Source organism: Chitinophaga sp. 10T418, assembly GCF_056394125.1.
Genome location: NZ_JBFTHG010000020.1, coordinates 1 through 115,343 on the forward strand (window position 1 = coordinate 1; position 115,343 = coordinate 115,343).

Below are 115,343 nucleotides of genomic sequence, written 5' to 3' on the forward strand. Positions count from 1 at the left end.
TTTAAAAAGAGATATTATTAAATATATCTATTATTACAATAACGACAGAATCAAATTAAAACTAAACGGCTTTAGTCCAGTACAATACCGAACTAAAGCCGCTTAAATTAGTAATCATTTTTTGTCCAAACTTTTGGGTGCACTACATTAGCGCGGGCTTTGTTGTTTTGGTCTATTTGTTAGTCTATCAAAGTGCGATTGCGCTGTTTCGTGTTACTTAGTTTTACGCGGGTTGCCTTGTCAATACAAATTTAAGATTTAAAAAAGGCATAGAATCATAATTGATGCTGCAGAAAAAAGCATATTGTATATGCTTGCTTAAATTTTGTCATTTGGTATCCAGAGCCGCCGCTTATAAAAGCCGGGTGCTCTCTGTATTGGAGAACTTTATGGTACGCCACGCTCCATTTTGCATAGGAAAATGTACGTTGTATGAAGTCATTCTACAGTGCTCCTTTTATTTCAAAAACAGCAGCATATTTTGAAGGGCGTTGAGCAGGAACCAGGAACGTCAAATTTTCGTCTGTTTGCTGGAATGTTACTTTTTTCCCATCCATCATTTTTATTGACCTGATCTTCTTTGGACACTGTTTTGATTTGAAACCTAATGTTGGAAGTGCGATCTCACCTTCGGTTGGGTTCAACACAAAAGCATACAAAATGTCACCTTTAGTTGTAAATCTAACCTCGTCATTTCCATATGCTGGACTTTTAATGGTTCGCTGATTAAACTGTTCAGACTCTGCTTGCTTTTTCAATGCTTCCAAATCGGCATTGGCAATATTAGTGGCGCGTTTTAAAACAGAATTTAGATTATCTCCATACACTTTCCATGGTTTACTTGCATAAATTGCAGCACTGTTTTTATTAACCCAAGCTCCAACTTCGTCAAGAATTGCTTTTTCATCGGCCGAAAGGCTTCCATTAGGCAAAAGCTCTACATTGAGCAATAAATTCCCATTTTTACTATTCACATCTGCCATCATTTCGATAATTGTTTGGGCATTGTGAACCATTTCCCGATCCTTTTTATAGAACCATCCGCTACTGGTTGTAATAATACCTTGCCAGGGTTTTGGATTGATTTCGTTTGAGGTCCCGCATTCAATATCCTTTACAATGGCATCATCATCAGAAATTTTACCTGCTGCAACGGCCATAATTTTACCGTTTTTCTTTAAGCTGTTTTCAAATAAAGTACGGCAAACCTCTTTTCCTGGTTCACCATATGGAAAACCATAACCATCGTACCAAATCATATCCACATCGTATTTTGTGACTAATTCTTTATGGCGCAATACCCATGTTTTTTTCATGTTTGCAATCCATTCAGGCGTTCTTTTGGCAGGTGGTAGTCCATATAAGTCGGCTGGATCAAGCCCCTCCCACCATAAACCTTTCCCATCTTCTTTAGTCAGATTTCCATCATAGAGAACCCCTTTCAATGGTCCGGATTTATCCGAACCAAAGGCTGGAAGCCACCAATTCAAATAGCGGTCATCGTGTGAACTTACGCCAAAGGGTATCTTGTATTTTCGTGCCGATTTTCTAAAGTCTCCTACAATGTCCCGTTTAGGACCAACATTTACAGAATTCCATTTTTGATAGGTCGAATTGAAATTGTCAAAATGATCATGATGAACGGCCAAAATCATAAAATATTTAGCACCCATTTCTTTGAAATATTTCATCAAAGCATCAGGATCTAGCTTTTCAGCCTTCCAGGATTGAAGCACTTCTTTGTAACCGAATTTGGATGGATGCCCATATTGTCTTAATTGATTAGGATAAGCATCTTTTCCGAAGGTTTCACCACCCACATCCTGCATATACATATGACGAGCATACCAGCCGCCGCCATTATCGGGTTGAGACTGTCCTCCCCAATGCAGCCAAATCCCAAAACGGGCTTCTGTGTACCATGCAGGAAACTCATAGTTTTGTTTCAATTCTTCCCAGGACTTTTCTTTTTCCTGAGCATAGGAAGAAGGGATTGAGCATAAAATTGTCAAACTCAAATACAATGCACATTTGAATTTTATGGAGTGAAAAATTTGGAATGGTTTATTTATCATTTTGTTTGATGTTCAATGTGTGTGCGTCGTGCTGGTTTTATAGAAGATGGAAGGCAAAGCTGGCAGTCCTCCGGTCACCACTAAATCTGTAGCAGTGTCTCGGATTACTAACCAATCGTAAATCGATCCTCAAATTAAATAATTTTAAACCGCTAAAGTTTGTTCGATATTGCCTAATGGTGATGCTTTTTTGCTTACACAACAACACAAAGATGAAACTACCTCATAGCATTACAATAATTTCACGTAATTAAAAACTTGTAGAAGCTTATTCTACAAGTTTTTTTTAGTGGTAAAGTTGTGAAAGGATAAGTAAGGGTAGAAAAGTGAGCGTTGAGGTTAGCAATATAATTATTAAATTGTGCTAACCGTCACTGGTCTTAAATGCTATACTTTATAGAAACTAACACCAAATATTACGGTGAGCCAGCAGGCATTGGAAACGATCGCGGAACATTTTGAAGAATGTGTATTCGCTAAAGACGAGTTCCTGCTCTCTTTGAACAGGAACAACGTTTATCTGCCGATGGCTTTATGAGAAGTTACACCTACGATACCCAGGGTAATAAGGTCTCCACCTACTTCTATCCCAAGGATCGTGTGGTATTTGAGATGGCCTCCTTCTTTTTTACATATCCCTTCAACAGAATGCATACAGGCGGTTACAGCATCTGGCGGATACCTTGCTTCTTTTGATTTCGATTAACATGCTTTTTCATGCGGTGCGTGAGTTCAGGGAATTTGCGCGGAGTAAATTTCCTGAACTGTACCAGGCTTTATCGCTTGTTTGTAGTTTGTAATAGCCAACAATCCGGAGTCTTTTTCGGTTGACTTGTTTTTCTTGTTGCTATCAGCTTTTCATACTCCTGCGAAAATAGCATAGGGAGTTGATAATTTCGATGTACTTTTTTTTGCTGAAGGTATCTACTTTGTGGCTTAATAAGCTGGATGCACGTGATACCCGGCCGGGAGGGATAATTGCGTTGTGAACAAAAGGAAAATGCTGAAAATAGTAGCATACAGGCTATCTAAAATATCGTTTGATTTGTATCTTGTCTGGCAATCCACGTTTATTACATGTCTTCATAACACATATTATCATTCACATTTTAACAATAGCTATGAGCAGTTTTAGAAAATGGGCCATTTGTATACTGGCTGTTACTGCCTGGTCATCGGACAGCAACGCCCAAATGGTCAGCAATAACTGGGTGTCCGTTCCCTTAAACAACTGGCAATCCTTCAGGGATCCCGGAGGCAACTGGCATATCGCGGGCGATGCCAGTACAGACCTGACCAAACCGGGTGACATGAAGCCGGCTTCGGGGGAAGGTGTGGCCGTGAACATTACAGGCAAGAATAATAACAGTCAGTTGGTAACAAAGGAAGAGTGGGGGGATATTGAACTGGAACTTGACTTTATGATGGCAAAAGATGCCAATTCAGGGGTATACCTGCAAGGAAGATATGAAGTGCAGTTGTTCGACAGCTGGACAAAGACAACACCTTCCTTTGCGGATTGTGGAGGTATTTATCAACGCTTTAACGAAGCGCAACAAAAAGGATACGAGGGTATTGCCCCGTTAATGAATGCGTCCAAAGCGCCGGGATTATGGCAACACCTGTCTGTGAAATTCCGAGCGCCCCGGTTCAACCAGGCAGGTGAAAAAATCGCTGACGCACGGTTTGAGGCAGTATACCTGAACGGCTCCCTGGTACAACAACAGGCTACCGTAACAGGGCCTACCCGTTCGGCTATGTTTGAAGATGAGAAAATAACCGGGCCTTTAATGTTGCAGGGAGACCATGGCAACATTGCCTTCCGTAATATCCGTTATCGTCCGTTGAACGCGCTGGTGGCCGGCAACGGACAACAGCGCCGTTTCGATAACCCAATCATCATCACCCCGCAAAGCCGGCCATATCTACTCAGGAGCTTCTTTAACTACGAAGGAAAAAAACGCACGCATATCATTTCGGTGGGCTATCCTTCGCAGGTAAACTATGCGTATGACCTGAAACAAGGCGCCTTGCTGGAAATGTGGAGAGGGAATTTCCTGGATGTAACGGAAATGTGGCACGACAGAGGTGAGCCGCAACTCGCCGTTCCATTGGGAAGTGTGACGAAATTATCAGGCGCTCCTTCGTTGGCGGTGTTAGCGGATGTAAACACACCCTGGCCTGCTGCTGTATCTTTTGATGACCTGCAAAACAAAGGTTATGTATTGGATAAAGCCCGTAATCCTACATTCAATTATGTCATAAACGGCACCTCTGTAACAGACAAGGTAGCCGCAAATCCAGATGGTACCTCGCTGGTCAGGGATATTACTGTGATCAGTGCGCCGGAAGGCCTTTTCTGCAGAGTGGCGGCGGCGCCGCGTATTGATGCCCTGGAAGACGGACTATATGCTATTGACGGAAAATCATATTATATCCGCATAGATAAACGTTTTAAACCGCTCATCAGGCAGTCGGGCAATCAACAGGAAATACTTGTTCCCGTTTCCGGTTCTAAAGATCCCGTTACTTATTCCATCATCTGGTAATTCTTTTTACATGAACACTTTTTTTCAGAAAAATATATCATTCCCGCTAAAATACTGGCTATGCTGCGCCATTGGTATGTCGGGGATAACGATAGCAACGGCACAGCAAAAAAAGGATTCCGTGAAATCGCAAAAAGAGGAAGACTTCTATACCATCACTACGGTACCTATACCTCAAAACATTGCCCTGGAAGTGGGTGGTATGGCATTGCTTCCCAACGACGCATTAGCGGTATCTACCCGTCAGGGCGAAGTATGGATCATCACCAACCCCTACGGAAAAAATGGTCAGCTGCCACATTACCGCCTGTTTGCACAGGGGCTGCATGAAGCACTGGGCCTGAACTATATCAAAGGAGATCTTTATCTCACGCAACGCAGTGAACTGACACGCCTGCACGATGAAGACGGTGATGGCGAAGCAGACGTATACGAAACCGTATATAGCTGGCCGTTAGAAGGCAACTATCATGAGTATGCTTATGGGCCTGTGCTGGATAAAAACGGCAATATGATGGTCAACCTGAACCTTGCCTGGGTGGGAGATCATGGTGAAAGTCTTTCCAAATGGCATGGCTGGATGGTACAGATATCCGATGATGGGAAGCTAACACCGTTTGCAGCAGGAATGCGGTCGCCGGCAGGCTTTGGTCTGAACGACAAAGGCGATATGTTCTATGCCGAAAACCAGGGCGATTGGGTAGGATCCGGCAGTATCACACATGTAGAGAAAGGTGATTTTTTAGGTAATCCCGCCAGCCTGGTATGGTCCACGTTACCAGGATCTACTGTTTCCCTTCGTAAAGAAGATATACCAGATACCAATGAACCGAAATATGAAGTAGCGAAACGGGTACCTCATCTTAAAACGCCTTCTGTATGGTTTCCACACAGCATCCTCGGTGTGTCCACTTCCGGTATACTCAGTGATGAAAATGATACAAACATGGGGCCCTTCAACGGACAACTGTTTGTTGGCGACCAGGGACAGAGTAAGATCATGCGCGTGTTTCTCGAAAAAGTAAAAGGCACTTACCAGGGGATTGTATTCCCTTTCAGAGAAGGTTTCTCTTCCGGGATACTCCGGATGTGCTGGGGAACAGACGGCAGTATGTTTGTAGGCATGACCGCCCGCGGCTGGGGCGCTACCGGTGGGGGACTGTTTGGCCTGCAACGCCTGGTATGGAATAAAAAGATTCCTTTTGAAATGAAAACCGTCACCGCACAACCAGATGGATTTGAAATTACTTTTACCCGGCCCGTTGATGAAAAAACGGCAAAGGATGCCGCTTCTTACAAAGTAAGTACATTCACCTATCAATATCATCACAATTATGGCAGCCCCGTTATTAACCAGGGTAATTGCCCATTGAAAGCCATAGAAGTGTCGCCAGATCACATGCGTGTAAGACTGGTAATGGATAGTCTTAGAGAAGGATATATCCATGAAATAAGAGCGGAAGGCGTTGTATCGGAAGATAACAACACCTTATTGCACAACTATGGTTACTATACGCTTAACCAGATACCGGACGGTCAGCGCCTGCTGATCACCGCTGCCAATAAAGTTAGCCAGGAAATGAACCACATGCATATGCACATGCCGGGTGCCGGCACCGCTGCTCCTGTTGCAGTCAGCAATGTGAAACACCTGACCAAACAACCGGCAAGCTGGAAGGGCACTGCTGTAACGGCCATCAACCTTACTACCAAACCAGGTTTGCAATTCAGTATTACCGCATTGAGCGTGAAAGCTGGCGCCAGGGTAAAGCTCACCTTTCAGAACAGTGATGACATGCTACACAATTTTGTACTCACCGCTCCGGGAGCCGGTAATGAAGTAGGAGTGCTGGCGTCTAAAATGGGACTGAACGGGCAACAGGCCAGTTATATTCCTGTCAGCTCAAAAGTGCTTTTCCACACGTTATTGTTGCAGCCAAAAACATCAGATGTGATCTATTTTACCGCCCCGGAAAAACCAGGGGATTATCCGTATATCTGTACTTATCCGGGTCATTTTATGGTAATGAAAGGTGTATTGAAGGTGACGCCGTAAAGCTGCGCTTAAAAAATAAACGAAGGAAGGCTGTCTCTATTGAAGTATACTTCAACAGGAGACAGCCTTCTTAGCAACTGCCGGTTTGTGAAGAAGGTGAAAGTTAAAACGAAGGCGTATTATTTCATCTATCCGTTACCGATAGCGTCATCCTCGTTTAATATTACTGTAGAAAATCACAACGATATTGACAAATACTGCGGGAAAGAAAAGAGCCTTGGTCCGATAGGTGAATATTTGTTTATGCGCACGTGCGGTCACTAAATTTCATTATGTGAAGGATACAGTTATAAGCCATGTTGCGTATAAAATATTGGAAGATACAGTTAGCCGGACAATTCCGGGGCAAGGTATTATCCAAAAAAGCATCGCCTATCTCAATCCGGTGGTAAAGAATTTCCCAGTTAAACTGAGTACATTCCTGGATGAAAAATTTGGAGGATGGGTCAACAAAATTACGATATTGTGTATCGAGCCTGCTACAAACCGAATGCAGATCGTAACCAAGGAACAGGTATTCGACGAAAACCTGAACGCCATGGAAATTGAAACAATAGAAAGACTGGTTGGGTTGACAAAAAAACATCTGGCATCAAAAAAATAAGACAGCGAAATTCAATAAGATCTGTTGGTTTTTAGCATTTTACCTAAATAATATCGAGTGTCACTAAGTATTTGTCTTATTAATACGTACTCTTGTAGCTGATTTCAAAGGAATTTTAAAACCTCCGGTGGTGGCTACCATCAAGAGTAAAAGGAAATACTCTTACGTAATTAAAACCTTGTAGAAGCATATTCTACAAGGTTTTTTTGTTTTCTGTTTTTCTTTTCATCAGCAAAATGCGCTTGGGGCTGCGCATGGGAGAGTAGATAGAACATGTAGCTATCCAATTGCGAAGATTGAACAGGCGGCCTTGCCACAAGTTCGCGTAGATTATTATATAGGCAGCTTCGCAGCCTGCATGCGGAGATAAACCGGCCGGCTTCTCCATCCGGTTGCGGAGGTAAAATGGATCTTCACTCCGTTAACAAGCAGTGTTTTTGCTACACAAAAACCGCTTTCCTTTAGTTCCCGGTGGTCACAAAAGGTAAATGCAGCGAAGATTAAATCGGAGATCAGATGGAGAGAACCACCAGGATCAAAGACTAAAGGAGGCCGCCGGCTAAAGCCGTTCGGAGAGAGAGGGAAAGCGCATGATATTTTATTGAGATGGGGGATGCGCGTTAATTGTAAATCGAACAGAATATTTATTCGTCTACCTCTTTCATAGGGCTTAATAAGGCTGTTGCTTCTACATTTAGAAAACGGGCAATAGCATATAGTTTTTCAATGGAAGACTGTTTGAAATTTCTGCACCAGGTGGACACGGCACCAGAACTTACCCCAATGGCTTCAGCCAGGTGATCATTTTTTATTTTCTTTAATGCAAGCACCGCTTTAATTCTATTGTATGCAGCCATCCCTATTTTGATAATATCTGTGTGAAGCAAATATATCAAAAGAAGACCTGCACCAAGTGCAGGTCTTCTTTTTTACTCTATAATTTATTCCATAAAATCCGGGGGTATTTTTGGGAGTTACTTCACTTTATAAAGAAGGAACTATCTTTACCAAGACAAAGCAAATTTCTAAGTCAATAGCACAACTATTTAGCTGTTGTTTTCTCAATGCTACCTGACCGATAACTTTTTACTCAATGACCTCTCACTGTAATTCTTCCCGATAGGAGATCTTATCCACGATCAACCATTTCCCGTCTAACTTTATGAGGTTAAACCGATCAATGAACCGAAAGGTCGCAAAAGTCAATTGCACGTGGGCAGACCCAGTATCTCCATCCCAGGTATATGAAAGGAGTTCGGGTTGGCATTCCTGTAATGTTGCCTGGGCAACCAGGTCCAGATATTGCGGCAGTGTCCACTGCACCAACTTCCCCTCTATGATGGTCCTGATGTACGCATCGGAGTAAAACGCCCCCCTGAGCCTTTCGATGTCTTTTACCGGACGCCCTTGAAGATAATCATTAAGAGTAAGTAGGATCAGATGCCTTTCCTCTTCCATGCCGACTTTGCTAGCTAGAGTTTTCATAATCGTTGTCAATTTTTTTTTAACTTTCTAAATATATATTCGGTACCAGGTGATGACAACATAAGTGGAAGGATTGTCCAATTGTAAAACTCTTTTGTTTGCCTTTTTCGCAATTACTATTACAATGTACCTATTACCCCACTCGATCAGCAGCGCTGTTGATGTTGTCAACGCTCTTTCTGTAAATGTTCTGCCTGGATCGGAATGATCAATAGCATTTCCTTTGAATGCACGGTGATATCCCATTCATGGTTTTGATGATACAAAGGTATAGCCTCACGCTGTTTTACCGGTTGGTCTTATCAAACTAATAATTGTGAAATTCAAAGAATTGGGCGGGGGTGTTTTTGGCCGGAAGCCATTTTTAACAGGAGAATAAAAGTTGGAGATGTTGTTGTAATTCCCTTTGTAGCCTATCGTTCTTTCGAAAATGATGCTACATTCTATGAATATACTATGGAAGATTTGAACAAAGAAGCGTTTGAGAATTAGAGGACGCAATTTGCATCTTCTTAAGAGGAGTTTAGGGAACTTCGCTACGCACCTTTTTGTTTTAGCGATCAAGGTGTACTGTGTTTTGAGCAGTGAGAGGGCAATAGCTGTAAATATCCAGATAATACGGATATTTCATCAGATGCGGGAGATGAATTCTACTCACAAGGACATGAAAGCGAGCTATTGTAAACCAGTAATGCCACAAACACCGATAATAATAGTATATAAGTTAAATACTGTGTAGGCTGTATAGAGATTAAGCGGAAATTTTCAGGCTATAGAGGTTGTATCAAGAGTAATTCGATGGACATGAGCATCGTGTTACCGAAATAGGTATCTGAATAAAAAACGGCTCAAAATTACTTTTGATACAACCTCGGGGATCTTACAAATCTATCATTAGCCCTTGAAGGCAAATCCGCTTTTCCGCAAACGCAGCCACAGTAATGCGCCCAACATAAAAAATACACTTTCAATGACCAGCCATTGTGTACCAAAAGCCCCCAGTGGTCCTTCTACCATCCAGGTAATCATCCTCGACAGCGCATATAAGCCCCAAAGCCAACACAGGAAAATTACGCCCTGTTGTATATCTTTAAACGCCCAACGCACCAGCATGATGGTGATGGTGAGCCCTACGCCGCCATATACCCCTCTGATAGAACTGAAAGCATCACTGTTGGGCAACTTCACCTGTACAAGGTCCATCACCGCCTGGGGGCTGAAAAAGCCCATTATACTCACCATTAAAAAACTTCCCGCAGACAGGAACAGGTATAAGCGGGATAACACATTGATAGTTCGGGAATGATTCATATTGCTCTTTTTATAGCGCAAATTTGGCGGCATTGCACAAATAAAATCTTTGTGCATATCAAGATTTTTGTGCAAATCTTAAACCTCAATTAATTTTATGGAAGAAAAGAATGGTTCAGTTAATAATTAACAACCGATTGATTGCGTCTGAACGACAATCAAAGGTCAATAAAATAGACTGAGCTAATGAGCCCCCCATCGTTATAGTTAAGATTACCTACAAAAGTGTATTGTCATTATGTTGATACAGTCGAGGCTATGCTTAGCACCTGCTTAGTACCTATAGAAGCAGCGCAGTAGAGGTGGACTTGATGCGGGGGTGACGTTCGGGTGTGTAATCCCGATGAAATTGAATGAGAAGAAGGATGGAGGTGAGAACCGGCCATAGCACCGCTGCTTCCCTACCAGGCTGTAGCTGAGGAAAGAGATAGATTATTGAAAGGAAGCAGGTATAGAGGGTTTATATATCAAAATATCTCCGGGGCAAATTAGCTTTATTCCAGTTGAATGACAGCAGGATATGCGTGTGTATAGGTAAGTTTGGGAAGCAGTTTCGTCCGCTTTGGATAAGCACGTTTATGCGCATATTTAGGGACTTGTGGCGCTGCCACCGCAATAATATCGGCGGCCATATATTGTCTGCTGCGCGATGGGCCATCTTTGTATAGGGCGCTTACCTGGAAAACTACTACCAGTGAGCCCTGCCCGGGTACATCGAGTGAGACATTGGTTTCCTGGAAAGTAGTATCCGTATCTATCATGAGCGTAACCGTTTCGCTACCTACTACCTGGCGTGATATAAAATCAATGCGCGTTGCGATCACTTTTACTTCCAGGGCAGCGATGTCTTTATACCCGGCGATGGTTTGTGCGGGAATATTTAATATTCCGTTACTCAAGAGGCGGGGAGCCACCGGGAAAAAACGATCTACTCCGGTATGCTGATTGAAACGGAAGCCTGTGATGGCGGCGTGATGATCGCCGGCAGCAATGAGTAGTTTGTTGAGCCGATTGATGTGGCCGCCGTCACAGTGAATATCCAGGTGGGGGTAGAGCGCATGACGGATAAAAGCACCTTTCCTGCTGGCGATGCCAAAGCGCCGGGATGCGCGACGGGTAGCAGCCGTTTGCTGCACGCTTTGAGGCATGGAGCGCAGGAAGTAGTTGCCATTGCGCTTATACCCTATGAGATTGCCGAGTTTTCCCGTAAAGGAAATGACGGACATTTGTTTTGCCATGAGAGATTATTTTGATTACTATAAATATAAGATAATTCGGGGAACCTGTTTCCGGGACAGCTTGAAGATTATCTAAAGGGAGGGTATGCTGTATTGTGTAATATTCAAAGCTAGTGCAGTGAGGATTTGACAATGACAAATGCGAATGTATGGGCATTTAGAACATATTGAAAAAAGATATTTTCCCCGTTTTCAACCTGATCCATTATTTTTAACCATCCTGGTTCTTTAATTGTTGTGCAATTCTACACTTCATTTGACCTTTTAATAAACTCGCGGATGATACTTAATTTCTGGAAACATTCTTTCAACAACAGGTAAAACATGAAGCATATTATTTTATCTCTTATCCTATTAAGTTCAGTGAGTGTATTTTCTCAAACCGGACAATATGTTAAGGACATGAAAAATGGATGTATGATATGGAGTGATGAATATTCACCTAAGGATAGTATTATGTGGACCGGTGCTTGTAAAAATGGCTATGCTTTCGGAAATGGGGTGATGCAGTGGTATCAAAATCATAAATTAGTTGTTACCTATACCGGGCAAATGAAGCATGGCAAACTCAATGGTAAAGGTAAATATGAAATTATCGGCTACGCTACTTTTGAGGGTAGTTTTATTGATGGGGCTTTAAATGGAAAAGGCGCTGCATATTACAGTAATGGGGGAAAGACCATTGGAAACTTTGTAAATGGTGATTTTTTAAATCTGGACGACAAATATTTAGCAATACTTAAAAAACAATATCTGGATATTAAAGACAGCACTGAAATTTATGGTAATGATAATGGCGGCGATAAGCTTTTCTATTATATGCTTATTCCTGACAGGACTATAAAAGCCGTTTTAGTACTGTTTCCTTCCACAGGTGAAACTGCTGAAAATGTGATTAGTTGCAATAAAGAACTGATACAGCAAGCCTATAAGAATAATATTTTACCAATTGTTGTAAGCGCCAATTACAATAAGCCCCTGGATAGTGATCAAATGGTGATGCAATTCTTTGACGCTGTTTTTAAAGAACTTGTACTGAAGTTTAATGCTCCGAAAGATAAATTTATTTTATGCGGGCTTTCTCTTGGAGGTGAAAACGCGTTACAATACACAGAAATGTCAAGAAACAGGAAATACACTACTTATATCAAACCGCTTGCTGTGATTGGTGTTGATCCGCCTGTTGATATGGTAGACTTATATAATGGAGCGAAAAAATCTATTATAAAATATGAAAAGGAGGGATCAAATTTATCAGCAAGCAAAAAACTCGCTTTAAATGAAGACCGCTTTCTAATAGACGGTTTTACTAAACTTTATGGTGGTTCTCCGGAAGAGTTTCCGGATAAATATACTGAAGGCTCTCAGTTTTCAAGAAATAGAGAAGATGGAGGCAATGCAAAATATTTAATTGATGTACCAGTGAGATTATATTGCGATCCTGATATCGTTTGGCAGCTTAAAAATAAAAGCAGGGACTATTATGATATGAATGCTGCCAACCTTTCTGCAATGACAAATTTTCTCATGCAAAATGGAAATACAAGAGCTGAATTTATACCTGCAATAGGAAAAGGTTTTAGCGTTGACGGAAAAAGGCATCCACATTCCTGGTCTATTGTTGAACCTATTAACTGTATCAAGTGGATTTTAAATCTTGCAAAATAAAAGGTGAACGAGGTATTACTTCGATTATTAATAAGGTAGTATAACTGTGTAAATGTTGGATGAGAGGGGTTTCTATATTTCCCCGGGAATCTGATGAGAGACCTGAAGCGTGGAAATAGTATAAATCATTGGACTATGATCCGCCTGCAAAATTCAAAGTGCCGCTGGTCAATTACATTTTTATAACTTGATTTTTTAATTATTTCACGTTTCAACTAAAATCGGGGTGCAAATTTGTCGCGGAAATCATCTAATAATGAGTATCAGCTTTTGCAGGGATTGACTTCGGGCGATACGTGCTGGCAAAGATCCGGAGATCCAATATACATTGGATATCATCCGGGCCGGTAAGCAATAGTATCCGGAAACCTTGTGTGCGGATTCGGAAGAGGGTGTTTTGTAAGAGGCGCCCTTTTTACAAGAGTAGGCAATAGCTCATTGGAAAAGCGTAAATAGATTGCGCTTTTTCTACAAATATTTAAAAAACCGCTACGGATATTATTTATTTTTCTTTTATAGAGATGATCAACATAATCTTGTACCAGGAGCCACTTCTTCACCAAATCAGGAGTGGAAAAATAATATGCGAAACGAGAATGTTAAAACACTGGAAAGGTTTTCTGTGTTCAATGCGCAATTGAGCCAGGAAGAAATGACTGTTGCCCAGGGTGGCCAGGGGTTCACGATGATCAAGTTTAGTTCGGAGGTTACCGCCAATGGCACCTGGATCACGGAGGATTACTATATTGATGGTAAATACTCTTATTCCTCTACAACGCCTGATGGCTGCACGATGTAAGTGGTCCGGCGTTTGTTATTTCAGCGAATTTCTTCGAGGTAAGGGAAATAGATATTTACGATCGTTCCCTTACCTCCATTTATCGATGCCTTGTCCGTTATTTCCAGTTTGAAACGCTTACCTGTTTGCCTGCTGAGCATTTCAAGACGTTTCCTGTTGATGTGAGTGGATAGTGATGGCTTGCTGCCTTGGGTGAACGGCTTGTTTTGCTGTACGCCTTTTCCGTTGTCTTCAATGATGCAATGGAGCATACCGGCTTCTCTCCTGATTTCAACAGATATTTTCCCTTTATAGTTGAGTTCCTGTACGCCGTGTTGGATGGCGTTTTCCACAAACGGTTGTAATAGCATGGGAGGAATGAAGATGTCATCCATATCATCGGGGTGTGCCAGGGAGTAGTCAAAGCTGTTTTTAAACCGGAGCGCCTGGAGGTTCAGGTAATTGGTAAGTGCCTCCACTTCATGTTCCAGTGCTACAAAGGCTGCCTGTGAGTGTTCCAGGCTGGCCCTGAGCAGGTTGGCAAAGGAAGAGAGGTAGCTGAGTGATCTTTCTGTTTCTTTATTGCGTATCATGGACTGTAATACGGCCAGGGTATTGAAGATAAAGTGGGGTTCCATTTGGCTGCGAAGCAGTTTTTGTTCCATTTCAGCCTGCCTGAGCTTCTCCCTGAGTTGCCGGCGCTTATAGAACAGTACCAGCAGAATAACCGACAACAGGGCAAACGCAATGAACCCTGCGATGATAATGCCCTGAAGGCGGTTGATCTTTTTGGTGCTCATATTGATGGCCGCCAGGTTTGATATTTTGGCATCCCTTGCTTTTAAGCCGTATTGATCTTCGAGTTCTCTTACCCGTTCAGCGTAAGCAGAATCGGTATAGGATTTCAGAAAACCGAGCGATTCGTAATATGCTTCGCTGGACTTTTTATATTGCCCCAGCATGTAATGGATACCGGCTTTTTGTTCCCAGGCAGATGTTGCGATATCGTTGGAAGTAGACAATGTAGTATCCTGTTTCTTTGCGTTCAGGATATCTATGCAGCTATCGATATATAGCAGCGCCCTGGGATAATCCTTCATCTCTATATAGATGTTCGCTACATTATAATAGGTTACAGGAGGAAACCTTTTCGCCTGCCGCTGTATGTCCATAGCGGTGAAGATATTTTTGAGGGCCTCTTCATATTTGCCTTGTTGCCGCAGGAGGGTACTCCTCATCTCATATTTGCCGGCGGTATACATAGGATGATAGAGGCTTGTATCCGGCATGATGTATTTATCAACGTAGTATAGCGCAGAGTCATTGTTGCCTCTGTAGGTGTAGTAATTTTTCAGATTATTGGCCAGTACCCGTTTTAACCTGGGGTCATGTGTTTGTTCGAATGCTTCCAGGAGATACTTTTTTTGCAGTTCTCCTTCTCCCATTTCGCCGTACAGGTCTGCCAGGCGATAAGTTGTATAACCCAGGTTGATAGTATCATGTTCGCGACGGAACTCATAAGCGGCTCTGATCCGGCTGAGGGCTTCTGTATAGTTTTTCCTTCTCTGGTAAACTTCCCCTATGCCAAAAGTTGCGGATATGATCAGTTTTCTGCTGGTATCTTTCTTTGACGCCAGTTCCAGCGCTTTGTTGTAAAAATACAGGGCACTGTCGAGATTACCGGAAGCTTTGTAGAAGGAACCCTTTGTCGCCAAAGCTTGTACCTGCATGCGAAGGGTCCCGAAGCTTTCCATCACTGGTGTGATGCTGTCCATAAACAGCCTGGCCTTTTCAATGTCCTGGTTGGCGAGGAATATATTGAAGCGGTTGTTGGAATAAGTGTTAAAGCTGTCTTCTTTTGCTTTGAGCTGCTTATCTGAAGGCCCGGCAGGGGTTTGGTGGCAGGCTGTATGCAACAGTAAGCACAGACCGCATAATATTATTCCTGGCAGATGTTTCATGAATGGGGTTGGGTTATTTGACATGGACGTAGTTTTTATCTGTTAAAATGGCTCATCACCTGTTCTCTTTTTCTTACGGATACAGGGACCTGATCACCGCTGTGTAAAAGCAGATAGCCATCGCGATGATAGCCTTTAATGAAGGAACGGTTTACCAGGTAGGACTGATGTGGTTTCAGGAAGCTGCCTTGTGGTAGTAGCTCTTCATATGTTTTCATAGGTTTGCTTACCACAATCTGTTTCCTGTTCTGTAAATGGAAGGTGGTATAGCATCCGTTGCTACTACAAAACAGGATGTCTTTGAATGGAACGATATCAATGGTTTGCTGGGTCCGTAAAACAATTTCTGACGGAACATGATCCATTTTAAAAGATGCCTGGGCAACCTGTAAAGATTTCCTGATCTCTTTTGATGAGGGCTGAGCAGTGGCTTTGGCAAGTGCTGCTATTAATTCCTGTTCGTTCACCGGCTTTAAAAGATAATCCAGCGCCCCGTATTTGATGGCTCTAATAGCATATTGATCGTAGCCCGTAATAAAAATAAGATGAGGGAAAGGATGTTCCAGCTCATTTAACAGGTCAAATGCGGTTTGCCCACCCAGCTGAATATCCAACAGCAGCACATCGGGCACCTTTTTTTGTACCATGCCCAATGCCCTCTGCACAGTATCTGCAGCCCCGGCTATCTCAATATCTTTATATCGCCGGAGCAATAAAAGAAGGTCGTTCCTGATGTTAGCTTCATCTTCAACAATCACTATTGTTTTCATAACGGGGGGTACATTATATTTTCTTTTGTATAAAACAAATATATAAAACAGGTCAACGAATGTTTATAATCTTGCTTCGTAGTGATCCTAACTTTTTATTTTGCGTGATATCATGATACTACCGTGCAACATTTCTATAGAAAAAGCACATAGACAAATGTAAAAAAAAATTGTTAACCAAGCGCCTTGCCTACGTAGAGGGCGCCCTATTATTTAATCACTCAAATCCAAACACATGAAAACACTGGAAAAATTCTCAACTTTTAATCAGGGGTTGGAAGACCATGAATTATCACAAGTATCAGGAGGGGATTATCGTTACACTGTGCGTAACTACTATGGCACTATCACCTATTTTCGTATTACTGCACTCGAAGGGCGAACACTGGAAGGATCGCAGGGTGTGGATTCCGGAGGCAATGACGTAAACTTTATGTCTACGGATCATAATTAACGCATAACACGCCTGCCGGAGGGCAGTCAAACGCCGCCGGCAGGTATTTACACCACGTTCGTCTTTTTTATTGCAGGTTATGATATTAATACTTTCCGGAGAAGGCGATGCCACCACTTTTTCAGTTATCCGCTGGATAGAGGAAATGGGGCATGCTGTGATGCTGGTCAGCGATAAAGATGTTATCGAAAACATCTTTATCGAGAACGATGACATCGTTCTTTATTTTAAAGGGAACAAGACACTGAACTTCAGCGATATAAAGGCATACTGGTACCGCAGGGGAGCCTTCGCTTTTTCCGAAACGTGGCAGAGCAGCGATGTGCCGGATGCTATTTCCACACAGCTGGGGGCGGAGCTCCGTTTTATCCTGGAACTGCTTAATACCCGGCTGGGGAAAATACCCAACCTGAGCGGTAATGGCAATAGCAGGATGAATCGCCTGCTGGTGATGGATGCAGCCAGGGACATGGGTTTTTCGGTACCTGCATTTGGTGTCTTTACCCAGCGAAGCGCAGTGAGGGCGTTTGCAATTAAACATGGAAAAATATTGACAAAGCCTGTCAGCGACGTTAGTTTTTTTAATGAAGGGAACATATCGTACCGTCAGTATAATGCGCTCTTTACAGCTGATGATATAGCGCAACTGCCCGAACGGTTTATGCCCGGCCTGTTTGTGGCATACGTAKAAAAAAAGTATGAACTACGTATTTTTTATATCAATGGCAGGTGCTATACAATGGCCATTTTAAGTCAGCAAGACCCGCTGACACGTATAGATATGCGGCATTACAATTATCAGAAACCCAACCGGAATGTTCCCTATCAGCTCCCATCAGCTATGGAGGATATGATTGGCCTGCTGATGAAACAACTGGATTTAAATACAGGCTCCATCGATATGCTGGTAACCCCTGACGACAGCTTTGTATTTCTTGAAGTGAATCCCGTAGGACAATTTGGAAGTATGAGTGCCAGTTGCAACTATCAACTGGAGCGGGAGGTAGCCACTTACTTAACAAAAATTTCTACCACATATGAGCACGTTGAAAGAGATCTTTGATGGCCATTTCCGGGAGCAGTATCCTCCTTTTTATGGTAAAACCATCTCCTTGCTTGTTGGGAAAGATGGCAATAATACCAATTTCTCAAAGTATGCGCCCTATCATCAATATCACCTGCAGTTGCTGAAGGTAGCCCCATTATATAAACCTGTTTCAAGAATTATAAATACAGCCAATGAACGATCCTGAAAACATTGCCGGTAAATACATGATACGGCTGGCTTCGGGCAGCATTACTGCCGGAGCAAAGAGGGCCCTTCTCTGTGATCTGCAACGCGGGGCCTACTACCTGGTGCCCGGTAGCTTCTATGACCTGATAGATAACTATCATGGCTGGCAGATCCAGGCTATATATGACGAATACGGACCCGAAAATAAACTGGCGCTGGACGAATTCTTTGCATTTATGATAGCAGGAGAATTTATTTTTTTAAGCGATCATATGGCAGACGCAGCACGCTTTATAACACGCTCTCCTGATATCGATTCTCCCGGGATCATACAAAATGCGATCATTGATATAGATAATGCGTCACCGGTTCCGGCAACTTCCATTATTCCCCAGCTCATTGACCTGGGGTGTTTGTCGATACAGATCAGGGTATTCAGAAGTATGAATGCTGATGAGTTGATTTCGCTGGCGATGACCACGGAGGAAACTCCCTGCCGGAACATCGAGTTTATCGTTCCCTTTGACAATAGCTACGAAAATAACAAAACACTTACGGACTACTTCTTCTATAATCAGCGTATTGGTGGCATTGTTTGTTACAATGCCCCCCGGAGAAAAGTGGACCTGTTCGTTGGCGATCAGATTTATATCAGCCAGACCGAAGAAGACATCCGCAGTGAAAAGCACTGTGGGATTTTCGGGCCGGCTTACTTCACGGCTAATCTGCAACATTTTCTTGAATCGCAGCAACATAATACCTGTCTGTGGAAGAAGATCGCGATAGACAAACGGGGGGTCATTAAAAATTGTCCTTCCATGCAGCAGCATTATGGGAACATCACGGATACCCCGTTAAAGCAGGTGGTCAATGAGGAGGTGTTCCGGCGCCTATGGGGTATTCACAAGGAAATGGTAAAACAATGCAGGGATTGTGAGTTCCGGCATGTATGTACTGATTGCAGGGCCTACCTGGAAGAGCCGGCAGATATATACAGCAAGCCGCTGAAATGTGGTTATGATCCTTACACCGCTACCTGGAGCAATTGGGCAACAAATCCGCTGAAACAAAAAGCCATTGATCATTACGAACTAAGAGAAGCTATCCGGCCATGAGCAGATTTCCACATGAACGACAGCGCCATTCTATGGACTGTGGCGCCACCTGTTTAAGAATCATTGCCCGTTACTACGGACGACGGCTGCCGTTAAAGCAGCTGAGGGAAAGCAGTGACACAAGCCGGGACGGGGCTTCGCTGAAAGGGTTGACCAGGGCTGCTGAAGAGAACGGGTTCCGTACTATGGCAGCACGTATCAACTTTGAGAAATTAAAAGATGAAGCACCCCTTCCTCTGATCCTGCATTGGCAGCAGCATCACTTTGTGGTGGTGTATAAAGTTACCTCAAAGAAAGTGTATGTATCGGACCCTGCAAAGGGCCTGATCACGTATTCCACTACCGAGTTTGTAAAGTATTGGCTGGGCGCTGATACCAGGCAGGGAGCAGCACAGGGGATTGTAATGGTACTGGAGCCTACGCCTGCGTTCTATAGCATTGCATCTGGTGAGGAAGAGAAAGAGAGCGGGAAGATCGGTTTCAGGCCCTTTTTGCTGCATTATCTCAGGCCCTATCACAAGCTGATGTTGCAGGTGCTGGCAAGCCTGCTGTTGGGCACCCTGCTGCAACTGGTGGTGCCTTTTTTAACGCAGAACATTGTAGATACAGGCGTGTACAAGAAGGATCTGAACTTTATCTGGCTGGTATTGATCGCACAGTTGATGCTCACGCTTGGCCAGCTATTCCTGGAACTGATGCGTAGCTGGATGCTGCTATTCATGAGTGGCCGTATCAATATATCGCTGGTGTCAGATTTCTTCAGTAAGTTGATGCGCCTGCCTATCCGTTATTTCGACAGCAGGATCAAGGGCGACCTGCTCCAGCGGATCAACGATCATGAACGTATACAGAACTTCCTTACCCGGTCGTCGATGAGCGCCGTATTTTCCATTTTCACCCTGTTGGCCTATAGCCTGGTGCTGGCTTACTATAATGCCTGGCTTTTGCTGATCTTTCTGGGGAGCAGCGTGCTGTATGTTACCTGGATCCTATTCTTTCTAAAGCAAAGGTCCAGGTTGGACTATAAGCGTTTTCACTATGCCAGTGAAAACAACAGCAAGATATATGAGCTGGTGAGTGGTATGCAGGAGATAAAGTTATACAACGCGGAGCTGCCGAAGCGCTGGAGTTGGGAACGCATACAAATCAAATTATATCATGTAAGCATCAGTGCACTGCGGCTGGAGCAGGCGCAGAGTATTGGCGCCAGGATCATTAATGAAACCAAGAACATATTGATCAGTTTCTATGCCGCCAAACTGGTGATAGACGGACAGGTTACGCTTGGTACCATGCTGGCCGTGTCATATATCATCGGGCAGTTGAATAGCCCTGTATTGCAACTGGTTTCAATTATCAAGGAGTGGCAGGATGCGCGCATCAGCCTGGACAGGCTGATGGAAACCTATGCAGAAGAAGATGAAGTACCTATGGAAACAGCAGGAATGCCTTCGCCGGTAGCCGTTCCCGAAGATCATACGATCGATCTCAGGAACGTGAGCTTTTCCTACAATGGAATGATGGCTCCGGTGCTGCGCGACATTACGCTGACCATCCCCGCGGGAAAAGTAACGGCCATTGTGGGAGCCAGCGGTAGTGGAAAAACCACGTTGTTAAAGCTCCTGATGCGGTTTTATGATCCTCAGAAAGGAAGCATCCGTGTAGGTCAGGAGATGTTGCATAAAACAGATCTGCATGAATGGAGAAAACTTTGCGGTGTGGTCATGCAGGAGGGATTCATTTTTAACGATACGATTACCGGCAATATTGCGGTGGGAGAGGACCTTCCAGACTATACCCGTTTGAAGAAAGCCTGTGATACTGCCAATATCAGCTATTTTATAGATGCCCTCCCGTTGAAATACGACACCAAAATAGGACAGGAAGGCATGGGGATCAGTACCGGGCAGAAACAGCGCATTTTAATTGCCAGGGCCGTTTATAAGAACCCGGAAATACTCTTCTTTGATGAGGCTACGTCGGCGCTGGACGCAAACAACGAACGGGAGATCATGGAAAAACTGGACGCCTTCTACAGGAATAAAACGGTGGTTGTTATTGCACACCGGTTAAGTACGGTCATGAACGCCGACAATATTATTGTACTGGACAATGGATGCCTTGTTGAGCAGGGCGGACACTACGAACTTAGCCTGAGTAAAGGGTATTATTATCATCTTGTAAAAAATCAACTGGAGTTGGGAGGATAATAACATGAAAGAACCAATAAATACTACAAATGATGCGGGGCAAATAACCAAGCCGGAAAGAATAATTCCCGCCGAAATAGCGCGCCATATCAGCGTGGGCAATACTTCACCCGAATTTGAAGATGTCCTGGCGCGTACCCCTTCCTGGATCATGCGTTGGGGCATACTGTCCTTTTTGCTGATCGTGATGTTGTTGTTCTCCATTGCTGCTTTTATAAAATACCCGGATACACTGGAAGGAAAAGCATTGATCACTACAGCACCACTGCCGGTAAAAATTAAGGCTTTGGCGGGCGGGCGTATTTTGCAGGTAACCGGTAAGGAGGGCGACCTTGTAAGCGATGGACAGATATTGGCGGAAATGGAGAATAATACAGGCTTAGGTAATATCCGACTACTGGACAGCCTTTGTAACAGGATACGTCTTGCACTGAATCAAAAAGACTTTCATGCGTTGGCAGATTTCAGAGCACACGAATTGGTATCATTGGGAGATGCCCAGGATCATTATAATAAACTTATAGAAAGTACGAGCGCCTTGCTTTTACTGAAAGATCAGGCCATCTATTCAAAGCGCATCGGTGTATTGCAATCACAAAAGAGTAACTACAGGGATCTGGCCTCTATTGCAGATCAGAGCAAATCGCTGACAAATGAAGAGCTGAAAAGAGGGGAAGATATGCTTGCAGCCTATAAGTCTTTATTTGATGATAAAGTGATCTCAAAAAAGGAATACCTGGAAGCATTGGATCAGTATACGCTAAAAAAGAAGGAATGGCAGAATCAGCGTTCAGCAAAACTGCAATCTGCTATCTCTGAAAATGAAAACAGGAAACTTTTAGCGGAGGTGACCTATGAACGTGCAGAAAAGGAGCAGGTGCTGTTGCTGGATATCGAAGAGCAGACCCGAAACCTGCAGAACTTTATCCAGGGCTGGAAGCTGAAATACCTGCTTGTTGCGCCTTATAAGGGACTTGTACACGAGCTGAGGTCTGTGCAGGCCAATGATGTGCTGGCATCGGGCGAGGATGTGTATATGATCACGCCCGAAAAGTTTTCCTTCATCGCGTCCGCTTTATTTCCTTCCGCTAATTTTGGCAAGATCAACAAAGGGCAGCAGGCGCATATCCTGTTGGACCAATTTCCGTATAACGAATATGGATACCTGGAAGGAAAGGTGGTTTTTATTTCATCAACAGCCCAGGCCAACAGTCGCCAGGAATCAGATCAGGCACCTCAATACAGGGTGTATGTGCAGCTGGGCGATAGCCTGGTTACCAGCTATCAACGGCGGATAGCGTTTACACCGGAAATGAATGGAACTATCCGCATTATTACAAAAGACAAAAACCTGCTGCAACGCCTGATGGAGAGTGCCTCAAAAATAAATAAATGAAAAAGATGATGGCGGGGTGATATTGTTGTAACGCAGAACATCTCCTGAACACTGATTCAATAACGGTCGGGTATTGAGCTGCTCCCCGGTGTTATTGCCTGTAGTTTCAGCGCTAAAGCATATGCTCCCTGTTCCAACCTGCATCTTTCAGGCCACCGCCTAATAAGTGGTAGATTGGCAACCATTTATTATTCAGGAAAATTCCCCCTCCAATTGTCGCAAATACCCACACATATTGTCTTAAACGCACTGCTTATCCTATTCCTTATCCGGCTACCTTTGATGATAATTGAACAATGAGTTACATAATAAATGATAATTTAGAACCATGACAAAAAGTAAATTGCTACGAATGGACAACGTCCTCATTGTAGTCAACGATCTTGAAGCTGTAAAAGCCTTCTTTCTTGATCTCGGATTCGAATTGGAAGGCGAAACGATCGTTGAGGGCCCTTCCGTAGATCGTCTTATTGGCCTTCAGAATGTCCGTGCTACTCTTGTGTTTATGCGCACTCCGGACGGCCACGGAAGAATTGAGCTGGACAAGTACCACACGCCGGACGCCATCAGGACTGGTCCTGAGAAGGCTCAGGTAAACGAACTCGGAATCCGCCGTATCATGTTTGCTGTCGATGATATTGATGAAGTGGTGTCGCGTCTGCTTACCCACGGCGCTGAACTGGTGGGAGAAGTGGTGCAATATGGGGATAGCTATCGACTCGCCTACGTCCGTGGTCCCGAAGGTATTATGGTGGGGTTAAGCGAGGAGCTTAAGTAATTATTTGCATGCACCTTATTGTATTTTACAAGTTGTAAACCTTCACAGAATGTTTTACAGGTTTCCTGAGATAAAGAAGGGGCAATAATATTTGAAGGCTACTTCAACACAGACCGCCTTAAATATTATTCGTTATTAAGATTGGGATGCCAGTTCCTGTACATCTTTAATCATATCCGTTATCGCGCCATGATAGGAATGGTCTACGCCTGAGATGATCCTCCAGTTGGCCTGTGGAAGTAGTTGCTGGTAGGCTTCCAGATGTGCGTAAGGAATTACTTCATCATCAAGAGAGTAGTAAAAATAGATGTTCTTCAGTTTGCTGAGGTTAGCCAGGAAATTATCGGCTATTACGTATTCTGACACATCCCAATTCTGATCTTTCCAATAGGGCGGGCCGAATAAGATCATTCCTATTACTTTATCAGGAACGGGTGCACTGGAAAAATGCTTCAATATGATAGAGGCTCCCAGGGAATGACCGAGTAGGATCACTTTGCCCGATAATTTTTTGAGATTAGTTGTTAAAACTTCATTCCAGGACAGATATGTGGGGTAGTCAGCATCGGGCATGGGTGGATATATAACGGTAAACTCATCGCCGAGGTTAGCTCTTAGTGCGTCTACAATTACTTGTTCCTCTTCTGTTGTTACGTTGCCTGCACCCTGGATAAATAATATTTCGTAGCTCATCGTCTCTTAATTTTAATTAGTTAAAACGCCCACTTTAATTTAGTATCGATAACAAAAGGCTAAATGAAATACGCCGATATTCAGACGACAGACCAGTTCCTGCGTTGTTGAATGAAACAGGGAGAGGTCATTGTGGGAAGAACATGACCTCTCTCCGGTATATAGTTTATTATCTAACTATCAGTGTATGCTTCTCTTTGCTATTGGTGGTGACAATTTCAACAAAATACATACCCGGATTTAAACCGGAAATGTTTACCTGTTCCCTTGTGGAATTGCTCGTGAATTTTTGTTGCCGTTTTAAATTACCCTGCTGGTCGTACAAATTGATTTGGGTAATCGGGTATTGTTGCTGTGATTTTGCTGAAGCCGTCATCGAAGCATTAGGCTCAACAGTGGCAACATTTGTCGCTGGATTGGGGGAAATGGAAAAGTTTAAAGCCCCGCAGGAATTTATATTTACAAAAAGCATGGCGGGAGCAAGTCCATCCGGATTTGTAGTACAGTTGTTCGGCACCTTCAATCGAACGGTGGTTGATACTGAGCCGGTAATCACTGTAAGAACTCTGGTTCCCTGTCCGGATACTATTGACCAGCCATTGTTCAGTGCATTTGCCGGAATGATCCAATTATAACTGGTGGCATTTGGCAGGCTATTCGTGCTGTAGGTTGTTACCGTATTGGCGCATAGGGAGGTTTGACCGGATATAGGATAATCTCCCGGAGAGTAATTGCCGACAGTAATAGCTTTGGCTGCACTGGTTGTTCTGCCACAGCTATTTTGGATTCCTGCCGTCAACGTCAGGCTACCACTAGTGCTCATGTTCGTGGTTACGCTATTTCCGTTTGGCGTAAAACTTACAATTCCAGCTGGGGTGGCAGTCCAGGTAACTGCAGCTGTTGCCGGCAATTCAGGTACAGTATAAGTAGCGGAACTACAGAAACCGGAAGGGCCGGAAACAGTGAGAGAAGTTGGCAGGCAAGCATAGTATTTAAGTACAGATGAATTGTAGGGGGTATAGTTTTTATTATGCTTCATCAATGGCCACGATCCCCACTTTGATATAAATACATCCGCCTGTGCTGTTGTGACGGCAGAGTGATCATCACTTGCATAGGATACCTTGGCCGGATAAGTACTGGTATTAGTAACTTCATTATAGCTTCCATCATTCCAGTAAGTATCATCTCCGGGCGTATTTAACCATACACGCGAGCCTCCTTCGGTAATATGCCATGCATATCCATGGCAATTATAAGTTGCCGAAGCATCGTCCATTCTTTGCGCGTTTGGATACTGCGAAGCTACCTGTGCATTGAGGGTTGTTATCTGTGCGGCGGACATTTCCGGAATAATTAACGCCTGAACGGCTGTTCCTTTAGGCGTATATATGGTTGTAGGTGTTTGGCTAAAGACACTATTGAAAGACAAAATGCTTAAGAGAAAAAGAGTATTTTTCATACGGAAAAGGGTTTTGGTTGTGATGGTKGAAACAAAAAGTAATACAAGCACTTGCTAATGTTATTTGATAGTGGATTTGTACTTCTCAACAATTTTGTTGACTGTTTCCGCTTTATATAGCTTGCCTGTCTTTAAAAAACTGCCGATAAGTTCGTCATCAGTAAACACATCGGGGCTGTTTTTCTTCATCATGTTTCCCAACAGAAATGAGGTGGATACTTTATTTATTTCACCAAAAACTTCTTTATATCTGCCCATGCTTAGCATCTTTGCATATGCCAGGCTTTCCAATTCTTTTTGGCTGCGGGCATTACTGTTTTGCAATACCCTTTCTTTACATAGTATGCGCTCTAACAATATTACCTGAAAAGCATACAATCCTTTCTCTTCCTGCTTTTTGCTGCCTGATACAACAGCGTCCGTCGTTATTCCGGCATATTCCTCCTGCAGTGATCGGGCGTTATCTTTACGCTTTAGGAGTTCCTGAAAACCATTAAAATGAGAAATGACCGTATCAATGCCTGACAAAAAATTATCGTAGGCCATAAATTCCAACAGCATTGGATAATTCAAACAGGTTTTTACCAGGGCAGAAGTTGTACTTTGTTCTAAATAACTTTGAGGGAGCTGGCATACTGCCAACATCTCATCATGGGTCTTTAAATTTTTCCATTGCTCCGTTCCCGGCTTTACGGGGAAATTATAGGGTTCATTTGTTTGGGCAAAAACTATTGTAACCATAAAAATACAGATTACAAACAAGTAGAGCTTCTTCATAGGGTATTGGTTTGAAGGTTAAAGATGTATGGAATTTACGGAAAATTATTGATATGTGGAATTAATTGTATGTGTTGGGGCGTCTTCGGCTATTATTGCGGGTTTTTGCTTTTAGCGACCTATCAAAACTTACGTGGATTTGTTTATTTCAAATTTCGCTCTTTTAAAAGATTTTCTAATTCTTTCTGATTATACTTTGAATTATTAATCAATTTATATGCGAAAAACAAAGGTATTAGTGTAAGAAAGCCTAAACTGTTTTTCATAGCGCTGAAAAATACAATTCCTATTAGGAAGCCAATTAATACAGCATTAGTTATAGCAATTGATTTTATTTTTTTTGCTTCCTGTAGCAATTCCTGGTCTGTTAGTGCTGTTAGTTTTTTTTGTTTCATGGGCAAAATTCCGGGTATTAAATTATTTTGTTGATGTCGGTCAATGAAGCGTAATATCAATACACGCTATTATGAATAGGCTACTTTCCAAACAAAATAAGAATATTTTATATCTTCACCGGGCGTAATAAAGAAAATATTGCAGAGGATGTTGTATTGTTGTGATATTCTAGTGTCATGTTGTTACTGTTTTTATTTCGAAGATGAACCTTATTTTCTGCCTCCACCTATCTTTATTGCATTTTATGCCAACAGTGCCTATTGTTTCAATGGACACAACAGCGCATTATTTTATAAAACGTTTTACTGACGAAGATGGTCTGCCGCAAAACAGCATCAAAGGCATTGTACCGGATAAGAACGGCTTTTTGTGGCTGGCCACGGAAAACGGATTAACAAGGTTTGATGGCAATTATTTTCTCAATTTCAACAGCGATAACCTACCCGGTTTGAAAAGCAGCAGGATGTCCAGGATCTATCCTAATGATACCGCCATCACTGTAGAAACGGATATAGAGCAGATATTAACGGTGACGGAAAGTACGGTAAAGCGTATAGGAAAGGAGCTGTTGGGATATAAGTATCAGCAATACAAGGCTACCAGGAATGAGTTTTACCCCATCAGGGGATGGCCCGATGATTATGCCGCACATTTTGCAAAGGAACGACCTGTTGTTATACCGGGGGGGACGGACAGTTATTTTGCGGTAGCGCATGATACCATCTCTTTTGTAAAGCAGGAAAAGGTAGCCTACCACATCATACAGCCTCAGCTCGACCTGTTGCATTTGTTTGTTTTCGGTAAGCAACTTTTTTATTTAAAAAAAGATGGGAGCATAATAGGCTGGGAAAAAGACCGGCAAGTAAAAGTATGGCTTACAGGGGATCTGTTATCTGATCCCTCTTTTGGTAAATGTGAGATGGAATTGTTCTGGAACCTGGCAACGCACCAGGTTTTTGTTTATACAGGTAACAACTGTTATCAATTGCAGCCGGAGCCAGGGGGAGGTATGCACAGTTCGATAGTGCTGAGGGATTTTGATTTTCACCAAAACTATATTACTTCGATCTATTATAATCAGCTTAACAGTAAGCTTTTCCTGGGAAGTTCCACGAGGGGGCTCTATATCTGTACCCGGCAACAATTCACGGTGCGCAAAACGAATACTTCAGGAACTGAAGTCTTTTACGCACAGGCTCCTTTTCCGGGAAATGCGGTGGTAACAACTTCCGGGCTCGTTTTTAACCAGAACGGAAAATACAGTTGGCTGCCATTGTCATTCAATAAGGAAAGTGTGCTGGAGAAATATGCGCTTACCCGGGATAAGCAGGGGAAGTACTGGGGGAGATCAGGACTGACGCTGGTTTGTGTATCACCGGACTTTAGCCAGGTATTGCGCAAAATTGAATTACCATTTCTTATCGGGCAGGTGTATACCGACCGGGATGGAATTTTATGGGTAGGGGGAAAATGGCCCGGACTATACTATATGAAAACAGGTGAGCCGGAACAGGGATTACAACTTCTCCCGGCTGCTGTTGAAGATGTGACCTTCATAAAAGAAGGGAAACCAGGGGTTTTATGGATAGGTACCGGTAATGGACTATACCGGGTACATTTGCCATCCGGACGTACAGATACCATCAAAGGTCTGGAACGGGGAGCTGTAAGAAGTATTTATATTCCCAAAGAAGGGGAAGTCTGGATCACTACCTATAACCTGGGCGTTTTTCTTTACCGGAATGAAAAACTGGTGGCGCTGCCGCAGGACCGGCAGCGGTATATGTCTACCACCCATTGTATCACGGAAGATGATGATGGTTATTTCTGGCTGACAACCAACAAAGGATTATTCAGGATCCGGCGACAGGATGCCCTCGATTTCGCGGAAGGGAAGCAGCGGGATTTATTTTATTATTATTTCGGAAAGGACCAGGGTTTTAATACAAACGAGTTTAATGGAGGCTGTGAGCCCTGTGCTTTTCAATTTGAGAATGGCGATGTTTCATTACCATCGATCGATGGTTTGGTGCAGTTTGACCCGTCTTCCATCCGTATGGAGATACCTGATAAAGGAATTTATTTAGACTGGGCGGAACACAACCTGAAATTAACGGCGCCGGGAGAGCGTTTCGATCTGCCGAATAATTTTCAAACCTTCCGGATACATGTCAGTTCGCCGTATTTTGGTGATTCACGGAACCTGCAGTTTTATTATTCCCTGGAAAAAGAGGACCAGGAAGAAGAACAGCTGATATGGCTGCCGGTGAGCAGCGACAGAACAATTACTTTTACCTCGTTACCATCAGGGGAGTATCGTATCCATATCAGGAAGCTGAAAGGATTTGGGAGAGATCAGTATATTGAAAAGGTAATCGCCATTCATATACAGCAGGCTTTTTATGAAAAAGGGTGGTTCAGGCTGGCGGTATTCATCCTGTTAATCTGCCTGGTCGTGTTATTTTACAAAATACGCATCAGGCATATCCGGGAGAAGAACAGGCAATTGGAATTAAAGGTAATGAGTCGTACCCGGGAGCTGGAAGAAACAATGACGATACTCAGTGAGTCAGACAAGCAATTGCGTAAACAGAGTTTTATGCACGAACGTTTGCTGGCAGCCATCACCCATGATATTAAAACGCCGCTGCGATTTTTGCTCAGGGTTAATAAAGATGAACCATTGTCCGGTGTGCTACAGGAGAAGGAAATAAAAACAGTGACGTATGATAGTCTTTACCGCATGCATCACCTGGTAGATAACCTGATACATTACATGCGGACCTCTTTCCTGACCGGTGAATTTTCGGAAGAAGCTGTGGACATTTACCAGTTAATGGAAGAAAAAATGGAAATTTTCAGGCCGGTATCCACGTCAAAGAATATACAGATCATCAATCACATTTCGCCAGGAATGGTGGTGAAGGTAAACAAGCTGTTACTGGCGGTTGTGTTGCATAACCTGTTAGACAATGCCGTAAAATATACCGCCAGGGGGTATGTGAAATTAACCGCTGAAAGAGATGACCGCATATTGACCGTACATTTGCTGGATACCGGTACAGGCATGCCGCCGGCAGTAAGAGACTGGATCAATCACATGAGAAATGAAGATCCCGGGTATTCCGGCAGTGGCGGGATTGGACTGATCCTGGTCATGGAATTGCTGACAGTGATAAACGGTAAGTTGTTAGCTTATCCGGGCGTTGATGGAGGCACCAGTGTATCTTTGCAGCTTCACCTTAATGGTGGCTAGTTACCTGGTACATCTGTGCTTTTTCCATTAGGGCGATCATATTTTTTACGCCTACTTTTTCAAAGATCCGCGTTTTGTAAGTGCTGACGGTTGTTAACTGCAAATGAAGTATTTCCCCGATTTTTATCAGGGAGTGCCCTTTTGTAAGCAGGTTCATGACTTCAATTTCCCGGGGAGAAAGCACCGCAAAAGGGTTGCTGTGCTGCTCCCGTTGCCCGGTAAATTTGCCTATCAACTGGTCCCGGACAGCCTTACTGATATACTTTTCACCCATCAATACGGCATTGATCGCCGTTCTGAATTCCTCATCCGGGGAATTTTTTTCGATATAGCCATCCGCACCTGCCTTGAGGTAGTTAAGGGCATATAGTATTTCATCGTACGCAGAAAAAACCAGGATCCTGATATCGGGTTGCCGTAGTTTTACCGCATAAATCATTTGCAGGTTGTTCCCGCCAGGCATATTAATGTCCAATATCACGAGGTCGAAGTTGTTGGCTTCAATAAGAGAAATGGCATCATCAAAGGTTTTAGCTTCGGCAACAGACATGGCTCCAGGCAGTGAGCAGATAATTTGTTTCATACCAAGTCTTACGATGGCGTGATCATCTGCTATTAGTACATTCTTCATTTCTATTCCAAGTTAGGGATCGGGCTAGCATAGTTGTTTGTCGACGCTAAATTAACATTTTTTTCTTCGTATATATATGACAGTGGGTGTAGTTTTTTTTACCGGACCATCCTGCCTCATCGTTCCCTCAGATAAGTATATGAGTAAACGGAAATAGCAAAACGTCCGGTTTGGGATGCCCCGTAATACTTTTCGTGTAGTGTAAATACTACATGTATATTGAATAAACAGTGACAAGGACGCAAGATCAGTTTATCTACTTTCGCTAAGTAGATTTGTTCCATTGAGTCATGTGAACATTTTGAGGTTTTTTTAGGATCAACTGATGATGCCGTATCCTTTTTTGTAATCTTAACATTTTCCTATGGTAAACTTTACCCAATCACCGCAGCACGCGGACTTTACAAATTTAAGCTGGTACCAATTCTATCAACGATGAAACCTGTGATGTTGCCTGTGCCTGACCGATACCGGCTGAAAGGAGTTGTCTATAGATTTTAACAAGCAACCATATCCTGTATACGAGCATGCAAAGGTTCCTTAAAGAATCTTCCCGATCCGTTATGTGCAACGAAGCGGACCGGCCCCTCATTACCCAAAGTTTATTGCATTATGTCCCTCTTTAATGTTACGAATCGCGATTCGAGATTTTTCAACAAAGGCTGTAAACGTCTTTTGCTGGCACTGTTTGGCATGATGATGACCGTCGCCGCAACGGCAAACAGTTTCCCTGTCACTAATACCAATGATGCGGGGCCTGGCTCATTCAGACAGGCAATACTGGATGCAAACTCAGCGGGCGCGGGGCCACACACGATCGTGTTCAATGTGCACGGACAGATTACACTGGCCGCTTCCATGCCCACCATTACGGCAAAGAAGCTGACCATCGATGGGCAGAACAGGATCACGCTATATTCCACCGGTACCAATTCCATTATCAATCCATTCGTGATTGATGCGGACAGTGTGACCATCCGGAATTTTACGATACAGAATAACGGGGACATAGATGTGGACATTCTTCCGAACAGGAAAGGTATCACCATTGAAAATATAAAGTCTTTCAGTACAGTCGGTAACTTCCTGAATGCATTTATGAGGGTGCAGGGAGCATCTACGGATCTGACGGTGAGAAATATTTATTCCACAGACGTAGAGCCTGCCGGCAGTGGCTCGCCATACATCGGGCGCGCTTTTTATTTTACAGGCGGGATGCAGACGAACCTGGTGATGGAGAATATCCAGCTCAGCACAGCGGGTAATGTGCGGGGCGCCGAAGGTATTGTGTTCAGGGATGCAGCAGTGAACGGGTTTGCACTGACCAATAGTAATATCAGCGGTTTCCAGAATGGTGTTATGTTCGATAATACTGCCGGCGCCGTGGAAACAGCCAATAATGTGTTATTCAGGAATGTGAGTATAGATAGTTTGTGGAGCGGGGTGGCATTGGGTATTTATTGCGATTATGTTGCCACCAATTTTGATATTAACAGGACCACGGTAGATATGAATGTGATAGGTACAGATGACGACGGTGACTATGCTATCCGCTTCGACAATACTGCAAACGGTATCACCCTGGACTCTATCAGTATAAATGAAAATGATATCTATGATGTATGGTTCAATAGCCCTGCCAGCAATATTACGATCAGTAATGCCCTGATGGAGTGTCGTGTGCCCGGGCTTTACCCTACCAGTTCTTTTATAAGATTTGAAAATACTGTAAATGGTCTTAATGTCAGTAATTCAGTACTGAATGGCGACAAGCCCGGTAATACGGATGATTCGGACTATGGGATCTATTTCCTGAGTACAGCAACGGGTGTGACCATCAACAATGTTACTTTTGACGAATTTGACATTGGAGGTGTGGTCTCCGGCGGAGCGGCGACTAACTTCCAGGTAACGAATTCTACATTTACTAAAAATAATGATGGTATTGGATTCGGGGGGAACTTTGCGCGCAGTAATGTAGATATTGTCAACTCTTCCTTCCGCAACAGTGTGCGGTCTGGCATTGTGCTCAATGGCGCCAATGCCGTTTCTGATTATGACCTGACAGGCGATACAGTAGTTAATAGTGCCAGTCACGGTATTTGGTTTTATGGAGGCGCAGGCGTAACGAATGCAGATGTAACGGGGTGCGTTGTTCATGATAATGTTGGGGCGGGTGTTTATAATGAATCGCCCAATAAGGTAGTCATCACTAACAACTCCATTTATAATAATACCGGTTTGGGCATTGCGTTGCCAGCCGGTAATTGCACTTATACAGCGGCTGCCGGCCGCACACCGGTATTGGTTTCATCTACCGCGCTGGGAGGGGGGCAGTACCAGTTACAGCTCACGATACCAAACATAACAGCCGGTGCACAATACACGGTAGATATTTATGCCAATGATCCCGCTACGAACAAAACGAGCGGGCAATATTATGTTACGACCTTAACAGGCGTAGCCGCAGGTACTTCTACACAAACGATCACTTATAATGCAGGACCCGGCGCCACCGGTCTGGGTTTCTGGACAGCCACACTTCGTATACCCGCCAACAATTGTGGTACCTCGGAATTTGGCAACAGCATACCTATGACCTTCCAGGGACCCGCTTGTGTGAACAGCGGTGTTGTGGCATGGTATCGGGCAGACCAGGCAGTGAATGGCACCAACTGGGGTGACATATCCGGTAATGCCAACCACATGACTGTGATAGGAGATCCTGATAATACAACGGGTATGGTGAACTTTAATCCCGCTATTTATTATGATGGAAACGATGCGCACATTGTGCCTGCTTCAGCAGGGGTAACCGGCGCATATTCTATCATGGGCATGGGTTTGCTCGAAGGTTCACAAACCAGTCGTGTATTCACCAGCTCTACCGGCAATAAATTATTTGGCTGGCACGCCGGGGTGGAAAACCGGCTGTATGTGGAAGGCTGGCTGAACACAGGTAACGCAATAACCACCAAAGGCAAGCTTTATTCCTTTGAAAGGGGGGCAACCGGTGCATATGAATTTAAAAGTAATGGCGCACTCGTGAAAAACGGGGCTGCTTCTGATGCCGGCGTATGGACGCTGGATGTGGGCGGAGCCACATTCGGAGAGTATTCAAAAGTATTCATCCCTGAGGTGTTCATCTACAACCGCGATCTTACTCCTGTAGAAGTTCAACGCATTGAATCATACATGGCGTTGAAATACGGTATTACRCTCAACGCAGGCGCAACAGATTATGTGACGAGTGACGGCGCCATACAAATATGGACCGCGGCTTCCAATACCGGCTATGGCACCCGCATTACGGGCATTGGCCGTGATGATTGCAGCATGTTGAACCAGAAGCAATCATTGAGTCAGGACACTGGTATCGTAACCATTGCATTGGGAAATGCCATAGCTGTGTCCAATGCTGCCAATACAAATGCTTTTGCACAGGACAAATCATTCCTGGTTTTCAGCGACAATAACGACAACACCAGTTACTTTACAGCCGTAACCAGCACCAACGCCACACAGCGCATGGGCAGGGTTTGGAGGGTGCAGAGAACTGCCTCGTGGAATAATGGTCAGCAGGTAACACTGCAACTCGCGGGCGGCACCGAAAATAATTATTTGCTTATCAGCACGGATGCCGCTTTCGGCACTATTACCCGCGAACTGAAACTCAGCAGCACAGGAACGGTTACCGTTTCCAGCGCAGATCTGGCCAACGGTGCTTTCTTTACCTTCGGCCAGCAACAGCGATTCCCAGGTGGAGTAGCTACTAATCTGCAGACATGGGTGAAAGCAGATGCCGGTGCAACCGTGGTGGATGGTAATATTACTAAATGGGAAGATCAGACGGGGCAGAGAGAATGGCCATTAGCCATTGCCAATGCACCGCTTAGCTGGCAGAAGAACAGTATTAACTATAACCCTGCCATCAACTTCCTGGGGAATAATTATTTCAGCGTACCCAAGTTTACCGATAGTTATACGGCGGGAGAAATATTCTCTGTGCAACTCTCTAATCTTGCGTCTACGTCTACCACACTGAGCTTCCCGTTTGAGTTTGGTGGTGATCCAACAGCGGCAGGTGGCCAGCCCGTTTATGTGTATAGCGRTTCCCACTATACGCATTTCGGTATTACCACAAGGCCGGGTTATGCTTTGACAGGTATTAATATACAACAGCCGCATATCCTGAATAACTGGAGTGCTCCAGGCAATTGGGCATTGAACTTCGATGGCAAAACAATCGGCAGCAGCACTACCTTCCCGGTTAGCTTTTCCAGGGGAACTGCGGTGAATGTTGCTATCGGTGCAGGCCATTTTGCCAGTTTCAATGGGCGTATGTCAGAGTTGATCTTCTACAACCGGCAGTTGAATGCTACCGAGCGCGCGCAGGTAAACAGCTACCTGTCATTGAAATACGGGCTCACTTTAAAAACTGCTGCCGGCGCGCTGACCGATTACGTTGCCAGCAATGGTACCACCCGTATGTGGACCGCCTCTAAAAATACAGGTTATGGTGAACGTATCACCGGTTTAGGTAGAGATGATAATGGTACTTTGCTTCAGAAGCAAAGTCGTTCACAACTCGACGGTGCAAATGTAACTATTGGTGCAGGCAGCAGCCTGGCTGCATCTAATGTGGACAATACCAGTAATGTCGCCAACGACCTTTCGTTCTTTACCTTCAGTGATAATGGTCAGGCAGCTACGTATAGCCAGGCCGTTACAGGGCTGGGCAATATTACGCTGCGCATGGCGCGGATCTATAAAACAGATCGTACCAATTGGGCGAAGAGCCCCATCAGCTTATCGCTGACGAACGGTAACAACACCAACTACCTGCTGGTAAGTAATGATGATACTTTCGGAGCAGGAGATAAAGTATATGTGCTGGATGCCAATGGAAGTATAACGCTCGACAGCGACCAGTTGCCGGATGGGACCTATTTCACTTTCGGTAATACGCAAGCCGCACCGGCAGGTGTGGCCGCAGGCCTGGAAGTATGGGCCAGGGCAGATAGTGGAGTAGCAGGTGGCAGCAATGCTACACAATGGACAGAGTTGAGTGCATCCCGCCGTGTATGGAACCCATCAAGTGGAACGGTGATGCCGTGGAAAGAAGGATCTTTCAACTTCAACCCGGGGATAGGTTTCGGGGCCGCCAATTATTTTGTAGCCGCTGAATTTGCGAATGCATTTACCGCAGGTGAAGTATTCTCTGTGCAAACGTCAAATGTTGATAACACCGCTTCGGTTATCAGTTATCCATTTGAATTTGGTGGTACCTATGTCAGCAATCAGGCGCTATATACCTGGAGTAATAATAGTCACAATACTTATTTTGGTTCAGCCACCGCACGCAGGGGCTTCTTTTATCCGCCATCCGTAAATGTACGCAATGCGCATATGGTGAATCTCTGGAGCGCCACCAACGATTGGGCAGGAGGAATGGACGGCAAGGTATTGGTGACCAACAACCCGAATGCAGTAAGCTTCCTTTCCCCCGCGGGCGGCAAGGATTATATAGGAGCCGGGCATAACGCGGTGTTCAATGGCGACATCTCCGAAGTGATTTTATATTCCCGTAAGCTGAGCGCTGTAGAACGCCGGCAGGTACAATCTTACATGGCGCTACGCTATGGTCTTACTTTGGGAATAGACACCCCGGTAGATTACCTCGCCAGCGATGGCAGCACCACCATGTGGAAAGCAGCTGTTGGCGGTAGCTATGCCAAACATATCACTGGTATAGGTCGTGATGACAGAGGCATGCTGTATCAGAAACAATCTGTCAGCGCAGACACCGGTATGGTTACCATTGCCGCCGGTGCCGCCGTTACAGCTTCCAACAAAGTCAATCCAACTGTTATTACCAACGACCTGTCTTTCTTCACCTTCGGTGATGATGGCGGCGCTACCACTTTCCTGACACCGGTTACCGGCGTAACGAATGTGAATACCCGCATGGCCCGCATTTTCAAAGCACAGAAGAACAACTGGGCTGATCAGAATATTACCTTCAGAGTATCCGGTGGTAATGCACGCACTTACCTGCTTGTAAGCGCCGACAATACTTTTGGCGCAGGTGATGCTGCTTATGTATTGAATGCCGACAGCAGCGTTACCATTAATAGTAACCTGCTGCCTGATGGGGCCTACTTTACTTTCGCCAGGATGATCACTGGTCCAAATGGTGTAAAAAATGGTGTCAGTTTCTGGCTGCGTGCAGATGATGGTATGTCTGGTGGTAGCCAGTGGAGCGACTATAGCAACTATGGCAATAATGCGCTGCAAGGTGTTGTGGGCAGTCAGCCTATTACGGATGCGAAGGCGCTCAACTTCAACTACGGCCTTGTGTTCGATGGTACAGACGACTTTTTGGATATGACTACTACACGCATAGATCCGGCTACGTCTACCGTTTTTGCGGTGGGAAGTGGTACTTCGGGGGATATTTTTAGTAGTGGAGCAGTAGGCTCATCTCATGGAATGGAATTCCGGATGGTGGCCGGAAATAAACTACAGTACCTGGAGAATGCTACAGCAGTTGTAGCGGTAACTGGTGTTAACACGATCCAGCTTGGTAAGCCTTATATTTTCAGCGCCACTCAGATAAACAATACAGCCAACGGCGTACGTGTGTTTGAAAATTATACGCTGGATAACCAGGGTACCATCAATTTAACGCCACTCACCGCCAATTTTATTTCAATAGGCTCCCGTACGATGGCCAGCAGAGCGCTTTACTGGACGGGCAATATAAGTGAAGTGATCGCCTACAACCGTGTTTTATCAGATGCCGAAAGACAGTCAGTAGAATCTTACCTCGGTCTTAAATATGGTATTACAATAGGCAACGGCGCCACTGATTACCTGGCTACCGATGGCTCGAAATACTGGACAGCCGATCCTGTTTATAAGGCACGCATCACGGGGATAGGTAGGGATAACGGTACCGCACTGAACACCAAACAATCACTCAGCGTAGACACAGGTTTTGTAACCATCTCCCTGGGTAACAGTATTGCTATTACCAACGAACAGAATGCTAACACCATTACCAACGATAAATCTTTCTTTGTTTTTGGAGACAACGGTCAGTCCGCTGCTTCTTATGCAAATATTATAAGCGGTACAAACGCTACCCGCCGCCTGCCACGCATCTGGAAAGTAGATAAAACCAACTGGGCAGATCAGCCGGTCACACTGAAAGCAGATGCGCCAGGTACAAAAGTATACCTGCTGATCAGCACTGATCCTACTTTTGCAACGATCAACCAGGAACTGCCACTGAATGCAGATAAAACAATTACGCTTAACTCCGCCCTGCTGCCTGATGGTGTGTATTTCACCTTCGGCGCAGCGGTAAAATACCCTGGCGGTGTAAACAGTGGTAAACTGGTGTGGCTGCGCGCGGATCAGGGCACTTCTGCTAACGCAGACAGTACTGGGATCAGCAGCTGGAACGACTATAGCCCTAACGGGAATAATATGTCACAGGCTACGCCGGCCAGTCAACCATTGTATTTCAATAATGCCACCAACAACATGAACTTTAACCCGGTGGTGAGGTTTAATGGTGCGCCTCATTCAATGACAGGTAACTCGTTCCTGAAGACAGGCAACTATACTGCTGCTAACGCCTTCTTTGCAGCCAGTCAAACGACTCCTGTTAACACCGTTATTTTTACGGAACAAGCTGGCACAGGTACCCAGTTTACGCTGCATGCCACCTGGGGTGATAATATTGTTTACTGGGATGCTCCTTATATCAGTAACCGTCTTACCTATAACGCAGGAGATATCAGCAACCAGGTTATTCTCTGGACTGCTACTGATGATATTAGTCTTGCTGCCAACAAGCAGGCCATTTACAGAAATGGCTTAAATGTAGCCAACGGTAATAATACCAGTACATTTAGCGGTAACAATAGCATTTTCCAGTTAGGCTCCAACACCAATTCCTACACTGGCCGCATGGGTGATCTGATCGTTTATGCCAATGCACTCACATCAAATGAGCAGCAGCGTGTGAATACCTACATGGGTATCAAATACGGTATTTCGTTAAACAATGGCGCCAGCAATTATCTGGCTACCGATGGCAGCACGATATGGGATGCCACAACAAACAATGCTTATAAAAACTATATCACCGGTATTGGCCGCGACGATGCGGAAGATCTTAACCAGAAACAATCCCGCAATACAGCCGACGGCCTACAACTGGCTATCGGCCTTAACAGCCTGGCAGAAACAAATACAGGAAATGCCAATGCATTTGCAGCGGACAAATCCTATATGGTATGGGGTGACAATGCAGGCAGCAGCCTCTTTAAAACTCCGCTCACTGGTCACCCTGTAGCGAACTATCGCATGGCAAGGGTGTGGAGAGTACAGGAAACCGGTACCATCGGCAACGTGCAGGTGGCCGTGCCATACAATGCACTGCCCAATGCAGCGCAAACCTACCTCATCATCAGTAACGATGCCACCTTCGATGGATCGGATCAGTTTATTCCCGTAACAGCAACGATGCTGAACGGTGTAAAACAATATGCCGCCAACGTGGATTTAACAAACGGTCAATACTTCACCTATGGTGCGTCTATCAAAACACCTGGTGGTGTAGTGGGCACCAGTTTGTGGCTGCGCGCGGATGCAGGTACTTCCAGCACTACAGACAATACGGCTATCAGCGGCTGGACTGATTACGCATCAGAGCTGAACAATGCTGTACAAACAGCTGTGCCGGCGAGCCAACCGTTGTACCTCAACAATATTACCAACAATGCCAACTTTAACCCGGTAGTGAAATTTGATGGAGCAGATTATCTGAAGCTGGATATCACCAAGTTGCCGTCAGGCACCAGCCCCAGAACATTCTTCGGMGCCGGCAGCTTATCATCTATCGCTGGTAACGGATACATTCTCGGATATGGCGCCGCAGCTACCAGCACGGGTAATGGTATCGCCGTGATAGGCAGCAACGGGACCGCCGATTTTGTTGGCTATGCCAATGACGTGACAAGTCCTGCGGGTAACTGGCAAACAGGCGTGTTCAATGAAATGGCAGGCATATGGGCCGGCAACGGCGGCAATGCCACACTGTACAGTAAAATGAAGGTGTTGGGCGGGCCAATGGCAAAGGCATGGAATACAGGCACCGGCGGCGCTGAGATAGGTAGCGCCCCGTGGGATAAGGGGCAGTCGTGGAATGGTGCTATGGGAGAAGTTATCGTATATCCGGCCGCGTTATCTACGAATGAGCTGCAACGGGTATCTACTTACCTGGCTATCAAGTACGGCTATACGATAGATCAAACCACTGCTACTGATTACCTGGCTACAGACGGCACCACCAAAGTATGGGATGCCGCTGCCAATGCCACTTATAAAAATAATATTACCGGGATAGGCCGTGATGATGTGGAAGGGCTTACGCAGAAGCAGAGCCGCAACATCAACACCGGCTTCCAGCCCATAGTGGGCCTGGGCGGTATTGCCGCAAGCAATATTGCCAATACCAATACATTTACAAGCGATAAATCATATATGGTTTGGGGCGATGATGGCGCCGGCACTTTATTCACCACGGCTGTTACCGGCAACCCTGCTGTAACCACCCGTATGGCGAGGGTATGGAAAGTGCAGGAAACAGGTGTTGTTGGTACGGTGGCTATTTCCATCCCGAAAGATCAGTTGCCGTTAAGCTCCACCACACCTTACCTGGTCATCAGCAGCGACGCTACTTTTGACGGTGGTGATCAGTTTATTCAATTGACGCGGGCCGATGTGAACGGTGTGCCCAGCTATTCAACTAATATAGATCTCACTAACAACCAATACTTCACTTTTGCCAGCTTCGTTACCTCTCCGGGTGGCGTGCAGGGCGAAAAGCTGTGGGTAAAAGCAGATGCAGATGTACAGGTGAACGGCGGCAACCAGGTAGAACAATGGTTCAACCAGGCAAGCTCCATGACAACTGAACTGCGTGCGGCACCAGTTTCCCATACAGATGCCATTGCCGCTTCTGCTGCCATTGTTCAGGTACCGGATGGTATTAACTTTAACCCGGCAGTTGATTTCAGCGGCGCTGTAGGCCAATCCCTTAAAGGAGATGCTGGTGTCAACTGGAATACATCTGCTAACCTGTCTATCTTCTCCGTCAATAAACCGGAGGGTGCTATTGCAGGTAACCTGGCAGGTGTCTTTGCCTCTAACGGTAACTGGACGACAGCTGGCGGATCAGGCAGGGGATTAATTTATACAAACACCGGTGCTGTGGGCCTGGATGGCAGCGGAGCTATCGCAGCTCAAAGCACGCCTTCTTATGCAGGACCTATCATCACCAGGGGTATTTATATCAGCGCAAACAATACGCAGGGTGGAAGCACCTGGCTGAATGGTAAACAAGGCCCGATCGGCGGTATCCTTGGAACGCAGGTGGATGGTGGCTTCTTTGAAGTAGGCGGACGTACTACGGATGCCGCCTCACTCGACAACCGGATCTTTAATGGTAAGATCCCCGAAGTGATCGTATATAAATCAGCGCTCACACTCACACAGGCCCAACAGGTAGAATCATACCTCGGTATTAAATACGGTATTACACTCGATCAATCAACCGCGCAGGATTACCTGGCCACCAATGGTTCGGTGATCTGGAATGCTACTGCCAACAACACTTATAAAAACAACATCTTTGGTATTGGTCGTGATGACGCAGAAGGGCTTGTACAAAAACAATCCCGTAGCGTGCATACAGGATCCATCCTCACAGCCGGCCTTCGTTCCATTGCTGCCACCAATGCCGATAACACCAATACTTTTGGTACGGATAAAAGTTACCTCCTGTTCGGCAGCAACAGCGCGGCACTCACCGTAACCGGTACAGATCTGCCAGTGGGCAGCTGTATCCCGGAACGCCTCACGCAGGAGTGGAAAACGCAGTTTAGCAACTACGATATCAGTACGCAGCCCCTCAGCCTGCAGTTTGACCTGAACAGTATTACTGTAAAAGGAACAGCAGCTAAGGACTTCACCATGATGATCGATGAAGATGGTGATGGTAACTTCGCAACGGGTACGGTTACTGAGATACCTGCCACCGGTTTTAACGGCGGTATTGTAAGCTTTGATAACCTCGGTGCACTGAAAGACGGTGTTGTGTTTACACTCGTTACCAGTCACCTCCAGCGTACGGCTAACCTGGTACCTGATGCTACCGTGAGAACAGTGGCATCTACCTGTATCGATAACGGTACACTTTATTTCATTGATCCTTCTGATCCAAACAAATTTATAGCCTCCATTGCCCTGAACGGCAACACCATGGATGTAACCAAGTTGTCTGCTGTGGTGGATGTGAACAGGGACATGAATGCAGCACTGGGTAAAAACAATGGTACCGATTATGGTACGCAGTTGATGCGCAGACTGGTACATATTGCCTACACAGGTGCTAACCTGACTCAGAACGGCGGCATTACGCTTCGTCTCTTCTGGAACCCTGCGGAAAGAACGAATGCTGAAAATATGCTTTCCGGCACCCGCGGCGTAACCGGCACACAACGCTGGGCATGGTTTAAACATTCAGGCGATATTACCACCACACTGGGCGACCTGGCACCAGAAGGACTGGCAAATATGACGGAGATTTCTCCGTCAGCCACCGGTCAGCAGGATGGCGTAGATTACGTTGAATTCAGCGGTATTCAAAACTTCTCCACCTTTGGCGGTTTAACTGCTGTCAAGGAGGTGCTGGCCATCAACAAAGTGCAGGACGGTACAGAAGGTACACAGAATGGTTCCTTTAGTATCAGCTTGCCCGCATCCGTAATGGCCAAGGAAGATATCACCGTGAACTATACCGTAACAGGTTCCGCTACTAACGGCACCGACTACACGGCGCTGAACGGCACTATTACCTTCCCTGCAGGAAGTAACAGTGTAACCTTGCCCGTAATAGTTACTGATGATAACATTCTTGAAGTAACAGAAGGAGTGACGGTTACCCTGAATGCCGCCACCGGCGCTACCAGCGGCAGCACTTATAATATCAGCGGTACACAGTCGGTTGCTTCTCTTAACATTAACGATAATGACAGTAATAATCCTGCTAAGACAACCGTAGGCGTAACCTGGAGTAGCGATGCCAGGGAGCCTGCTACCAACGGAGCCTTCAACGTGAATCTGCCAGTGGGTGTTACCGCCTCGGAAGATATTACCGTGAGCTATAGCATTGGCGGTACAGCCACGCCGGGTGCTGATTATGGCGCGTTGAGCGGATCAGTCATCATCCCCGCAGGTCAGAACGGTGTAGCCGTACCAGTTATAGTAGTTGATGACCAGCTTGTGGAAAATGCGGAAACGGTATTGCTGACAGTAACCGGGGGAACCTCCACCAATTTTAACCTTACACCAAGTACTTCTGCCGGTAACGCAACGGTGAATGTAATAGATGATGAAAATACACCGGCCAACATGGTACTCAGTATCGCCAAAACTGCCGATGCCTCAGAACCTGCTGGTAATGGCGGCTTTACGATCAGTTTGCCGGTAGGTATTATTCCTTCTGCAGACATTACCGTCAGCTACAACATCGGCGGTACAGCCACAGGTGGGTCCGATTATACYGCACTTACAGGCACTGTAACTATACCAGCCGGGCAAAATAGTGTGCCCCTGCCCGTTAGTGTTAAAGATGATCAGATAATTGAAAATACAGAAACCGTGCTGGTAACGCTTACCGGCGGCACCGGCGCCGGCTTTACCTATACTGCCAGCACTACCAACGGCAGCGCTTCCATTGATATAACAGATAATGATAACATCGCTGCCAACCGCATACTGAGCATCGTTAAAACTACGGATGCAGCAGAACCGGCTACCAACGGAGCGTTCACTATCAGCCTGCCTGCTGGCATCACTGCATCAGAGGACATAACCATCACCTATACACCGACAGGTACTGCCAGCAGTGGTACAGATTACACTGCTCTGGGGACATCTGTGCTGCTGGCTGCAGGACAGAATAGTGTGTCTTTACCGATCACCGTTGCCGACGACAAGATCATAGAGAACACAGAAACTGTGATAGCAACGGTGACGGGCGGTACCAGCACCAGCTTTAACTTTACTGTCAGCAGTACTGATGGCAGCGCCACGGTCAACATTACCGATGATGACAATACCGCCGTTAACCGCGTATTAGGTGTCCGCAATGCGGGGGATGCTTCCGAGCCCACCACCAATGGTGCGTTTAAAATCGGACTGCCCACAGGTATCACTTCTTCAGAACCTATTACTCTAACTTATACCATCAGTGGAACCGCTACTAACGGTACCGACTATACTACGCTTACAGGTACAGTGGTATTACCCACCGGCCAGGACAGTGTAACGTTGCCCGTAACTGTTATTGATGATCAGTTGATGGAGAATACCGAAACGGTAACTATGACGCTCACCGGCGGCACCAGCACCAGTTTTGCCTTCACTGCCAGCCCTGCCAATGGTAATGCTACAGTGAATATTGCGGATGATGATAACACCGCAGCCAATCGTGTACTGAGTATCACTAAAACCATCGATGGTGCAGAACCGGCTACCAATGCCGCGTTCAAGATCAGTTTACCTGCAGGTGTTTTACCTTCAGAAGATATTACTGTGAATTACAGCATAGCTGGTACGGCAACCAACGGCACCGACTATACGTCATTAAGTGGTACCGCCACTATCCCGGCAGGCCAGAATAGCATTGCATTGCCTGTAAATGTGACGAACGACCAGGTGATCGAAAACACCGAAACAGTGGTGTTAACGCTCACCGGCGGTACTTCCACTAACTTCAGCTACACCGTTAGCGCTACAAACGGTAACGCCTCTGCAGATATTACAGATGATGATAACACCGCAGCCAACCGCGTGCTGAGCATCAGCAATAGCGGCAATGCGGCAGAACCGGGTACACCTGGCAGCTTTACGGTAAGTCTTCCTACGGGAATAACTTCTTCTCAACCTATTACGGTGAATTATACCGTAGCAGGAACAGCTGCTGCCGGCGTTGATTATAATACCCTTGCCGCTGTAACAATACCTGCTGGTCAGAATAGTGTATCCGTACCTGTTACAGTGATAGATGATAAGATCATTGAGCCAACAGAAACAGTGATAACGACTATCACCGGCGGAACCAGCAGCAGCTTTGTTTTCACAGCATCCTCAACAGCTAAAACTGCTACTGTAGATATTGCAGATGATGATAACACGCCGGCCAATCTCATGGTGAAAGTACAGGTAGCACGCGATGGGGCAGAAGGAGGAAACTCTGTCAGGTTTAATTTTGTTCTTGCTCCTGGTGTTACCAGTTCTCAGCCTATCACAATTAATTATACGGTAGGGGGTACCGCCATATTAGGTACAGATTATACCGGCTTAAATCCAACACATTTCAGCGGAGTAGCCACCATTGCAGCGGGAACTAGTGGTGCAGCTGTTGTTGGTAACGTGGTGGACGATCAGATCATAGAGGGTACAGAAACAGTGATAGTTACCATCACCGGCGGGTCTTCCGGTGGCTTTATCTTTACTCCCGATCCTGCTGAAGGCAGCGCTACAGCAAATATTTTTGATAACGATGATAACACGGCCAATCGTGTACTCAGCATCACCAAAGCCGGTGATGCAACTGAACCGGCAACAAACAATGTGTTCAATATTAACCTGCCTGCAGGCGTAACGATCGCCGGACCTGTAACAGTGAATTATACCGTGAGTGGCACCGCCACTGCCGGTACGGATTACGCTAACCTCAGCGGTACGGTTACCATTCCTGCCGGTGCAAACGGTACTACACTGCCTGTAAATGTGATCGATGATAAATTCATTGAGAACCAGGAAACAGTAGTGGTCACTATTACCGGTGGTAGTTCCGGCAGTCTCACTTTCACTGCCAGCCCAACCAATGGCCAGGAAACGATGAATATTGCAGATGACGACAACACTGCTGCCAATCGTGTACTGAGCATTCAGAAAATAGCAGACCTGGAAGAACCATCTGTCAACGGCAGCTTCCGTATCAGTTTGCCTTCACAAATAATATCATCAGAACCGGTAACGATCAACTATACGGTAACGGGTACTGGTACTAACGGTACCGACTATACTACATTGAGTGGTAGCGTCATCCTGCCGGTGGGCCAGAACAGCGTGCTGGTTGCTGCCGATATCTCAGATGACAAGATCATTGAAGGCACAGAAACCCTGATTGCTACTATTACAGGCGGAGCCAGCACCAGCTTCAACTTCACCGCCAGCACTACCAACGGCAGTGCCACCGCTGATATCCTGGACGACGATAATATCGCCACCAACCAGGTACTGAGCGTGGTGAACGGCGGCGATGCAGCAGAACCAGGCACCAATGGCGCCTTTATCATCAGTCTGCCTGCCGGTTACACCGCAGCAGCACCGATTGGCGTAAATTATACCGTAGCAGGTACCGCTACAAGTGGTTCCGATTACACGGCATTAACAGGTACGGTAACCCTGCCTGCGGGACAAAACAGTGTATCTGTTCCGGTGAATGTGATCAACGACCAGTTGGTAGAGAACACCGAAACCGTGATACTCACCCTTACAGGTGGTACCAGCACTGGCTTCACCTACACTGTCAGCGCTACCAATGGTAATGCCACTGTAAATATTACCGATGATGAAAACTCATCAGCTAATCGTATACTGAGTGTTGCCAACAACGGCAACGCCGCAGAACCAGGTACCAATGGCGGATTTACTATCAGTCTGCCTGCTGGTATCCTGCCATCAGAAGATATCAATGTCACTTATACTATCAGCGGTACAGCCACAGGTGGCACTGATTATACCGCCCTTACCGGCACTGTTACTATCCCTGCCGGTCAGAATAGTATAGCCGTTCCCGTTAACGTTATCAATGACCAGATCATAGAAGGTACCGAAACAGTGAACCTTACGATCAGCAGTGGAGCCAGCAGCAGTTTTGCATATACTGCCAGCGCTACCAATGGCAATGCTGTTGTGAATATAACAGACGATGATAATACGGCTGCCAACCAGGTACTCGCTGTTACCAAAACTGCTGATGCAGCAGAACCAGCTACCAATGGCAGCTTTAGTATAAGTCTCCCGGCAGGAATTACAGCTGCCAGGGATATACAGGTAGCTTATACTGTGGCCGGTGGCACTGCCACCCCGGGCACAGATTACCAGCCTATTACCGGCATCATCACTATACCTGCCGGCCAAAATAGTGTATCCGTTCCCGTGAACGTGATAGACAATACAGTGATAGAGCCTGATGAAACGGTGATCCTGAATATTACCGGTGGCAACGATGCGCAGTTCACTTACACCGCTGCAAGTGGGGGAGGTACTGCTACCGTTACTATCACCGACAATGATCATGCAGGCAACAGCAATGTTGTGCTGCTCACCAAAGTATCTGATGCCATAGAAGGCAGTACTAAAGGTCAGTACAGAATAGCCCTGGCGCCTGGTATTACCAGTTCTGAAGATGTAGTAATTAGCTTTACCCTTGCAGGAACAGCTACTAATATAACTGACTATAATTTGCTGGGACTGTCTGCTGGTAAGATCGTTATACCGGCGGGAGCCAATGAAGTATTCATTGATGTAGACGCCGGTAACGATGGCATCATCGAGGGGCCAGAAACGGTGGTACTGACCCTTACCAGCGCAGCCTCCAGCAGTTATCCGTTCACTATAGACCCTTCAGGTAATGGAGCGGTAGTGAACATCATAGATGCCAATGCTGCCAGCAGCACACCGTTACAGGTAATGGCCGGCACCAATGCCGCAGAACCGGCTACCAAAGGCACCTTTACGGTGAAACTCGCAGGTGTTGCCACCTCAGCATGGCCTGTTACGGTAGGGTATAAGATATCCGGTACCGCAGTATCCGGTGTGGACTACCAGGCCCTGGGCACCATTGTGATCCCGGCTAATACCAACAGTGTAACGGTAGATCTCAATGTATTGGACGACCAGATCATTGAGCCTACTGAAACCATGATATTTACGCTTTTGTCGGGTAGTGCTACAGATGGTGGAGGAAACGCCTTTATCTTCCCGCCGGATCCGGCTAATGATGATGTGACGGTGAACATAGCGGATAATGATGCGATTGCTGCCAACCAGGTATTGAAAGTGGTGAAGACCACCGACGCAGCAGAGCCATCTACCGGCGGCGCCTATACGATAAGCCTGCCTGCCGGTTATACTTCCGCGGCCAATATCACGCTGAACTATAACATGAGTGGTACCGCTGTCCGTAATACCGACTATGCTATCAGCACCATTACGCTGCCTGCCAATACCAATAGTGTTACTATACCACTGTCTGTTATAGATGACAAGATTATTGAGAACACCGAAACAGCCATATTAACGCTCACCGGTGGTACAGATGGTAACTCATTTACCTATACTGCAGATGCAGCAGGCAATAACGCAACGGTGAATATCGCTGACGATGACAATAACAACACGAACAATGTATTGCTGGTAACCAATAGCGCTGATGGTGCAGAGCCGTCTACCGATGGCGAATTTACCATCAGTCTGCCTGCAGGTTATACTGCATCAGAAAACATTACCGTGAATTATACCGTAGGCGGTACCGCTACTGCCGGTACCGATTACACCAGCCTGTCCGGCACAGTACAGATACCAGCCGGTCAGACCAGTGTTAAGATCCCTGTAGATGTAACCGATGATCAGATAATAGAAGGCACAGAAACGGTAACGCTTACGCTTACCGGTGGCACCAGCACGAGCTTTAACTTTACGCCTGCAAGCGGTAGCAACACTGCATCGGTGAACATCACTGATAACGACAACACGGCTGCTAACCAGGTAATCAGCATCTCCAAAACAACAGATGCGGCTGAACCAGGTACTAATGGAGCATTCACCATCAGTTTGCCGGCAGGTGTTACATCAGCCCAGCCGGTGACCGTGAATTATACCATCACGGGTACCGCCGTTAACGGAACAGATTACACTACACTCTCCGGCTCCGTTGTAATACCTGCCGGTCAGAATAGTGTGCCCGTGCCGTTGATCGTTACAGATGATAAGATTATAGAGGGAACCGAAACAGTGACACTCACTGTTACCGGCGGGACTTCTCCATCATTTGTGTTCACTGCCAGTGCCACCAATGGTAATGCTACGGCAAATATTACCGATGATGACGGCATTGCTGCTAATCTTGTGCTTAGTGTCAACAAAACAAAAGACGCCGCCGAACCAGGTACGAATGGTTCGTTCCGTATCAGTTTGCCAGCAGGTTATACAGCATCGGCACCTGTTACGGTGAACTATAACGTTACAGGTACCGCCACTGCCGGCGCAGACTATACCCCCCTCAGTGGTACGGTGATTATCCCAGCCGGACAAAATAGTATAGCCGTACCAGTGAATGTAACAGACGACCAGGTTATTGAGAATACCGAAACGGTGATCATGAACATTACCGGTGGTACTTCCGGCAGCTTTACTTATACTGCCAGCACTACCAATGGTAATGCTACCCTGAATATTACCGATGACGACAACATACCGGGCAACCTGGTGTTAAGCGTGATCAGGACTGCTGATGCCGCAGAGCCATCTACTAACGGTGAATTCAGGATCAGTTTGCCCACAGGCATTACCGTAGCGGAAAATGTAACAGTAAACTATACTATCACAGGCACTGCTATTAACGGTACTGACTATACGAACCTCGCCGGCACAGTAGTGATTCCTGCCAACCAGAACAGTGTGGTGGTACCGGTAACTGTTACCAATGACCAGATCATAGAAGGTACAGAAACCGTGATCATGAGGCTGAACAGTGGCGCCAGCGCCAACTTTACCTTCACCGCCAGCACTACAAATGGTAATGCTTCCCTGGATATTGAAGACGACGATAATTCGCCTGTTGCGCTAGTGTTGAACATCACCAAAACCACCGATGGGGCAGAACCATCTACTAATGCAGCATTCAGTATCAGTTTGCCTGCAGGATACACCGCATCTCAGGATATTACGGTGAACTATACTGTAGCCGGTACAGCCACCAGTGGCACTGATTACGGTGCTATCGGTAACTCCATTGTGCTGCCTGCCGGTCAGAACAGCGTAAGCCTGCCAGTAGTAGTAAAAGATGATAAGATCATTGAAAACACGGAAACGGTGATCGTGACATTGACAGGGGGAACCAGTACAAACTTCAACCTGGCCGCGAGCAGTACCAATGGCAGCGCAACAGCAGATATTACAGATGATGAGGCCAGCAATCCGGCTAACCTGGTGTTGGATATTACCAAAACTGCGGACGGGGCAGAACCTTCCACTGATGGTTCTTTCAGCGTAAGTCTGCCTGCAGGCATTACCGCAGCCGAAAACATTACAGTGAACTATACGGTAGCAGGTACCGCTATTGCGGGCACAGATTACGTTGCCTTAAGCGGTACGGTAATGATTCCAGTGGGCCAGAATAGTGTAGCCGTACCCGTTATAGTAACTGACGACCAGATTATAGAGAATACAGAAACCGTGATTGCAACCCTTGCCGGTGGATCGTCCGCCAGCTTTACCTTCACAGGTAGCGCCAACGCAACTGTGAATATCACGGACAATGATAACGTGGTAGCTAACCGTGTGCTGAGTGTGACTAAAACAGGAGACGCCGCAGAACCAGCTACCAACGGTTCCTTCCATATCAGTTTGCCGGCAGGATATACTGCGGCAGAAGATATCAACGTCACCTATACAACCGCAGGTACCGCCACCAGCGGCACAGACTATACTGCTCTTACTGGTACAGTAGTGATCCCTGCTGGTCAGAATAGTGTAGCCGTATCCGTACCTGTGCTGGATGATCAGCTGATTGAAAGCACCGAAACGGTGATCATGACCCTTACCGGCGGTAGCTCCACCAGCTTTACATTTACCGGTACCGGCAACGCCACTGTGAATATCGCGGACAATGATGACGTGGCGGCTAACCGTGTGCTGAGTGTAGTGAAAACCACTGATGCCGCAGAACCAGGAACGAATGGTGTCTTCACTATCAGTTTACCTGCAGGTATCACGGCAGCTGAAAACATCACCGTGAATTACACTACCAGTGGTACTGCTACCAGTGCAACAGATTATACCGCGTTGAGTGGCAGCGTAGTAATTCCTGCCGGTCAGAATAGTGTAACCGTAACCGTGCCCGTGATCAACGACCAGGTAATTGAAACCACCGAAACGGTGATCCTCCGGCTCACAAGTGGCGCAAGCACCAGCTTCACCTTCACTGCCAGCACTACCAGTGGTAATGCTACCGTGAATATTACAGATGATGATAACATCCCGGCTAACCTGGTGATCAATGTCACCAATCCTGTAAACGGTGCGGAACCAGCTACCAACGGCAATTTTACGGTTGGTTTGCCTGCCGGATACACCGCTGCGGAAGACCTCACCGTTCATTACACCATAGGAGGTACTGCTACCGGTGGTATTGATTACACCGCCCTTAGCGGAACGGTGGTGATCCCTGCCGGTCAGAATAATGTACCGGTAACCGTAAACGTGATCAACGATCAGATTATAGAAAATACAGAAACAGTAATATTAACGGCCACGGGGGCTACATCCACCAGCTTTACGCTCGTGGCAAGCAGTACCAGTGGAAATGCTACGGTGAATATCGCAGATGACGATAACACTGTTGCCAACCGGGTGCTGAGTGTAAACAATGCAGGCGATGCGGCAGAACCATCTACCAACGGCAGCTTTACTATCAGCCTGCCTGGCGGAGTAACCTCGGCCGAAGATATTACCGTGAATTATACCGTAGCCGGTACTGCCACTAGCGGAACCGACTATAATGCCCTCAGCGGCACCGTAGTGATCCCTGCCGGACAAAATAGTGCAGGCGTGCCAGTGAGTGTGATCAATGATCAGATCATTGAAAGCAAAGAGACCGTGATCTTAACACTTACCGGTGGTACTTCTACCAATTTCAACTTCACTGCCAGCACTACCAATGGTAATGCTACCGTGAATATTAATGATGACGATGATATTCCTGCAAACCGTGTGCTGTTGGTAAGCAGAACAGCAGATGGTGCAGAACCAGGTACCAACGGCAACTTCAATGTAAGTCTGCCTGCCGGTATAACCGCTGCAGAAAATATCACCGTGAATTATACCATTGCTGGTACCGCCGTGAATGGTACCGATTATACCAACCTCTCTGGCTCCGTAGTAATACCTGCTGGTCAGAACAGCGTTGCTGTACCGGTAACTGTAACAGATGACCAGATCATCGAAGGCACCGAAAGCGTGATCATGACGCTGACAGGCGGAACGTCTACCAGCTTTGTATTCGCAGCCAGCAGTACCAGCGGTAATGCTACCGTAAATATTGCAGATAACGATAACACAGCTGCTAACCGCGTATTATCAGTAACCAACATCAGCGATGGCGCAGAACCAGCTACTAATGGCAGCTTTAATATTGGTTTGCCAGCAGGATTTACTTCTTCTGAAGATATTACAGTTAACTACACCATAGCGGGTACGGCTACTGCCGGCACAGACTATACGGCGCTCACCGGGGTGATTACCATACCGGCTGGTCAGAATAGTGTAGTCGTTCCAGTTACCGTAACAGACGATAAGGTGATTGAGAATACAGAAACCGTGATCCTGACGCTGAACGGCGGTACGTCTACCAGCTTCACTTTCACCGGCACGGGTAATGCTACCGTGAATATTGTTGATAATGATAACGTAGCGGCTAACCGGATACTCAGCGTGGCAAAAACTGCTGATGCAGCAGAACCGTCTACCGCTGGTACATTTACCATTAGTTTGCCAGCCGGTATTACCGCCGCTGAAAATGTGACCGTCAACTATACTATCGGAGGCACAGCCACAGCAGGTGTTGATTACACTGCGCTCAGTACTTCAGCAGTGATACCTGCCGGTCAGAACAGCGTTACTATCCAGGTACCGGTGATCGATGACAAGCTGATAGAAAATACAGAAACTGTGGTGATGACACTGAGCGGTGGATCCTCTACCAGCTTTAGTTTCACCGGCAACGGCAGCGCCACCGTCAACATACTGGATGACGACGACATTGCAGCTAACCGTATACTCGCCGTAACCGCCACAAAAAATGCCGCAGAACCAGGCACAAATGGTGAGTTCACCATCAGTCTGCCTGCAGGTGTTGCTTCATCAGAAGCTATCACGGTGACCTATACCATTGGTGGCACCGCCACCAGCGGATCAGACTATACCGCCCTGAGCGGCACTGTAGTGATTCCTGCTGGTCAGCGCAGTGTTACTGTACCGGTACCTGTGATCAATGACCAGATCCTGGAGAATACCGAAACAGTAGGGATGACGATTACAGGTGGTACATCGACCAGTTTCACCTTCACCGGCGGCACCACCGCTACCGTGAACATCGTGGATGATGAAAATACTGCGGCTAACAGAAGACTCAGCGTTGTGAAAACAACAGATGCTGCAGAACCAGCTACTAATGGCAGCTTCACTATCAGTCTCCCGACTGGCATTGTTTCATCAGAAAATATTACCGTCAACTATACCATAGGTGGCACCGCTACCAGTGGCACAGACTATGCTGCCATTACAGCAGCGATCACCATCCCTGCTGGTCAGAATAGCGTGAGCATACCGGTAACCGTAAAAGACGATCAGCTGATAGAGAACACGGAAACGGTGATCATGACGCTGAACGGCGGAACATCTGCCAGCTTTACTTTCACCGGTACTGGTAATGCTACTGTGAATATTACAGATGATGAGAACACAGCGGCTAACCGCGTACTTACGGTGACCAAAGTAACAGATGCATCAGAACCGGCTACCAATGGCAGCTTTAAGATCAGTCTGCCGGCAGGTATCGCTTCTTCTGAAGCTATCACCGTAAACTACACCATCGCCGGTACGGCCACGAGTGGCACAGACTATACCGCCATCACAGGTAGCATCACGATCCCTGCCGGTCAGAATAGTGTGAACATACTGGTAGCCGTAATCGATGACCAGTTGATTGAAAATACAGAAACGGTGATCATGACGCTGAATGGTGGTAACTCCACCAGCTTTACATTCACCGGCACCGGTAACGCTACTGTGAATATTACAGATGACGAAAACACAGCGACTAACCGTGTACTGACCGTCACTAAAACAGCAGATGCATCAGAACCTGCTACCAACGGCGGATTTAAGATCAGTCTGCCAACAGGTATCGCTTCATCTGAAGATGTTACGGTTAACTATACGATCAGTGGTACTGCTACCAGTGGTACAGATTATACAGCGATTACAGGAACAATTATCATTCCTGCTGGTCAGAACAGCGTGAGCGTACCAGTAACCGTAATAGATGATCAGTTAATTGAGAACACAGAAACGGTGATCATGACATTGAACGGAGGAACGTCTACCAGCTTCACTTTCACCGGTACTGGCAGTGCTACCGTGAACATCACTGACAATGATGGCGATCCTGCCAACAGGGTGTTGACGGTGACTAAAATTACAGATGCCGCAGAGCCAGGCACCAACGGCGAATTTAAAGTTAGTCTGCCTGCTGGCATTGTTTCTTCCGAAGATATCACTGTTAATTATACGATTGGTGGTACCGCCACGGCGGGTACAGACTACACCGCTATCACCGGATCGATTATTATCCCGGCAGGTCAGAACAGCGTGAATGTACCGGTAACCGTAATGGACGATCAGCTGATTGAGCATACAGAAACCGTGATCATGACACTGAACGGCGGAACTTCCACCAGCTTCATCTTCACCGGTACTGGCAATGCTACCGTGAATATTACGGATGATGAGGATACACCTGCAAACCGGACACTGACTGTGGTGAAAACAACAGATGCAGCTGAGCCAGGCACTAACGGTGCGTTTAAAATCAGCCTGCCTTCAGGCATCGCTTCTTCCGAAGACATCACCGTAAACTACACGATAGCAGGTACTGCTACCAGTGGTACTGATTATAATGCCATTACAGGAACGATCACCATCCCGGCAGGACAAAATAGTGTAGCCGTTCCCGTAACCGTAAAAGATGACCAGGTAATTGAAGTCACGGAAACCGTGATCATGACGCTTAACGGCGGTACTTCCACCGGCTTCACTTTCACCGGAAACGGTAATGCGACGGTAAATATCACCGATGATGAAAGTATCACACCGGCGAGTATGGCACTGACCATCACTAAAGATACGGACGGCGCAGAACCTGCTACCAACGGTAACTTTAAGGTAAGTCTGCCTGCGGGCATTACTTCATCTGAAGCTATCACGGTGAACTATACCGTAACGGGCACCGCCACCGCTGGTGCAGATTATACTACCCTCACAGGTACTGTAGTAATACCTGCGGGACAAAACAGTGTATCCGTTCCCGTAGTAGTAACAGATGACCAGATAATAGAAGTAACAGAGACAGTAATAGCTACCCTTAACGGCGGTACTTCTGCCAACTTCACCTTCACCGGTAATGGCAATGCTACCGTAAATATTACGGATGATGAAAGCATTACACCGGCTAAACTGGTGCTGACTGCCACCAAAGATGTTGATGGCGCAGAACCGGCTACCAATGGTGGATTTAAAATAAGTCTCCCTGCCGGTATCACTTCCTCTGAAGCTATCACGATGAACTATACTATAGCAGGTACTGCTACCGCGAATGCAGATTATACTGCCCTCACCGGTACTGTCACTATCCCGGCGGGACAGAACAGCGTCAATATACCGGTAACAGTAATGGATGACAAGGTGATAGAAGGTACGGAAACGGTGATCCTGACACTGAACGGCGCCAGCTCCACCAACTTCACGTTCACCGCCAGCAATACGGCTACAGTGAATATCACTGATGATGAAAGCAACCTGGTACTGAACGTTACCAAAAATGCCGACGGTGCAGAACCTGCTACCAATGGCAGCTTCACTATCAGCTTGCCAACCGGTGTTACCGCGGCAGTGGACATCACCGCTAAATATACCGTAGCAGGTACGGCGATCGCCGGTACTGACTATACGGCCCTCACAGGCACTGTAGTGATTCCTGCGGGTCAGAATAGTGTAACCGTTCCCGTAGTCGTAACCGATGATCAGCTGATCGAAGGAAACGAAACCGTGATCATCACAGGAACCGGTGGTACAGCAACAGGGCTCGTGTTCACTCCAGGCAGCAGCAATACTGCTACTGTGACGATAGCAGATGATGACGACAAAGACCTGGATCTGATGGTGAGCGCTACCAAACCAAATGCGGCAGAACCATCCACTCCAGGGGAATTCACTATTAGTCTTGCCAGCGGTAAAATACCTGCCGCAGACATCACGGTCACTTATACCGTAGCAGGCACTGCTACTGCAGGCACCGACTATGCAACCCTCACCGGCACCGCGGTGATCCCTGCAGGTCAGCGTAGTGTAATGATACCAGTAAACGTAACAGACGATGATCTGATAGAACCGGCAGAAACAGTGGTGCTCACGGTGACAGGAGGCAAGTCCGCCGCTATGAATTACACAGTAGGTACTAATAACACCGCCACTGTAAACATTGCAGATGACGATAATACTAACCTGAAGCTGCTGGTTACCGCCAGCAAACCAGATGCTACTGAACCGGGTATCAATGGTGAGTTCACGATCAGTCTGGCCAGTGGCAAACGCACCGCAGAACCGATCACCATACAATACATGATAGGTGGCACGGCCACACCGGATGCGGATTACAGGGCCATTACCGGCACTATCACGATCCCGGCAGGCGCCAGCAGTGTAACCGTTCCCGTGAGTGTGCTGGACGACAACGAAGTAGAATCTCCGGAAACAGTGGTGTTCCTGCTTACCGGTGGAAAATCTGCCAGCTACACCTTTACAACAGGCGCTGTCAGCGATGCCACGGTAACTATAACGGATACGGATAAACTGGCCGGTGACCTGGTTGTTACCAAAGAGATCGTTGCGCCGGTAACAGGTCCTTACCGCATGGGTCAGAGCCTTACCTACCGTATCACTGTAAAGAATGTGGGTAACATACCAGTGACCAGTGTAAAAGCAGAAGACCGCCTGCCGGTACAACTGGATGTGCCTACCCATACGTCTGCAGAAAAAGGAGAGGTAGTGGTAACCGCAGCCACCAAACTGGTGGAATGGAACATCGGTGACCTGGCAGTTGGCGCTACAGTACAAATGACGCTGACAGCCCGTGTGATAGAAGGCGGACAGCTGATCAACGAAGCGAGCGCCTACAGCACAAACATGCCGGACGCGGACAGTACCAATAACGTAGGGGTTTCCACGGTAGGAATTGAAGGATCAGACTTGTCTTTCCCGAATGTGATCACACCGAATGGTGATGGTAAGAACGAAAGGTTCATCATCGGCGGACTGGAAAAATACCCAGGTTCAGCGATATATATCTTCAATCGTTGGGGCGGACAGGTGTACCAGTCTAAGGATTACCGCAACAACTGGGACGGTTCTAACCTGAATGAAAGCACCTACTACTATATACTGGAAGTGAAGAAGCCGGATGGTATCAGGAAGTATAAAGGTTGGGTAACAATAATACGGTAAAAGACAACAATATTATCTGCTACAAAAAACGTGTAAAAGATGCAAACAGTACTCAGAGCAGGAATAATGGTCTTGCTGCTGGCAACAGGTATGCGCGGAATGGCGCAACAAAACATACAGTTCAGCCAGTACGTTTTCAATGGGTTAAGCATTAACCCTGCCTATGCAGGCTATAAGGAAGACTTGTACGTGAATACCGTTTACCGCCATCAGTGGGCCGGATTTCCCGGCGCACCCCGCACGGGGGGAGTGTCGATAGATGGCGTAACTCCTGCCAGTGAAAACAAGGTTGGACTGGGGCTGCAAATGTTGTTTGATAAACTGGGTCCGCAGGATGCTTTGTCACTCTATGGCTCTTATTCGTACCGGATCCCGCTGGATGATGAAGGCACACGCCGGCTATGCTTCGGCATAGGAGGAGGGGTTACCCAGTACTCCATTGATGGCTCGGCGCTGCAATACACGGATAATGACGATGCCGCGATACCGCTGGGTAAAAAGAGTGTGTGGGTGCCGGATGCCCGCTTCGGGATTTACTACTATACTTCCCGCTTTTATGCAGGCGCTTCTGTTATGGACCTCTTTTCGCTTTATACCGATGCTTCGCGTTACAGCTGGAAAGGGAACAACTATTCTACCATTCGCAAAACACAGCACCTGTATATTACTACGGGTGCTATGTTTCCGCTGGGAGACAACCTGCAGCTGAAGCCTTCTATCCTGATCAAGGAAGATTTTAAGGGACCTACTAACGTAGACATTAATGCCTTTCTGCTGATCGGTGAAAAGCTGTGGGCAGGTGCTTCTTATCGTACAGGTGTGGGGGTGTGGAACAAAACCAACCTGCAGAAGGATTTGAGTGAACTGGATGCAGCCAGTGTGATGGTGGAATTTTACGCGACAGAAAATTTGCGTATCGGGTATTCCTATGACCTGAGCATAAATAAAATGGCAGGTTACCAGGGAGGATCGCATGAAATATCACTAGGCTTTTTAATTCCTTCGAAAAATTTTGCAGTAAAGAGTCCCAGGTATTTTTAACCCTTAGTTACTACCCGTATGATACGTTGCATTATAATTATTTTTCCGCTGATGTTTTTGAGGGCCTTCAGCCTGTTCAGCCAGGAGCAGAAAAGCCTGTCGCAATTAGCTAATGCAGCTTATGCAAGGCAGCAGTATGCAGAGGCAGGAGCGCTCTATAACAGGATTGCCCGCAATAAGGGGGATAAGATGCCCGTGGATCAGTTGATGAAAATGGCCCATAGCTACCACGAGATCGGCTACTATAAGGAAGCCTCGGATATATACCAGGAGATCACCAGCCGTACTGACCGCCCGGCGTCTGCTTATTTTGCTTACGGGGAAGTGCTTCGGCAACTCGAACAGTATGATGCGGCAAAGCAGCAATATATGTTGTTTGCTACATCTGATGCAGACAGTCTTAAATTAAAAGATATCGCCCTGCAAAGTTGCGACAGTGCCGTTGTATGGGGTAAACAGGCACCTCCTGTACAATTAAAACCTGTTAAAGAACTGAATACGCCTAACTCGGACCTGGTCAGTGGGGTAGTAAAGAAAGGTTTGTTGCTGATGTCAAACGGATACCGCTCGATGGCGCTTAACGGTGGCTCACAGTCAAATCCGCCAATCGACAAACGCACCGAGCTGCCTTATTATAAAGCATATGTTTATCAGCAATACTCCGGCGACAATTCCAACACCTACCTGGAAGAACTGGCGCCGGCACTGCTGGGCAAATATGATTATCATATCGGCCCGGTATGTCTCAGCAGTGCAGAAGATACCCTCTATGCCACTATCAACATACAGGGCAGGGATGTACCTGTCACTGGCAAAGGTATCGTGAATGGTGTTCGTCAGTTGCAGATCTATCAGTCTGTAAAAAAGAATGGCAAATGGGAGACCCCTGTATTGATGCCGGGCATTAATGTACCAGGATACTCGTCCAGTCATGCGGTGCTTAGTTTCGGCGGCGACGTGCTGTATTTTGTATCTGACCGCCCGGGAGGGTTAGGTCAGACAGATCTCTGGTACTCGGAAAAACAGGCAGATGGTACCTGGGGGACCCCCATCAACTGTGGCAACCAGGTAAATACGGTAGCCTCAGAGACTTTCCCCACTGTCAACGAAGAAGGTATTCTTTACTTCTCCAGCAGAGGTTATGCAGGGATGGGTGGCTATGACATTTACCGTGTAAAAGGGGCAAAGTCCAGCTGGGAAATACCGCAGAATATGAAAGTGCCGTTTAACTCCGCGGCGGATGATTTAGGGCTGATACTGAAACGTAACGGCTATGAAGGTTACGTAGCATCCAACAGGCAGGGTGGCATGGGTAAAGATGATATCTATTATTTCTCTGATCCCGATTACTTTAACAGGGTTGAGGGCAACAGGAATCCGCCGGTGGAAACAGATCATACCTTACCACCTGTAACAAGCGTGCAACCAGGTTCAGGTTTGGTGGAGAAAAAACATACTGCAGAAGAAGAAACAGATAAACAACAACTGGAAGAACTGAAGTTTTTATATGACTATAACAGCGCATCACTGCTTACAGCATCCCGCAGGATACTGGACCAGGTGGCAGCGGTGCTGAAACGTCACCCCAACTGGAAGATTGTGATTGCTTCCTTTGCTGACAACCGGGGTTCTGATCAATATAATACCGATTTGTCGGCATTACGTTGTTATGCAGTAATAGATTACCTCGTTAATAAGGGCATCGATCCGAAACGTCTCTATTATAGCAATAAAGGGGAGGGTAATCCTGTGAACGGCTGCAAGGACGGTGTGCCGTGCAAGGAAGACGAATATAAGCAGAACAGGCGTTCCGAACTGAAAGTAAAATGGTAAGCGCCGACACGATGACGGTGCACGATTAATGCAGGACAGGGATTCGATTATAAAACAAGAGGCTGACCAAAGTAAAATCTGGTCAGCCTCTTAACAATTATGAAAGTAACAGCGGTTAATTATACTTCAGCTTGATCGTTACTTTCCAGATACCTTCTTTAAGAATGGACATGTCAAACCAGTAGTTGAAATAGCCACCGTTGATATCTCCGTTATTATACATATCGATCCTCAGCACCTGCCCGGAAACGAAGGGTAGTGGGAAACCGGCTATCTCCAGCTCCAGGTGATCGGGGAATTCAGTGTACTTTGTAGGATTATTCAAACCGAGGTTATGCCAATCCTTTAAGTCTGGTACGTCGGGGTTACTTGAATAATCATATCCGAGTAACGTTTTCGGGTCAACCGCGGTGCCATCTTTTTTCAGTACGTATACCAGTATTTTATTGCCGGTGTTGGTTTGTCTGTCAAAGGTTACATCAAGGCCTGTTATTTTGCCGTCAAGACCAGCGAGCCGGTAAGTATAAGGCAATGCGTAACTAACGTCTATGGTCAGTGCAGATTTAATAAGACGTTCTCCTCCGCTGTTTTTCACTCTTACGTCAATGATATACTTGCCTTTGGTAAATATGGTGGTATCACTACTCTCGGGGTAGATGACAATATTTCCATTCGCAGGGTTGATATCAACGGCAGGGCGATTTACCTTGGTGCGCTTCTTGTCTAACTCCTGTACCGTTTTCTCCTTTCCTGTATACTCCGCTTGCCAGAAGTAGGTATCTACTTTATAGGCCATCAACTTATCAGCAATTTTTCCATCTTCATAATGAATGGCATCAATGGTGAATTCCAATGGTTTGGTAGATTCATCTGTTACCATAGCTCCGGATTGGATAAGGGAGGCGCCTACTGCTATCTTCAGGGAAGGATTGGTATACTTGAGTGCCGGGCTAAGAAAGCCGTCGCTATTATCCTTCTTACAGGAAATCGTTGACAACGTGATAGCCAGCCACAACAGGTATTGTATGTTTAATGATTTTTTCATGATAAAATGATTAAGACTATCTGAAATATTTTTGTTTCAGTCCTGCTGCGAAACTAGAGCCATTGCTTAATACGTGTACAATAGCGTTGGCAGTGATCAGGTTATGCGTCTGTATACTGGCGCTATACTTTACAGTATCTACTCCTGGTATTTTTAAATGCTCAAACATTATTCTGTACGCCGACGTTTGTAGTGAGCTGGTGGCACTTGTTCCGCCGTCTACACCACTAATAATCAGGGAGTCGCCGTTAAGAGCCTTGTAATATTTTGTCCGGTCTTTTACGGCTTGCTCCAGGCTCACTTTAGCATTGGGTATAATAAACCTGCTAAGTAAGGTGAGCAATGTATCCTTTCCTATGTTGGCGAGGGCTTGTGGCGTCTGCCGGTCATCCGGTGTATAGTTCATTTGTAACCGTAACACTGACTTATTGGGCGCTGCAAAAAAAGTAATGTTAGCCTGATTCACCAGGGCCTTGCTATTGGTGAGGTCAATGATCTTCACCAGTGAATCAAATATATGATTAGGTCTGCTGGCCAGGAATTCATACACCGTCATCCTTTTTTCTTCCTCGGATTGCTTAGACAGGCCTCCATCGACATAATAATTATCTTTCCTGCACGCTGAAAACATCAGCATGGTAAGGGTTGCCAGGAGTGCCGCTTTTTTTAGTGAAATATTTTTCTTCATATAAAAAGTTATTTCCAGTATTCGTTCTGAGTGATCATAAAATTGCTTTTCGCGATAATGCTTTGGTCTATTGGGAGTAGCCATGCACCTTTCTGATACCAATCGGCTGCTGTTATTTTAGAGTCTTTATCCAGCTTTCTTGTTCTCACCAGGTCAAAGAAATATTGTCCTTCCCCGATCAGTTCCTTCCTGCGTTCGAGCAGGATAGTGTCCTGGATGCTGCCGCCGCCTGTATAGAGGGTGGTAAATGCACGTTGTCTTACTTTATTCAGCAGCACTGCCGCTTCTCCGGCTCTGCCTACGGCCGGACTGGCCAGCGCTTCTGCTCTCAGCAACATGATATCCGCCAAACGGGTAATGATGATGTTTGATTCATTGATATTCTGTGAGGAGGTGTCGCCTTTCAGTTGCAGTGTTTTGTATTTGCCCAGGAAGATACGGTCGTCATAAACGCCCTGCAGGTAGGTGGCACGGTCAAACCAGGTAAATAACCGGGCATCGCGTGCACTTGGAGGGAACATGTTATTCAGTTGTTGCCTGGTAGGAGAAAGGATAAACTTTTCCGTACCGCCTCCTCCATCTGATTGGTCTTTGTACCAGGGCCTGCCCAATGTTCTGTTATAAACACGGTTTTTCTGTACTTCTCTTGCATTGGCATCAAAATTAAGTTCAAAGATGCCCTCATTGGATTTTCCTACAAAGATGCTGATGAGGTTCAGGGTATCTGTAACAAGACTGTATGGACCTTTTGTGATCACGCTGTCGCATAGCTTTTCGCAACCGGCGTAATCCTGTAACCATCCCAGTACATGTGCTTTAATAGCCCATGCTGCTCCTTTGGTGGCTCTTACGGCTTTGTCGCCACCACCATAATCCAATGCCAGGTCAGCAATGGCGATGTCCAGATCACTGGTGATCTGCTTAAATACATCTGCCTGTGGCGCCCTTGACAGGTTATCTATATTCACGCTCTTTAAGTTGATGGGTACATCTCCCCAGAAACGAACCAGGTAAAAGTAGGTGAGTGCCCGGATAAAGCTGGCTTCACCGATATGCCTGTTTCTGAGTGACTCATCGTAGTTCGCAATCGTAGGGATTTTTTCAAGGAGCAGGTTGCATTGCGCAATGACAGTATAAAATTGGTTCCAGTTACCACCTCCGTTATTCAGTAAAGCACTGGCAGTATTGGTGGCGATAGGTGTCTCCGCCCRCACGTTGGAACTCTGGGAATAACTGGAGAACACATCTGCACGTACATCTCCCATGAGAAATACTTTATCCGGTACCACTGCCCGCAGGTAGGAATAAGCAGCGGCTACTCCTTTTTCCACATCTGCTGAGGTCATAATAGCGTTAGCAGCAGTAGGCAGTTCAATAATTTCAGGATCCAGTATTTTTTTGCAGGAAAATAATAAGGCGCAACCTGCGAGGAGGAAGCACATTTTGTTTTTCCATGTTATTTTTATCTTCATAATCTTAGAATTCAAAGTTAAAGCCACAGTTAAATTTGTAAGGAATGGGATATCCATTACCCAGATCGTAACCATAAGAATCCACGTTTTCAGGATCCACGCCGGAATACTTTGTGAGGATAAATACGTTACTCATCCCACCATAAACTCTCAGTCTCCGGATGTTAAAACGGTTCAGCGCAGCCGGTGCAAAATCATAGCTCAGGTTGATATTATTTAACCGTATAAAGCTTCCGCTTTCCAGGAAAAGATCGGTGTTGGTTTCGTAGTTGCCGATAAAATCATAACTGGATGTGCCGTAGTATCTCCAGGGATTAAGCACCGGGTATTTTGCATTGGTGTGGGTAGGTGTCCAGAAATCCAGGTCAGATACATCCAGCAGGTTTCTTTGTCCGCCGGGATAGTTCACATTTTCACTGGCAGTCCAGCTCACCCCCTTGATACGATCTGCCTTTACTTTGTTGTATACTTTGTTGCCAACGGAGTAGTTGAAAAACAGGTCGAGCTGGAGTGTGGCATTGCTTTTAAACTTATAGCTGAAAGAGTGAGAAACACTTCCGGTAAATTTAGGATTAGGATCACCACAGTAAACGCGGTCGGAATTGTCTATTACACCAATCCTGCCATCTCCGTTTACATCCAGTATCATGATATCACCGGCCTTATATGGATCCTGTGAGGAAAATCCGCTGGTGTTAGGGTACAGTCGCTTACCGGTATATTTATTTACCGGAACGGATTCGTCTGTTGGATATACGCCCAGGTACTTCATCAGGTAAAAGCCATTCAGCGGGCGGCCAATCTCGAGGTAAGGTTGTCCTACTGCATAATCGCTCCTGGAAACACTTCTGCCGAAATCAGGCAGTTTGGTCAGTTCATTATGGTTAATGGCACCAATAAAGGTGACGGAATACTGAAAGTTCTTTCCTGGTCTTGTAAGATAGGCTGTAATGGCAGCTTCATACCCGGTATTGCGAACAGCCCCGCTGTTGATATAACGGGAGGTATATCCGCTCGTACCATTTAAAGCATCCGGAAACAGGAATCCGTCTGTGTTTTTATTATAGTAGTCGAGCGTCATGGTCAGACGGCTGTTGAAAAACTCAAGATCCAATCCTACGCCCTTGTCTTTAGTAGTTTGCCAGGTAAGATTTGGTAAGGCGGTACCGTTACCTGCACCGTAACTTGGAGCCAGCAGCGGTATGCCGTTGTACGTGGCATTGTCTCCGCTCTTGGTTTGATAGGCGCCTACAGCCAGGTAGTTGTCTTCATACTGGGTACCTGATTTACCCGTACTGGCCCTGATCTTACCGAAGTTCAGCCAGCTACCAATGTGCTTACGAATAAATTTTTCTTCTGTAAATACCCATCCTGCAGACAGAGAAGGGAAGTATCCCCACTGGTTATCTTTACCAAATTTGGAAGAACCATCGGCGCGGACAACACCCTGAAACAGGTATTTTTTGTCGTAGTTGTAAGAAAGCCTGGAATAGTAAGACAACAAGCCATACCTGATATTATGCGTTTCCAGTTTGAGATTGGATTGCGGATATCCCTGTATCACCTGTTGTGCGTCACTGGGGCCTCCAAATGCAGAGCCGAATATATTGTTGTTTTCGCTGGTGTTGATGGTATTACCTAACACCAGATCGAACGAGTGCTTTGAAGGAAAGGTGTGGTATAAACGAAGAAATGTTTCGCTCAGCAGATTCACTTTTTCCTGCGAATAATAAGAAGCTGCAGCTTTCTGATCATTTCTTGTTGCAGATGGTTCGAATGAGCGGGTGCGATAAAATTCATAGTTACCAGATGCTCTGGAGGTAAGGTTCAGGTAGTTGGTAAGATCGTAACTGACTTCGAGCTGTGCCAGCACTCTCCTGGTAAGGTCAATGCTGACGCCTTTCTTGTAAGACTCCAGGAAGGAATCAAAAAAGCCGCTGTTGGGGCCTGGCCTGAAGGAAGAAGAGAAGTTATTTCCTACTACTGCAGCACTGTAAGTGTCGCCTCTTTTCTTGCTGGCATCGGTCTGGCTTAAATTTGCCCGGCCGGTAATGGTTAACCGCGAAGTAGGCTTAAAGACACCGTTATAGGTCAGTGAAAACCTGGTAAATCCTGAACCCAGTACAATACCTTTTTCGTTATAATAATCTACTCCTAAACGGTAGCTGGCATTCTCCGTAGCGCCGCTGATACCCAGGTTAATATTCTTCAGATCAGCATCCCGGAAGTACAGCTTTTGCCAGTCGGTAGAATTGTTGTAAAAGCTATTCAGGCTATCACTCAATTCAATGGGCATATCTGAATCTCCTCCGCCTACTTTGGAAGATTTATACTGGTTAAAGAGATCAATTTTAAAATCGCGTTCCGCTTTACCACCAAGGGTTTTACGTAGTGATGGGTAATAACTCAATCCATATTGTGTATTTAAGGTGACAATTGGTTTCCCGATTTTGCCACGTTTGGTGTTAATAATGATAACGCCGTTGGCGCCTCTTGAACCATAGATAGCAGTAGCAGAAGCATCTTTCAGTACATCCACGGATTCCAGGTCAAAGGGACTGAAACCAGCCAGCACACTTGTGATGGCCTGGCGTGGATCTGAAGGGTTGAATACATCCTGTTCCAGTGGCACACCATCAATAATAAACAGGGGTGTGCTTACCACGTTGGAGTTGGCGGAATTGGAAAACGAAGCAAGACCTCTGATCTGAATCATGCTTCTTCCACCCGGCATACCGGAATTGTTCTGCACTACTAACCCGGGCGCAAGTCCCTGCAGCAATCCTTCAATAGAACCGCTGGGCTTATTTTGCAGCTGTGAGCCTTTAATGCTTGAGATGGCAGCAGTGGTTTCTCTCTTTTTCTGTGTACCATATCCCACTGTTACGTTTACTTCCTGCAATTGCGATGCAGAAGGCTGGAGCATGATCAGCAGATTCTGCAGCGTATTTCTGACCAGCTGATGATTAAACTGTTTGCTGGCCGGTGTTAGCACGCCATTGTTCAGGTGAAGCGTTAACGGGTTAAAACCGATAGAAGTGATGAGGATGGTGGCGTCTTCCGCAGTAACTGAAAGGGAAAACCTGCCGTTTTCATCTGCCGTGGCTCCCTGTCTGGAGCCCTGAACGATGACAGTGGCACCAATAATTGGTTGGTTATCCGGACTAACAATCCTGCCGGACAACGTAGTCGCTGCCGTCGCCTTACGCGATGCGAGTACCGTTACGATTCTTTCATTTACTTCATAGGTGAATGGCTGCCCCTTAAATACCTGGGCCAGGGCGGTTTCCAGCGACTCCTCTTTAAGGTTTACCGTGACAGGCAGCGCATTTTTTGCATACCGGGCATCAAAAATAAAGGAGTAGCCTGTTTGTGTTCTGATCGACTCGAGCACCTGCTCCAGTCTTGCTCCGCTTACACTTAATGTTACCTGCTGGGAGAAACCAATTGCAGATGTTGCCAGATAATGGAAGACAGTAAACATTATGCACCAGGCATAGCGCTTCCAATGGCCCATACGATGGCCATGTTGAATTCTCATAAATGTAATTTTACTGGTGTGAAATGATGATGGTTGATAAATAAAATCCGGATACTATTTCTCTACAAACAGCCGGCCGTTGCTTAATTTAAATTTTATGTTACTTGTTTTCTCAATTGCGCTTAACAGTTCTGGTAGTGGTGTGCTACGAGGTAATTGTCCATATAGTCTTTTTGCCGGAAGGGATGAAAAATCCACTTCAATATCATACCAGCGTTGCAGCTGATACGCCATCTCCCGCAGATCGGTATCGGAAAAATAAAAGAGATCGGACCGCCAGGAAACATCTTCTTTGGTGTCTATTGTTTTTACCTGTAAATCGTTATTTGCCAGTATAGCTTGTTCTCCTGGTTTTAATACGCTTGACTTGTTTTCATTTGGCAGATTAATTTTTACACTGCCTGTTATGAGTGTAGTTTTAATATACGGTTCATCTGTATAGGCTTTAACATTAAAAGAAGTACCCAGTACGGAAATAGTTTGCTGTGGAGTTACTACTAAAAATGGTTTGTGGTCGTCCTTAACGATATCGAAATAAGCTTCGCCTGATAATTCGACTTTTCGTTCCTGGTCAGGAAACTGTGTCGGGTAATGCAGGGAGGACGCGGCATTTAACCAAACCTGGCTGCCATCCGGCAGTACTACTTTATATTGTTTTCCCCTCGGTATAGTGAGGGTATTATACACGATTTCGGGCTTTGCTACTGTGGTGACGTCCCCTGCATAGGTAAGGGTTCCGTTATCGTTGTTAACGGCGCGGGCTCCTTTTTGCTCAAATACCCGTCCGGCTACGGTACTGTCCAGGGACACCTGAGTACCATCGGCGAGTGTCAGCATTACATCAGATTTGGACCTGGGAGCAGGGGAGAGCTGCGCTATTTTTTTCTGATCAGTTACCCGGTGCGTATTGACAAAAAAGCGGTAGGAGAGCAGCGACAATAACATTGTTGCGCAGGCGGCAGCCCAGAAGAGTACCGGCTTTAAGCTATATATCCGGGTACTGACATCCGGGCCTGAACCTGACTCTTTGTTTTTTTCATTGATCTGTTCAAATAAATGGGAGGCCTCTTCAGCAGAGAAAAAATCTTCTTCTTCAGCGTATTGTGTTGACAGTTGCTCAAATAAATCATTATATAATTGCCTTGCATCCGGATCAGTCAATAATACAAACAGCTCCTGTCGCTCTTCTTCAGCGATAGTGCCGGTAGTGGCTTTTTCCAGCAAATATTGTAAACGGTCTTGCTGCTGCATAGTATGACTGTTTGAACATTGTTCCTATATCATAAGACAGTGAAGGGGGTATAAAAGGAGATATGGGGAGGAAAAATATTTTATTTTAAATACCGGACAGCTACCAATGTGAACAAAACCGTTACCCTCACCTTAATAAACTGGTGAATAAACTTAAGGGCCAGCTGGTTATATTTTTTTACAGAGTCGGTAGATAAATTCATGCGGGATGCAATTTCAGGGTTTCTGTAACCCTGTGCCCGCAGGAGGAATACGGTTTTTTGCTGTGTGGGCAGTGCTTCAATAGCTTTGTCAACTATTTCAAGACGAACATCAGGATGGTCATCTTTTTTGTCTTGTTGTTGTATTACAAACCTGGCATACTCCTCTTGTCCTTTTCTTTCCGCGGCCAACCGCGTCAGGTAATTAAGGGTATGGTTGCGCAGCAGAATAAAAAAATAGGCATTGAATTCTTTGATACTGGTCAGCTTTTCCCTGTTTTTCCAGAGTTTTACAAACAGGTCCTGCAGGATCTCTTCAGTTTGTTCGCGGGAGCCGATGATGGTATAAACGATACGGCCTGCCTGATGTACATATCCATGAAAAAGCTTTGAGAATGCAAGCTGGCAGCCGCCGGCCACTTGCTCCAGTATTTCACGTTCATTGTCAATACACTTTAACCCCATAAAGCATTGGAAATTTGGTTGACATTTGCTCACCAGGTTGACACTACAGCGGAATCATGACAATATTAGCGATAGTTAATAATATTTCCGCATGGAATTTTAACAAAAAGGTATAGTAAATTATCAAAAAAATAGCTATTATAACGCGTTTATGGGTTGCCGGAGTGTCTCCTAAACCAGGAGACACCCTTCGGTTTTTATCATACAGGCAAGTCATAACTGCGCAGCTGACCATCGCCGGTCGTCAGCAACAGCTTGTCATGCACAATCATTACATTGATAATATTACTGCTGTAATCAAAGATATAATCCGGGTTGGTAGTAGGATTGCCATCCAGGTTATATGCCGTAAATTCAATACCCTCCGGCATTACTTCTGCCTTACAACGTAAATCTTTTCTGTCCAGCAATAACAATCTTCCAAACTGGGAAACTACCAGGATGTTATTATCATCTACAAAGAATACATTGTAGTTGATATTATCCGGTTCAGCGGCTGGAAAATCTTTACTGCCCTCGAAAATACCTTCCTGGTCCTGCTCTGCTATCCTGGCAATTACAGGGAAGGAATAGATTTCTAAAGGCCCATCATAATGGGGCGCCATCACAAACTCTGTTCCGGATGGCCCAAAGTTGCCCATGATCACATCATCACATTGGGTAAGTTCAGCCAGGGAGATGACATCATCATTGAGCTGTAACTGCATCAGGATGGATTTCTCCTGGCCAGCCGCCGCTTCCAGCAGGATAATGTCATTGTTGGGCGTAGCATGAAATGCGTAGGTGTATTGTTGGCTTTCCAGCAGGGGGTGGGAAGCAATTACTTCAAAAGTAACAGCATCCATCACCTGCAGCTGGTCTGTTTCATTTTTATCACCAGGCAATACATACCAGATCGTTTTATTATCCTTCGCGAAATGACAGGCGGCCCCCAGGAACCAGCCCCAGGAGTCATGTTCCACTGTATGTAATACCATGGTCCCTTCTGCATCGAGAATGCGCATATCGGTCATACCCGCAATAGCAATCAGGCGGCCATCAGAAGAGGCAGACAGTTTGCTGCTTACATAATTCGTATGCTTTCCCTGGATGATTTTTTCCCAAACAATTTCAAGGTTGGCATTGAGCTTTGTAATCAATGGTTGACTCGCAAAGTTCATCAGGATCTCTCCATTCGGTAATGGCACTACGTTTACCGGGTTAGCAGTGAATGTCAGTTTGTTCTTTAACGGCAGGTTTATATGCGAAAATTGACTCATGTCTTTTGTTTATACAGTCGCAAAGGTAATACACAAACCACTTTTCTGACAACCTGCACCTTTTTTCAATAGATAAAAGTATGATCACGGTGGTTTCTAACAGGAAAAGGCTTCAAAATATTAATTTTGAAACCTTTTCCCGTTGGAGATAAACTTAACACATCAAGGCGTAGCATCTTTCCCCTCCACCAAAAACTTGCGGAGGTTTTCCAGCAATACATCAGATGTATTGGAATCAGTGAAAATGACATATCCCATTTTCAGGTCTTTATACACTTCAAACCTGCATTTGAAATCGCCATTATTGCCACCATGACCAAATGTTTTGCCAAAAGGAGTTTCTCTGATCTCAAGACTCATACCCATATAGGTGGGGACTTTTGGCTTATGCGGCTCGTCATCAAAAGTATATTCTGAGTGCTTTGAGAGTATAGTGTCGTATGTTGCTGGTTTCAGGCCTTTCTGCTCTAATAAATACAGCATAAACTTTGAGAAAATTTTTGCTTCGGTATACATAGAATAGGCCATGCCCGGACTTTCCGGCAGATCATTTTTAGTGGGCAGTTTGTCATAATGACCATATGCCGCCATCCGCTGCAAAGAATCATTTTTTGAAAAGAAAGTATGGTATAGTCCAACGGGCTCAATCACTTCCTCCTGCAATACCTGCTCCACCTTCTTACCCGTAATTTTTTCTATTACCAGCTTCAGGTATTCGAAGCCCTCACCTGAATAGTTATAGGCTGTGCCGGGGGGAAATTTCAGATCCAGTTTTCCATCTTTATTCATCCATCGCCAGTTCGGGAAACCCGTCCGGTGCGTTAATACATGTCTTGCGGTCATCAGCTTATATCGCTCGTCGTATTCGATATCCTTATAAGGAAGGTACTCATATAACGGTTTGTCAAGGTTAATCACCCCACGTTCTGCCAGTCGTTCCACAGCAAAGGCAAATACAGGCTTTGTAACGGAAGCTGCTTCAAACAATGTATTGTCATTTACTTTTTCCCCGGTCATCGTGTTGCTAACACCATATGTTTTATGATAAAGCAGTTTCCCTTCTTTAATTACTGCCAGCGAAACGCCGGGTATTCCATAATAACCGCGATAGGTGTCGATAAAATGATCTATCTGACTGGTATCGGACGCGGTGAAATTTAGCAGTATACCTTTGTCTGGAATCAAGTCGGGTACAGGGGTAGATGATATACGAATCGCAGGTGCAACTGTTTTTTGCCCGGATTTTGTTACAATGGTGACAGGTACTTTTTGATCGGCAGCATAAACCTTATCTTCAGATTGAAAGTAACGATCAGGCAATGTGAGCTTATATTTTCCAGCAGGTACCATTACCTCATAATTCCCCAGGCTATCTACTTCAGCTGTCATCCAAAGTTTTGGATTGTCCGAAGCGATGAGCCGCAACAGACCTGGTAGCTTTGCCGCATGTTGTTTGTTCCAGCTTAACTTTCCCGAAACAGGGGACAGTTCTTTGCCGGCAGGCAGAAAGACGATATCGCCAAGACTGTTGGGGTTCTTAAATTTAGATTCTCCCTTCCCCCAGGCAGACCAGGAGAAGCTTCCATCCTGATCTTTGTCAAATACATGAAAATCGAAACCGACCGATTTTCCAACGGCCAACTCGTTCCCTAACTGTATACGCCATTCATAAATGCGGGTGTTACCATGGCGTGTAAGAGCCACCTCCGTAATATCCCAGGTGGCTTTACTGGCAAAAGGATCAAAGAAGGCATTATTGATGGTATGAAGGTGCTTACTATACATAAATGACGCCACCCCGGAACCGGAGAGCAGATGACGCGCATCAACGCTTACCTCCAACCCGTCCTGGGTGTTCCAGCTTACATTTTGAGAAGTATCTTCAACGAAATCATCATCTGTAATCGTAAATGCCACGTATAGTGATTGATTGCCGAGGTTATAGCCTAGCTGGAAATAGCCGGAAAAATCGGATTCATTCTGCGGTTTTGTGTCCGATGGATTTATTCCGATCTTATACCTGACAGCATCTTTGGGCCAATCGGAAAGATCGCCATCCACGATGATCCTGCCAAGCGGATATGCATAGGCAACACTTCCATTATGGGCAAACAGATACCCGGAAAAAAGAAGGCATAATGCAGATATACAAATTGATTTAACAGGCGATACTGACATGTTTAATAGATTCTCAAGGATTTAAATGAATGCGTATTATTATAAGACGTCTCTGTTATAGAAAGGTTGCATGAATAATAAGCTTTTTTTTCCATTAGGAGTGTGTGAAAATACAGGATTCGCCGTCTTCGCACTAACTTTATGATTTCTCAGGAACTATTAGCTAATCTGACTTTTGCAACAAAGTAAGAATGACCTGTAGAATAAAGTGATTTGAAACCAGCTGTCCGATCTTTGCGTTATAATTAAAACAAAGAGATATGGGAAAAGTATGGTTTATAACGGGGAGCTCAAGTGGACCAGGGCGAAGCCTGACAGAAGCGGTGTTGTTAAAAGGCGGCATTGTTGCGGTTGCTGCAAGAAATACTGAAAAGCTGGATGACCTGGCTGCCAGACATAAGGATCGGCTATTGGTGGTGAAACTCGATGTTGCGAATCAGGATCAAATCCAAAGAGCCGTGTCGGATACAGTGGCAAAATTTGGGCGTATCGATGTACTGGTTAATAATGCCGGCTTTGGCGTGACGGGGGCCACAGAGGCTTTTACGAACGAGCAGGTACGAATCCCGGATAACGTTTTACAAATTCGAAGTATTTTGTTTTAGCGTCCCCGAAATTCAAAAAGTCGTTGTCTTTGATTTTTGTAGTTTCCCTACATATCCATGAAAAACTGCACCCATGGAGAAGTTAAATTAAATTGCTTCAGCATTTTTGCCGTCTTGTTATTGAAGTCCTTGTTACTGATTGGGGTATTTTTTTCAGGTGCGGGAATTTTCCATTTATCCGGCCCTATATCCATACTGGTAACGCTTTGAGCGAAAATAGTAATATGCTGATGCGGTATAGCTATGCCTAAAATCATCCCGGGTAATCCATTGAAAGACTCCGGACCTCCGCGGGCGGGAATTTCATCGGTATAAAATGCAACGATATAGATAGAATCAAACAACACGGCATTCGCACGATGGCATTCATATCCGGCAATTTCCCGGGTTTCTTCTGTCAACTTCCATTTAAGGCTTTTAACCGCATCTTTGATAAAAAACACCTGCTCAAAAGCCTGCTTTTCCGTAAGTGCCATACCAGTGGAAAAATTGGTATACACTTTATTCTTATAGGCTACCGGTATCTGGAAGGTTTGGGAATAGTTCATATCGGGATTGCCCGGCTGATAAAGACTCTGCTCTCCGTTAAAATATAACTCAAAACTATCAGTCCAGAACTGGGGCGACGTATTCCTGTATTGCTGCATAAAGGTAGTCAGCTGATCAGCCGGCATGGTCCCCGTTTCTTTTAGAAAAATTGGCATCGCTGCAAACGTATTGACTTTCCGCTCAAACTTTATTTTCCCGCTATTGGTAAACACTGCCAGTTGTGCGGCAGCAGGGAAGCAGTTTGTCATCAGGATGATCCCAAGAATAGTAATGATCTTTCTCACTGTTTAATACTATTAAATTTTGTGAAATTCCAGGTAGCACCCATCATAAAGTAACGCTGAATGGTGGTGTATCGGTTTTCTGAAAAGAACGTGTTGGTAGCAGTACGGGCATAACCGTTATTTTCGTTCAGGATATCATTGCAGGAAATTTTCAGTGTTAGCTGGTCCTTGCTGAAAAAGTTGCGCCCTATCCAGGCATTCCAGATTGTGCGCCTGAAATTATCGTTGAATGCCTGTGTTTTCTGCTGCCAGAGATAGTTGGCATCTGTATGGAGCTGGAATTTCTTCAGGAAATAAACGTCAACAGAAGGGTTTAGTGTATAGAAGAAATAGCTGTTTTTAGAGGTTGGTTGAAGAGAAGAGGTATTGTTGGTGTGTCCTCCACTTGCCGTCAGATAGAAGGTATATTTCTGGAGCTTCGATTTATACGCCTGCAGTGTCAAAGTATACGTATTATAGTTCAACTTGTTGATAACATCGTTGATCGGGCTAAAGGATTTTCCGCCATTTAGTCCCAGTGCGGCAGCGGCCTGCATATCAATCAGGGTGATCTTCTTCGAGTAGTAGGTATTTACATAATAATTACGGTTGGCATAGCCCTCCATATTCACATTTTGGTAGGTATATGCACCCGCAGGATCTACACTGATCGATTGGGTAATTGGATTTGACACCAGCGTATAACCAGCCGATCCTCCATAATACACCTGGGAAGCTATTTTTGCAGCATTGTACCTGGCGGTGAAATCATTGGTAAAACTATTCTTCAACGCTGTATTAGGCAGCAGTGTAGTGAGCTGGCCGTTATCAAAATTAAAAGGAAGCATCTGCGAACGCCCGGGGTTGTTGCTGTTTCCATTGTAACTAAAACTCAATGCTTCGTAATTGCTGAACTTATAGTTAAAATTAAGATTGGGATTCAGGTTTACAAACTGTTTATTCAGCTTCACGGCACTGTAGACACTTTCCATATTCATCTGAACAAACTTAACGTTGTTGCCTACTTTCAGTACCACCTTTTTTGTAGAATAATTCAGTGATAATCCACCCTGATTTCCCCAGGAAGTTGAATTCATTTTAGTACTAAAAGCCGTGTCAATCATTTTTATATCCTGGTTATTGCCAAGATTGTACGAACGTTTATCATCATGCGCTGATTCGTTGTACAGGTCATAGTTGACAATCATCGACAACTTTTTGGAAAGCGGCTCCGTATAAATAGCATTGAGGTTCAATGTACGCCAGTCATCATTCATCTTTCTGCGCAGGTGCAACAAGGCGGTACTATCCACATGACTCGCTGCGTCATAAAAAGTGCTGTTAGAAACGTTTTCGCCATTGGTGGCATCATTTGAAAAGTTATTGTTCAGATACACCGCAATGGTGCGCCCTTTCTTCCTCAGTTGTTTTTCCCAGGACAGGTTGAGATTATAGCTGTTGAAGTCATAATCATTTGTGCTGGATTTGTCATTATTATATATCAGACTGGAATCGCCCCGCCTGTTTTGTGTAAAGCTATTATTGGAGCTTTTATTATTATAGCGTGTGCCGTCTGTATAAATCGTAAAGGTGGCTGAGGAATCGAGTTTGTAAATATATCTCGCATTTAATTTATTGTCGGTGCTATTATTTTTAAAATTGTTATTGGAATTACTTAAGATAATGCCGGAAGGCAGGTTGTTTTGTGAGGTAGTAGATTCAGACCCTACCACCTGCTGCCCGTTGAATTTATAATTTCCATTGAAGGCTATTTTATCAGCGTTCCATTTTTTATCATAGTGAAAGCCACCTGAGGTAATCGTTGGCAATCCTTTACCGGAATAGTTGCCGCTGCCTTCTTCATCAGCCCCCATTTTTTCTTTATCTGCTGTTCCCAGACCGGACCTTCCTATGTTGCCGGTGGTAGCGTAGGCAGACATTCTTCTTTTGCCCTTAAAAGCGTTAATCATGCCCTGGGCATTGTACCGTTCATCTGTACCAACGCCGGCCTCTACTTTTCCAAATATCCCATGGTTTTTATCTTCTTTAATTTTCAGGTTGATGGTTTTGTCTTTTACCCCATCTTCTATACCGGTAAAAGCAGCGGCGTCCGACTTCTTATCGTATACCTGTACTTTGTCGATCATGTCTGCCCGCAGGTTGCGCGTTACCAGTGTGGGGTCATCGCTGAAAAACTCTTCTCCGTCTACCAACACCTTTTTCACTTTCTGCCCCTGTGCGGTAATATTACCAAATTGGTCTACCTGCAACCCGGGTAGCTGTCTTAGCAACTCTTCCACTGATGCATTGGGTTGCACTTTAAAGCTACCGGCATTATACTCGGTGGTGTCGCCATTGATCCTGATGGCTGCTATCTGCGATTTTACGATTACTTCACGCAGTAGCCTGCTTTTTGGGATGAGATAAATATTGTTCATCTCTGCTAGCTTATTGCCAGCATTTTTCATATTTAACCGGTAGGAATAACTGGCATACTTCGGATAGGAAAAGTATAAAACATAGGTGGCCGTATCTGCCAGTTGCTGAAAGCTGAACTCCCCATCTTTCCCCACCCTTGTACTGGCGATGATAAATGAATCCTTTGCCTGCAATAATACCACTACGGCATTCCGCAACGGGGCTTTCAGGCTGCTGTCTGTCACGGTTCCCCTGATCGAGCTATTTTGTGCGTTGACTTTGTAATGAAATAAGATAATCAGCAGGAGTACTAATCTTGGGATATTTTTCATCATTGAATGACGGAATTTGAATTTAGGGCTAAGAAACATATCGTCTTTGACAACCTGTTTTTTGATTGTTATAAAATGTTTTCATTTCTTTATTATATGCATAGGGTCGGCCGTATGATTTATCATCGTCCTTATTTCTGTATTGCTCACTCGATAATTTTGATTTTCTGGTACATCGGAAAATACAATCATTTTTCTAATTTTCTACGCTTTTTGTTTTTTCCGATTGCCTGTCAGCATGCAAAGTGAAGGAGCCGGAAGGCCAGTTTGAAGTAGAATAGCCTGTTTTCAGCCGCCACTTTGTTGGCTGAAAATACGGAAGATAATTACCCTCAACGCTTCATGTCACCCCATTCAGTAAAAATTCCCCGGCACGTTCATTACCGTCCTTCCGGAGGCAAATGAAGCAGTCGGGGAGGCTGTATCCCACACTTATACTATAGTTGCAGCGGGTGTGAAAATTTTTTTCCTCCTATAGGTCCTAAATAAGCACTTGCGCGTCTGTTGAGAAAATGGGCATTTCACGAAAAGGATTTCACGTTTGAATAACATCATAAGGCCCCTGGTGATCTGCGGCCAGTGCTAATATCATCAAAATAAATTACTGGATACCGATACCCGGTGCAGAGGCGCCGGTGATTCCTGGTTTATGACCTATAGACGAACAAAGCTCCTATTCTTTTTCTTTCGTTAAATCACACGATACCAAACATGCAACCAGTGCAGCAATCGGTTGCACCGGCCCAATTCCACCCAAACAAAATGTTATGAAAGCAAGCAAACCAAAATCAACTGTTCGCAAAGGACTTTCTTTGCAAGGTGCCGTCCGGCGGCTACCTATCAGGTGCCACCTGATGAAAAAATTCCTGCTACTATTGTTGCCGCTATGCCTGCTGCTGTGCAGTAAGCTCCATGCGCAATTCCTACTGCTGGATGATATGGAAGGCCACGGCCCCTGCTCCGGCAAATGGGCCTATTATGCGGGCAATACCACCACCGGAAAAGTGGAATTTGGTGTGCCCAATCCCAATCCCTCTGGCCTGAACATTAGTCCGCTGGTGGCCAAATTTACCAAAGACACCAGCTGCTTCGAATACATKAGCGCCACCTGTCAGCTGAGAGATTCCTTTAACCTTTCTGTGAGTAGTACCTTCAAAATGCTCGTATACAGCAGCACACTGGACGAGATCATGTTTAAATTGCAGCCAGGCACCAATTACAGCAAAGCCGTTTTCTTCACCTTTAAGCCCTCCCGCGTGAACCACTGGGAAGAAGCTACTTACAACTTCGCCAGCGTTAAGAACAGAACAGATTTCAACACGATTTCCATACAGTTCATTGATGGAAAGAAAGCCAACGGTATCCTATACTTTGACCTGATACAAGCGCCCAATCCTACTGCTCTTGTTTTAAAGGATACGAGCATCCTGATGGGCCATGAAAATGGCGCCCAGCTCACTGCACAAGTGAAGGGGGGCGTATTCAGTCCCACGCTGACCACCTCCAATTGGGTGGCGTCCAACCTGCCCGCCGGCGTTGCTATCAGCAATGTGCAGCGGATAAATGACAGCACGGCCACCATTACGCTCAGTGGTAATTCACCGGCCAACTATTCCCGGACTACCCTTAAACTTACCGTGGCGGGCCAGGAGGTGGCCACTGCTAACGTTACCACCTACACGGCAAAAGGAAATGTGTTGTTTGAAGGCAATCCCAGCTGGACACTGATGTTTGCGGACGAGTTTAACACAGATGGACAACCTGATCGCAGCAAGTGGACAGTAGATCCGCGTCCCAAAGGTTGGATCAATGGTGAGCAACAGGTATACACAGATACTACCCACGACAATGCCCGCGTGAGAAATGGTCGTTTGGTGATCACCGGAAAGAAAGATTTCCCTACAGGGAACAGCGCAGAGCCCTGGTCATCCGGCCGGCTCATCACGCAGGGCAAATTTGATTTTCTCTACGGCAAAGTAGAGGTGAGGGCAAGGCTACCCCGTGCACATGGTTCCTGGCCTGCCATCTGGCTGATGCCTACCAGCAGCGTATATGGCGGATGGCCTAAAAGCGGAGAGCTGGACGTTATGGAACATGTGGGCAACAACTTCGGTACGGTGTTATCGACTGTTCATACCCAGAACCACAATTGGACCAATGGCGGAGGTGTATCCAACAGCAAAAAGCTGATGGACGCCGATACGGTGTATCACGTGTATGCCATGGAATGGGCGCCGGACACTATCCGCTTCATATACGACAGCACGCAGATCCTGTCTTACGCCAATCCACATACGGACTGGAAAGACTGGCCCTTTGACCAGAAGTTTCACCTCATCCTGAACCTGGCCATTGGCGGGGGAATGGGAGGTTCCATCGTGGATGCGGACTGGCCGGATAGTATGTCGGTAGACTACGCGCGTATCTATCAGAAAGGCGTAGGCACTCCTGTGCTGGACACCATCATGGTGACGCCGGGTGATTTGTCTTTCCTGCCCGGGAAACAGCAACAATATACCGCCAAGGCCTTTGATCAGAATGGATACGCCATGGCCATCACGCCGGTGTGGAATATCACAGGCGCGGGCAACAGCATTACGGCCAGCGGTTTGGCTACMCTGAATAATTCCGGGAAAGTAACCGCCACAGCTACTGTAGATACCACTACCAGGACAGGCGTTGCCTTTGTAACCTATCGAACAGGCAATTACAAAGACATACCGGCAAAAATACAGGCAGAGGCCTTTGATAACGGTAACGCATGTTGCACAGAACCCACTTCAGATGCAGGTGGCGGCGTAGATGTGAGCTATATAGGCGCCAGCACCTGGTTTGAATACGACATCAACGTACCCCGTTGCGATACCTACCGGATACAGTTCCGTGTTGCGGTAAGCGGCGCGTCCAGCCTGAAAATACAGCGGGACAGCACCACGCTACAGACGGTAAACCTGCCCGCAAGCGGCGGATGGCAGAAATGGATCACTGTCACGTCAGCGCCTATACGACTGGAGCAAGGTCAGCAAACCATCCGGATTGCTGCCAATAAGGACGGCTGGAATTTCAACTGGCTGAGCATTATTTCTGCAGACTCCGTGCAGCTATCCCGCATGATCATAAAACCTGATAGCGCGACCATCACCATAGGGCAGGTGCAGCAGTTTTCTGCCACAGGTTATGCCCAGGACAGCAGCCTGTTACCTGTATCACCAGTCTGGTCTGTATCCACTGGTGGCAGCATCGATGCCAGCGGCCTGTTTACGGGCAATGTTGCAGGCGATTACCTGGTAACAGCGACACTGGGAACCAGGGCAGATACGTCTATCGTGCATGTAGTCACCCCGCCTGTACTGACTCGCATTGCGATTACACCGGATTCCGCAACAGTGCCTTTGAACGCATCGCAGCAATTCACCGCCAAAGGCTATGACCAGCGCAACACCCCCTTTACCTTTAAGCCCACCTGGAGTGTTACCGGCGCAGGAAATGCCATCGACACCAACGGTATTTTCACGGCAGGTGGAACGCCCGGCACATTTACCCTAACGGCAAGCGGCAACGCTATATCTGGCAGTACTCCTGTAAAAGTGGATTATACCTGTAGCGTGAATAATAAGTACGAAGCAGAAAGCGCTTCCACGCAGGCCCCCGGCCTGGTGCTGGAAGCCTGTACCGATACCGGCGGCGGACAGGACTTCACCAACCTGAAATCCAGCAACTGGTTTACCTACAATAATCTGAATATTCCTGTTGCGGGCAGGTATAATATCAGCTTCCGGGTGCTGACCAATGCTCCGGCTAAAATATGGATAGGCCATAGCACCTTTAAATTTGATACTATCAGCATTCCATCCACCGGAGGTGTATGGATGACGATTACCGATACCATCCGGCTGCCCGCCCTCAACTATACAGGCGTGCATATACTGTCCGGTACATTGAAGTTTAACTGGTTCAGTATTGATAACTGTGCAATAAACCCATCGCCCGCCCGTATGGCGTATAGTAAGTCTGAGTATCCGGTGGCAGCAACGCCCGTTATTTATCCCAATCCTACCAGTGGGCAGCTGACCATAGATCTGCGCGGTATGCCCTACAAACGACTCACCTTAATGGATATACGCGGCAACGTACTGCGACAATGGAATATCCAGAAAGGAGACAGACAAGTCAGCAAGGATATCAGCGCGTTAGCAGCGGGTACCTATTGGCTGAAGCTGGAAGGAGAAAGTGAGGCAAAGACATTCCAGGTTATTAAAATCTAAAGAGAGAGAGAAGCCGTCTCATAAATTAATAGGGACGGCTTCTTCCTTGTTAAACAAATAGAACAAATGAAACATTTCGGATTATTGATCATCAGCCTGTTGCTATGTCATTTAACTTTAGCGCAACGCGTAAAAATTATTTTTGATACGGATATGGATTCCGATGTAGATGACGTAGGCGCCCTGGCGATGCTCCACGGTTTCGCCTATCTCGGCGAAGCGGAGATACTGGCGGTTACAGTGTCCAGTCTCCATCCATGGTCGCCGGGAGTAGTGGATGTGATCAACACCTATTTCGGCAGGCCGGATATTCCCATCGGCGCGGTGCAGCGATTTGGTGTATACAATAAATCCAAATATGCACGCAGGATTTGCGAAGAATTTAAACCCGATGCCAAACTAGGAGAGGACATGCCGGATGCAACGATGCTGTACCGTAAGTTATTATCGTCGCAACCCGATAGCAGTGTGGTGGTGGTGACGGTGGGCGACCTGACCAATCTTTCTAAACTGCTGGACACCGAAGCAGATCAGTTCAGCGAATTGAAAGGTATTGACCTGGTGAAAAAGAAAGTAAAGCACCTGGTATGCATGGGGGGCCGATACCCGGCAGACCTGGACCCAACACCCTGGGGGAATTTCAAGACGGATCCGGCATCCACCCAACATGTGGCTGCAGCATGGCCCACCCGCATTTATTTCACCGGAGGTGGCCCATTCGCAGACAGTGTGCCTACAGGAAAGATTTTTTTCAATGAAAAATATAAGCATACCCCGATGGCGCATGCATACAAATTGTACCTTGAAGGCTGGCATAGGAACTGGCATCACAGCGCCGACATCATTGCTGTTTATGTGGCTGTAAGAGGGTGGCAACCGTATTTCAAATTGCAGGAACACGGGTATAACCATATTTTTGAAAACGGGACGAATTTGTGGCGTTTAGCGCCGGATGATGAACGGCATTATTTGGTGAGTGAGTTTGCGGAGGGGATTGATCCGAGAGTGATTGCTGAGAAGTTTGATTCAATTATGGTGGGGGAGGTAGAGGGGAAGTAATGAGCGGATATTTATGCTTAATTGGCATTATTATAACTAAATGGAAATAAAAAGAAAAGGCGCAGAAGGAATATCTGCGCCTTTTTTGTTTATGAATGAATGTGTTTTTTTTGCATCAATAGAGGTCTGTTTTTCCGCTGTGATTCCCGATGGCCTTTTGTTTTGTAAAGCAGAGATTATGCAAATGGAACAGAAGCCTTAGGAAAGTAAGCCGTCTGGCAAAGTTTCAGAAAATACTTAATGTTTGTAGAGCAATAGTGTTAGGCCCAAAGTTATCCCCGAAGGTAACGGCAAGATGTCAGGTTGTATCACAACCTGCTTTTTTAGCGCTTTCTCTCTGAAAGGGGTTAATCTATATCAACATTTCCAGATAGAGGTTATTTCCATTCGACCCATATCAATTTTGGCAACGTGTCAGACTAATAAGTCCATATTTATAAGTAGTCGGCAGTACGTACATAGTTGTGAAGGAACATGATATCTTTATTGAAATTGCTCCTTGTTAATACAATTTATACTCTGTACATTTATTGCGAACAATTGAATCGCCAGGATCTATAAATCTTTTTAACCCTTTTGTAAACTGTCTGTACCAATGGAAAATTTGTCGTGTTGTTAATGCAGTCCTTTTAAATTCGACTGTTGTGGCTATTCCAAATTATCATCTATGATTTTTGTAAATTGAATATATCGATCGTTTTGCCCTGATACCTAATTCAAGTACTATGAAATATATTCTCACAGTAGTAATACTGCTTTCTGTGGCATTAAAGTCCCGATGTCAAAACTTGTTTCCCTTTTCCAGAAAAGCAGGAATAGGCATTAGTAGCCCCACTGCATTGTTACATGTAAATGCTGGCAATATTTAAGGATGCTGGTTGGTCTTTATATACCATTAATTCCCTAATTCTCCATCATATAATTATGAAAAGAAGTCTTGCCCAATTAATACAAAGTACCCTGCTGTTGGTTGCCTTTTCAATACAGGTATATGGTCAAAAGTATGAGGCGTCTAAGGTTATCCCGCCTTCGCCCACCGCTGCAGCTCTTGGGACGTACGGTGATATCCCGGTAAATCTCTATACAGGTACTACCAATTTTTCCATTCCGTTATATGAGATCAAAACCAATCATCACTCCCTGCCGATTACCTTAAGTTATCATTCTACCGGCGTGAGGGTGGGTGAAAATGCTGGCTGGACGGGTTTAGGGTGGTCACTAGCGGCTGGCGGCGTTATTACCAGGAATATAGTAGGGCTTGACGACTTTGTTACCGATGGGTATACCGGCTATTACACTGCTACGTTGCCGGATAAGCATGACCTGGGAAGCAAAGATATTATAGAGATGCCCCTGCCGCAGCAGGAATATTTTAATGAAGTAAAAAATGGTGGCATTGACACGGATCCGGATATTTTCAATTACAACTTTGGAAAATATTCAGGGAAATTTTCGATAGGCAAGCAGGTAGACGGCACTGTGGTATATAATGATGAATGGAATAACCTGAAGATCGAATATATAAGGGTACCTGGTCGGTGGATAGTGACGGACGAATCTGGGTATAAATACTACTTTGGCACCCGGGAAATGTGTACCGATTATAGCGTTTCTTCCCCGGATACAGAACTAAGCGACTATGCCCCGCTGGGTTATTTTGATATACCCAATAAACCAAGGGTAGCAACTTCCTGGTACCTGGACTCCATTGTGGCGCCATCCGCAGAAAAGTTGACTTTTATTTATGAACTCAAAAGTCAGAGTCTTAGTTTAATCGGCAAGTCAGAAACACAGAGTGATAAATTGCGTTCCGTTTATAACGACGGTGACCCCGGTAATTGTAACGCCGGACCAACGTCGACGCCCAGTCCGATTGTTAAATCATATGGTGCGTCCATTCAGGAAATAAGTGATGTAACGTTAAGCAAAATTAATTTTAGCCAGGGAAGTATTGAATTTGCGGCAACGGAAAGAAATGATTTATTGTATACGGGGGCTGTAAAACCATCAAAATTGTCTGAGATAACCATCAAGGATATAAATGGTAAACAGGTCAGGCGATATACTTTTTTCTATAGCTATTTTCAATCATCAGTTCTCGGGTCGGCTGGAAATGATAGTATCTACAGGCGTCGGCTCAGATTAGATTCGCTGATTGAACGGGGAGGAGATGGTGCTGCCAAGGCTCCATTTAAATTTGATTATTATACCCCGGATGGGATTCCTTATAAATACTCCAAAGCCATAGATCACTGGGGGTATTATAATGGAAAGACTGCTAATCTGCGTCTGATACCGGAAAAGATGATTTACTTTGAAGAAGGCCTGGATAAAAACATTTTTTTTGATGGTGCAAACAGAAAATCTGAAACTGATCCGGAAAAGTTAAAAAGCGGTATGCTTTCCTCCATCATTTATCCTACAGGAGGAAAAACAGTGCTGGATTATGAAATAAATGATTATCGCAACCTTTATGGAGATGATACATTCGACTGGGTGCCATTGTCGGTGGAGGCCTATGCGAGAGGACAGGATCGCACTGCACATTTAACAAACTCATTTGATGTTTACGATACGGTGCCGGCCACCTTTACAACAAGGTTTAAAAATGAAAGCAGCCAGCCTACCAGCTATATTCGGGACTATGCACACGTTTATAAGAATGGGAATCTGTTATATAATTTCTGGGAAGAAAATAATGACATGCCGGGCAACTATTCTCACCCCCAAACTTATTCAACAATGCTTGTACCAGGACATTATACGATAGATGTGGTTTCTGATGAAGGATTTACCACCCAGATTACAGCTAACTGGAGAGCGAAAGTGCCGGTAAAGAAAAGATTTGGCGGCGGGTTACGTATAAAATCTATTACAAACTATGATAATGGAGTACAGGTGCTGAAGCGGAAATTTCAGTATGCAATAAATGATACCACTACTTCGGGGCTTTTATTGAGCCGGCCGACATACGATTATCTTACATATTATAATCTGGCAGGTCCCGGTTATTGCCAATGGAAACATACATACTATACCAGAACCTCCTCCTCCATTGCGGTGCAGGGACTATCTTCTAATGCAGGAATAGTGGGGTATGATAAGGTAACTGAGCTATTGGGAGAAAACGGAGAGAATGGTAAAATTGAGTATTACTATAAAAATGAGGAAGACCTGCCAGTGACTTTTCCTTATTTACCTACTGAGCATAATATACTAGCCGGCAAGCTAAATAAATCTATTACCTATAACGCATCCGGCGTCGCGCTAAGCAAGACTGAATACAGGTATGCACGTACGCAGCGTGATATGTTACCTGGGATGAAAATATATCCTGTTATTCCGGTAGCGCAAGGAATGGTGGTGGATTTTCCCTATAGGTATTATAATACATTTTCCAGTTTTGTGACTTTAACGGAGGAAATTAAGACAGATTATTCCGGTGCAGATACACTTGGCGTATCTACTAAATACACCTATGCTGGCGGCCGGTTAAATCCTATGAACGTGATTGGAAACGAAGTTTCGAGAAGTAATGGACAGCGGCTACTGTCGTTAAATTCGTACGCCAGTAACTATGCGACAGGTACACCTTTTATAGACAGTATGCTTTCCCGTCACGTGGTTTCAAGCCCTATTGAGACTATAAGCTATCAAATTGGCAGCAACGGGGACACCTCTATAACAGGAGGAAGTATTTATACTTATAAAATAACAAATGTAACCTTGCCCGATGAAGTCCGGTTATTGGATGTTCCAGCCCCTATACTTCTGAAGAATTTTAAGTTTTCTAATGCAGCTACCGGAATTTTCCCGGCACCATTTAACACGATGACGATGCTTTCTGACAGTCGCTATTTCAAAAAGGCTGTTTTTAATACTTATGACGGCAAAGGAAATATATTGGACAGAAGTATCAACTCAGGCCCTACAGAGACGTTTTTATGGGGCTACAATTCCCAGTACCCGGTGGCAAGGATTGTAGGTGCCGATTACAATACTGCGAAGCAATATATAAATCAGGGTGTGCTGGATCTGGCAGCATCTGAGCAAGCGGTAAGAGATGAGGTAAATAAAGTTAGAATTGGTTTGCCTGCAGCTTTGGTTACTTCCTATACCTATAGCCCGTTAATTGGAATTACATCTGAAACAGATCCTGCCGGAAAGACTTCTTTTTATGAGTATGACAGTTTTGGCCGGTTAAAACTGCTAAAGGATAAGGATGGAAAGATCTTGAAGCAGTTTAACTACCAGTATCAGCAACCTGTTACCCAATAGTTGTAACCCCCTCGGGACACCGTGTTACTTTTTATGAATTAAACTATTAATTGTTAATGTAATAAATAGAGCTATGAAATTATTCTTTCTGAACATAACGATGCTGTTCATATGTGTATTATCCGCTAATTCCCAAAATTTATTCCCTTCAACCGGCCCCGTAGGAATCGGCACTTCTTCGCCATCGGCATTGTTACATGTAAATGTAGGCAACATCAAACTGACTAATCCCGCAGGTTATCCTTATGGGGTCAACGTTGATGTTAACTTCTCCGGTGCATGGGCCAGAGAATTTGGCATATCCTATAACAGTACAGGAAAGCTTGCATCTTTTGGAGCCCTGGGACTTAACGGAACTCTTACATATGCCTATATAGGTGGAAATACTACGGCGGATGCGGCCAACGGTTCCCCTTGGATGGTCTTTAAGCCTAATGGTTATGTTGGGATCGGAACGCTGGCTCCGATAGCAAAACTTACGATGGAAACTGCCGACAGTACACTAGATAATATGATAAGGCTTGAGAATAAAAGTATTCCTAATTCGCTTTTGTATATCGGAACAGCAAACAGCGCTTTCCCTGTAATAGACTACCGTAAGGAGAATGTTATTGAAAGCTACAGTGATCTGCACATCTCAGCGGCAAATGCCGGTAGCAACCTTTATTTTGAAACGGGACGACTGGGTGCTGCTGCTACAATCAGGATGACTGTAAATAATGTAGGCAATGTAGGCATTGGGACTACGGCTCCCGGCAGTTATAAACTTGCAGTGGAGGGTACTATCGGAGCACGGAGAGTGAAGGTTACCCAGGGAAGTTGGGCTGATTTTGTGTTTCATCMGGATTATAAGTTGCCATCATTGGAAGAAGTTGAGCAGTTTGTAAAGATCAATCAGCATTTGCCGGAGATACCTTCGGCCAAGGAGGTAGAGAAAGAGGGACTAGATGTTGGAGAAATGAATAGGAAGCTGCTGCAAAAGATCGAAGAGTTGACACTGTATATTATTGAGATAAAGAAAGAAAGTACTAAGCAGCGTACGGAGTTAGAGATACTTAAAAAAGACATTAAGAAGAAAGACTGATTATTTGTCTAACATTTCATTTACAGTGGCCATTGGTAAACCTGTTTGAAATTAATATTATGTATAGATTTTATTTGGTTATTGTGTTGTTCGGTCTTTCAATAAGACTACAGGCGCAGAAACCGGATGTTACGGTCCGCCCGGCAGCTACCCCTGTTGCCGTGCCGGGAGCATATACAAATGCGACGATTAATTACATCCGTACCTGGGAGCCGGCAGCGCCCACTACTGACACCTCATATGTAACTTCCTCTGGTCGGTTGGTAACAGAGGTGCGGCAATCCACCCAATATTTTGATGGGCTGGGACGGCCATTGCAGTCGGTATCCAAAGCAATGAGCGTGAGTGGAAAAGATCTTGTATCCCCTGTCGTATATGATGCTTTCGGACGGGAACAGTTTAAATATCTGCCTTATGTACAGCAAAGTGGTAATACCAGTGATGGTAAATTTAAAACTGATCCTTTTAATGCACAGAAAGCTTTTTATCAGAACGTAGGTCTTGCACCTGGCGCGGGAGGGGAGAGTGTGTATTACAGCAGTGTTGACTATGAAGCCTCGCCTTTAAACCGGGTACTTAAATCCTATGCGCCGGGTAATAGCTGGGCAAAGAATGATCCGGCAACGGTTGAACGGGGTGGTAACCGTCCCACAGAGGGGCGCTATCAGATTAATACGCTTGCTGATTCTGTGCGGATATGGGATTTCTCAGGAGGTCTTATCATTCCTGCCAGTGCTGCCGGAAAAATTTATGGGGCCGGGCAGTTATATAAAAATCTCAGTATTGACGAAGCTGGCAACCAGACCGTTGAATACAAGGACAAGGAAGGCCGGGTAGTTTTAAAGAAAGTGCAATTGTCTGCCACACCCGGAACTGCGCATACGGGTTGGCTGTGTACTTATTATGCCTATGATGATTTGGGTAACTTACGTTTTGTGATTCCTCCGAAGGCGGTAGAGGCGATCATCAGTAACTGGGTGATCAGCAATGCCATTGCTGCGGAGTTATGCTTTATTTACCGATATGATGGCCGCAACAGGATGATCATAAAGAAGGTTCCTGGTGCAGACTCCACGGAGATGGTGTATGATATCAGAGACAGGCTGGCATTTTCCAGGGATGGTAATCTGAAAGGTAAAAGCTGGCTGGTGATATTTTATGATAACCTGAACCGGCCTACGATGACAGCGCTTTATAATGACGCTGGTAGCAGGGAGACGCTTCAGGTGTTGATGAATACCGCCACAGGTAACACACAGTCTATACCGTATACATTCCCTGGTACTGCGGATCTGGTTCTTGCATCCTATGATGGTACTACTCCCTTATACCAGGCAACCGGCAGTATAACATTGACAGATGGCTTCGATACAGGTACCGGCGCGTCCGTGACTGCTGAAATAAATCCGTCTGTTACGCAGGGAGCCACTTCCATTACAGCAACAAATCCGCTACCTAATATTCCGGCTAATAAACTAACGCCATTAACCTATACCTATTATGGTGACTACTCTTTTGCGGGTAACAGGGGATACGATACCCGTGATATTGCCAAACCTCAGGCAGGTAGTAACCTATATGCGGAAGCTTTACCTGCTGGTTCCAGCGGCATGATTAAAGGGCTTGTCACAGGCACAAAAGTAAGGGTACTTGGTACTGATCAGTGGCTTACCACCACCAATCATTACAATGACAAGGGCCGTTTGATCCAGGTCTTGTCTGATAATATCAGCGGTGGATATGATGTGGTAAATAGCCTGTATGATTTTAATGGGAAACTGTTAAGCACTTATCAGCGTCACCGTAATCAGCGTAGTGGTACCATTCCAGAGTTAACAGTACGTTCCATCATGAATTACGATGCGGGCGGACGCCTGATAAGCATTAAGAAGATGCTCAATGATGATCCGGCACAGGAAAAGACATTGGCGGTAAATGAATATGATGAGTTAGGACAGCTGAAAAAGAAACGTTTAGGCGTAACCGGGGCCAGTACACAACTGGAGACTTTAAATTATGAAAACAATATCCGGGGCTGGCTTAAAGCCATCAACAAAGACTTTGTGACGACTGCCAGTGGCTCTGCCAACTGGTTTGGACAAACCCTTAGCTATGATTACGGGTTTAGTTCGATGCAATACAATGGTAATATAGCCGGCGCTGTCTGGAAAAGCCGCAGTGATACGATTGCCCGGGCATATGGGTTTACCTACGATAAGACCAACAGGTTACTTTCTGCCGACTTTAACCAGGTCAATGCAGGCAGTACTGGCTGGACAAAAAGCCTGAAAGACTTTTCAGTGAGCGGGATATCCTATGATGCGGGTGGTAATATCCAGGCTATGAACCAAAAAGGCATGAGTGGCCTGAGCATACAGACCCTGGATAGCCTGAAGTATGGTTATAACGCGGGCAGTAACAAATTATCCTTTGTAACAGACCGGAAAAACAACGCGCAAAGTGTGCTGGGAGATTTCAAAGAAATTGTCAATAATGAGACCGCCGATTACGCCTACGATGCCAATGGTAACCTGACAAAGGATGAGAATAAAAACATTGCTGTTATAAGGTACAACCACCTGAATTTGCCTGACAGTATTGTTATTACGGGGAAAGGAACTATTCAGTACCTGTATGATGCTGCTGGCAATAAACACAGAAAGATCGTCACTGATAATACAGGTAGCACAGCCAAATTGACGATGACTGATTACATCAATGGTTTTGTATATAAAAACGATACACTGGAATTTGTGGGGCATGAGGAAGGACGTACACGGCCAATATTGGCAGCCGGACAGCCGGTACGCTACATGTACGACTATTTTGTAAAAGACCATCTGGGCAACACGCGTATGGTACTTACCGAGCAATCTGACTTTACCATGTATTCGGCTACAATGGAAGCGCCGGCTGCTGCTAAGGAAACCGCTTTATTCAGCAATATTGATAATACCCGGGCGGATAAACCAGTCGGTTATCCAGCAGATGAAAGTGCCGGAGACAATGCGGCGGTAGCAAAGTTAACGGCTACTGGTACCGGTAAGAAAATAGGCCCCTCTATTGTACTCAGGGTAATGGCAGGAGATACCATTTCCATGAGCGCCAAAGCTTTTTATAAATCTGTTGGCCCTAAGGAAAAAAATGACGTTACCTCTTCTGTTGAAAATATGCTTACCGACCTGGTACACGCCTTTAATGGCAGTGGGGCCGGAGAGGAGGCCCACGGGCTAACCGGTGGTGATCAGCAGACACCATTTACCAGTAACTTTTATAACAATGACTACCAACGGTTAAAGGAAAAAGAACCTGATCAGGCTAATCCTGAAAGACCCAAAGCGTATCTTAATTTTGTATTGTTCGATGATCAGTTTAAATTAGTGGATGGCAATAGTGGAGTAAAACAGGTGAAAGCAGAGCCAGATCAACTGCAAACCCTCAGCCAGGATAAGATGGTAATAGATAAATCTGGTTTTCTGTATGTATATACCAGCAATGAGGGAACCCAGGATGTGTTCTTTGATAATGTCATTTTAGGGATTAATTCAGGACCATTACTAGAGGAGACACATTATTATCCGTTTGGGTTGACGATGGCGGGGATTAGTAATGTCGCGATTGTAGGTTCAAAATACCCCAAGAACAGAAAGGGGTTTGCAGGAAAAGAAATTCAGTCATTGGAGTTTAATGATGGCGGTGGTTTAGATCAATATGATTTTGGAGCGAGATTTTATGATCAACAAATTGGTAGGTGGCTGGTCAATGATCCTTTATCAGAGAAATATTATTGGTTTAGCCCTTATCAATATGCAGCCAATAACCCAATATTATATGTAGATATAGACGGTAGAGATATTATAGCAACTATAATGAAAAATGGTTTCACATTACCTGATCCCAAAAGTGCTGGTGATTTGGGAGTGACAGGATATTTGAAAAGAAGTATGTCAGCTCAGTACAATAATACAACCAGGGAGTATGATTTGAGATTTGCTATCGGCAGTAATTTTACTAAAGCCTTTGGCGACGGAAAAAGTGGTCCATTGGAGCAACAAAATCCAGGTTTATTTGCGCAAACTGAGGCACATGAACAAGGGCATCAGGATCAATATATGGAAGTTGCAAAGATGGACGTTACCGTAAATATAGGAGGGAAGGATTACACAGGGAGAGCAGATCAGGTGCTTACAAGTTATAAAACAGACTATGATAATACTACCAGGGAGGTACTAGATCAAAAGAAAAAGAGCGGCGACATTAAAACCAGCAGGGACGAAAAACAATTTTTGAAAAGCAGAAGTAAAGCGTTTGCAAAATCCGAGGGTGATGCGATAAATTCTGTAGTCACTGCCGTGCAAGAAAAACTAGATAATCTCGATCAATCTTTAAACAAGGATGCTGAACTTGATGCCAACAACCGTGGCCAAATAAAACAAGGAATGCCGCCGAAGTATCATACGCAAAATCTGCCCGTGTACGATGGAACTATTTTAAGATAATCAGAAATTATATGAAGAAAAAAGTAAGCATTTACATATTCATTTTAGCAACTATTATCTACGGATGTAGAACAGGCAAAACTACTATTACACCAGACGCCCGAAGTTACATAAGAGCGTGCGCTGACTCAATAAACAATATTACTAAGTATCCCAATTCACCATTGCCCTATTTTTTAGGAAACTCTTGTTTAGACTATGAGAAAAAGTATTGGATGAATATTCATAAGCCTTTGTTAATAAGAAAGGAAATTGTTGATAGGGTTAAAAGTGCTAAAGCTATAAAATATATCTTAAACTATGGAGACAGAAGAATCACTGAAAAGTGTGGGAGACAACCCGATTTTGGTAATGGATTAGTTTACTATCGAATTGAATTGTTGGATAAATCTTTTTCGGACTTACTGCAAGAAAGACTTAGGACGCTGGAGAAATAGGAGGAAGCGCATTATTATCCATTTGGACTATTTCAAAAGGAGGTGAACAAGCTATAGGGACTAATGGAAAGATTCCTTTTGTAGTTGCTCCTGACCTTGAAGCAGCTGCAATGGAAGTTGGAGGTGTAGGTGCGAGACATGGGAATGTTGTAGCGAATTTAGAATTGGTAATGAATTAATGTTAAAGAATGGTACATTAAAGCCTACAGATATAAAGTTTACTCTTGGTTTCAGGCCTCGAACAATGGAAGTAGTACCTCCATGTCCAAACTGTAAAGCAATATTTAGAATTAAATAAATGTATTCAGAAGGAAGAATAAAAGATAAAGCTATAAATGAGTCTGAAATAGATACAGACTGGTATTTTTTAGATAGGAAAGGCCAGATTGCTATTGCAGTTTCTGCAGGAGGTTTGTTACCAGAATCAGTATCCTCCGATATGGATAGATTAAAGAGGATGATAAAATATTTTCGTTTTTTACCTGTATTATCAAATGATATTGTTATAGAAGAAGATGTACTTAAGCTAGTACATAATTATTCTGCCGGGCAGAAAGAAGCTTACCTAAGAGATTTGTATTTTATGGCTTCCAGAGGATTTCATTATTTTGAGAAAGTTATACTAAATGATTATTTTGATTTTAGATATTATTTGAAAGCAAAGCCAATAAAGCCATTAATAATTAACAAATCTGAAGATGCTGCTAGGGATATTCTTCCTTATACTTTTATAGATAAGGATCTGGAAAACATGAAATCTTTTATGGTTAATGATATATCCTGATAAACTTTTTGAAAAATAGTTAAAGAACAAGCCGTAGTAAACGACACTATAACAAAAACTGTGTAAACATAGAAAATCGGAGTTCGTAAGAGCTCCGATTTTTTTATTTTTAACCTTTACACACAATCCAGGTTCCACGTGATCGTGATGCCGGTTTTAATCCCATGATCGTTCCCAAGCGGGAGAGTATGGTGGATGGTATTGTTATTACTTCTCGTATACTTCTCCGGTACTTAGGACTCGTCTATCTATTACATTTCTATTACTGTTCCACTACACTCTTATTACTGTTAGATTACTCTTTTACTTACACTTGGGCATCATCGTTGCGTCGCAATCCATTGACCGTCCATCTCAAGGAGCGGTGTAAGTATCCCTATTCTGGTGACTGGCTATAAAGATCAAACAACTTTCTCCTATTAATAAAGATTATGTAATGGTTGTAATTGAAGCGTTTGAAGCTAAAGAGAAATTACAGGGAAAAGATAAAAGGCTTCCTGGTTTCGGAGTTGTGAATAGTCTTTGGCTGTAAAAGCAATGGCCAACATTAACTGTCGGCCATTGCTGCAGGAAATCAGTTTTTTTATACTAATGCTCCAGGAAAAATAACATCGTATTAATAATATAATCAGGAATTGCTTTTGCATGCGCTTTACCCTGAATAGGTAAATATTGTACATCTGCACCTCTGTTTTTCATGGCATTATAAGCATGGAGGGTATTAAATGGAGGAACCAGTTCATCCGCAGTGGAATGTACCAGTAATACAGGAGCTGCCGGTTTCCAGTCATAAATATCATTTTTGTGCAACGCATTAATAAGAGCAGTATCTGTTCCATTCAATACCGCATTTTTAAATGATGGCTGCAAAAGATCTGTAGGGTTGGTTGGTAACGTAACAGTAAAAAGATTATGATTCGTAAGTTGTGTTGCATATGGTTCATAAAAGAAACTGTTCAGGGGTCTGTTTAATCCATAAATTCTGTTAAATGAAAGCAATACCCATATCCGGCTTTGCATATAAAAAGTATCATGAACTGCACCTGAGTTCAGCCACTCTTTGGCTGTTTCTGTAGCATCGTATGCACCAGCTCCAAAAGAAGATGCTGTTACTTGCAGTGATGGAATCTGCTCCTGAATCAGTCGGTGTGTTGCCATAGCCGCAGCACCACCTTCTGAATAACCTGCCAGGTATAATTTATTATCCCAGTTAATATGCTTGTCCGCCAATACTTCTTTAGCAGCATTAATCATATCGGCTGTTGTGCTGGCAAGCGAAGGAGTATACTGATATGGATGCAGTAAATTGGAAGTGGTTCCATACCCGATATAATCCGGTATCACCACAGCATATCCTAATGCAGCTATAAGAGGTACCCAGGTTTGTACAAGTGAACCGTCTTTAAAGTTGGAGGCAGCCTGTGTTGGGTCAATAACTGTTCCATTATCAAAGCTGATCAATGAAACATGATCAGCATATTTCGGTAAAATCATTAATCCGCTTGCTTCTACCATTGTGCCATCTGTGTTGGGCGTAAAATAAGTAACCTTATAAACTCCTACCACTAAACTGACAATATGTGTCCATAGGGAGTTGGGATCAATCCCGTTTACAGTTGATGTGGTCCTTGCATTAAGATTTTCTCTTTTTATTTCCTGTTCTCTGAGTAATTCAACCCTGGGTTTTAAATGCGCTTTTTTATCAGGATCAATAGCGCTTTTTTTGCATCCTGTTATCAGTAAGCCGGCAACCAGCAATACTGAAAAGGAGATTCTGGATAGTACGGGGTGCATCATGATTTTAAGGTTTTTAGGATTGGAGGTTAAGATAGAGTGATTATTTTGATAGTTCCATGGTTAACATTCCAGGTGTTTAAATGTTCATTGGGCAACAAGGATTCAATAAAAAATAGCACACTGGATGGTCATCAAAATAATTCAGATTCAAATCTCGTGCATTATGCCTGAATATAGCCCGCAGGAAAATAGAAATTATTGTTGTTGGAATGAATCCGGGATACTGAAGATAATAAGAATTGAAAATTTATGCAAATGACAAAGGCTACCGTCATAATGGACTTAATTTTCCAGGTAGGTAATTTACTGATTCAAAAAGGAGCTGGCTCAATTGTTATGAGCCGGCTCCTTTTTCATAAACGAGTGACGGGGATAGGGAAACATAAAAGAGATGAGCGAAGACCAGTACCCCTGTTTGCACGGGTCTTCGCTCATCTCTTTATCATAGAAACGCTAGTTCTTTTTTAAGTAGGTTTTATTCCCGTTCTTATTAATGTAGTACTGTCCTCCGCGTGGGCCCTGGTAAATTGTTCTACCTTTGGCATCGGTACCTATTACCTGATCGCTGGTATTGGTGTTAGCGGGTGCAGGCGTATTTACGGTAGCGGGCTTTTTAGTAGTAGTGGCCCGGGTGGGAGCACTGTTGCCAGGCGCAGTCACTGTAGGACGGGTAGTGGTAGCGGCAGGTGGGGTAGTGGCCTCCCTGCTCTTTTTCACTCTTGTTTTTTTGGGTGTATCCGTCGCGGTAGCGGTGGTAGCTGCAGTCGCATCTGTGGGTGCCGTAGCCGTTACTTCTTTACTTTTCCTGGTCCTTGTTTTTTTGGGTGCATCTGTAGTAGTGGCAGTTGCATCTGTTGGTGCTGCGGTGGTTACCTCCTTGCTTTTCCTGGTCCTGGTTTTTTTAGGGGCATCTGAAGTGGTAGCGGAAGTAGCATCTGCCGGAGCAGTAGCGGTGATTTTAGGGGCTTTGGTTCTTGTTTTTTTGGTAGTGGTTGTAGCTTCATCTTTTGTGTCAGTGACCTTATTGGCGGCCTGTTTCTTTTTCTTCTTTTCTGCTTTGGAAGCCTTCTCTGTTGTTTGTGGCGTGGTGGCGTTTTGGGCATGGACTTTCATCGTTCCAGCCAAAAGTGTACCTACCAGCAACAGCATGGTGATTCTTTTCATAGCAAGATGATTGGGTGTTGATGAATAAAAGAACTCTCTGGAAAAAAATGACAATCAGGGTGTACGTACGTACCTGCAATTTATGGTATTTTTTACGGTTAACAGGATGACTTTTAGCTAATGATGGCCAGCATATGGGAAATGGCATCGGGTGCATGCAGGGCGGCTGTTTGTTGCAGTGTCACTTAAAATACGGAAATGCATAATATTTAATGATCAAATATGCTAAGTGTTCAACGTCTTCCGGGGGATTTTTTTACAGCTTAGTTTTAATCATGGAAGTAATTAGTCTTCCTGGGCTAAATGCCAGGCAGATTTTTCGGGGAGATTTTTTAATAACCATTGTCGTTTTATTTAGGGTTAATAAATGGGGACATGCTTAATGCCTACATGGAATGTAGCGTGGTTATTTTTTTCATTTTCAAAATTAGAACGCTATTTTGAGAACTTTGTTAATATATATGACAATTTTTGACTAGCGTAAGGGGAGGACATAAGGCTATTTTTTTCTCGCTTGCTTTTATACTTTCCAGTTTTTCCCATGGAATGGCCAGGCAAATGGTATACTCCTTCGCAATTAATTTATCAGCACTGGCTGTTTGCCGGAAAAAGCTTTTTACAGAGGTGATAACATCATTTTCCGTGAAAAACCATTTAGCCTTTTCTGTACCATCTTTAAGATATTTAGCCGTAACCATGCCACTGATACAGAAGTAGCAGTGGCGGCAGATTTCTCCATAGTCCAGTATAATATCATTGCGTTTAAAGGAGAATATCTCGCAACTGTTAATGATGTTGTTGGTTAATGTTTCGGAAAAACAGGGGAGGTATGTTTTTATGTTGTTAAACAAAATGCCAAAGTAGTCCTGAATTTCGGGGGGCATGGCATGGGCAGTATACATGACTTTACTTCCGCGTCCCGGTTTTTTCATAAGGGTGTTTATTTGGGGGGATGATGGGTGGGGAGCTAACTAAAGGCTGGTCAATTCATGTACTGACCAGCCGGATTTCAAACAAATTAGGCTGCAGCTTCTTCCACTGTCGCTTTAGGTGCATTACTTTTGACAGCAGCAATGCCATTATCACGACCAGCAGCGCTTTCGTACATTTCGCTGGTACCAATAACTTGTCCATTGGTAGCTTTCAGGTTAAAATAGTGTTTCCCATTGGTGGAGTTCTTTTTCTCGAAGCGTTCATCAACCTGGGAATTGGTTTTAACAGACTCAATGCCGTTTTCGCAGCCTGATTTGGAGGTGTAGCCCTCGCTAACAAGGATTACTTCCCCGTTACCTGCTTTTAGTTTAAAACGGAATTCGCCGTTGCTGCTTTTAGAGACAACAAATTTACCCATAGGATATTGTTTTAGTGTTATGAAAGTTACTTAATAAATCTCAAACTCACTTGGGCATCATCGTTGTATCGGAATCCCCTGACCGTCCATCTCAGGGAGCGGCAACTTTTTTTGCAGTCAGTGATGATCTTAAGCAACGGGTAACTGAGGTCTGGGGCGCTATTTACAATAATTTACAAAGGTTACATTTTAATTTACAATCCTGACGCTTCAAGCTGAAAGGATTAAAGTAGTTTGGCTGTATTGAACTTTTATATGAAAAATAGAAGAGATGCCTTAAGCGGATCTGATTTACCAGGAGATAGATTTATGTTAATTAAAACCAAAAAAATATGAAAAAAGTTATTTATGCGCTGATCTTACCGCTGGTGGTGGTAGGCGGACTAGTATTTGCTAATCGCCAAATCAAAAATGAAGATTCTAAAAAATCAACCCCAAAACCACTCTCTGCTGCAGAAATGAAAGCCGAAGTGAGAAAATGGGAGGCTACCCCTGAAGGTATCAAGTTCAAAAAATGGGAAGCGTCTCCCGAAGGTAAAAAAGTGCTTGCCGGTGCTGCTAAAATAAGTAAGCCTATAAGTGCTTTGACCAATATGGAGGCTGTGGTGACCTCTCTTTCTCTTCCGCCAGGCTCACGATTAGGCTTCGGAGTGATGGCCAGGATTAATGGTGAGGATTATATTCTTAGTTTTGGGCTGGAAAACGCTAATGAATTTCAGCAATTGCATAGCCTGAAAGTAAACGACAAAATAATTGTAAGAAGCCATAATGTATCGTACGCCCCCAAGTATTCATATCCAATAGTATCGGGCGACTATGTAGAACGAGATAGTAGAATAATTTATAAACGTGCTCCTCATAAAGGTGGTTGCTGAGTAAATAAATTGGGAAATACGCACACGCATATGTTTTGTTCTTAATGTTTTTTTTACATAATTTACTTCATGAAGCCTGAAGATCGCGAAGATCTTCAGGCTTTTTTATTCTTACATTTTTTTCTGTTCAAATATTTGTTTTTGATTTAGAATGCACGCTGGCTTTTATATATACTTAACGTTTCCATCTACCTTATTACCCCCGGATTTCTATTTCGGGATTGGTGGTAACCATTCACTAACCGACGGCACTGTACGACCAGGGGCAGCACCGGGACCGGCATTATGACCACTACCATCCTGTGTCATCTGCCAGTTAAGCGTGTATAACGTATGCCACATGTCCACATTGATTTTAGCCGCCGGAATATTTGGGGTGGTGACAAGCAGGTTACCTGCGGGAGCACCTTTGCCATATTGATAGATGGTCATGTTATAGTCGCCGGTTGCAGTGCCGGAATTGTTGTAGTAGAGTACGAACAGAAATGTAGAGCAATTGTCTCCTACGGCAGCCAGATCCAGATAGGTGGCATTGGTGGGCAGGCTGAGGGTAGGAGATGCCCCATTATTACCAGAAAAGCAACTGACCGGGTTTCCATTCAGGTCAAATGCCTGGATGCGGGCAAGATTAAAACCACCAGTGGCAACCTGCTCCAGAACTAGGATGGTGCCATCATGAGAGCAGGTGACCGCAACAGGGGTGAAAAGAAGGCCCGCCCTGCCACCGCTTCCGTTAAAGTTCAGCGCCTTCCCTGCAAAAGTCCGGGCCAGCGGAATATTGTTGTCGGCAAGTCCCGGATCGTCTGGAAGAGGGGTGATCATCATCTTGCAGTATTTTTGACTCACTCCTATGATATGTTTGCTGGGGTGCAGGGTGACTGAGTCCGGGAAATAAGGGAATCGTCCATAACTGTTTTGGCCGGTAGACATATTAAACGAAGGAGAGTTATCATCCAATATTACCTTACGTAAATGATAGCCGCCACCGTTATCCAGGCAGTTCCCGATATCTTCGCTGTTGCAGGATTTACGCGGGTCAATGTAGTAGTTGCCTAAATCGGGAGATTGCGGATCAGGAACCGGCTGATTATTTTTTAGCACAAAATTCCCGTTATCCATTTTGAATTTAGGTGGGAAACTATCATATATCAAATGCGACAATCCAGATAATGCGCAGGTAGGAAATTTTACCGCATTCATATCCATTCCGGGAATATTAATATTCTGAAATGCATAGAGCTGTCCATCAGAATGATTGGAACAATCTGTAATTCCCAATCCGGCGGCTTTCCAGGACAATCCTACCATACCATAGCGCTGGCTGATGGCAAGGCCCATCCATTCCGAAATAGCATTTCCTGTTTGACTGTTATCGGCGTTGGTAAGTGTTCCTGTGGGAGGCGAAGATTGTGGCATCCAACTATACTGCCCGGAATAACCCAGTATAGCCGTATGCATATAAACCGATTTGCTGGTTAGTGGTATGGGCACCTGCACCAGGTACAGCGTAATGTCGGCGGTGTGCTGTTCATCGTTTTCCAGCACCCCGGTAGTAGCTTTACCGGCAGTCCAGTTATCGATATAAAAATCTACCTCGAACTTAACTTTGCCGCCAAGCGTATTTTCGAAACTGGCACTCAACGTAGCGGGATAGCTGGATGGATCAAGAGGTACCTGGGATGAAGTAATGCTGGGACGGTTCTGATCCAGGTATATCATTTTTGCAACGTAGCTGGCCTTTGCGCCTGAAGGGACAGCAGGGAATGTATGGTGACCGGGATCAGGATGGATCGTGAGGGTACTGGTAATGGTGGTGGAAATGTTGTTTGAAATCATCCAGGGGCTGTCTACCACCTCTACTATTGTTTGCGACATTTGTGCAACATCGGCGGCAATATTTACAGCAACCATTGCCCATCCGGCAAAGGGTATTTCATCTTCTATTTCGCCTTCAACGATTTGCTTTTCGCACCAGACCAACAGTTTTGTAACGGCCTTATCGAAAATGATCTGTCCGATCGTAGAAAATTCAACCCAGTTAAGCTTTTTGTCGGCAAGCCCTACATACAGAAAATCCCMACCAAAATAGGTAATCCCAATGGTAAGCGCCGCTGCAATAAATTTAGGGTCGTTAAATAAGTCATAGGCTGGCTTCCAGCTTTGCCCTGCCACGCCTACACCCAGGAATATGGAAGGCAGCACAAAATTCAATATGGCGGTTGTTACGCCGCCAATAACGGCACTCTTGGGGTACTGATTTTTGCCTGTTCCCAGGCCACAGCCATAAATATTAGCGGAAACGGCGCCTTCGGGAAAAGTGACCCTTACGGTAAGTGTTCCGGGAAACTTAGTATCCGGCACACCAAATATGGTGTCGATAGGACTTATCCAGCCAATAAACCGTAAATCGTTATAGTCCAGTTGCAGGTCCGCAACAATTTCTGCAGATACGCCGCCATCATCGGGTTGCCAGTCTGGTGTGCTCATTGTATTATCATCTGCATCAACAAACTGGATATAGGCGGCGAGGCAACGGATATAAGTATTTGTCATCGTTATTTCAACCTGGCGCTTACCTGAGTCGATGACTTTAATGCTGGTTGAAAGGCCATAGGTCGGGTCTGTATTTGCAAGGGCTGCTGTCCAGTGGTCGTCTTTCCCGGCACGGGTTTTCAGACTAACGGGCATGTATATACCTGCCGCCATCTCTCCATTGTCGCCGGCAGATTTTACGCTGGTGCCTTCCTGTAAAGTCCAGCTTGTTCCCTTGAGACGGACATCGTTCTTGGTACTGACTTGTACGGCTGTCATGGACTCTCCGGCAGCTTTGATGATATCGGCAGTAGGGACGAGGAGTTGCTGTTGCCCCATGGTGTCTGTATCAAAGGGTTGATAGTTGGCCCAGCCGGAGTTAACTGCAGGAGGGCCGGCAGCAGCCATCACACCAGCAAGCGTCTGTATTAAACCATAAGTAATGGGCGCTTTAAACTGGTCCATGTGTTCACCTATGTAGTTGAAGATAGTGGGATCTTTTGTGTTAAGGTCTCCATGATGGCGTATCAGGGTTTCGGCGGTTGATCCGTAATCACTATGCTTTACTTTGACGCCGGGCTGTTCATTTTTCATTGCGTTGTTTCCGGTCGTTTCGTTGGGAACTACCAGGATATCTACATGATGGATACCGGATTTGCCGGGCAGGGTGTTGGTTTTATTTTGATGCCGGATGGTATACCGTATCACCGTTCCCTGTGGGATATGGACCGGATGCGGTGTATAGTGTGTAAGGGCGCTGTCTTCCAAATGGGCCAGCGAAGGGTGTTCCTGCCTGGCTTTCGACCGTGATTCTGCTGTGTGTTCAATGAGTGGGTGTTTTTCTCCGGCAATATATACCCAGTAGTCTTCCCCCGGCAATTTATCTGAAAGGTTGGTATGAAAAATATAGGCCGTGGTGGCTTTGCTGGTGGGAGAGGAAGCAGCAGGCTGCATTTGTTCAACTGACATAAAAAATATTTTAAAAGCTTTGAAGATCAGTATTTAAGCGTGTCGGCAGCAATACCTGGAAGTCCGTGTGCACCGGACTTTCCGGAACAGTTGTTATTAGGATTGGAAGAGCTGGGACCACCATTTCCCGGTTTCCCGGCCTTGCCGTTGTAATAAACAGGCGTTCCCACAATGCTGGCGCCGCCTTTGAGCACAATACTTGCGGCAAGTCCCCCATTACCACCTGCGCCGCCACCTGCACTGTAGGCGCCATAACCACCATTGCCGCCATTACCGCCAGCGGCAGGCGCAAATTTAGTTGTGGCATCCACTATAAGTTTAGCATCGACCAGCACAGCGCAAAAAGAAGCACCACCCTGCGCACCACCACCACCGACACAATATATATAGCAATTATTAGAGGAACCGGTACCGCCGAACCCTCCCGATGTTCCGAACCATCCAAAAGGAATAATACCGGCAGCGCCTTTGACATTGCTATTAGCAACTCCTCCATCTCCACAATTGGCATAGTCCCCCTGGCACATGATGCAACATGACTTGGTACCTGCTGTCCCATTTTCTCCATCAGCTGCTACCGCTCCGTTTAAATTCACGTTGGACAGGGTGATGGTGCCTCCGTGAAGTGCCTGCAGCACGGTGGTTGCTATCCTGGTTGAGTGGGGAGATGCGTTCAGTATAAAATATTCAAAACTGACGTTTACCGGATTGGTGATCACAAAAATAGGGAAGCCCTGTTCATTAGACGTTAGCCACGTCTGGCCTCCTGTAGGCTGCCACTGAGGGTCCAGACCTCCTACAAACGTGAGATTTTTAGAAATCAGCAGTAGTGCTGGATAATATTTTCCATAACTCACTGCAATCACGCCATTGTCAGGCGCTTTGTCTATTGCCACCTGAAAGGTTTTACAGGGGTGGCCGGCAGTTCCGCAACTATTATCATCTGTACCACCAAGAGATATATATACCGTATCTGTACTTTTTTTACCAGACACTTTGGTTATTCGCGATACAGGTGTTTTACAGGGGAAAAATTTCACTTTATTCGAATCTGCTTCACGGAAAAGAGGTCTAATGGAACAAGGCAATACCGTTCCTTCAAAACTGGGTGGTTGAGGGTTCAGCGAATCCCGTATCTCCAGTCTCAATCCAAATAATGCATCGGTTAAATTGGTTTGATTGAAATTGGTTGCGCTCATATTGGCGTAGGTAAAGACGGCTCCTTTAAGGGAGGCACCGGTAAAATCGGCTTTGCTGCAATCTGCATTCGAGAAATTTGCAGGCCCCTTATCGCTTATGTTGAGCTGTGCGTTGTTAAAGCGGGCGCCCTTTACACTGGCATTGGCAAACAAGGCGCCGTTAAGTGTGCAGTTACTGAAGTTGGCATTGTCCAGGTTAGCAAAGGACAAATTCGCATTTGTCAGATCCTGGCCGCTGAAGTCTTTACCGTGCAGATCACAGGAAGAACAGCTATAAGGCGTTTGGGCGGTTCCTGTCATACCCAACAAGAGCAGCATACAATAAATCATTTGTATTTTAATAAATCTCCTGCAGGAGCTCCATTTTTTCATAGAAAAAAGTTTAACAATTAATAAAGTATTATCGTAACACTGGTTTTACATGATTTGCCTGACGTGGATTGGTATTGCAACCAGGATCAGTTTTACCACATTCAGAAGAAATTAAAAACTGTTGTCCGTAACTATCAGTCAATCCAAGCGTAGTACAGTCGAAGTTGGCATTACAAGCCAGATTTAAAAAGGTGAGATTTGCATTGCCGTCATCATAGATAGCAGCGAGATTACCAATTTTTGTCAGGGAATTATTTTCGAGGAAAATGGCAGTGAGCACCTTTAGCTGGCTCAAATCACCTACACTGGTAAGTTTGTTGTAAGAAAGATCCAGGTAATTCAAATAAATCTGACGCGAAAAGTTCTGCTGGCTAAGCTGATTATAAGAAGCGTCAACAAAATTCAGAAAACAGTCAGCATCGAACTGAAGGGTGGTGAGCTTATTACTGGAAGCATCCAGGTAGATCAGGTTCAATAGGCCGCGAAGGTCCAGAGAAGGCAGGTTGTTATTGGCAACTTTAAGTGTAGCGAGTTGTTTCAAATGCCTTAATAAACCGCCATCGCTAATGTTATTCTGACTTAGATTAAGCGTACGAAGGTTTTTAAAATACTGAAGCCCCTCCAGGTTACTGATGTTATAACCTGCACAGTTAAGTGTCAGTACTTTTACGGCCAGCGAATCTGTAATGACTTTGGTATTGTCTCCATTAAAAAGCTCATGAACAATAGCTGCCTTTAAGTTGGGATCCGGAAAGTGAATGGTGCCCACGGTATCCTGCACGCCGCCGCCACAATTCGGTTTTGTCCATACTGTTTGCGCCGTATGCTGTGAATTACAATGAACGGTATTCCAGTTGGGCACAATCCATTGCTTGCCCTGGCAGATGGCGTTTTCACCATTGGGGCAGGTGACGGGAGCGGTTAATTTGGGTAATATCGTTGCTCCATACTGTTTTTGATTAATAGTAATAGTACCGCATAAGCTTCCATCCAGCGTCTGACAACAGGAATCCGGGGGGAGCATAACAGCATCTGCAAAATTAACATAAAGAACTGTTGCATTGGTAAAATCAGCACCTCCCAGCTGTGAGCAACTTAAATCTACGCCAGCCGCACCTGAATCAGCTAGTAGGTGTGCATTATTAAAGTCGGCATTCTGGAGAATGGCTCCTGTAAACAAAACACCTTGCAGGGAACTATTACTAAAGCTGGCCCCCGGCATTACCGCTCCCGTAAAATCGGTTGTTGCCATTGTGCAATTGGCAAACTGTGTACGGATAGCGAATACATTGTTAAAACGGACGCTGTTTAACGAGGCTTTATTGAAAGAAGATCCCGATATATCGGCAGCTGAAAAATCAGCAACACCAGAACTTCCGACTGAATTAAAAAAGGCATAATCAAAAGAACAGCTATCGGCATGAGCACCTCTCAATAAAGCGCCTGACATCAAAGCAGCAGAAAAGTTCCCACGATCTAAAATAGCATTGTTCATAGTAGCCCCGGAAAAATCGGCGTTACTATTGTTGGCACCAGTGTAACATTTGACATCTGTTAGATCTGCATATACCAGACGGGTACCTCGTAGCTTTGCATTGAATAGCAAAGCGCCTGATAAATTGGCGTAACTCAGGTTAGCATTGGACAAGTCCGCACTTGACATAATACACCTGTTAAAATTAAAATGCGAAAGATTATTTCCCTGCATTTTGGCGCCGGTGATATTCCTGGAAGCAAAAGAAAATGTTTTGGGGTTAAACCCTGATATCCTGCAATTACTAAGATCCGTATATGACCAGTATACGGTAGGCCACCGCGCAAGAGGAAACTGGCCCAGGACAAGGGCTGTACCCACAAATTTTGTCCTGATACTATCAGGAGAGGGTTTGATGGTCATGAATGGGCCAAATTGTGTCCCTATCATTTGGGCATTTGTAAAATCCGTAGCAGTAAATTCAGCGTATTGCAAGTTGGCGTCCTGCATTTTTGCACCTTGAAAACTGGTATGATTGAGGGTGGTGCCAGATAGATCAACATATGATTTTGCCGATTGCTGCATAGTGGCATTTTTAAAATTGGCGCCTGTCAGGTCCATGTTCTGAAATTGGGCGCCATTGAGTATAGCGTTTGTAAAGTCTGCGTCTATCAGCGCGCTATGGGACATAGTGGTGAAATTATAATCAGTCATATTTTTCCCTGAAAAATCAAGATGTTTGTTCGAAGGATTTTTATGCTGAGCCAGTCCACTAAAAGGCAGGGTCAACAACGTAAGCAATAAAAACAGTGCGAAGGTTTTCATAAGGTTATGATTATAGGATATGGCCCAGGAGTAATGACAATCGCCAGCGAAAATATCCCACAGGGAGGAGCTGGGTATGATGCAGAAAAAGTGGGCCAGATCAGGTGATTTATATTAGGTGATGTAAATGATGCAGCATGGGTATTCCAATGCAGAATCAACTTGTGATTCTACCGGGAAAAATGATGTAACATGGGTTGTTGTTAAGCGTTACAGGTTAGCGGGCATTAACATCCTGCGTGCTATGTATTCAACATATACAGCAAATAGGATACAAATATGCCTGATGCCTGAATTAAACAGATACCGTCATGGGAGTACTGGGTTATTTGAGGGTTTTAAAATAGTTCGTAGGATATGTAACATTAAAACCGGTATGACTTTTCTGTCATAGCGCATTTGTTGATCTTTGCCTGGAGTGCTATACCATTGGTTGTCTTCCTGCCTATACTGAGCGTGTCTAAAAAAGCCATAACTAAACTATTAAAACTTTTCCAATGTGAAAAATATTTTTTGTATTCGAAAATAAATGTTAGGTGAAGGATTATTTAATTAGGATAACTTATCTTTTTTGGGGATTAAAGGGGAGGTGTGTTTTTATGTTGTTAAATAAAATGCCAGAGTAATTCTGAATTTCGGGGGGCATGGCATTGGTAGTATACTTCCGCGTCCCGGTTTTTTCATAATGGTATTTACTGGGGGAATGAAGGGGTGGAAGTTAACCAGAGGCTGGTCAGCGCATGTGCTGACCAGCCGGATTTCAAATAAATTACGCTGTAGCTTCTTCTACTGTTGCTTTAGGTGCATTACTTTTGACCGCAGCAATGCCACCGTCACGACCAGCAGCACTTTCGTACATTTCGCTGGTACCAATGATTTGTCCATTGGAAGCTTTCAGGTTAAAATAATGTTTCCCATTGGTGGCTGTTTTTTTCTCGAACCGTTCATCAACCTGGGAATTGGTTCTTACGGACTCAATGCCGTTGTCGCAGCCTGATTTGGAGGTGTAGCCCTCGCTAACAAGGATTACCTCCCCGTTACCAGCTTTTAATTTAAAACGGAATTCGCCGTTGCTGCTTTTGGAGACAACAAATTTACTCATAGGATATTGTTTTAGTGTAAGGAAAGTTACTTAATAAATCTCAAACTCATTAAATGTGAAAGACGTTGGGATTATTTTACGCTATCATGCTTCTGCAAGGCTTTACGGAAATAAAGAGTACTTCCCTTTAAATGTAGTAAACTTTCTAAGTTTAAACTGTCGCCACAATAAGGATACTTACACATTTCTTTCTATATTAGCCCTCCGGAATAGCGATTGCTCCCGCTATCCGGGTATCACAAGAACTTTTGGTAACTATCATATTGCTAGTATAATGTACAAGGGAGAAGATAATATTTACTGGACATTTAGCTCCTCTGCACAGGCCATTGCAGCGCTAATCGGCTTTCTTGCAGCGGGATTTTTCTTTATCCACGAAAGAATGGATAAAGAAGTAGAAAAGGATGAAACCCTTATTGAAATTTATGCTGATATTAAAAAGCAATATTTTTCGAGATTAAAATTTTTACTATGGCTTACCGGCCTTTCTATAACTTTTAGTTTGTTAGTGGTCTATCTTAATGGATTTGATTTAGGCGCATTCTCCATATTCCTTGTAGCAGTTGTCGGCGTCCTTAATATTTTTACCATTTTCCAGGCAATGGTATTTGTCATATTTATTGTAAATCCATCGAAGATTGAAAATACAGCAGATAAATTGATTGAAAAAGATAAAGAATCATTCGATGTTAGAAATTCCCGGACGGTATCAAGAGGTGAGTTCCTGGATAAATTTGCTGTATTGGAGAAAACAGCACGAAACATTTTGGCTGAAACTCCAGGTCAGGGTGTTGACGCTGGTCGTCCCCGGCAGTTCATGCATTTTCAACAGGTAGTAAGAGAGCTTTTTCAAAGAGGGGTATTAACCCGGGATCAAATCAATAAACTCAATCGTGTAACCAAAATAAGAAATCTCGTTTCTCACGGAGAGATAGGGGTTGTTGATTCAAGGGCCGGAATCATGGTCGATGAATTAAATAATCAGCTACGAAATAACGCTTCCGCAAGTCGCTGATCAACGAGGTGAAATGTATGATTACATGAAGAACTGCTCTGAAATAATTTTACCGTCTTTTACATGATATACGCAAAGCTCACTCATCTTCATACGGTCTTTGCCAATCATTTTGATGTCCATAGTGAGTACAAAGGCGATAACGTTGCCTGTGATCAATGGTGTTGAAACAGTAGTGCCATACCTGGCTTCCACCATAGCACTGAATTTTCTGTCTTTCTCCGTTAAAGCGTTCCGTCCTTTGGTTTCTTTTTCAAAATCAGGCGTGGCGTAAGGTTCTATGCTGACGGCATCATCGGCATAAAGTTCCTTTTGTGCAATATCAAATTTTTCTTCCCGGCAAAGTTCTGTGAGGCGGGAGGCGATTTGTTCTACTGTCATAATAGAAGGGTTTTATTGGTGAATAGCATATTATTGTCACTAAGAAGGTTTTTTTTCCATCAGATGACAACCTGTTTTTCAGTAGCAAGATAACCAAAATATTAGTTGTTTGCAGGGCTGACTATGCTTGAAATTAAAGCCTGAGAGAATATCTGCGCTATGTAAGGTGGTTAAAGCAATATGCAATATATCATTGTAACTGTTTTTAGATTTTTTTGATAAGTTAAGCTTTATCAGACTGCGACCCTATCGCATTATCACATTGTAGTTTTAACGCCGTAAAGGAAATATGAAAACCGTGTGTATCTGATATCTTTTTTGTAACACCCACCTCTGCCTGATAACACATTATATTGTTGTTATAATTGGTAATCTGGATTTATTAAGGAAACGTAAGGACTAAGAAATGAAACAAGCATTCGTAATTTTATCGGTTGGCATCAGGAAGCATTTTTTAATTAATAAGCAGTATTCTCCTCCTTCCTAATATTGTCTCTTCTTTTTTATTGGTTGTTCAGTTAACTGTACAGATTTCCTGGCTTTGCCTGGAAGCTGTGAGCTTTCGTTGCTGAGTAACCTGCATACAACCCTTTCTTACAACTAATTCGTGACAGGTGCATACACCTGTGGCGAAATCCAACGTGTATATCATTTTATAACCGTGGCATGAGTATGTCATTAATCGAACACCTTTAATTTAAACACTATCTATGAGCTATTTGCAATTTCCCCGGCTTCATTTTTCAGGAAAATTTGAGTCCGATATCCCGACAGTTAATAATCCCAGGGGTTATTATGATAATGATAATTTCCAGACCAGTTATCAGCTACCTGCTTATCCGATAGGAAATGGAGGTCCCAGTCCTAATGGAACCGGCAGCTGGCGATTGTATAATTGTACAGTTCAGGGGGTTACTTACCTTGATGGTACTACCTGCGACGATGCGGCTTTAGATGCTATTATCGGAATGCCATTGAGCGGAATGGACAGCCGTGTGGATGGTAAAATGGCAGATCTGGATACCGATGAAAAAACAACGGAACTATGGGGCTTCCAGGTAGTAGTTGGCAATGGCGATGATGCTGCTTTTCAGGGCGACTATGAAGTGGCGGCTTTCAGTGATTACTGGTTACGTGCACAGGATGCAATTTTCGGCGATGTTGGTAGTGGTGCTGTTTATCAAAGCGTTTTAAATATTGGAAGATGGAATCATAACATAAGATCCCGCTTCCTGGAAGAACTGACTGCAGGCCTGCCGTCAGGAGAGGCGCCGGACAAGCTGAGCATCAAGTTCAACCTGGATGCGTTTGATTTTAATCCTGCTTCCGCTACTTTTCTTTTTGGCAGGATTACAGGAGCTATCGGCAGATATCTTCCGGATGAACCGCTGCATTTTGTAAATGGCCGGGCGCTGTTTCCTAATCCTGCTGCGCGTATTAGTCTTAACACGGCTTACTGTAAAGTGGGTGATGGCGTGGTACATGTTGACCTGGGGAATAGTTTGCCTACTGAGAAGGGAGTACTGGCTGATGTAGACCAGATTTATCTGGCTGTATTGCCGGCTTCAGGTGGACCGGTATTATTGGGAGAGATAAATTATGGAGACACCAATTGGTATGCTGCTACTGCCGGTATTGTATCCATTCCTTTTACACCTGCAACAGCCGCATTAATTGAGCAAAATCCATTGGCTATCTTTCATTCTGCATCCGGCAGAACATTGCTGCAGGAAAATACCACCGGGACATTCCTGCGTGCCGATGCATTTACCTTCCGGTTAAATCCCGGAGAAAAACAAACTGCCAGGATATATGCCAGTGCTTTCGGAAAACCGTTCAGCAACCAGTCCATCCGGCTGTTTAATGTGCCGGGACGGAGAGCTAAACCGGGCGCACCATCTCACCTGGCTTTCCCTGCCAATGTTATGACTAATGTAAATGGTGTAGCAGAAATACCTGTTACCGCCAGTGATCCCGGAACACCGAGAGATTTTATTGATGGGCAGGTATATTATATTGGTTATGCCGCAGGGGATATACGGAGTAATGACACCATTATGGCAAAAGTATATTCCGGGTACCAGGTGCCAGATCAACCAACCTGGATGGAGCATGTACAACCTATTTTTCAGCAGTATGCCAATCTGTATCCGGTGATGAAGCCTATTGTCGACTTGTCTAACTATGCCAGTGTTATTCAGCGTTTGCATGTTATGAAAAATGTTTTCAGGCTGCCGGTCACAAGTCCTAATTATATGCCGGTAACGCGCGACCTTTCTGCTGCAAAGCTGGAGATGATCCGTAAGTGGCTGGACAACCCGGTGTATATGAAACTGGATAGTATTGATAGTCTGAAGCTGGCATTGCAAACGGCACTGGAGCTGGAGCATGCCACTATTCCCCCTTACCTGTGCGCTTTGTATAGTATCAAACAGGGATATAATATAGAAGTGGCTGAATTGATCAGAGGTATTGTAATGGAAGAAATGCTGCATATGGCATTGGTATCAAACCTGTTGATTGCTATCGGTGGTAGTCCTGATATGGTGCATCCCGGATTTGTACCACGCTATCCCGCTGCATTGCCGGGAGGTTTGAGAGCAGGTCTCACCGTGCATTTACGGCGTTGCTCTATAGAACATATCCGTGATACCTTTATGACCATTGAAGAACCGGAGGAAATGATTCAAACCAGGATGAAAGCACTGAATCAGCAATGGCCGGAAGGAACAAATCCCTATACCATTGGCTGGTTTTATGATGAGATCAAACGAGGATTGATTGATTTGAATAAGGCAGGGAAAATTACTTTTGGTAATATTGATAAACAGGTGAAGGAATGGAACGGACAAGGAAAGTTGTTCGCTATAAAGAATTTACAGGATGCGCTGGTTGCGTTGGAACAGATAAAAGATCAGGGAGAAGGGGTGTCTTCCTCCAATCCGGAGGATGGTGATGGTGAGCTGGCGCATTACTACAAGTTTGCGGAAATAGTAAACGGACATCATCTGGTTCGAAAAAAAGGTGGTGGCTTTTCTTATACAGGAGCTAAAATATCATTTGATGCTAATGGTGTATGGCCTATAGAAGATGATCCGCAACTGGTTAATTATCCGGAAAACTCCCGTGCACAAATATTGTCTGTACAGTTTGCACAGGCCTATCAGGCCATGTTAAAGGCATTACATCGTACATTCAATGGGGAACCCGGATTTTTGCAGGAAGCGGTAGGGACTATGTTTGGGCTGTCCCTCATGGCGCGTAAACTGGTGGAAACACCTACCGGTGCAGCTGATGGCACTACCATGACGCCTGCTTTCCAATTGCCGTGAAATTGAATATTCCGATATGTTATGCTGTTTGAAATGCAGTTATTTTAAACAGCATAACATATATATTTTGATGCGCTGTTTATATCATGCCTAAGTTTTAAAAAAAAAAATTTCATTGTTGTTTTTTTATTCATAATTTTAGTCATACTTTTCTTCGACTACTAAAAAAATAACAACAAAACCAACACCAACTCAAATAACCGGAAACCCAACGAAAAACACAACATCCAGGAAACTTTTTATTGTCAATGAGACTTAACATTTTAATACTCGTATTTTATGAGGCTCAATCAGCTTAGTTCCTTTGAACCATATCCGCAGTGCTCCGTTTAATATAACCCAGCCATCAACGTGGAAGCTATGTCCATCCCTCAATCATAACCCGGAGGTGGAAATATCCATGGGGTAAATGATTGCTCTTTTTATTTATCAGCATACCTTCTTTCAGATCTGCATAATAGTCTGGAAAGATCCGCTGATGCTTATGATTTGAATTTACTTTTCTTTCTAACCAGATATAATCTGGTTTTTTCTATGCAAGCTGGAGTAGATGTTACAAAACATTACCCATTAGCTTTTACATAATTAATTATCGTAGGGAAGCCTTATAGTGTGAAACAAATATGTACTCACATCTGCGACAGCTATGTCCTTTACTTTGAGTGTCGTAAAGTGTGTTAACACCGGTGTAATCATGCAGATTACCGGCAGCTTTTTGTTACTATCCATTTGCTACTATCTCCGAATAGTTCCCCCGATATTTAGTTACATAGCCGGTATATAAGCGGCTTACTACTGATCTGCTGCCTGAAAGGGCGCAGGGCGGGCTTTATTTGCCTGTTCCTATCACTACTTAATAATTTACCATACTCAAAATATAAAACAATATGTTCCAACAGATGATTTCGCTCCATCCCGCACAGCATGATATTTTCATGGATCAATTGATATATCCTGACAGCTCTCATTATAACACAGGTGGCTACCTGAAAATAGCAGGTACACTTGATAAAGAAAAATTTGTTGCCGCCGTTTACTCATTGCCTGCGGTATTTGATGCACTCAGAATGAGATTCAGTATCACAGATGATACACCGCATCTGTATTTTGATAACAGCTCTTTGTCATATCACATGAAGGAAGTGGATGCCACTGACATACCTGGTAATAATGCTGCCATGGAGCTATGGATAAAAGACCGGCTGAACATCCCTTTTAAATTAGGCGAAGATGCATTGCTGTATGAGTTTTATCTTATCAGGATCAGTGATCAGGAACATTGGTGGTATTTTAAATATCATCACCTTGTAACCGATGGTGTAGGGGTGGCTGCGGTTTTCCAATATCTCGCAAAAAAATATAATGCGCTGGTGACTGGTGTGGAAACAATTTTCAGTTTTCCTTCTTATAAAGAAGAAGCCATCAGGGCGCATACTTATTGGGATTCAGAGGAATATGCGAGGGAAGGTATATACTGGAAGGCCAGAATTGGTGAGAAACCGGATAGCGTGTTGAAGAAAAGACAGGGGGCAGCACATCAGAAACAGGGAGGAACCTACCTGCTTGATATCACAGCGGAGGATAAAGCCTGGATGGATGAATTGGAAAAACGATCGGGTGTGAATTTGCAGCAATTAACGATTGCTGCCTTAATGATTTATTTTGCTAAATCAACGTCGCAAACGTCCTTCGTTTTTGGTGTTCCTTTACATAAAAGGAGAACGAAACAGTTACGTACCATCGCCGGTATGTTTATGGGAGTTATACCTTTTAAAGGAGTGTATCAACCGGATATTCCTTTGCTCGAACTGCTGAAACAGATCGCTTCTACCCAAAGGGAAGATTACCGTTATCAGAACTATCTGGTCAGCGATCTGAAAAAAATGATGCAGATCGGCCATATCAACGATTACCTGATTGAGGTGATCGTAAACTATGCGTTGCTGGATATGGAACTGGAGATGGAAGGAAATATAAAAGCCACTACCACCACACTGTCTAACCCGGACCTTTCATTTCCACTGGAACTGATGTGGAAAGATTACGGCAAACAACAACCTATACAGTTAAGGATGGATTACCAGGAACAGTTCTTCTCTGCGGAAGAGATGCCGTTGCTGGCAAGCCGTCTTATGCATATTTTACGACAGTTTAAGAATGGTTTGGAGGATCCTGTCGAACAAATCAGTATCCTGCCGGAGGAAGAACATAGGTTGTTGTTAACGTACAATGATACTGCGGTAGCCTATCCTGGCGACAAAACCTGGCTGGATCTGTTCGCCGCCCAGGTAGCGCGTACTCCTGATGCAATCGCCGTGGTTTTTAAAGAGACTGCTATCAACTACCGGCAACTGGACGAGCGCTCCAATCAACTGGCGCATTACCTGCAAAGCCAGGGGGTAAAAGAAGAAACATTGGTGCCTGTTTGCCTGGAACGTTCTGAAGAAATGATAACAGGCATTTTGGGCATATTAAAGGCTGGAGGTGCCTATGTACCCATCGACCCTGATTATCCGGCAGAAAGGATAGGTTATATGCTCACAGATACCGGTGCCGGCATCGTACTCACTACTATGGCATCTGCTCCGCGTTTACAGTCGGCAGACAATATCCGGGTGATCACATTGGACGGCGACAACAGCAGTATAGCGGCTTATCCCCGCACCGCGCCATGCAATTCGCTGACCCCAGCCAGCCTGGCGTATGTAATTTATACTTCCGGCACTACCGGTCAGCCCAAGGGCGTAATGAATGAGCATGGAGGGTTGTTGAACCGTTTGCTATGGGCACAGGATTACTTTCATCTTGATAGTACCGATGCAGTATTGCAAAAAAATACTTTTTGTTTCGATGTATCTGTATGGGAATTATTATGGCCGCTGATCACAGGTGCCAGGCTGGTATTTGCGTTACCTGAAGAACATAAGAATGCTGATTATCTGAAGGAAATTATCGTCCGGCAGGGGATTACTACCATCCATTTTGTGCCTTCCATGTTGCATGTTTTCCTGGAAAATATTACTACCGGGGATTGCTCCTGTTTACGTCGTGTACTTTGCAGTGGAGAACCCTTGCTGCCACAACAGGTACAGGCTTTCAAACAAACGAAGATCCCTGCAGGTTTGTATAATCTGTATGGCCCAACAGAAGCGGCAATAGATGTAACCTGCTGGCCAGCGCCGGAAGACAGCAGTAGCCCTGAAATAGTACCTATCGGCAAACCTGTTGCCAATACAGCCTTATACATTCTGGACACATCCGGCAACATAACACCTATAGGCGTGCCGGGAGAGTTGCACATTGGAGGGATACAGGTGGCACGTGGATATCTCAATCGTCCGGAATTAACGGCTCAGCGATTTTTTAATAATCCATTTCTAAAAACAGGGCATACAAGGATGTATCGTACCGGCGACCAGGCAAGATGGTTACCGGATGGGAATATCGAATACCTGGGCCGGAAAGACGACCAGGTAAAGATCCGCGGTTATCGTATCGAACTGGGTGAAATAGAGAGTCTGTTGCTGCAATGTGAACTGGTAAGTCAGGCGGTAGTAGTACCAAGGAAAGATAATCAGGGGTTGATAGGTTATGTGGTACCCCGGGGTGATTTTGATAAAAGCGCTATCCTGGTCTTTTTACAATCAAAATTACCCGGTTACATGGTGCCATCTTTTTTAATACCACTGGATGAATTACCGCTTGGCACAAACGGAAAAATAGATAAAAAATCCTTGCCTGCGGTAGATATGAATGTGTTGCTGGAAGAGGATTATGTAGCGCCCCGCAATGAACGG

The 115,343-nt window shown here is 44.9% G+C and carries 61 protein-coding genes (1 of these 61 running past the window's edge); 29 read left to right on the top strand and 32 right to left on the bottom strand.

What is annotated here, in order from left to right; genetic code table 11:
• Positions 1 to 106 (top strand): IS3 family transposase (locus AC1DCV_RS33670; protein ID WP_477027290.1); only part of this gene is annotated, 106 nt, incomplete at its 5' end.
• Between the two features lie 337 nt (positions 107 to 443).
• On the opposite strand, the gene AC1DCV_RS33675 is transcribed toward AC1DCV_RS33670, so the two are convergent.
• Positions 444 to 2,075: an alpha-L-fucosidase gene (locus AC1DCV_RS33675; RefSeq protein ID WP_477027291.1), complete on the bottom strand. Its 1,632-nt coding sequence runs from the start codon at positions 2,073 to 2,075 to the stop codon at positions 444 to 446.
• 516 nt (positions 2,076 to 2,591) lie between these two features.
• The gene (locus AC1DCV_RS33680; protein ID WP_477027292.1) at positions 2,592 to 2,729 is read right to left on the bottom strand and encodes a hypothetical protein; all 138 of its coding nucleotides are present in this window, start codon (positions 2,727 to 2,729) and stop codon (positions 2,592 to 2,594) included.
• Positions 2,730 to 3,196: 467 nt separating this feature from the next.
• On the opposite strand from AC1DCV_RS33680, the gene AC1DCV_RS33685 reads away from it, so the two are divergent.
• The 3 genes from AC1DCV_RS33685 to AC1DCV_RS33695 all read left to right on the top strand — a co-directional run bounded on the left by AC1DCV_RS33685 (position 3,197) and on the right by AC1DCV_RS33695 (position 7,284).
• Positions 3,197 to 4,624: a 3-keto-disaccharide hydrolase gene (locus tag AC1DCV_RS33685; protein ID WP_477027293.1), complete on the top strand. Its 1,428-nt coding sequence runs from the start codon at positions 3,197 to 3,199 to the stop codon at positions 4,622 to 4,624.
• Positions 4,625 to 4,634: 10 nt separating this feature from the next.
• Positions 4,635 to 6,680, top strand: a complete 2,046-nt coding sequence (locus tag AC1DCV_RS33690; protein ID WP_477027294.1) for a plastocyanin/azurin family copper-binding protein — start codon at positions 4,635 to 4,637, stop codon at positions 6,678 to 6,680.
• 274 nt (positions 6,681 to 6,954) lie between these two features.
• Entirely contained in the window at positions 6,955 to 7,284 is a 330-nt protein-coding gene (locus AC1DCV_RS33695; RefSeq protein ID WP_477027295.1) for a hypothetical protein, read from the top strand.
• A 644-nt stretch (positions 7,285 to 7,928) separates the two neighbouring features.
• Here the strand turns inward: AC1DCV_RS33695 and AC1DCV_RS33700 are convergent.
• The 4 genes from AC1DCV_RS33700 to AC1DCV_RS33715 all read right to left on the bottom strand — a co-directional run bounded on the left by AC1DCV_RS33700 (position 7,929) and on the right by AC1DCV_RS33715 (position 11,318).
• Complete coding sequence (locus tag AC1DCV_RS33700; RefSeq protein ID WP_477027296.1) at positions 7,929 to 8,141, bottom strand: helix-turn-helix transcriptional regulator; 213 nt, start codon at positions 8,139 to 8,141, stop codon at positions 7,929 to 7,931.
• A gap of 244 nt (positions 8,142 to 8,385) precedes the next feature.
• Complete coding sequence (locus AC1DCV_RS33705; protein ID WP_477027297.1) at positions 8,386 to 8,769, bottom strand: nuclear transport factor 2 family protein; 384 nt, start codon at positions 8,767 to 8,769, stop codon at positions 8,386 to 8,388.
• An 894-nt stretch (positions 8,770 to 9,663) separates the two neighbouring features.
• Complete coding sequence (locus AC1DCV_RS33710; RefSeq protein WP_477027298.1) at positions 9,664 to 10,080, bottom strand: DUF4345 domain-containing protein; 417 nt, start codon at positions 10,078 to 10,080, stop codon at positions 9,664 to 9,666.
• 494 nt (positions 10,081 to 10,574) lie between these two features.
• On the bottom strand, positions 10,575 to 11,318 hold the full coding sequence (locus AC1DCV_RS33715) for a hypothetical protein (protein WP_477027299.1): 744 nt from the start codon (positions 11,316 to 11,318) through the stop codon (positions 10,575 to 10,577).
• A 324-nt stretch (positions 11,319 to 11,642) separates the two neighbouring features.
• Between AC1DCV_RS33715 and AC1DCV_RS33720 the strand changes: the two genes are divergently transcribed.
• Entirely contained in the window at positions 11,643 to 12,986 is a 1,344-nt protein-coding gene (locus tag AC1DCV_RS33720) for an MORN repeat-containing protein (RefSeq protein WP_477027300.1), read from the top strand.
• Between the two features lie 583 nt (positions 12,987 to 13,569).
• Positions 13,570 to 13,785: a hypothetical protein gene (locus tag AC1DCV_RS33725; protein WP_477027301.1), complete on the top strand. Its 216-nt coding sequence runs from the start codon at positions 13,570 to 13,572 to the stop codon at positions 13,783 to 13,785.
• 20 nt (positions 13,786 to 13,805) lie between these two features.
• Here the strand turns inward: AC1DCV_RS33725 and AC1DCV_RS33730 are convergent, their stop codons facing one another.
• Positions 13,806 to 15,749, bottom strand: coding sequence for a tetratricopeptide repeat-containing sensor histidine kinase (locus AC1DCV_RS33730; RefSeq protein ID WP_477027302.1), 1,944 nt, complete (start codon positions 15,747 to 15,749; stop codon positions 13,806 to 13,808).
• Between the two features lie 11 nt (positions 15,750 to 15,760).
• Positions 15,761 to 16,495 (bottom strand): LytR/AlgR family response regulator transcription factor, encoded by a 735-nt coding sequence (locus AC1DCV_RS33735; protein WP_477027303.1) that lies wholly within the window; start codon positions 16,493 to 16,495, stop codon positions 15,761 to 15,763.
• A gap of 235 nt (positions 16,496 to 16,730) precedes the next feature.
• On the opposite strand from AC1DCV_RS33735, the gene AC1DCV_RS33740 reads away from it, so the two are divergent.
• The 7 genes from AC1DCV_RS33740 to AC1DCV_RS33770 all read left to right on the top strand — a co-directional run bounded on the left by AC1DCV_RS33740 (position 16,731) and on the right by AC1DCV_RS33770 (position 23,682).
• On the top strand, positions 16,731 to 16,949 hold the full coding sequence (locus AC1DCV_RS33740) for a hypothetical protein (RefSeq protein ID WP_477027304.1): 219 nt from the start codon (positions 16,731 to 16,733) through the stop codon (positions 16,947 to 16,949).
• Positions 16,950 to 17,028: 79 nt separating this feature from the next.
• A complete protein-coding gene (gene gwsG, locus AC1DCV_RS33745) occupies positions 17,029 to 18,012 on the top strand; it encodes a grasp-with-spasm system ATP-grasp peptide maturase (RefSeq protein WP_477027305.1) in 984 nt (327 codons plus the stop codon).
• Positions 17,987 to 18,202 (top strand): hypothetical protein, encoded by a 216-nt coding sequence (locus tag AC1DCV_RS33750; protein ID WP_477027306.1) that lies wholly within the window; start codon positions 17,987 to 17,989, stop codon positions 18,200 to 18,202. The genes gwsG and AC1DCV_RS33750 overlap by 26 nt, the downstream gene beginning before the upstream one ends.
• Positions 18,189 to 19,298 (top strand): grasp-with-spasm system SPASM domain peptide maturase, encoded by a 1,110-nt coding sequence (gene gwsS / locus AC1DCV_RS33755; RefSeq protein ID WP_477027307.1) that lies wholly within the window; start codon positions 18,189 to 18,191, stop codon positions 19,296 to 19,298. Before AC1DCV_RS33750 ends, gwsS begins: the two co-directional genes overlap by 14 nt.
• The gene (locus AC1DCV_RS33760; RefSeq protein ID WP_477027308.1) at positions 19,295 to 21,508 is read left to right on the top strand and encodes a peptidase domain-containing ABC transporter; all 2,214 of its coding nucleotides are present in this window, start codon (positions 19,295 to 19,297) and stop codon (positions 21,506 to 21,508) included. Before gwsS ends, AC1DCV_RS33760 begins: the two co-directional genes overlap by 4 nt.
• Before the next feature lie 4 nt (positions 21,509 to 21,512).
• Positions 21,513 to 22,904 (top strand): beta-barrel domain-containing protein, encoded by a 1,392-nt coding sequence (locus tag AC1DCV_RS33765; RefSeq protein WP_477027309.1) that lies wholly within the window; start codon positions 21,513 to 21,515, stop codon positions 22,902 to 22,904.
• Between the two features lie 352 nt (positions 22,905 to 23,256).
• Positions 23,257 to 23,682 carry a VOC family protein gene (locus AC1DCV_RS33770; protein ID WP_477027310.1) on the top strand — a complete coding sequence of 142 codons (426 nt, stop codon included), beginning with the start codon at positions 23,257 to 23,259 and terminating at the stop codon, positions 23,680 to 23,682.
• 135 nt (positions 23,683 to 23,817) lie between these two features.
• Here the strand turns inward: AC1DCV_RS33770 and AC1DCV_RS33775 are convergent, their stop codons facing one another.
• The 4 genes from AC1DCV_RS33775 to AC1DCV_RS33790 form a co-directional block, all read right to left on the bottom strand.
• Positions 23,818 to 24,375: an alpha/beta hydrolase gene (locus AC1DCV_RS33775; protein WP_477027311.1), complete on the bottom strand. Its 558-nt coding sequence runs from the start codon at positions 24,373 to 24,375 to the stop codon at positions 23,818 to 23,820.
• 169 nt (positions 24,376 to 24,544) lie between these two features.
• Complete coding sequence (locus AC1DCV_RS33780; RefSeq protein WP_477027312.1) at positions 24,545 to 25,837, bottom strand: T9SS type A sorting domain-containing protein; 1,293 nt, start codon at positions 25,835 to 25,837, stop codon at positions 24,545 to 24,547.
• Between the two features lie 60 nt (positions 25,838 to 25,897).
• Positions 25,898 to 26,578 (bottom strand): hypothetical protein, encoded by a 681-nt coding sequence (locus AC1DCV_RS33785; protein WP_477027313.1) that lies wholly within the window; start codon positions 26,576 to 26,578, stop codon positions 25,898 to 25,900.
• 179 nt (positions 26,579 to 26,757) lie between these two features.
• Positions 26,758 to 27,009: a hypothetical protein gene (locus tag AC1DCV_RS33790; RefSeq protein ID WP_477027314.1), complete on the bottom strand. Its 252-nt coding sequence runs from the start codon at positions 27,007 to 27,009 to the stop codon at positions 26,758 to 26,760.
• Positions 27,010 to 27,254: 245 nt separating this feature from the next.
• Between AC1DCV_RS33790 and AC1DCV_RS33795 the strand changes: the two genes are divergently transcribed.
• On the top strand, positions 27,255 to 30,266 hold the full coding sequence (locus tag AC1DCV_RS33795; RefSeq protein WP_477027315.1) for a sensor histidine kinase: 3,012 nt from the start codon (positions 27,255 to 27,257) through the stop codon (positions 30,264 to 30,266).
• On the opposite strand, the gene AC1DCV_RS33800 is transcribed toward AC1DCV_RS33795, so the two are convergent.
• The gene (locus AC1DCV_RS33800) at positions 30,253 to 30,897 is read right to left on the bottom strand and encodes a response regulator (protein WP_477027316.1); all 645 of its coding nucleotides are present in this window, start codon (positions 30,895 to 30,897) and stop codon (positions 30,253 to 30,255) included. The genes AC1DCV_RS33795 and AC1DCV_RS33800 overlap by 14 nt on opposite strands.
• Before the next feature lie 612 nt (positions 30,898 to 31,509).
• On the opposite strand from AC1DCV_RS33800, the gene AC1DCV_RS33805 reads away from it, so the two are divergent.
• From AC1DCV_RS33805 to AC1DCV_RS33815, 3 genes are read left to right on the top strand one after another with little or no spacing between them, the layout of a single operon-like run.
• Positions 31,510 to 57,612 (top strand): DUF8202 domain-containing protein, encoded by a 26,103-nt coding sequence (locus AC1DCV_RS33805; protein ID WP_477027317.1) that lies wholly within the window; start codon positions 31,510 to 31,512, stop codon positions 57,610 to 57,612.
• 39 nt (positions 57,613 to 57,651) lie between these two features.
• Positions 57,652 to 58,653 carry a PorP/SprF family type IX secretion system membrane protein gene (locus tag AC1DCV_RS33810; RefSeq protein WP_477027318.1) on the top strand — a complete coding sequence of 334 codons (1,002 nt, stop codon included), beginning with the start codon at positions 57,652 to 57,654 and terminating at the stop codon, positions 58,651 to 58,653.
• Positions 58,654 to 58,704: 51 nt separating this feature from the next.
• Positions 58,705 to 60,486 carry an OmpA family protein gene (locus AC1DCV_RS33815; RefSeq protein WP_477027319.1) on the top strand — a complete coding sequence of 594 codons (1,782 nt, stop codon included), beginning with the start codon at positions 58,705 to 58,707 and terminating at the stop codon, positions 60,484 to 60,486.
• A gap of 115 nt (positions 60,487 to 60,601) precedes the next feature.
• Here the strand turns inward: AC1DCV_RS33815 and AC1DCV_RS33820 are convergent, their stop codons facing one another.
• From AC1DCV_RS33820 to AC1DCV_RS33855, 8 genes are all read right to left on the bottom strand, one after another.
• On the bottom strand, positions 60,602 to 61,531 hold the full coding sequence (locus tag AC1DCV_RS33820; protein WP_477027320.1) for a DUF5007 domain-containing protein: 930 nt from the start codon (positions 61,529 to 61,531) through the stop codon (positions 60,602 to 60,604).
• A 16-nt stretch (positions 61,532 to 61,547) separates the two neighbouring features.
• On the bottom strand, positions 61,548 to 62,219 hold the full coding sequence (locus AC1DCV_RS33825) for a hypothetical protein (protein ID WP_477027321.1): 672 nt from the start codon (positions 62,217 to 62,219) through the stop codon (positions 61,548 to 61,550).
• A gap of 8 nt (positions 62,220 to 62,227) precedes the next feature.
• On the bottom strand, positions 62,228 to 63,691 hold the full coding sequence (locus tag AC1DCV_RS33830; protein ID WP_477027322.1) for a RagB/SusD family nutrient uptake outer membrane protein: 1,464 nt from the start codon (positions 63,689 to 63,691) through the stop codon (positions 62,228 to 62,230).
• Between the two features lie 4 nt (positions 63,692 to 63,695).
• Positions 63,696 to 67,232, bottom strand: coding sequence for a SusC/RagA family TonB-linked outer membrane protein (locus tag AC1DCV_RS33835; RefSeq protein ID WP_477027323.1), 3,537 nt, complete (start codon positions 67,230 to 67,232; stop codon positions 63,696 to 63,698).
• 54 nt (positions 67,233 to 67,286) lie between these two features.
• Positions 67,287 to 68,483 carry a FecR family protein gene (locus AC1DCV_RS33840; RefSeq protein WP_477027324.1) on the bottom strand — a complete coding sequence of 399 codons (1,197 nt, stop codon included), beginning with the start codon at positions 68,481 to 68,483 and terminating at the stop codon, positions 67,287 to 67,289.
• 80 nt (positions 68,484 to 68,563) lie between these two features.
• Positions 68,564 to 69,148 carry a sigma-70 family RNA polymerase sigma factor gene (locus AC1DCV_RS33845; RefSeq protein WP_477027325.1) on the bottom strand — a complete coding sequence of 195 codons (585 nt, stop codon included), beginning with the start codon at positions 69,146 to 69,148 and terminating at the stop codon, positions 68,564 to 68,566.
• 200 nt (positions 69,149 to 69,348) lie between these two features.
• Positions 69,349 to 70,407, bottom strand: a complete 1,059-nt coding sequence (locus AC1DCV_RS33850) for a hypothetical protein (RefSeq protein WP_477027326.1) — start codon at positions 70,405 to 70,407, stop codon at positions 69,349 to 69,351.
• A gap of 162 nt (positions 70,408 to 70,569) precedes the next feature.
• Entirely contained in the window at positions 70,570 to 72,585 is a 2,016-nt protein-coding gene (locus AC1DCV_RS33855) for a serine hydrolase (protein WP_477027327.1), read from the bottom strand.
• A 260-nt stretch (positions 72,586 to 72,845) separates the two neighbouring features.
• Between AC1DCV_RS33855 and AC1DCV_RS33860 the strand changes: the two genes are divergently transcribed.
• Positions 72,846 to 73,190, top strand: a complete 345-nt coding sequence (locus AC1DCV_RS33860; RefSeq protein ID WP_477027328.1) for an SDR family NAD(P)-dependent oxidoreductase — start codon at positions 72,846 to 72,848, stop codon at positions 73,188 to 73,190.
• 47 nt (positions 73,191 to 73,237) lie between these two features.
• Here the strand turns inward: AC1DCV_RS33860 and AC1DCV_RS33865 are convergent, their stop codons facing one another.
• Together AC1DCV_RS33865 and AC1DCV_RS33870 are read right to left on the bottom strand one after the other, a co-directional pair.
• Positions 73,238 to 74,023, bottom strand: coding sequence for a GLPGLI family protein (locus tag AC1DCV_RS33865; RefSeq protein ID WP_477027329.1), 786 nt, complete (start codon positions 74,021 to 74,023; stop codon positions 73,238 to 73,240).
• Positions 74,020 to 76,755, bottom strand: coding sequence for an outer membrane beta-barrel protein (locus AC1DCV_RS33870; RefSeq protein ID WP_477027330.1), 2,736 nt, complete (start codon positions 76,753 to 76,755; stop codon positions 74,020 to 74,022). The genes AC1DCV_RS33865 and AC1DCV_RS33870 overlap by 4 nt, the downstream gene beginning before the upstream one ends.
• Before the next feature lie 764 nt (positions 76,756 to 77,519).
• On the opposite strand from AC1DCV_RS33870, the gene AC1DCV_RS33875 reads away from it, so the two are divergent.
• From AC1DCV_RS33875 to AC1DCV_RS33905, 7 genes are all read left to right on the top strand, one after another.
• Positions 77,520 to 81,017 (top strand): carbohydrate-binding protein, encoded by a 3,498-nt coding sequence (locus AC1DCV_RS33875; RefSeq protein ID WP_477027331.1) that lies wholly within the window; start codon positions 77,520 to 77,522, stop codon positions 81,015 to 81,017.
• Positions 81,018 to 81,083: 66 nt separating this feature from the next.
• A complete protein-coding gene (locus tag AC1DCV_RS33880; protein ID WP_477027332.1) occupies positions 81,084 to 82,076 on the top strand; it encodes a nucleoside hydrolase in 993 nt (330 codons plus the stop codon).
• Positions 82,077 to 83,000: 924 nt separating this feature from the next.
• Positions 83,001 to 86,354, top strand: coding sequence for a hypothetical protein (locus AC1DCV_RS33885; protein WP_477027333.1), 3,354 nt, complete (start codon positions 83,001 to 83,003; stop codon positions 86,352 to 86,354).
• Between the two features lie 73 nt (positions 86,355 to 86,427).
• Positions 86,428 to 87,438: a hypothetical protein gene (locus AC1DCV_RS33890; protein WP_477027334.1), complete on the top strand. Its 1,011-nt coding sequence runs from the start codon at positions 86,428 to 86,430 to the stop codon at positions 87,436 to 87,438.
• 59 nt (positions 87,439 to 87,497) lie between these two features.
• Positions 87,498 to 91,937, top strand: a complete 4,440-nt coding sequence (locus tag AC1DCV_RS33895; protein WP_477027335.1) for a DUF6443 domain-containing protein — start codon at positions 87,498 to 87,500, stop codon at positions 91,935 to 91,937.
• Positions 91,938 to 91,948: 11 nt separating this feature from the next.
• Positions 91,949 to 92,374, top strand: coding sequence for a hypothetical protein (locus AC1DCV_RS33900; protein WP_477027336.1), 426 nt, complete (start codon positions 91,949 to 91,951; stop codon positions 92,372 to 92,374).
• 298 nt (positions 92,375 to 92,672) lie between these two features.
• The gene (locus AC1DCV_RS33905; protein WP_477027337.1) at positions 92,673 to 93,158 is read left to right on the top strand and encodes a hypothetical protein; all 486 of its coding nucleotides are present in this window, start codon (positions 92,673 to 92,675) and stop codon (positions 93,156 to 93,158) included.
• Positions 93,159 to 93,746: 588 nt separating this feature from the next.
• Here the strand turns inward: AC1DCV_RS33905 and AC1DCV_RS33910 are convergent.
• The 4 genes from AC1DCV_RS33910 to AC1DCV_RS33925 all read right to left on the bottom strand — a co-directional run bounded on the left by AC1DCV_RS33910 (position 93,747) and on the right by AC1DCV_RS33925 (position 97,470).
• The gene (locus tag AC1DCV_RS33910; RefSeq protein WP_477027338.1) at positions 93,747 to 94,955 is read right to left on the bottom strand and encodes an alpha/beta hydrolase family protein; all 1,209 of its coding nucleotides are present in this window, start codon (positions 94,953 to 94,955) and stop codon (positions 93,747 to 93,749) included.
• Between the two features lie 453 nt (positions 94,956 to 95,408).
• Positions 95,409 to 96,119 (bottom strand): hypothetical protein, encoded by a 711-nt coding sequence (locus AC1DCV_RS33915; RefSeq protein WP_477027339.1) that lies wholly within the window; start codon positions 96,117 to 96,119, stop codon positions 95,409 to 95,411.
• Positions 96,120 to 96,571: 452 nt separating this feature from the next.
• Positions 96,572 to 97,051 (bottom strand): Crp/Fnr family transcriptional regulator, encoded by a 480-nt coding sequence (locus tag AC1DCV_RS33920; RefSeq protein WP_477027340.1) that lies wholly within the window; start codon positions 97,049 to 97,051, stop codon positions 96,572 to 96,574.
• Between the two features lie 86 nt (positions 97,052 to 97,137).
• Positions 97,138 to 97,470 carry a YegP family protein gene (locus AC1DCV_RS33925; protein WP_477027341.1) on the bottom strand — a complete coding sequence of 111 codons (333 nt, stop codon included), beginning with the start codon at positions 97,468 to 97,470 and terminating at the stop codon, positions 97,138 to 97,140.
• 332 nt (positions 97,471 to 97,802) lie between these two features.
• On the opposite strand from AC1DCV_RS33925, the gene AC1DCV_RS33930 reads away from it, so the two are divergent.
• Complete coding sequence (locus AC1DCV_RS33930) at positions 97,803 to 98,345, top strand: hypothetical protein (protein WP_477027342.1); 543 nt, start codon at positions 97,803 to 97,805, stop codon at positions 98,343 to 98,345.
• Between the two features lie 210 nt (positions 98,346 to 98,555).
• Here AC1DCV_RS33930 and AC1DCV_RS33935 read toward each other — a convergent pair whose 3' ends face one another.
• The 4 genes from AC1DCV_RS33935 to AC1DCV_RS33950 all read right to left on the bottom strand — a co-directional run bounded on the left by AC1DCV_RS33935 (position 98,556) and on the right by AC1DCV_RS33950 (position 106,818).
• On the bottom strand, positions 98,556 to 101,846 hold the full coding sequence (locus AC1DCV_RS33935; protein WP_477027343.1) for a hypothetical protein: 3,291 nt from the start codon (positions 101,844 to 101,846) through the stop codon (positions 98,556 to 98,558).
• A 26-nt stretch (positions 101,847 to 101,872) separates the two neighbouring features.
• Positions 101,873 to 103,417 carry a pentapeptide repeat-containing protein gene (locus AC1DCV_RS33940; protein WP_477027344.1) on the bottom strand — a complete coding sequence of 515 codons (1,545 nt, stop codon included), beginning with the start codon at positions 103,415 to 103,417 and terminating at the stop codon, positions 101,873 to 101,875.
• Positions 103,418 to 103,445: 28 nt separating this feature from the next.
• Positions 103,446 to 105,716 (bottom strand): pentapeptide repeat-containing protein, encoded by a 2,271-nt coding sequence (locus tag AC1DCV_RS33945; RefSeq protein WP_477027345.1) that lies wholly within the window; start codon positions 105,714 to 105,716, stop codon positions 103,446 to 103,448.
• 769 nt (positions 105,717 to 106,485) lie between these two features.
• Positions 106,486 to 106,818, bottom strand: a complete 333-nt coding sequence (locus AC1DCV_RS33950; RefSeq protein ID WP_477027346.1) for a YegP family protein — start codon at positions 106,816 to 106,818, stop codon at positions 106,486 to 106,488.
• Positions 106,819 to 106,873: 55 nt separating this feature from the next.
• Between AC1DCV_RS33950 and AC1DCV_RS33955 the strand changes: the two genes are divergently transcribed.
• A complete protein-coding gene (locus AC1DCV_RS33955) occupies positions 106,874 to 107,833 on the top strand; it encodes a hypothetical protein (protein WP_477027347.1) in 960 nt (319 codons plus the stop codon).
• 21 nt (positions 107,834 to 107,854) lie between these two features.
• Here AC1DCV_RS33955 and AC1DCV_RS33960 read toward each other — a convergent pair whose 3' ends face one another.
• Positions 107,855 to 108,214: a SnoaL-like domain-containing protein gene (locus AC1DCV_RS33960; RefSeq protein ID WP_477027348.1), complete on the bottom strand. Its 360-nt coding sequence runs from the start codon at positions 108,212 to 108,214 to the stop codon at positions 107,855 to 107,857.
• 710 nt (positions 108,215 to 108,924) lie between these two features.
• Here AC1DCV_RS33960 and AC1DCV_RS33965 point away from each other — a divergent pair.
• A complete protein-coding gene (locus AC1DCV_RS33965) occupies positions 108,925 to 111,546 on the top strand; it encodes a ferritin-like domain-containing protein (protein WP_477027349.1) in 2,622 nt (873 codons plus the stop codon).
• An 887-nt stretch (positions 111,547 to 112,433) separates the two neighbouring features.
• On the top strand, positions 112,434 to 115,343 hold part of the coding region annotated (locus tag AC1DCV_RS33970; protein WP_477027350.1) for an amino acid adenylation domain-containing protein (this coding region is incomplete at its 3' end). The annotated region continues 3,363 nt past the right edge of the window; 2,910 of 6,273 annotated nt are visible.

Coding starts and splice junctions, on each gene's coding strand:
- AC1DCV_RS33675 (WP_477027291.1), bottom strand. CDS start 2,075: ATGATAAATAAACCATTCCAAATTTTTCACTCCATAAAATTCAAATGT.
- AC1DCV_RS33680 (WP_477027292.1), bottom strand. CDS start 2,729: ATGCATTCTGTTGAAGGGATATGTAAAAAAGAAGGAGGCCATCTCAAA.
- AC1DCV_RS33685 (WP_477027293.1), top strand. CDS start 3,197: ATGAGCAGTTTTAGAAAATGGGCCATTTGTATACTGGCTGTTACTGCC.
- AC1DCV_RS33690 (WP_477027294.1), top strand. CDS start 4,635: ATGAACACTTTTTTTCAGAAAAATATATCATTCCCGCTAAAATACTGG.
- AC1DCV_RS33700 (WP_477027296.1), bottom strand. CDS start 8,141: ATGGCTGCATACAATAGAATTAAAGCGGTGCTTGCATTAAAGAAAATA.
- AC1DCV_RS33705 (WP_477027297.1), bottom strand. CDS start 8,769: ATGAAAACTCTAGCTAGCAAAGTCGGCATGGAAGAGGAAAGGCATCTG.
- AC1DCV_RS33710 (WP_477027298.1), bottom strand. CDS start 10,080: ATGAATCATTCCCGAACTATCAATGTGTTATCCCGCTTATACCTGTTC.
- AC1DCV_RS33715 (WP_477027299.1), bottom strand. CDS start 11,318: ATGGCAAAACAAATGTCCGTCATTTCCTTTACGGGAAAACTCGGCAAT.
- AC1DCV_RS33720 (WP_477027300.1), top strand. CDS start 11,643: ATGAAGCATATTATTTTATCTCTTATCCTATTAAGTTCAGTGAGTGTA.
- AC1DCV_RS33725 (WP_477027301.1), top strand. CDS start 13,570: ATGCGAAACGAGAATGTTAAAACACTGGAAAGGTTTTCTGTGTTCAAT.
- AC1DCV_RS33730 (WP_477027302.1), bottom strand. CDS start 15,749: ATGTCAAATAACCCAACCCCATTCATGAAACATCTGCCAGGAATAATA.
- AC1DCV_RS33735 (WP_477027303.1), bottom strand. CDS start 16,495: ATGAAAACAATAGTGATTGTTGAAGATGAAGCTAACATCAGGAACGAC.
- AC1DCV_RS33740 (WP_477027304.1), top strand. CDS start 16,731: ATGAAAACACTGGAAAAATTCTCAACTTTTAATCAGGGGTTGGAAGAC.
- AC1DCV_RS33750 (WP_477027306.1), top strand. CDS start 17,987: ATGAGCACGTTGAAAGAGATCTTTGATGGCCATTTCCGGGAGCAGTAT.
- gwsS (WP_477027307.1), top strand. CDS start 18,189: ATGAACGATCCTGAAAACATTGCCGGTAAATACATGATACGGCTGGCT.
- AC1DCV_RS33760 (WP_477027308.1), top strand. CDS start 19,295: ATGAGCAGATTTCCACATGAACGACAGCGCCATTCTATGGACTGTGGC.
- AC1DCV_RS33765 (WP_477027309.1), top strand. CDS start 21,513: ATGAAAGAACCAATAAATACTACAAATGATGCGGGGCAAATAACCAAG.
- AC1DCV_RS33770 (WP_477027310.1), top strand. CDS start 23,257: ATGGACAACGTCCTCATTGTAGTCAACGATCTTGAAGCTGTAAAAGCC.
- AC1DCV_RS33775 (WP_477027311.1), bottom strand. CDS start 24,375: ATGAGCTACGAAATATTATTTATCCAGGGTGCAGGCAACGTAACAACA.
- AC1DCV_RS33780 (WP_477027312.1), bottom strand. CDS start 25,837: ATGAAAAATACTCTTTTTCTCTTAAGCATTTTGTCTTTCAATAGTGTC.
- AC1DCV_RS33785 (WP_477027313.1), bottom strand. CDS start 26,578: ATGGTTACAATAGTTTTTGCCCAAACAAATGAACCCTATAATTTCCCC.
- AC1DCV_RS33790 (WP_477027314.1), bottom strand. CDS start 27,009: ATGAAACAAAAAAAACTAACAGCACTAACAGACCAGGAATTGCTACAG.
- AC1DCV_RS33795 (WP_477027315.1), top strand. CDS start 27,255: ATGCCAACAGTGCCTATTGTTTCAATGGACACAACAGCGCATTATTTT.
- AC1DCV_RS33800 (WP_477027316.1), bottom strand. CDS start 30,897: ATGAAGAATGTACTAATAGCAGATGATCACGCCATCGTAAGACTTGGT.
- AC1DCV_RS33810 (WP_477027318.1), top strand. CDS start 57,652: ATGCAAACAGTACTCAGAGCAGGAATAATGGTCTTGCTGCTGGCAACA.
- AC1DCV_RS33815 (WP_477027319.1), top strand. CDS start 58,705: ATGTTTTTGAGGGCCTTCAGCCTGTTCAGCCAGGAGCAGAAAAGCCTG.
- AC1DCV_RS33820 (WP_477027320.1), bottom strand. CDS start 61,531: ATGAAAAAATCATTAAACATACAATACCTGTTGTGGCTGGCTATCACG.
- AC1DCV_RS33825 (WP_477027321.1), bottom strand. CDS start 62,219: ATGAAGAAAAATATTTCACTAAAAAAAGCGGCACTCCTGGCAACCCTT.
- AC1DCV_RS33835 (WP_477027323.1), bottom strand. CDS start 67,232: ATGAGAATTCAACATGGCCATCGTATGGGCCATTGGAAGCGCTATGCC.
- AC1DCV_RS33840 (WP_477027324.1), bottom strand. CDS start 68,483: ATGCAGCAGCAAGACCGTTTACAATATTTGCTGGAAAAAGCCACTACC.
- AC1DCV_RS33845 (WP_477027325.1), bottom strand. CDS start 69,148: ATGGGGTTAAAGTGTATTGACAATGAACGTGAAATACTGGAGCAAGTG.
- AC1DCV_RS33850 (WP_477027326.1), bottom strand. CDS start 70,407: ATGAGTCAATTTTCGCATATAAACCTGCCGTTAAAGAACAAACTGACA.
- AC1DCV_RS33855 (WP_477027327.1), bottom strand. CDS start 72,585: ATGTCAGTATCGCCTGTTAAATCAATTTGTATATCTGCATTATGCCTT.
- AC1DCV_RS33860 (WP_477027328.1), top strand. CDS start 72,846: ATGGGAAAAGTATGGTTTATAACGGGGAGCTCAAGTGGACCAGGGCGA.
- AC1DCV_RS33870 (WP_477027330.1), bottom strand. CDS start 76,755: ATGATGAAAAATATCCCAAGATTAGTACTCCTGCTGATTATCTTATTT.
- AC1DCV_RS33880 (WP_477027332.1), top strand. CDS start 81,084: ATGAAACATTTCGGATTATTGATCATCAGCCTGTTGCTATGTCATTTA.
- AC1DCV_RS33885 (WP_477027333.1), top strand. CDS start 83,001: ATGAAAAGAAGTCTTGCCCAATTAATACAAAGTACCCTGCTGTTGGTT.
- AC1DCV_RS33895 (WP_477027335.1), top strand. CDS start 87,498: ATGTATAGATTTTATTTGGTTATTGTGTTGTTCGGTCTTTCAATAAGA.
- AC1DCV_RS33900 (WP_477027336.1), top strand. CDS start 91,949: ATGAAGAAAAAAGTAAGCATTTACATATTCATTTTAGCAACTATTATC.
- AC1DCV_RS33905 (WP_477027337.1), top strand. CDS start 92,673: ATGTATTCAGAAGGAAGAATAAAAGATAAAGCTATAAATGAGTCTGAA.
- AC1DCV_RS33910 (WP_477027338.1), bottom strand. CDS start 94,955: ATGATGCACCCCGTACTATCCAGAATCTCCTTTTCAGTATTGCTGGTT.
- AC1DCV_RS33915 (WP_477027339.1), bottom strand. CDS start 96,119: ATGAAAAGAATCACCATGCTGTTGCTGGTAGGTACACTTTTGGCTGGA.
- AC1DCV_RS33920 (WP_477027340.1), bottom strand. CDS start 97,051: ATGAAAAAACCGGGACGCGGAAGTAAAGTCATGTATACTGCCCATGCC.
- AC1DCV_RS33925 (WP_477027341.1), bottom strand. CDS start 97,470: ATGGGTAAATTTGTTGTCTCTAAAAGCAGCAACGGCGAATTCCGTTTT.
- AC1DCV_RS33930 (WP_477027342.1), top strand. CDS start 97,803: ATGAAAAAAGTTATTTATGCGCTGATCTTACCGCTGGTGGTGGTAGGC.
- AC1DCV_RS33940 (WP_477027344.1), bottom strand. CDS start 103,417: ATGAAAAAATGGAGCTCCTGCAGGAGATTTATTAAAATACAAATGATT.
- AC1DCV_RS33945 (WP_477027345.1), bottom strand. CDS start 105,716: ATGAAAACCTTCGCACTGTTTTTATTGCTTACGTTGTTGACCCTGCCT.
- AC1DCV_RS33950 (WP_477027346.1), bottom strand. CDS start 106,818: ATGAGTAAATTTGTTGTCTCCAAAAGCAGCAACGGCGAATTCCGTTTT.
- AC1DCV_RS33960 (WP_477027348.1), bottom strand. CDS start 108,214: ATGACAGTAGAACAAATCGCCTCCCGCCTCACAGAACTTTGCCGGGAA.
- AC1DCV_RS33965 (WP_477027349.1), top strand. CDS start 108,925: ATGAGCTATTTGCAATTTCCCCGGCTTCATTTTTCAGGAAAATTTGAG.